The organism is Nonomuraea sp. NPDC050663, assembly GCF_044456985.1.
Taxonomy (GTDB): domain Bacteria; phylum Actinomycetota; class Actinomycetes; order Streptosporangiales; family Streptosporangiaceae; genus Nonomuraea.
In genome coordinates this window covers 1-112535 of record NZ_JBITGL010000007.1, presented here as the reverse complement: position 1 = coordinate 112535, position 112535 = coordinate 1, and the positions used below count along the sequence as shown (strand labels likewise).

General features: G+C 71.7%; 102 protein-coding genes, 1 pseudogene and 1 riboswitch (1 of these 104 running past the window's edge). Of the genes and pseudogenes, 59 read left to right on the top strand and 44 right to left on the bottom strand.

Annotation, left to right across the window (positions count from 1 at the left end; genetic code table 11):
• Nucleotides 1-284: the beginning of a BTAD domain-containing putative transcriptional regulator gene (locus tag ACIBH1_RS23150; RefSeq protein ID WP_397315940.1), read on the bottom strand. 2575 nt of this gene lie to the left of the window's left edge; 284 of the gene's 2859 nt are visible here — the first part of the coding sequence; the start codon lies at nt 282-284; the stop codon falls past the left edge of the window.
• Between the two features lie 76 nt (nt 285-360).
• Between ACIBH1_RS23150 and ACIBH1_RS23145 the strand changes: the two genes are divergently transcribed.
• Both ACIBH1_RS23145 and ACIBH1_RS23140 read left to right on the top strand, forming a co-directional pair.
• On the top strand, nt 361-585 hold the full coding sequence (locus tag ACIBH1_RS23145) for a hypothetical protein (protein WP_397315939.1): 225 nt from the start codon (nt 361-363) through the stop codon (nt 583-585).
• The gene (locus ACIBH1_RS23140; protein ID WP_397315938.1) at nt 585-731 is read left to right on the top strand and encodes a hypothetical protein; all 147 of its coding nucleotides are present in this window, start codon (nt 585-587) and stop codon (nt 729-731) included. Before ACIBH1_RS23145 ends, ACIBH1_RS23140 begins: the two co-directional genes overlap by 1 nt.
• Here the strand turns inward: ACIBH1_RS23140 and ACIBH1_RS23135 are convergent.
• The 6 genes from ACIBH1_RS23135 to ACIBH1_RS23110 form a co-directional block, all read right to left on the bottom strand.
• The gene (locus ACIBH1_RS23135) at nt 728-3532 is read right to left on the bottom strand and encodes a BTAD domain-containing putative transcriptional regulator (RefSeq protein WP_397315937.1); all 2805 of its coding nucleotides are present in this window, start codon (nt 3530-3532) and stop codon (nt 728-730) included. The two genes, ACIBH1_RS23140 and ACIBH1_RS23135, sit on opposite strands and share 4 nt — an antisense overlap.
• A 63-nt stretch (nt 3533-3595) precedes the next feature.
• Nucleotides 3596-4432 carry a dihydropteroate synthase gene (gene folP, locus ACIBH1_RS23130; protein ID WP_397315935.1) on the bottom strand — a complete coding sequence of 279 codons (837 nt, stop codon included), beginning with the start codon at nt 4430-4432 and terminating at the stop codon, nt 3596-3598.
• Between the two features lie 10 nt (nt 4433-4442).
• Nucleotides 4443-5201, bottom strand: coding sequence for a family 16 glycosylhydrolase (locus ACIBH1_RS23125; protein ID WP_397315934.1), 759 nt, complete (start codon nt 5199-5201; stop codon nt 4443-4445).
• Nucleotides 5198-7069: an acyltransferase family protein gene (locus ACIBH1_RS23120; protein WP_397315933.1), complete on the bottom strand. Its 1872-nt coding sequence runs from the start codon at nt 7067-7069 to the stop codon at nt 5198-5200. Before ACIBH1_RS23120 ends, ACIBH1_RS23125 begins: the two co-directional genes overlap by 4 nt.
• A 112-nt stretch (nt 7070-7181) precedes the next feature.
• Nucleotides 7182-8525 carry a glycosyltransferase family 2 protein gene (locus ACIBH1_RS23115; protein WP_397315932.1) on the bottom strand — a complete coding sequence of 448 codons (1344 nt, stop codon included), beginning with the start codon at nt 8523-8525 and terminating at the stop codon, nt 7182-7184.
• An 811-nt stretch (nt 8526-9336) separates the two neighbouring features.
• The gene (locus tag ACIBH1_RS23110) at nt 9337-10206 is read right to left on the bottom strand and encodes a LysR family transcriptional regulator (RefSeq protein WP_181609461.1); all 870 of its coding nucleotides are present in this window, start codon (nt 10204-10206) and stop codon (nt 9337-9339) included.
• 181 nt (nt 10207-10387) lie between these two features.
• Between ACIBH1_RS23110 and ACIBH1_RS23105 the strand changes: the two genes are divergently transcribed.
• The gene (locus tag ACIBH1_RS23105) at nt 10388-11941 is read left to right on the top strand and encodes a neutral zinc metallopeptidase (RefSeq protein ID WP_397315931.1); all 1554 of its coding nucleotides are present in this window, start codon (nt 10388-10390) and stop codon (nt 11939-11941) included.
• A 915-nt stretch (nt 11942-12856) separates the two neighbouring features.
• The gene (locus ACIBH1_RS23100; protein ID WP_397315930.1) at nt 12857-14335 is read left to right on the top strand and encodes an LCP family protein; all 1479 of its coding nucleotides are present in this window, start codon (nt 12857-12859) and stop codon (nt 14333-14335) included.
• A 374-nt stretch (nt 14336-14709) separates the two neighbouring features.
• Here ACIBH1_RS23100 and ACIBH1_RS23095 read toward each other — a convergent pair whose 3' ends face one another.
• The gene (locus ACIBH1_RS23095; protein WP_397315929.1) at nt 14710-15432 is read right to left on the bottom strand and encodes a maleylpyruvate isomerase family mycothiol-dependent enzyme; all 723 of its coding nucleotides are present in this window, start codon (nt 15430-15432) and stop codon (nt 14710-14712) included.
• Nucleotides 15433-15949: 517 nt separating this feature from the next.
• On the opposite strand from ACIBH1_RS23095, the gene ACIBH1_RS23090 reads away from it, so the two are divergent.
• On the top strand, nt 15950-17302 hold the full coding sequence (locus ACIBH1_RS23090; protein WP_397315928.1) for a S8 family peptidase: 1353 nt from the start codon (nt 15950-15952) through the stop codon (nt 17300-17302).
• Nucleotides 17303-17307: 5 nt separating this feature from the next.
• On the top strand, nt 17308-17529 hold the full coding sequence (locus tag ACIBH1_RS23085) for a hypothetical protein (protein WP_397315927.1): 222 nt from the start codon (nt 17308-17310) through the stop codon (nt 17527-17529).
• A gap of 346 nt (nt 17530-17875) precedes the next feature.
• Here ACIBH1_RS23085 and ACIBH1_RS23080 read toward each other — a convergent pair whose 3' ends face one another.
• Both ACIBH1_RS23080 and ACIBH1_RS23075 read right to left on the bottom strand, forming a co-directional pair.
• A complete protein-coding gene (locus ACIBH1_RS23080) occupies nt 17876-18601 on the bottom strand; it encodes an ABC transporter permease (protein WP_397315926.1) in 726 nt (241 codons plus the stop codon).
• Nucleotides 18598-19299 carry an ABC transporter ATP-binding protein gene (locus tag ACIBH1_RS23075; protein ID WP_397315925.1) on the bottom strand — a complete coding sequence of 234 codons (702 nt, stop codon included), beginning with the start codon at nt 19297-19299 and terminating at the stop codon, nt 18598-18600. The genes ACIBH1_RS23080 and ACIBH1_RS23075 overlap by 4 nt, the downstream gene beginning before the upstream one ends.
• A gap of 54 nt (nt 19300-19353) precedes the next feature.
• Between ACIBH1_RS23075 and ACIBH1_RS23070 the strand changes: the two genes are divergently transcribed.
• Complete coding sequence (locus tag ACIBH1_RS23070; RefSeq protein ID WP_397315924.1) at nt 19354-19983, top strand: TetR family transcriptional regulator; 630 nt, start codon at nt 19354-19356, stop codon at nt 19981-19983.
• On the opposite strand, the gene ACIBH1_RS23065 is transcribed toward ACIBH1_RS23070, so the two are convergent.
• Nucleotides 19980-20297 carry a DUF4190 domain-containing protein gene (locus ACIBH1_RS23065; protein ID WP_181609454.1) on the bottom strand — a complete coding sequence of 106 codons (318 nt, stop codon included), beginning with the start codon at nt 20295-20297 and terminating at the stop codon, nt 19980-19982. The genes ACIBH1_RS23070 and ACIBH1_RS23065 overlap by 4 nt on opposite strands.
• A gap of 111 nt (nt 20298-20408) precedes the next feature.
• On the opposite strand from ACIBH1_RS23065, the gene ACIBH1_RS23060 reads away from it, so the two are divergent.
• Both ACIBH1_RS23060 and ACIBH1_RS23055 read left to right on the top strand, forming a co-directional pair.
• Nucleotides 20409-20882, top strand: a complete 474-nt coding sequence (locus tag ACIBH1_RS23060; protein WP_397315923.1) for a nitroreductase family deazaflavin-dependent oxidoreductase — start codon at nt 20409-20411, stop codon at nt 20880-20882.
• Nucleotides 20883-20891: 9 nt separating this feature from the next.
• Nucleotides 20892-21665: an ion transporter gene (locus ACIBH1_RS23055; RefSeq protein WP_397315922.1), complete on the top strand. Its 774-nt coding sequence runs from the start codon at nt 20892-20894 to the stop codon at nt 21663-21665.
• On the opposite strand, the gene ACIBH1_RS23050 is transcribed toward ACIBH1_RS23055, so the two are convergent.
• The gene (locus ACIBH1_RS23050) at nt 21637-22842 is read right to left on the bottom strand and encodes a low temperature requirement protein A (RefSeq protein ID WP_397315921.1); all 1206 of its coding nucleotides are present in this window, start codon (nt 22840-22842) and stop codon (nt 21637-21639) included. The genes ACIBH1_RS23055 and ACIBH1_RS23050 overlap by 29 nt on opposite strands.
• Before the next feature lies 1 nt (nt 22843).
• The gene (gene rpsD / locus ACIBH1_RS23045; protein WP_397316306.1) at nt 22844-23458 is read right to left on the bottom strand and encodes a 30S ribosomal protein S4; all 615 of its coding nucleotides are present in this window, start codon (nt 23456-23458) and stop codon (nt 22844-22846) included.
• Between the two features lie 66 nt (nt 23459-23524).
• Between rpsD and ACIBH1_RS23040 the strand changes: the two genes are divergently transcribed.
• Nucleotides 23525-24226 (top strand): DUF2470 domain-containing protein, encoded by a 702-nt coding sequence (locus ACIBH1_RS23040; RefSeq protein WP_397315919.1) that lies wholly within the window; start codon nt 23525-23527, stop codon nt 24224-24226.
• Here the strand turns inward: ACIBH1_RS23040 and ACIBH1_RS23035 are convergent, their stop codons facing one another.
• Nucleotides 24227-27304 (bottom strand): M14 family zinc carboxypeptidase, encoded by a 3078-nt coding sequence (locus tag ACIBH1_RS23035; RefSeq protein WP_397315918.1) that lies wholly within the window; start codon nt 27302-27304, stop codon nt 24227-24229.
• A gap of 117 nt (nt 27305-27421) precedes the next feature.
• On the opposite strand from ACIBH1_RS23035, the gene ACIBH1_RS23030 reads away from it, so the two are divergent.
• The 4 genes from ACIBH1_RS23030 to ACIBH1_RS23015 all read left to right on the top strand — a co-directional run bounded on the left by ACIBH1_RS23030 (nt 27422) and on the right by ACIBH1_RS23015 (nt 30351).
• Nucleotides 27422-27958, top strand: a complete 537-nt coding sequence (locus ACIBH1_RS23030) for a hypothetical protein (RefSeq protein ID WP_397315917.1) — start codon at nt 27422-27424, stop codon at nt 27956-27958.
• 93 nt (nt 27959-28051) lie between these two features.
• Complete coding sequence (locus ACIBH1_RS23025) at nt 28052-28585, top strand: MFS transporter (RefSeq protein ID WP_397315916.1); 534 nt, start codon at nt 28052-28054, stop codon at nt 28583-28585.
• Between the two features lie 55 nt (nt 28586-28640).
• A complete protein-coding gene (locus ACIBH1_RS23020) occupies nt 28641-29156 on the top strand; it encodes a copper chaperone PCu(A)C (RefSeq protein WP_397315915.1) in 516 nt (171 codons plus the stop codon).
• On the top strand, nt 29146-30351 hold the full coding sequence (locus ACIBH1_RS23015) for a Dyp-type peroxidase (RefSeq protein WP_397315914.1): 1206 nt from the start codon (nt 29146-29148) through the stop codon (nt 30349-30351). The genes ACIBH1_RS23020 and ACIBH1_RS23015 overlap by 11 nt, the downstream gene beginning before the upstream one ends.
• 20 nt (nt 30352-30371) lie before the next feature.
• Here ACIBH1_RS23015 and ACIBH1_RS23010 read toward each other — a convergent pair whose 3' ends face one another.
• A complete protein-coding gene (locus ACIBH1_RS23010; RefSeq protein WP_397315913.1) occupies nt 30372-31142 on the bottom strand; it encodes a DeoR/GlpR family DNA-binding transcription regulator in 771 nt (256 codons plus the stop codon).
• Nucleotides 31143-31247: 105 nt separating this feature from the next.
• On the opposite strand from ACIBH1_RS23010, the gene ACIBH1_RS23005 reads away from it, so the two are divergent.
• Genes ACIBH1_RS23005 through ACIBH1_RS22990 form a run of 4 tightly spaced genes read left to right on the top strand, consistent with a single transcriptional unit; the run spans nt 31248 to nt 35132 of the window.
• Nucleotides 31248-32534, top strand: a complete 1287-nt coding sequence (locus ACIBH1_RS23005) for an ABC transporter substrate-binding protein (RefSeq protein ID WP_397315912.1) — start codon at nt 31248-31250, stop codon at nt 32532-32534.
• Nucleotides 32531-33382, top strand: a complete 852-nt coding sequence (locus ACIBH1_RS23000) for a carbohydrate ABC transporter permease (RefSeq protein WP_397315911.1) — start codon at nt 32531-32533, stop codon at nt 33380-33382. The genes ACIBH1_RS23005 and ACIBH1_RS23000 overlap by 4 nt, the downstream gene beginning before the upstream one ends.
• On the top strand, nt 33379-34248 hold the full coding sequence (locus ACIBH1_RS22995) for a carbohydrate ABC transporter permease (protein ID WP_397315910.1): 870 nt from the start codon (nt 33379-33381) through the stop codon (nt 34246-34248). The genes ACIBH1_RS23000 and ACIBH1_RS22995 overlap by 4 nt, the downstream gene beginning before the upstream one ends.
• A complete protein-coding gene (locus tag ACIBH1_RS22990) occupies nt 34245-35132 on the top strand; it encodes an NAD-dependent epimerase/dehydratase family protein (protein ID WP_397315909.1) in 888 nt (295 codons plus the stop codon). Before ACIBH1_RS22995 ends, ACIBH1_RS22990 begins: the two co-directional genes overlap by 4 nt.
• A 104-nt stretch (nt 35133-35236) precedes the next feature.
• Here ACIBH1_RS22990 and ACIBH1_RS22985 read toward each other — a convergent pair whose 3' ends face one another.
• From ACIBH1_RS22985 to ACIBH1_RS22970, 4 genes are all read right to left on the bottom strand, one after another.
• The gene (locus tag ACIBH1_RS22985) at nt 35237-35602 is read right to left on the bottom strand and encodes an arsenate reductase family protein (protein ID WP_397315908.1); all 366 of its coding nucleotides are present in this window, start codon (nt 35600-35602) and stop codon (nt 35237-35239) included.
• 274 nt (nt 35603-35876) lie between these two features.
• Entirely contained in the window at nt 35877-36008 is a 132-nt protein-coding gene (locus ACIBH1_RS22980) for a hypothetical protein (protein WP_397315907.1), read from the bottom strand.
• 73 nt (nt 36009-36081) lie between these two features.
• Nucleotides 36082-36633 carry a GAF domain-containing protein gene (locus ACIBH1_RS22975; protein WP_397316305.1) on the bottom strand — a complete coding sequence of 184 codons (552 nt, stop codon included), beginning with the start codon at nt 36631-36633 and terminating at the stop codon, nt 36082-36084.
• Nucleotides 36634-36699: 66 nt separating this feature from the next.
• Nucleotides 36700-37854, bottom strand: a complete 1155-nt coding sequence (locus ACIBH1_RS22970) for an ROK family transcriptional regulator (protein ID WP_397315906.1) — start codon at nt 37852-37854, stop codon at nt 36700-36702.
• A 133-nt stretch (nt 37855-37987) separates the two neighbouring features.
• Here ACIBH1_RS22970 and zwf point away from each other — a divergent pair, with 133 nt between their 5' ends.
• The 4 genes from zwf (at nt 37988) to eda (ending at nt 42944) form a co-directional block, all read left to right on the top strand.
• Nucleotides 37988-39430, top strand: a complete 1443-nt coding sequence (gene zwf / locus ACIBH1_RS22965) for a glucose-6-phosphate dehydrogenase (RefSeq protein ID WP_397315905.1) — start codon at nt 37988-37990, stop codon at nt 39428-39430.
• Nucleotides 39427-41340, top strand: coding sequence for a phosphogluconate dehydratase (gene edd / locus ACIBH1_RS22960; protein ID WP_397315904.1), 1914 nt, complete (start codon nt 39427-39429; stop codon nt 41338-41340). Before zwf ends, edd begins: the two co-directional genes overlap by 4 nt.
• Nucleotides 41341-41404: 64 nt before the next feature.
• Nucleotides 41405-42343 carry a glucokinase gene (locus ACIBH1_RS22955; protein ID WP_397315903.1) on the top strand — a complete coding sequence of 313 codons (939 nt, stop codon included), beginning with the start codon at nt 41405-41407 and terminating at the stop codon, nt 42341-42343.
• Nucleotides 42330-42944: a bifunctional 4-hydroxy-2-oxoglutarate aldolase/2-dehydro-3-deoxy-phosphogluconate aldolase gene (gene eda / locus ACIBH1_RS22950; protein WP_397315902.1), complete on the top strand. Its 615-nt coding sequence runs from the start codon at nt 42330-42332 to the stop codon at nt 42942-42944. Before ACIBH1_RS22955 ends, eda begins: the two co-directional genes overlap by 14 nt.
• A gap of 58 nt (nt 42945-43002) precedes the next feature.
• Here the strand turns inward: eda and ACIBH1_RS22945 are convergent, their stop codons facing one another.
• Complete coding sequence (locus ACIBH1_RS22945) at nt 43003-43911, bottom strand: LysR family transcriptional regulator (protein ID WP_397315901.1); 909 nt, start codon at nt 43909-43911, stop codon at nt 43003-43005.
• A gap of 86 nt (nt 43912-43997) precedes the next feature.
• Between ACIBH1_RS22945 and ACIBH1_RS22940 the strand changes: the two genes are divergently transcribed.
• The 13 genes and pseudogenes from ACIBH1_RS22940 (at nt 43998) to ACIBH1_RS22880 (ending at nt 59063) form a co-directional block, all read left to right on the top strand.
• Nucleotides 43998-44858: an FAD binding domain-containing protein gene (locus ACIBH1_RS22940; RefSeq protein WP_397315900.1), complete on the top strand. Its 861-nt coding sequence runs from the start codon at nt 43998-44000 to the stop codon at nt 44856-44858.
• Nucleotides 44859-44860: 2 nt separating this feature from the next.
• Entirely contained in the window at nt 44861-45370 is a 510-nt protein-coding gene (locus ACIBH1_RS22935) for a (2Fe-2S)-binding protein (protein ID WP_397315899.1), read from the top strand.
• 11 nt (nt 45371-45381) lie between these two features.
• Complete coding sequence (locus tag ACIBH1_RS22930; protein WP_397315898.1) at nt 45382-47739, top strand: aerobic carbon-monoxide dehydrogenase large subunit; 2358 nt, start codon at nt 45382-45384, stop codon at nt 47737-47739.
• Nucleotides 47736-48437 (top strand): XdhC family protein, encoded by a 702-nt coding sequence (locus ACIBH1_RS22925; RefSeq protein ID WP_397315897.1) that lies wholly within the window; start codon nt 47736-47738, stop codon nt 48435-48437. Before ACIBH1_RS22930 ends, ACIBH1_RS22925 begins: the two co-directional genes overlap by 4 nt.
• A gap of 65 nt (nt 48438-48502) precedes the next feature.
• The gene (locus ACIBH1_RS22920) at nt 48503-49246 is read left to right on the top strand and encodes an IclR family transcriptional regulator (protein WP_397315896.1); all 744 of its coding nucleotides are present in this window, start codon (nt 48503-48505) and stop codon (nt 49244-49246) included.
• Nucleotides 49247-49348: 102 nt separating this feature from the next.
• On the top strand, nt 49349-51028 hold the full coding sequence (locus ACIBH1_RS22915) for a peroxidase family protein (RefSeq protein ID WP_397315895.1): 1680 nt from the start codon (nt 49349-49351) through the stop codon (nt 51026-51028).
• Nucleotides 51025-52614 (top strand): benzoylformate decarboxylase, encoded by a 1590-nt coding sequence (gene mdlC, locus ACIBH1_RS22910; protein ID WP_397315894.1) that lies wholly within the window; start codon nt 51025-51027, stop codon nt 52612-52614. The genes ACIBH1_RS22915 and mdlC overlap by 4 nt, the downstream gene beginning before the upstream one ends.
• A 9-nt stretch (nt 52615-52623) precedes the next feature.
• Nucleotides 52624-53079, top strand: a pseudogene (locus tag ACIBH1_RS22905) (FAD-binding oxidoreductase); the annotation flags it as partial.
• A 421-nt stretch (nt 53080-53500) separates the two neighbouring features.
• A complete protein-coding gene (locus tag ACIBH1_RS22900) occupies nt 53501-53935 on the top strand; it encodes an FAD-linked oxidase C-terminal domain-containing protein (protein ID WP_397316304.1) in 435 nt (144 codons plus the stop codon).
• Complete coding sequence (locus ACIBH1_RS22895; protein ID WP_397316303.1) at nt 53932-55170, top strand: cytochrome P450; 1239 nt, start codon at nt 53932-53934, stop codon at nt 55168-55170. The genes ACIBH1_RS22900 and ACIBH1_RS22895 overlap by 4 nt, the downstream gene beginning before the upstream one ends.
• A complete protein-coding gene (locus tag ACIBH1_RS22890; RefSeq protein ID WP_397315893.1) occupies nt 55167-56621 on the top strand; it encodes a hypothetical protein in 1455 nt (484 codons plus the stop codon). The genes ACIBH1_RS22895 and ACIBH1_RS22890 overlap by 4 nt, the downstream gene beginning before the upstream one ends.
• Nucleotides 56618-56845 (top strand): hypothetical protein, encoded by a 228-nt coding sequence (locus ACIBH1_RS22885; RefSeq protein WP_397315892.1) that lies wholly within the window; start codon nt 56618-56620, stop codon nt 56843-56845. Before ACIBH1_RS22890 ends, ACIBH1_RS22885 begins: the two co-directional genes overlap by 4 nt.
• A 103-nt stretch (nt 56846-56948) precedes the next feature.
• Nucleotides 56949-59063, top strand: a complete 2115-nt coding sequence (locus ACIBH1_RS22880; RefSeq protein ID WP_397315891.1) for a protein kinase — start codon at nt 56949-56951, stop codon at nt 59061-59063.
• Nucleotides 59064-59130: 67 nt separating this feature from the next.
• On the opposite strand, the gene ACIBH1_RS22875 is transcribed toward ACIBH1_RS22880, so the two are convergent.
• The 3 genes from ACIBH1_RS22875 to ACIBH1_RS22865 are packed head-to-tail and all read right to left on the bottom strand — an operon-like array spanning nt 59131 to nt 62509.
• Nucleotides 59131-59994, bottom strand: a complete 864-nt coding sequence (locus tag ACIBH1_RS22875; RefSeq protein WP_397315890.1) for a carbohydrate kinase family protein — start codon at nt 59992-59994, stop codon at nt 59131-59133.
• A gap of 15 nt (nt 59995-60009) precedes the next feature.
• Nucleotides 60010-61035: a LacI family DNA-binding transcriptional regulator gene (locus tag ACIBH1_RS22870; protein ID WP_397315889.1), complete on the bottom strand. Its 1026-nt coding sequence runs from the start codon at nt 61033-61035 to the stop codon at nt 60010-60012.
• Between the two features lie 10 nt (nt 61036-61045).
• Nucleotides 61046-62509 carry a glycoside hydrolase family 13 protein gene (locus ACIBH1_RS22865; protein ID WP_397315888.1) on the bottom strand — a complete coding sequence of 488 codons (1464 nt, stop codon included), beginning with the start codon at nt 62507-62509 and terminating at the stop codon, nt 61046-61048.
• A 242-nt stretch (nt 62510-62751) separates the two neighbouring features.
• Here ACIBH1_RS22865 and ACIBH1_RS22860 point away from each other — a divergent pair, with 242 nt between their 5' ends.
• Entirely contained in the window at nt 62752-64038 is a 1287-nt protein-coding gene (locus tag ACIBH1_RS22860; RefSeq protein WP_397315887.1) for an ABC transporter ATP-binding protein, read from the top strand.
• A gap of 36 nt (nt 64039-64074) precedes the next feature.
• On the opposite strand, the gene ACIBH1_RS22855 is transcribed toward ACIBH1_RS22860, so the two are convergent.
• A complete protein-coding gene (locus ACIBH1_RS22855; protein WP_397315886.1) occupies nt 64075-64689 on the bottom strand; it encodes an amino acid-binding protein in 615 nt (204 codons plus the stop codon).
• Between the two features lie 156 nt (nt 64690-64845).
• On the opposite strand from ACIBH1_RS22855, the gene ACIBH1_RS22850 reads away from it, so the two are divergent.
• Genes ACIBH1_RS22850 through ACIBH1_RS22840 form a run of 3 tightly spaced genes read left to right on the top strand, consistent with a single transcriptional unit; the run spans nt 64846 to nt 66645 of the window.
• Nucleotides 64846-65430: a TetR/AcrR family transcriptional regulator gene (locus ACIBH1_RS22850; protein WP_397315885.1), complete on the top strand. Its 585-nt coding sequence runs from the start codon at nt 64846-64848 to the stop codon at nt 65428-65430.
• Nucleotides 65414-65902, top strand: a complete 489-nt coding sequence (locus ACIBH1_RS22845) for an FBP domain-containing protein (RefSeq protein ID WP_397315884.1) — start codon at nt 65414-65416, stop codon at nt 65900-65902. The genes ACIBH1_RS22850 and ACIBH1_RS22845 overlap by 17 nt, the downstream gene beginning before the upstream one ends.
• A complete protein-coding gene (locus tag ACIBH1_RS22840) occupies nt 65899-66645 on the top strand; it encodes an MBL fold metallo-hydrolase (RefSeq protein ID WP_397315883.1) in 747 nt (248 codons plus the stop codon). The genes ACIBH1_RS22845 and ACIBH1_RS22840 overlap by 4 nt, the downstream gene beginning before the upstream one ends.
• Here ACIBH1_RS22840 and ACIBH1_RS22835 read toward each other — a convergent pair.
• From ACIBH1_RS22835 to ACIBH1_RS22810, 6 genes are read right to left on the bottom strand one after another with little or no spacing between them, the layout of a single operon-like run.
• Complete coding sequence (locus ACIBH1_RS22835) at nt 66623-67366, bottom strand: SAM-dependent methyltransferase (RefSeq protein WP_397315882.1); 744 nt, start codon at nt 67364-67366, stop codon at nt 66623-66625. The two genes, ACIBH1_RS22840 and ACIBH1_RS22835, sit on opposite strands and share 23 nt — an antisense overlap.
• A gap of 49 nt (nt 67367-67415) precedes the next feature.
• Nucleotides 67416-68639: a hypothetical protein gene (locus ACIBH1_RS22830; protein WP_397315881.1), complete on the bottom strand. Its 1224-nt coding sequence runs from the start codon at nt 68637-68639 to the stop codon at nt 67416-67418.
• Nucleotides 68640-68665: 26 nt separating this feature from the next.
• Nucleotides 68666-70429 (bottom strand): alpha-amylase family glycosyl hydrolase, encoded by a 1764-nt coding sequence (locus tag ACIBH1_RS22825; protein WP_397315880.1) that lies wholly within the window; start codon nt 70427-70429, stop codon nt 68666-68668.
• Nucleotides 70426-71265: a sugar ABC transporter permease gene (locus ACIBH1_RS22820; protein ID WP_397315879.1), complete on the bottom strand. Its 840-nt coding sequence runs from the start codon at nt 71263-71265 to the stop codon at nt 70426-70428. Before ACIBH1_RS22820 ends, ACIBH1_RS22825 begins: the two co-directional genes overlap by 4 nt.
• Entirely contained in the window at nt 71262-72845 is a 1584-nt protein-coding gene (locus tag ACIBH1_RS22815) for an ABC transporter permease subunit (RefSeq protein ID WP_397315878.1), read from the bottom strand. The genes ACIBH1_RS22820 and ACIBH1_RS22815 overlap by 4 nt, the downstream gene beginning before the upstream one ends.
• A 22-nt stretch (nt 72846-72867) precedes the next feature.
• Nucleotides 72868-74136, bottom strand: a complete 1269-nt coding sequence (locus ACIBH1_RS22810) for an extracellular solute-binding protein (RefSeq protein WP_397315877.1) — start codon at nt 74134-74136, stop codon at nt 72868-72870.
• Between the two features lie 220 nt (nt 74137-74356).
• Between ACIBH1_RS22810 and ACIBH1_RS22805 the strand changes: the two genes are divergently transcribed.
• From ACIBH1_RS22805 to ACIBH1_RS22790, 4 genes are all read left to right on the top strand, one after another.
• Complete coding sequence (locus ACIBH1_RS22805; protein ID WP_397316302.1) at nt 74357-75889, top strand: glycoside hydrolase family 13 protein; 1533 nt, start codon at nt 74357-74359, stop codon at nt 75887-75889.
• Between the two features lie 86 nt (nt 75890-75975).
• On the top strand, nt 75976-81663 hold the full coding sequence (gene pulA, locus ACIBH1_RS22800) for a pullulanase-type alpha-1,6-glucosidase (RefSeq protein ID WP_397315876.1): 5688 nt from the start codon (nt 75976-75978) through the stop codon (nt 81661-81663).
• A gap of 46 nt (nt 81664-81709) precedes the next feature.
• Nucleotides 81710-82528 (top strand): SAM-dependent methyltransferase, encoded by an 819-nt coding sequence (locus tag ACIBH1_RS22795; RefSeq protein WP_397315875.1) that lies wholly within the window; start codon nt 81710-81712, stop codon nt 82526-82528.
• A gap of 58 nt (nt 82529-82586) precedes the next feature.
• Nucleotides 82587-83909: a sensor histidine kinase gene (locus ACIBH1_RS22790; RefSeq protein WP_397315874.1), complete on the top strand. Its 1323-nt coding sequence runs from the start codon at nt 82587-82589 to the stop codon at nt 83907-83909.
• 86 nt (nt 83910-83995) lie between these two features.
• Here ACIBH1_RS22790 and ACIBH1_RS22785 read toward each other — a convergent pair whose 3' ends face one another.
• Genes ACIBH1_RS22785 through ACIBH1_RS22775 form a run of 3 tightly spaced genes read right to left on the bottom strand, consistent with a single transcriptional unit; the run spans nt 83996 to nt 85957 of the window.
• Nucleotides 83996-84565 (bottom strand): YdeI family protein, encoded by a 570-nt coding sequence (locus tag ACIBH1_RS22785; protein WP_397315873.1) that lies wholly within the window; start codon nt 84563-84565, stop codon nt 83996-83998.
• A 2-nt stretch (nt 84566-84567) separates the two neighbouring features.
• Nucleotides 84568-85326 (bottom strand): class I SAM-dependent methyltransferase, encoded by a 759-nt coding sequence (locus ACIBH1_RS22780; protein WP_397315872.1) that lies wholly within the window; start codon nt 85324-85326, stop codon nt 84568-84570.
• Between the two features lie 34 nt (nt 85327-85360).
• A complete protein-coding gene (locus ACIBH1_RS22775) occupies nt 85361-85957 on the bottom strand; it encodes a TetR/AcrR family transcriptional regulator (RefSeq protein WP_397315871.1) in 597 nt (198 codons plus the stop codon).
• Between the two features lie 90 nt (nt 85958-86047).
• On the opposite strand from ACIBH1_RS22775, the gene ACIBH1_RS22770 reads away from it, so the two are divergent.
• Both ACIBH1_RS22770 and ACIBH1_RS22765 read left to right on the top strand, forming a co-directional pair.
• Nucleotides 86048-87070: a saccharopine dehydrogenase NADP-binding domain-containing protein gene (locus tag ACIBH1_RS22770; RefSeq protein WP_397315870.1), complete on the top strand. Its 1023-nt coding sequence runs from the start codon at nt 86048-86050 to the stop codon at nt 87068-87070.
• Nucleotides 87071-87142: 72 nt separating this feature from the next.
• Entirely contained in the window at nt 87143-87994 is an 852-nt protein-coding gene (locus ACIBH1_RS22765; RefSeq protein ID WP_397315869.1) for an NAD(P)H-binding protein, read from the top strand.
• Here ACIBH1_RS22765 and ACIBH1_RS22760 read toward each other — a convergent pair.
• Nucleotides 87924-88235, bottom strand: a complete 312-nt coding sequence (locus tag ACIBH1_RS22760) for a hypothetical protein (RefSeq protein ID WP_397315868.1) — start codon at nt 88233-88235, stop codon at nt 87924-87926. The genes ACIBH1_RS22765 and ACIBH1_RS22760 overlap by 71 nt on opposite strands.
• A gap of 82 nt (nt 88236-88317) precedes the next feature.
• Here ACIBH1_RS22760 and ACIBH1_RS22755 point away from each other — a divergent pair, with 82 nt between their 5' ends.
• On the top strand, nt 88318-88560 hold the full coding sequence (locus tag ACIBH1_RS22755) for a hypothetical protein (protein ID WP_397315867.1): 243 nt from the start codon (nt 88318-88320) through the stop codon (nt 88558-88560).
• A 1-nt stretch (nt 88561) separates the two neighbouring features.
• Here ACIBH1_RS22755 and ACIBH1_RS22750 read toward each other — a convergent pair whose 3' ends face one another.
• Complete coding sequence (locus ACIBH1_RS22750) at nt 88562-89074, bottom strand: XdhC family protein (RefSeq protein WP_397315866.1); 513 nt, start codon at nt 89072-89074, stop codon at nt 88562-88564.
• 65 nt (nt 89075-89139) lie between these two features.
• Here ACIBH1_RS22750 and ACIBH1_RS22745 point away from each other — a divergent pair, with 65 nt between their 5' ends.
• The 5 genes from ACIBH1_RS22745 (at nt 89140) to ACIBH1_RS22725 (ending at nt 94635) form a co-directional block, all read left to right on the top strand.
• On the top strand, nt 89140-89331 hold the full coding sequence (locus tag ACIBH1_RS22745) for a hypothetical protein (protein WP_397315865.1): 192 nt from the start codon (nt 89140-89142) through the stop codon (nt 89329-89331).
• Nucleotides 89332-89414: 83 nt separating this feature from the next.
• Nucleotides 89415-91445, top strand: coding sequence for an N-acetylneuraminate synthase family protein (locus ACIBH1_RS22740; RefSeq protein ID WP_397315864.1), 2031 nt, complete (start codon nt 89415-89417; stop codon nt 91443-91445).
• Between the two features lie 2 nt (nt 91446-91447).
• The gene (locus tag ACIBH1_RS22735) at nt 91448-92416 is read left to right on the top strand and encodes a glycosyltransferase family 2 protein (protein WP_397315863.1); all 969 of its coding nucleotides are present in this window, start codon (nt 91448-91450) and stop codon (nt 92414-92416) included.
• A complete protein-coding gene (locus ACIBH1_RS22730) occupies nt 92416-93681 on the top strand; it encodes a polysialyltransferase family glycosyltransferase (RefSeq protein ID WP_397315862.1) in 1266 nt (421 codons plus the stop codon). Before ACIBH1_RS22735 ends, ACIBH1_RS22730 begins: the two co-directional genes overlap by 1 nt.
• Nucleotides 93682-93723: 42 nt before the next feature.
• The gene (locus tag ACIBH1_RS22725; RefSeq protein ID WP_397315860.1) at nt 93724-94635 is read left to right on the top strand and encodes a GNAT family N-acetyltransferase; all 912 of its coding nucleotides are present in this window, start codon (nt 93724-93726) and stop codon (nt 94633-94635) included.
• A gap of 106 nt (nt 94636-94741) precedes the next feature.
• On the opposite strand, the gene ACIBH1_RS22720 is transcribed toward ACIBH1_RS22725, so the two are convergent.
• Both ACIBH1_RS22720 and ACIBH1_RS22715 read right to left on the bottom strand, forming a co-directional pair.
• Nucleotides 94742-95896: a DUF6716 putative glycosyltransferase gene (locus tag ACIBH1_RS22720; protein ID WP_397315859.1), complete on the bottom strand. Its 1155-nt coding sequence runs from the start codon at nt 95894-95896 to the stop codon at nt 94742-94744.
• Nucleotides 95893-96846: a hypothetical protein gene (locus ACIBH1_RS22715; protein WP_397315857.1), complete on the bottom strand. Its 954-nt coding sequence runs from the start codon at nt 96844-96846 to the stop codon at nt 95893-95895. The genes ACIBH1_RS22720 and ACIBH1_RS22715 overlap by 4 nt, the downstream gene beginning before the upstream one ends.
• Nucleotides 96847-96908: 62 nt before the next feature.
• Here ACIBH1_RS22715 and ACIBH1_RS22710 point away from each other — a divergent pair, with 62 nt between their 5' ends.
• Both ACIBH1_RS22710 and ACIBH1_RS22705 read left to right on the top strand, forming a co-directional pair.
• On the top strand, nt 96909-97724 hold the full coding sequence (locus ACIBH1_RS22710; protein ID WP_397315856.1) for an aldo/keto reductase: 816 nt from the start codon (nt 96909-96911) through the stop codon (nt 97722-97724).
• 119 nt (nt 97725-97843) lie between these two features.
• Nucleotides 97844-97983, top strand: a riboswitch (cyclic di-AMP (ydaO/yuaA leader).
• Nucleotides 97984-97993: 10 nt separating this feature from the next.
• Nucleotides 97994-98731, top strand: a complete 738-nt coding sequence (locus ACIBH1_RS22705; protein WP_397315855.1) for a CHAP domain-containing protein — start codon at nt 97994-97996, stop codon at nt 98729-98731.
• Between the two features lie 13 nt (nt 98732-98744).
• On the opposite strand, the gene ACIBH1_RS22700 is transcribed toward ACIBH1_RS22705, so the two are convergent.
• The gene (locus ACIBH1_RS22700; RefSeq protein WP_397315853.1) at nt 98745-99566 is read right to left on the bottom strand and encodes an SDR family NAD(P)-dependent oxidoreductase; all 822 of its coding nucleotides are present in this window, start codon (nt 99564-99566) and stop codon (nt 98745-98747) included.
• Nucleotides 99567-99634: 68 nt separating this feature from the next.
• Between ACIBH1_RS22700 and ACIBH1_RS22695 the strand changes: the two genes are divergently transcribed.
• The 6 genes from ACIBH1_RS22695 to ACIBH1_RS22670 all read left to right on the top strand — a co-directional run bounded on the left by ACIBH1_RS22695 (nt 99635) and on the right by ACIBH1_RS22670 (nt 106354).
• The gene (locus tag ACIBH1_RS22695; RefSeq protein ID WP_397315851.1) at nt 99635-100135 is read left to right on the top strand and encodes a MarR family winged helix-turn-helix transcriptional regulator; all 501 of its coding nucleotides are present in this window, start codon (nt 99635-99637) and stop codon (nt 100133-100135) included.
• Nucleotides 100136-100394: 259 nt separating this feature from the next.
• Complete coding sequence (locus ACIBH1_RS22690) at nt 100395-101744, top strand: ABC transporter substrate-binding protein (protein WP_397315850.1); 1350 nt, start codon at nt 100395-100397, stop codon at nt 101742-101744.
• A 264-nt stretch (nt 101745-102008) separates the two neighbouring features.
• Nucleotides 102009-102989, top strand: coding sequence for a carbohydrate ABC transporter permease (locus tag ACIBH1_RS22685; protein ID WP_397315848.1), 981 nt, complete (start codon nt 102009-102011; stop codon nt 102987-102989).
• The gene (locus ACIBH1_RS22680; RefSeq protein ID WP_181609389.1) at nt 102986-103840 is read left to right on the top strand and encodes a carbohydrate ABC transporter permease; all 855 of its coding nucleotides are present in this window, start codon (nt 102986-102988) and stop codon (nt 103838-103840) included. Before ACIBH1_RS22685 ends, ACIBH1_RS22680 begins: the two co-directional genes overlap by 4 nt.
• A gap of 31 nt (nt 103841-103871) precedes the next feature.
• Nucleotides 103872-105299 (top strand): GH1 family beta-glucosidase, encoded by a 1428-nt coding sequence (locus ACIBH1_RS22675; protein ID WP_397315846.1) that lies wholly within the window; start codon nt 103872-103874, stop codon nt 105297-105299.
• A 32-nt stretch (nt 105300-105331) separates the two neighbouring features.
• On the top strand, nt 105332-106354 hold the full coding sequence (locus ACIBH1_RS22670; protein WP_397315845.1) for a LacI family DNA-binding transcriptional regulator: 1023 nt from the start codon (nt 105332-105334) through the stop codon (nt 106352-106354).
• A 42-nt stretch (nt 106355-106396) separates the two neighbouring features.
• On the opposite strand, the gene ACIBH1_RS22665 is transcribed toward ACIBH1_RS22670, so the two are convergent.
• The 6 genes from ACIBH1_RS22665 to ACIBH1_RS22640 are packed head-to-tail and all read right to left on the bottom strand — an operon-like array spanning nt 106397 to nt 112357.
• Entirely contained in the window at nt 106397-107014 is a 618-nt protein-coding gene (locus ACIBH1_RS22665) for a ribulose-phosphate 3-epimerase (RefSeq protein ID WP_397315843.1), read from the bottom strand.
• Nucleotides 107011-107994: a glycosyltransferase gene (locus ACIBH1_RS22660; protein WP_397315842.1), complete on the bottom strand. Its 984-nt coding sequence runs from the start codon at nt 107992-107994 to the stop codon at nt 107011-107013. Before ACIBH1_RS22660 ends, ACIBH1_RS22665 begins: the two co-directional genes overlap by 4 nt.
• Complete coding sequence (locus ACIBH1_RS22655) at nt 107987-109177, bottom strand: class II D-tagatose-bisphosphate aldolase non-catalytic subunit (protein WP_397315841.1); 1191 nt, start codon at nt 109175-109177, stop codon at nt 107987-107989. Before ACIBH1_RS22655 ends, ACIBH1_RS22660 begins: the two co-directional genes overlap by 8 nt.
• Entirely contained in the window at nt 109174-110004 is an 831-nt protein-coding gene (locus ACIBH1_RS22650; RefSeq protein WP_397315840.1) for a hypothetical protein, read from the bottom strand. The genes ACIBH1_RS22655 and ACIBH1_RS22650 overlap by 4 nt, the downstream gene beginning before the upstream one ends.
• Nucleotides 110001-111020: a methyltransferase gene (locus ACIBH1_RS22645; RefSeq protein WP_397315839.1), complete on the bottom strand. Its 1020-nt coding sequence runs from the start codon at nt 111018-111020 to the stop codon at nt 110001-110003. Before ACIBH1_RS22645 ends, ACIBH1_RS22650 begins: the two co-directional genes overlap by 4 nt.
• A gap of 29 nt (nt 111021-111049) precedes the next feature.
• Nucleotides 111050-112357, bottom strand: coding sequence for an MFS transporter (locus ACIBH1_RS22640; protein WP_397315838.1), 1308 nt, complete (start codon nt 112355-112357; stop codon nt 111050-111052).
• Between the last annotated feature and the right edge of the window lie 178 nt (nt 112358-112535).

Here is a 112535-nt window from a genome sequence, read left to right as displayed (position 1 = left end):
TCGACGCGCAGCAGGTAGCCGGGCGGCCGGGTGATCAGCCTGCGGTACGGCGAGGCGGTGTCGCCCAGGCCGCGGCGCAGCTGGGAGATGCGGATCTGCACCTGGTTGCGCGCGGTGTCGGGGGCGTCGGCGCCCCACGCGGCCTCGATGATCCGTTCCATCGGCACGGGGCGGCCCGCCTCCAGCAGCAGCGTCGCCAGGATGATGCGGGGCAGGGCGCCCCCGAGGTGGAGCTCCTGGCCCTCCCGCTCTGCGACCAGCGGTCCGAGAACCTTGAAGCGCACGCCGTCTCCTTCGTTTCAAGCTCTTCTGACCTGCGGAAAAGCGATCGCATAACGGGCGTTCCTAGACTCGCCCGCCATGAAGAACATCGTTATCGCCACGCTCGCGGCGGCGTGCGTGGTCGGGGGAGGCCTGGCCACCGCGGGGGCGGCTCAGGCCTTTGACGACTGCAACATCGTCCAGGCGTCGTGCACCCAGGAGCCGCACCCTAACCCGAATCCGTGGCCCGACCCCGACGTCACGCCGACGCCGACGCCGACGCCGACGCCGACGCCCACCTTCCCAGACGGGAAGGAGGGTTGATGCGGAGACTGCTGTCGGTGGTGATGGTCGCCGGCGTTCTCGGGGTCGCCGTTCCAGCCGACGTGGGCGTGTGTGACAGGGGCAAGGTCGACGGCGACCTGTGCATCTACGACAAGGATCCGAACCCCTGGCCCAACCCGGACTAGGAGCCCAGGCGGGCGAGGGCCTCCTCGGCCTTCGCCCGCCAGTGCAGCGCGTCGATCTCGGTGAAGACCGCCCGCGCCAGCTCCAGCTGGGCGACGTCGTCCAGCAGCAGTCCGAGGCTCAGCCGGATGCGCCCGGCGATCAGCCGGTCGCCCACCTCGGCCGCCAGGTCCAGCGCGGCGCGCAGGGTCCGCTCGGCGGCCTTGGCGCGGCCCAGCCGCCGCCAGGCCTCGGCCAGGCCCTGCATCACGTACACCTCGCCCACCCGGTCGCCGATCGAGCGGATCAGCTGGGCGGCCGCCTGGAAGTGCTCCGCGGCCTCGGCGGGCCGGTCGCGGTGCAGCTCCAGGCGGGCCAGCCGGTCCAGCGCCTGGGCCTCGCCGCGTGCCACGCCCTCGGCGCGGAAGATCTCCAGCGCCTGTTCGAGCATGAGCCCCGCGTCGGTCAGGTCGCCGCCGGACATGCCCGCCGCGGCCATGTTGACCAGGGCGTACGCCTCGGCCGGACGGTCACCGGCATCCTTGAGCAGCGGCAGGGCCTCCTCGTAACGTTCGAGTGCCCGCTCCGGCTGCCCGCGGAAGACGTCGACCTGCGCCAGGTTGCCCAGGGCCAGGCCCCGGCCGTGCGCCTCCCCCGCCCTGCCGAACAGCGCCAGCGCCGCCTCCATGCTCTCGGCCGCCGCGCCGTACTCCTGCTCGAAGGTCAGCAGGGTGCTCAGGGAGTAGCGCATGGCGGCCTCGCCGCGCAGGTCGCCCGCGGCCACGCACGCCTCCAGGGCGAGCTCGGTGCACGAACGCCAGTCCTCGAAGTAGCCGTAGATCTCGTGCATCGTGGCCAGGGCCAGCGCCAGTTTCCAGGCGAGCTCGTGCAGACCGAGCGCGGCGGCCCGGCGTACGGCGGAGCGCAGGGCGACCCGCTCGTCGTCGAGCACCGCCAGAGGATGCGCGCCCAGCAGGGCGTCGATGCGGTCCGAGGCCACGGACTCCTCGCGCAGCAGCCCGTGCGAGCCGCCGCCGTGGAACTCGTGGGCGCGCTGGGCCAGGGCGAACAGGAAGCCGCAGACGCGGGCCACCAGCCGGGGGTCCTCGTCGCGGGCGAGCTCGGCGGCGTGGGCGCGCACCAGGTCGTGCATGCCGTACCTGTCGCCCTGGTCGCGCAGCAGCGACGCGTCGGCGAGCTCGGTGAGCGCCGCCCGCGCGGCGTCGGCGGGCCGGTCCAGCAGCAGCTCGGCCAGCCAGCCGGTGACCTGGGGGAAGTCCATGAGGCCGATGGCGCGGAAGAGCGCTTGCGCGTCGGGTGACAGCGCCTCGTAGCTCACCTGCAGCCCGGCCCGCACGGCGTGCTCCCCGTAGCTGAGCACGTCGAGCATGGTCGTGGTGTCGCTGAGCAGGTCGACCAGGGTCTGCACGCGCCAGCTCGGGCGCACGGCCAGACGGGCGCCGGCGATGCGCAGCGCGAGCGGCAGGCCGCCGCACTGCTCGGCGAGGGTGTCGAGGGCGGCGGGGTCCTGCAGGGTGCGTTCGGCGCCGATGTCCTGCGACAGCAGGTCGACGGCGGCGGCGTGGTCGAGCAGGTCCAGGCGGACGACCTGGCGGTCGGGCAGGCCGACCAGGCGGTCGCGGCTGGTGATCAGCACGCCGCCCGGGGCGCCGCCGGGCAGCAGCGGCCAGATCTGCTCGAAGCTGCCGGCGTTGTCGAGGACCAGCAGCACGTGGCGGTCGGCGACGGTGGAGCGGAACAGCGCGCTGCGCTCCTCGATGGTCGTGGGGGCGCTGACCACGCCCAGGGCGCGCAGGAACCTGCTGAGCACGTCGGCGGGCTGCAGCTCGCCGCCGCGCAGGTCGACGTAGAGCTGGCCGTGCGGGTAGGCGGCGGCCATGCGGTGGGCGGCGTGCAGGGCCAGCTCGGTCTTGCCGACCCCGGCGCGGCCGGTCAGCGCGGCGATCGGCAGGGCGTCGCCGCAGGACTCGGGGCGCAGCAGCAGTTGCAGCCGGTCGAGTTCGGCCTGCCGCCCGGCCAGCCGGGAGATCATCGGCGGCAGCTGGCGCGGCGCCACGGGTTCGGCGCGGTTGCCGAGCGCGGGCTCCTGGTTGAGGATCGCGTGCTCCAGCCGGCGCAGTTCGTCGCTGGGCTCCAGGCCGAGGTTGTCGAGCAGCATCTGGCGGAAGGCGCGGTAGACCTCCAGCGCCTCGGCGTGGCGTCCCGAGCGGTAGAGGGCGAGCATGAGCTGGCCGTGCGGCCGCTCTCGTAAGGGATGCTCCTGCACCAGGCGGCGCAGCTCGGCGACGAGCTGCTGGTGGTGTCCGAGCCCGAGTTCGAGGTCGACGCAGCGTTCGTGGGCCAGGGTGCGGCGCTCGTCGAGGTCGTGCACGACGCGGCGGATCAGCTCGCTGTCGACGTCCGACAGCGCGGGACCGCGCCACAACTCCAGCGCCGAGCGCAGGGTGGCGGCGGCCCTGGCGGGCTCCTCCTCCTGAGCGCGGGCGACCAGCGCGTCGAAGTCGGCCAGGTCGAGCCGGCCGGGCTCGACCCGGATCTGGTAGCCGGGGGCGCGGGTGAGCAGCAGCGTCTGGTCGTGGTCGCCCAGCATGCGGCGCAGCTGGGACACGCGGATCTGGATCTGGTTGCGGGCGGTGCTGGGCGGGTCTTCCCCCCAGGTGGCCTCGATGAGCCGTTCGAGCGGCACCGTCCGGTTGGCGTCGAGCAGCAGCAGGGCCAGCACGACCCGCTGCAGGCTGCCGCCCACCCGCAATTCATGCCCGTCATGGTCGACGACGAGCGGTCCGAGAACCTTGAAACGCATCAGTCTCCTTTCCGGACGCCATCCTTCCCAGGAGATCTTGCACCCGGCTTTCAAGCAGCCAGACTATACTTCGCCTGACGTACTAATCCATGCCAGCGCGGCCCTGGCCGAGGCGGCGTCATGGACGCGGAAGACCCGCGCGCCAAGGATGGCCGATACGGCCAGCGTCGCGACAGTGCCGGCGTGCCGCTCCTCGACCGGCAGGCCGCCCAGGCTCTCGCCGACGAAGTCCTTGTTGGAGACCGCCACGAGCACCGGCCACCCGGTCGCCACCAGCTCGCCCAGCCGGCGGCTGACCTCCAGCGAGTGGAAGGTGTTCTTGCCGAAGTCGTGCGCGGGGTCGATGAGGATCGACTCGCGCGGGACGCCGGCCGCCGCCGCCTTCTCGGCCAGCGCGACCGTGTAGTCGACGACGTCGGCGACCACGTCGTCGTAGGCGATGCGGTGCGGCCTGGTGCGCGGCGTGACCCGCCCGGCGTGCGCGCACACCAGGCCCGCGCCGTACTGCGCCGCGACCGACGCCAGACCGGGGTCGACGCCGCCCCACGTGTCGTTCAGCAGGTGCGCCCCCGCCCTGGCCACGACCTCGCCCACCTCGGCCCGCCACGTGTCGACGCTGATCAGCAGGCCGGGGTGGCGCTCGCGGACGGCCTCGACGAGCCCGGCGACCCGCCTGATCTCCTCGCGGGCGTCGACGTCGTCGCCGGGGCCCGCCTTGACGCCGCCGATGTCGACGATGTCGGCCCCGGCCGCCGCCGCCCGGTCGACCGCGGCCAGCGCGGCGTCGAAGCCGTAGGTGGCGCCGCGGTCGAAGAAGGAGTCGGGGGTGCGGTTGACGACGGCCATCACCGCGTACCGCCCCGGGGCGAACGTACGCTCGCCCAGGCGAAGTGTGCTCATCAGACCGAGCCTACTGGTGATCGCCCGGCTTTCCCGCTCCGGCGCTTGTGACGCTCACGTAGTCGACGAGCATCGGCCGGCCGGGCGCGGTCGTGACGGCGGGCGGTCCCGGCAGCACGCCGCCGATCGCCACGTTGAGGATGAGGAAGAAGCGCCGGTCCAGGCCCCGTTCCAGGGTGTGGTACGGCACGCCGTCGAGGAACCAGGTGACGCTGGTGCCCGTCAACTCCACCGCGTAGGTGTGGAAGCCGCCGAAACAGGTCGGGCACGGCCGCTGCCCGGTCGTCAGCCCGACCGGCTCGTTGCACGGCTGCCCGCAGTGCACGGCCCCCATGACCGACGGTTGCCCGTTGACCGCCTCAAGGATGTCGATCTCGCCGATCTCCGGCCAGCCGGTGTGGCCGCCGAGCATCCAGAAGGCCGGCCAGTAGCCCTGGCCGTCGGCGGGGGTGACGGCGGGCAGGGCGATGCGTGCCTCGACCCGGAGCGTGCCGCCGGGCGGCACCCCGAAGTCCTCCCGCTTGCTGCGGATGCGGCCCGAGGTCCACTCGCCGGCCTCCAGCCTGGGCGTGATCGCCAGCCTGCCGCCGGAGACGGCCAGGTTGGCGCGGCTCATGCGCTCGATCTCGCCGGTCCCCCAGCGGCCCTCGCCCTCCTCGGCCACCCAGTTCTCCAGAGTGTCGAAGTCGTCGCGGAAGATCTCGCGCTCCCCTCCGGCCGAGCAGGAGGACAGCCCGAGCACGATCAAGAGCGTCAGCAGGATTCTCATAGCACCGTGGGGATCAGGTCGAGGTTCTCCAGCTGCTGCTCCAGACGGGGCGCCAGCCGTACCACGACGGTGTCGGTCAGGTGGGAGTCGTCGCGGTAGAGCACCACGCCGTCGATCACGCCCGGGCAGGTGGCGCCCGGGCACAGCAGGTCGGTGACCTCCAGCCGCCACACGCCCGGCCGCTCGGCGGGCACGTGGCCGGGCAGCGCCTTCGAGCGCGGGAAGACGCACGCGGCGGCGGGCCTGCCCGACAGGCACTCGGGCACGTCGAAGCCGGGGATCGGGGTGTCGCGCAGGTAGACCATGGGGGCGCCGAGCCGTTCGAGGCGCGCCATCGTGGTGGCCCAGCCCGTCGTGGTCCGGCGCGCGTCGGCGTAGGTGGACAGGGAGCCGAACAGGATCAGGCGCGGCGGCGACGCGGCTTCGAGGCGGGCCAGGGCGTGCTCGCGCCAGACGTCGCACTCGCGGTACTCGCGTCCCAGCCGTGGCTCCACGACGGTCAGCGTGGGCAGCGGGCAGCCCGGTTTGACCAGCACCTCCAGGCTCCAGCCGCGCCGCTGGGCGATGCGCTGGGCCATGGCGAACCACTGCCCGGCGTGGGAGTCGCCGATCAGCACGACACGCTCCGAGCCGGTGCCGAAGACGCAGGGCGGGCTGGTGGTGGCGGCCGCCGCCACCTCGCAGCCGCCGGAGCGCGGGTAGTCGGTCCTGGCGGCCGCTGCGTCCACCGTGGGGGCGGGCGCCGGGGCGACGGCGACGGTCCGCGTCCCCTCGGCGGGCCCGCCGGGCGCGGTGACGAAGCCGAGGACCAGCGCGGCGATGACGGGCACGGTCATCGCGGCCGTTCCGACCGCCAGGCCGCGCCTGGGCAGCTCGGTGACCACGGCGGAGAAGCGCACCGGGTTCTCCACCAGGCGCATCGTCAGCCACGCCGGCGCCGCGCTCGCGACGGCCAGGGCGAGCTTGGCCGGCCACGGCTGGGCACCGGCGGCGGCCTCGACGAGCACCAGGACGGGCCAGTGCCACAGGTACCAGGAGAACGACAGGCGTCCCATCGCCCGCATCGGGGCTCCGGCCAGCAGCGACGAGAGCGGCGAGCGGAACAGGATCAGCACGGCCGCGCCCAGGGTGGGGGCCAGCGCCTCGGGACCGGGGTAGGAGGTCTCGGCGATGGTCAGCGACCACGCCAGGGCGACGGCGCCCGCCGTACCCAGGAGTGCGGCGAGCCGCCGTGGCACGCGCATGACGTACGGCACGGCGAGCGCGGCCAGCGCGCCCACGCCGAACTGCCAGGCCCTGGCGGGCGTGGCGAGGTAGGCGAGCGGGCCGTCCCAGGCCAGGCAGAGGGCCAGGGAGCCCGCCGTGATGAGGACCGTGACCGCCGCCAGCGCCTTCCTGCGACCGGCGAGCAGGAACGCGAGCGGGGCCCACAGCAGGTAGTACTGCTCCTCCACGGCCAGCGACCAGAAGTGCAGCAGCGGGCTCGGATCCAGCTCGGCGGCCAGGTAGTCGGTCTCTTGGGCCACGAAGCGCCAGTTGGCCACCGACAGGGCCGAGGTGAACAGGTCGGCGGCCACCTCGCGCAGGCGCAGGCCCGGCAAGATCAGCCAGGCGGCGACGGCGGTGGCGACCAGCACGGTGCCGGCGGCCGGCAGGATGCGGCGGGCCCGGCGGGCGTAGAAGTCGGCCAGCGAGAAGGGCTCGAGCGTGAGGGCGGTGATCAGGAAGCCGGAGATGACGAAGAAGACGTCGACGCCGACGAACCCGCCGCCGAAGCCGGGGACGGCGGCGTGGAAGGCCAGCACGAACGTGACGGCGACCGCCCTGAGCCCGTCGACGTCGTCTCTGCGCGCTGTCGTGCCGGTCATGGGAGCAGGTCCGGCAGGCCGGCCCAGCCGGCGGCGACGACCACGGCGAGCAGGAGCAGGACGGTCAGGGCCAGGGTCTCCGGCCAGCGCAGCCGGTGGTCGGTCGGCCGGTTCATCGGACGAGTCTCCAGAGGTCGCGGATGAGGGGGACGGCGATGTAGCTGCTGGCCACCGCGAAGGCGGTGAGCGCCCAGTAGTGGTCCCAGCCGTACTGCGGGGCGCGCCAGGCGATGCCCGCCCACACGGCGGCGGTCGAGAGCGTCAGCCAGGCCAGCGCCAGGCGCGCCACCGTGCGGACCATGCGCGAGCGTTTGGCGCCCGCCCCGCCGCTGGGCACCCAGGCGGCCACCTGGCTGCGCAGCCCGTGGGAGATGGCGAACAGGTGGCAGTAGGCGTAGAGCGTCTGCGCCCTGAGCACCTCGAAGCGGTATCGGCCCACCGACACCGCGGGCAGCAGCACGAGCGCCACCCACAGCGGCCCGACGAACGGGATCATGTGCCAGGCCCGCACGTCCTGCGGGTAGGCGTAGAGCATGATCAGCCCCGGCAGCGGCACGGCGGCGATGTTGACCGCGCTCGGGAAGTACGACAGGAAGCCGCTCCAGTAGGCGACCCGCGCCCGCCACGGCATGGGCGTGCGATGGAACTCCCTGCTGAACAGCAGGCTCATGCAGCCCAGCGCCCAGCGGTACTGCTGGGCGATGTAGGAGCCGACGTTGTCGGGCGACAGGCCCTTGGCCAGCAGCACGGGCACGTACTTGGTGCGCAGGCCGTGCCTGAGCAGGGCGACGCTGGTGTGGATGTCCTCGCTGTGGTCGATCCTCGGGAAGCCCCCGATGAGGTCGAGCGCGCTGCGCCGGTAGACGACGTTGCTGCCCACGCAGATCGCGCCGCCGTCGGCGTCGCGGCTGGGCTGCAGCCAGCGGTAGAACAGCTCCTGCGCGGCCCCGGCGGTGCGCTGCACCCAGGGCATCTCGCGGTCGGTGTCGAAGAACTGCGGCGACTGCACGATCGCCACCCGTTGGTCCTCCAGGTAGGGGACCAGGTGGTCGAGGAAGTCGGGGCGCGGCACGAAGTCGGCGTCGAAGACGACGACCAGCTCGGCACGGCCGAAGCTCAGGCCGTGGTTGAGGTTGCCGGCCTTCTTGAGGTGGCCGCGGTCGGGGCGGCTGGTGTAGCGGAAACCGTACTCGCCGGCGAGGCGCCCGACGTCGGGTCGGGCGGCGTCGTCGAGCACCCAGACGGTGAGTGGAGCGTTCCACCGCAGGTGGGCGACGTGGTGGAAGGTGTTGCGCAGGACCTCGATCGGCTCGCCCAGGGTGGGGAGGAAGACGTCCACATCGGGTACGGCACGCGGGCGCCAGGCGGAGGTCAGCAGGAGGTGGGATTCCCAGGTGGTGGTGCGCTGGCGCTGGCCGTCGACGTAGGACAGCAGCCAGCCGACGAGGTTGAGCACGAGGGCTATGAGGAATGGCGTCAGAATGGGGTGGCGTAGGGAGAAAAGGAATAATGTTCCGGCTGTGAGGGTGAGGCTGACGGGCACTGCCAGGAGGACCCAGCGGCGCTGCGGACCAAAATAGAGGGATATTTCGGCATCTGTGGGTGGGGCTGGAAGGAACTTCTGTTCTGCGCTCAGGACGGGCTCGGCCAAGGTGGCTGTCATGGGTCACACCCCCGGTCTGTCAGGTGTTGTGTTCCTTACTGTAAAGAAACTTTCCCATAGACGGGGGGCCGGGGAGGGAACAGGGGGTGAACGGGGGTGGCGGGCGGGGCGCGTTTAAAGGATTAACTCAGCCTTTTGTCCGCTTTTCGCGGCATTTCCTGTGAGGCAATTCACTGCAGCCTTTTGGGCCCCCTCCACGCAACCGCGGACAGCCCCGCGCCCACGAGAGCCAGGCGCCATCGCGAGACCCAGGCCACCTTCGCCAGAGGCCGGGCACCATCGCGAGGGCAGGGCACCGTCACGAGAGCCAGGCACCGTCACGAGAGCCGGGACCCCTTTGCCAGAGCCGGGACCCCTTCACCAGAGCCGGGACCCCTTCACCAGAGGCCGGCCGAAACGCCCTCGCCAGAGGCGGACCCGAGCATCTCCCAGAGGCGAAGCCAGCCTCGATCCGCCGGGGCCTCAGCGCGGCACAGGAAGCCACCGATCGCCCGCCGGGCTCAGCCTCGCAGCGGGGCGTCGTCCTCGCCTGTCGCGGCACCCTCGCCCCCTGGCGCGGAGGGGGCGTGGGGCGACTCTTGGAACGTTCCGGACTTATGGTGTTTTAAGCAGCCGATCCCTTCTCAGCGGTGGCCAGGAAATCCTGGGCGATCAGCGGGAGGCGGCGACGGGCGTGGATGACGGCGATCACCCGGCGCACGGCGGGCTCCAGCGAGCGCACGACCAGCCCCGCCCTGCTCGCCTGCTCGGCCAGCCCGCGGTACCACAGCAACGAGGCCTGGCCGGAGCGCACGGCCTTCAGCCAGCCGTTGCGCTCGTCGGTCTCCAGCACGACGATCGGGTGCACGCCGTACTTGCCGAACATCGCGTCCAGCTCCCGGCGCCGCACGCTCCCACGGGCGGGCAGGGCCAGGCGCAGGCCGTCGAGGCTGCGCATCGGCACGGGGTCGGGCAGTTCCAGGCCGGGCGGCGAGATGAGGACGATCTCCTGCCGCTCGACGGGGTGGGTGATGAGGTCGGGGGGCACGGGCAGGTCGGTCAGACCGAGGTCGGCCCGCTGGTCCCGGATGGCGCTGACGACGGCGTCACGGCCGTCGCAGCGGACGATGTGCACTCGGACACCGGGGTGCTCGGCGGCGTAGGCGGGCAGCAGCCGCCCTGCCAGGCCGGGCTCGAGGTTGGGCGTGGAGGCGATGCGCAGTTCGACCTCCGAGGCGCCGCTGTGGCCGGCCAGGCTCTCGATCTCACGTACGGCGTCGAGCGCCTCCCTCGCCAGCTTGACCACTCGGCGGCCCTGCGCGGTGACCACCACACCGCGCCCCGAGCGAGCGAAGAGCGTCATGCCGAGCTCTCGCTCCAGATCCCGGATCGCACGTGAAAGCGCTGGCTGCGCGATGTAGAGCGACCTGGCCGCGTCGGTCATGGTGCGGTGCTCCGCAGTCGCGACCACGTAGCGGAGCTGCTGCAGATTCATGCCTTTGAAGCTAGGGCAACGCCCGGTGTCCGGTCCGGGACATAGCGGAGATCACCTCGTCTGATTTCGGAGTGTAACCGCATACTGCTACATCCGTGACGGGTGATAAATCAGTATGCTTCTGCCCCATATTCGGCAAAGGTCGATAAAAGTCGGACATCCCGTCACAGGTGGGGGCAGCGTGACAGGCAACGGGCAGTACCCTCCGCACGATCAAGGACCTCACCAGCCGCAGCGGCCTCCGTCGCGCCCGTGGCCACCACCCGGCTACCCGCAGCGCCAGGGGCAGCAACCTCCGGCCCAGCAGCCGCCGTACCAGCAGCCCGGCCAGCCGTACCCAGGGCAAGGCGGTCAGCCGTACCCGGGACAGGGCGACCAGCCGTACCCGGGGCAGGGCGGGCAACCCCAGCACCCTGGCCAGCCGTACCCCGGCCAGGGCGGCCAACCGCCGCACCCCGGCCAGCCGCCGTACCCGGGCCAGCCGCCCTACCCAGGGCAGGGCCAGAACCCCTACCCGGGCCAGCAGCCTCCTCCTCCCCCGCCACCCCCGCCGGGGCAGCAGGCCCCCTACCCCGGCGGCATGCCGTACCAGAACCAGCCCCCGCAGGGCGGCGCCGGGCCGGGCTGGGCGCCGCCGCCACCGCCGGTGCCGCCGCGGCCGTACGGCGGGCAGTGGCCTCCCCCGCGCCCGCAGCAGCGCAAGTCCGGCAGCGCGGGCCTCACCGTGCTCGGGATCATGCTCGGCGGCCTCGCCGCGGTGGCGATCCTGCTGGTGGTCGGCGCCGCGATGCTCGGCAACGACACCAAGACCCAGACCACCACCCCGGTCGCCATCCCGTCGTACCAGCCGCAGCCCAAGCGCACGAAGACCGTCGACCCGGTGCGCCCGACCCGGCGGCCGACGCAGCAGCCCACCCGGCAGCCGACGGTGGAGCCCACGCAGCGCGGCGACGAGACGGACGAGACCGAGCAGACGGTCGAGCAGCCGACCCAGGTGCGCGTGGACACCAGCCTGAAGACCAACAGCGTCTACCGGGGTACGGCGCTGCCGCGGCTCAGCTGCTCGGGCGGGAACACCAGCATCTACAACCACGCGCAGCTGAAGAGGCTGATCCTGAAGACCGGCGAGTGCATGGACCGGGCGTGGGGGCCGGTGCTGAACAAGGCGGGCATCCAGTGGAGCCCGCCCGGCTACGCGATCGCGTCAGGTCGTGGCCGCGGCGCGTGCGGCGACTACCCGTCGGCGGGCAGCATGGTGCCGTACTACTGCCCGCGCAACAACACGATCTACGCCTCCACCGGCGCGATGGCCAACGGCAACGGCAACGCGCGCGGCTACGGCGAGATCATCTCCTGGCACGGCGGGATCATCAGCATGATGGCCCACGAGTACGGTCACCACGTGCAGAACCTGACCGGCATCCTCAACACCTACTGGGGTCGCCACCAGGAGACCTCCAACCGCAACAGCCAGCTCGCGATGAGCAGGCGGCTGGAGCTGCAGGCGACCTGTTTCGGCGGGATGTGGATGCGCTCGGTCGCGACCAGCTACCCGGTGCCCTCGGGGCGGCGGGCCGAGCTGTTCCGCTTCTACGGGATCGTGGGCGACTATCCGGGCTGGCCACGCGATCACGGCTCACCCGCCAACAACAACCGGTGGTTCCGGCAGGGCTGGGAACGGAACACGCCGGGCCAGTGCAACACGTGGTCGGCGAGCTCCTCCTCGACCTCCTGAGCGTCACTCGGGGTTCATCTCAAATTAGCCACTTGTCTCGGTTGTCCGTATATAGGGGCTAAAATCCTCTCCAGCATTTGACCTGGTAGAACGACGGGTGAAGGAGCCGGTGTGAGCAAGCGCCACGGGGGACGCACCGGGAGGCCGCGCCGCGAAGGCGGCGGACGGCCGTCTCGCGAGGTCACACCGCCCTCGCCCGGCCCCGGCGACCACCCTGGCACCCCGGGCTCAGCGGACGCACACGGCCCCGCAACCCCCCACAGCGGCCCCCCGACGCACGGCAACCCGTCGCATGGCCCCCTGTCGCAGGGCACCCCGCCCCACGGCAACCCGTCGCAGGGCACCCCGACGCACGGCACCCCGGCCAACCCGCCGGGCCCATCCGCCCCTCAGTCCGGCACCTCCGCCGCCCCGCCCGGCGTACCTGCCACCCCACACGGGGGCCCTGCCACCCCACACGGGGCCCCGGCCCATGCTCCCGGTACGGCAGGCCCGACGCCCGGCGCTACCCAGAGCCCGTCGGGCGCCCCGGGCCGCGCCCTCCCAGGCGGCCCCGTCCCCGGTGGCCCCAACTCTTCCGGTCACGGCGACGGCTCCGGCGCCCACGGCCACGGCCACGGCACAGCGGGCACCGCGCCGGGGGGAGCCACACCCACCTCCTCCGCAACCCCACCAGGCGCCGCCCACGGCTCGGCACAGCACCCCGCCTCCCCCGGCAGCGGCGGGCACGACGACGACCCCCGCAGCTCATCCAACCCCGGCTCTGGCCTAGGCTCCGGCCCCGGTTCCGCGTCGAGCCCCGGTCCAGGCTCAGGCCCAGGCCGTCGCTCCCGAGGCGCCTCATCCCGGTCATCACGCGGCGGCACGCCCCGGCCCCCCTCCTCCCCCTCCACGAAGCCCGGCTTCGCCGCCCCCGTGACCCTGGGCTCGATCCTCGGCTGGACGGCCCTCTCCGTCCTCGTTCCGGGCATGGCGCACCTGCGCGCCGGCCACCGCCGTACCGGCTTCGCCCTTCTCGGCGCCTTCCTCGTCCTCCTCCTCAGCGGTCTCGTCTACGGCCTGACCCGCGACCTCAGCGACCTCACGGGCCTGGCCAGCGGCGCCGCCCTCACCACCATCTCGGTGATCGCCGGAGCGTTCGCCCTCGGCTGGTTCGGCCTCGTCCTGACCTCCTACATGTCGCTCAACCCCAACAAGCTCGACAGCCGAGGCCAGATCGTCTCCGGCGTCCTCGTCGGCGTGCTGTGCGTGTCGGTCATGGCACCCTTCGCCTACGTCGCCAATGCCGCCGTCACCACCAAGGACCTGGTGCAGACCGTCTTCAAGAAGGCGGGCAGCGACCCGGACATCGCCCCCGTGGCCGACCCGGTGAAGGATCCCTGGAACGGCCGCGACCGCGTCAACTTCCTGCTCGTCGGCGGCGACGGCGCGGGCAACCGCGTCGGCGTGCGGACCGACAGCATGACCGTGGCGAGCATCAACATCAAGACCGGCAACACGGTGATGTTCAGTCTCCCGCGCAACCTGCAGCACGTACGCTTCCCCGCTTCCTCCCCCCTGGCCAAGCACTTCCCCAACGGCTACATGGCCGACCTGCCCAACGGCGGTCTGCTCAACGAGGTGTGGCAGTACGGCAACGACCACCCCGAGATCATGGGCGGCCCCCACAAGGGCCCGCGCGCCCTCATGGACGCCATCGGCCACACCCTCGGCCTCAAGATCGACTACTACGCCCTGATCAACATGTACGGCTTCGTCGACCTGGTCGACGCCATCGGCGGGCTGCGCATCCGCGTCGACCACGACGTGAAGTGGGGCGGCACGTTCGGCACCGCGGGCACCATCAAGGCCGGAACGCGCAAGCTGTCGGGCGAGCAGGCCCTCTGGTACGGCAGGTCGCGCGTCGGGTCCGACGACTTCTCCCGCATGGGACGCCAGCGCTGCGTCATCGGCGCCTTCGCCAAGCAGGCCACTCCCGACAAGATCCTCGCGAACTTCACCAAGATCGCCAACGCCACCAAGAAGCTCGCCGAGACCAACATCCCCGAGGAACTCGTCCCCGCGGTCGCCGAACTGGCCCTGAAGGTCAAGGGCGCCCGGATCACCAGCCTGCAGTTCGTGCCGCCGGAGTTCTGGCCGGGCTCGGCGGACTGGCCCAAGATCCGCGTCGCCGTCAGCAAGGCCCTGCAGGCGTCGGTCAGGCCGGTGCGCCAGAAGCTCGCCTCCGCCCCGAGCGCCTCCCCTTCGAGCGCCGCCTCGGGCACGGCGTCCGACTCACCGACGATCTCCGCGTCCGGCCAGGTGACGGCCGCGCCCGGAGCGACGACCTCGCCGACGCCCACGCCGAACGACAACAAGGCCGCCAAGTCGCTGGATGAGGTCTGCGGACTCTGAGGTAGGGGAGGCTGCTGGCAGGACATCACGCGCCTGCCAGCAGTACTCCCTGCATAAGCCGAAGAACCGTAGAGGCCAAGCGCACGTCCAGGCCGAAGCTCGCCTAGCGGCCGGAGCTCGCCCAGCGCTCCGAAGCGCACGTCAAGGCCGGAGCTCGCGTAGCGGCCGAGGTGCACGTCGCGCCGACGCGCACATCCAAGCCGAAGCCCCCGTAGCGGCCGAAGCGCGCGTCCCGCCGAAAGTGCACGTCCCGCCGAAGCGTGCGTCCAGACCGGCGCTCGCGTGGTGGCCGAGGCGCACGTAGAGGCAGGGACGGGTAGAGGCAGGGACCCGCAGAGCCAGGGACGCGTAAAGGCCGGTGGGCCGAGCGCTGGCTACTGCGTAGCGACCGCCAGGCACCTGCGAAGCCCATCGACCCAAGCGGCGTCGCCTGACACGGCGACGCCATCGCCGCCCCTGCCCCACGCCCAGCGCAGCACCCCTTCCGGGGACCCTGTGACCGTGGCGCGGGCCGAGGGCGAGGTGCCGGGCTGCACGAGGGCACCAGGCAAGGTGATCGTCCACGCCTGGGAGCCAGCCCGCAGGACACCCTCGCCGGGGACGACGGGGACCTCGTTCATCTCCTCGGGCCATTCGGTCGCGCTGAAGGCGAGGAAGGCGGTCAGCAGTTCGTCGATCCCATCCAGAGCCAGATCGTCGGGGACCGGCGAGACCGGTTGGCCGGCGGCGAGCTCGGCGTCGATGCGATGGATGACCGTCTCGTGTGCCATGCGGCGGATCCAGAAGGCGACGTTCTGCTCCGGTGGATACCAGCTCCACGCCTTCTCGCCCGGGGAGCGGGAGGTCAGCTCGGTCAAGAGGGCGACGTAGCTCTCCTCCAGGTCGACCGGGTCGCTCGGCGGCCAGGGGTGGGGCGGGCCGCCGGACAGGAGGGCTTCCACCTTGTGGAGGTAGACGTGGGCGACGTGGTCGCTGAGGTCGGCTGCTGTCCACTCGGGGCAGGTGGGCACGGGGGCGGTCGGTGGGGCGGCGGCGAGGGCGGTGCGCAGGGCGGCGTAGTCGGACTGCAGGCATGCGAGCAGGCGGGGGGCATCCATGGGGACATGTAAACAGGTGGCACCGACAAGTTCCCGGCCTGCGTCTGTGCGGCCGCCCCACCGCGCCAGGGCTCGCAAGGCCGATGGCACGCGACCACGACGTGGGAGCGCGACCTCGCGCCTCGTCTAGGTGTATCCGTTCGCTGACTGAGTGACAGTCGGCTAATGGGTGACGATCCTCCGATCCCGCGACCCCACGAACCTCCGACCCCACGAGCCTCCGATCCCGCGATACCCGGTCCCGCGACCCCGATCCCGCGAACCTCCGATCCCGCGATCCCCGGTCCCCGATCCCGGGCCCCCACGCCCCGCCCTCAAATCGGCCCGCCCCAAGCCCGAAATCCTCCACCCGGAGCGCCAATCCCAGCGGACCGAAAACATCCGCCGTCTCATTCGCCCTTCTTTGCCGCATATCAGCAGGTCACAAGACTGCCGAGTCGGTAGACGCGTCCCCCCGAATGAATCAATGTTGGAAAGTTCGATCCCTCCAAACATCCGGCGGTGCCCCATGCGCGTCATGATCCAACTACGCCCATCTCCCGACCTGGTCGCGGCCGTCGCGGAGCCTGGGCCGAGCCCGTCGACGGCCGATGTCGCCGGCGGCATGCCCGGGGTGGAGCTCGACGAGGGTTTCACCCCCATCGCCCTGCCCCGTCCTGTTCCTGCCGCGGCCGGGGGCGATCCTCTGAGCCTGAACCAGCCGCTCGACTTCTCGCTGGCCGCCGAGGACGCCACGGTCCTGGTGCGCGGCACGATTTCCGACGACGAACTGGCCACGCGGGTCGCGCTCCTGCCCACGATGCGCGCCGACGTGGTCGGGGTGTTCGCCGACCCGGTCATCGAGTCGAGCCTCACCTGCGGCGGCGACGCGCCGGTCGGCGACTGGCGCGACGTGGAGCGGCTGCTGAACGTGGCATCGCTGGCCGCCGAAGGCCTCGACGGCTCGGGCGTGTGCCTGGCCGTACTGGACACCGGCATCAACGCCGCGCACGTCGCCCGCCACCTGGGCCGGGCGGTGACGCTCGACGCCGAGCGCAGCTGGAACCCGAGCACCGTCGACGGCAGGCCGGGCGAGTTCGAGGTGGACCACGGCACGATGTGCGCGTTCGACACGCTCATCGCCGCGCCGAAGTCCACGCTGATCGACATCCCGGTGCTGCTGTCGAGGCGGCCCGGCGGTTCGGCACTCGACGGGCTGCTGAGCGACGCGGTCGCGGCCTTCGCGCACCTGCGGACCGTGCTGGAGAACCAGCCGCCGGAGACCAGGTCACTGGTGATCAGCAACTCGTGGGGGTCCTTCAGCCCGCGATGGGACTTCCCCGTCGGCCATCCGGGCAACTACTCCGACAACGCCGCGCACCCGTTCAACCTGATCGTCTCCAGCCTGGACAGGGCCGGCGCCGACGTGCTGTTCGCGGCGGGCAACTGCGGGCGCGAGTGCAAGGACGGCCGCTGCGCCTACCCCGACCGGCCGATCGTCGGCGCCAACTCGCACGCGCGCGCGTTGTCGATCGGCGGCGTCGACACCAGCGGCGAGCGGGTGGGCTACTCCTCCCAGGGCCCCGGACGGCTCACCGCCCGCAAGCCCGATCTGTGCGCATACACGCACTTCCTGGGGTCGAAGGCGTTCGGCGAGAACGAGGCCGATTCGGGCACATCCGCAGCGTGCCCGGTGGCCGCCGGTCTCGTCGCCGCCATCCGCACCCGCTGGCCGTCGGCCAAGCTCACACCCGCGCAGCTACGCGCCCTGCTGCGCCGTACGGCCGACGACCGCAGCGAGATCGGCTACGACTTCGACTACGGCTACGGCGTGCTCGACACCGCGGGCATCGTGGCGGCGTTGCGGCGGCGGGCCAAGCGCGTAGCGTAGGCACCATGGTCCTGGTCACGGTACGGCTGGCGCGTGCGGCCGCCACGCTGGAGCACGCGATCGAGCGTCTCGGCCTCGACCGCGACGAGGTCGACCTCGACTACGGCCTGGTGGCGATCGATCCGGAGCGGGGGCTGTACGGCTTGCGGGTGACGGAGCGGGTCTGGCAGGAGGGGGACTTCTCCGACCCCCGCATCGAGCCGTACGGCCCGCCGAAGCGGGATTAGGGGCGCCCGGGGCGGAGGCGCGGCGAGGGGCGGGGCTGCCAGGCGCCAAGCGGGGAGCGACGCCTCCATGCCGCCAAGGGGCGAGCTGCGCCCCGACCCACGGCACAGCGGGGCGGCCTGGGGCGGGACGGGGCGGGGCGCACTGGGGGCGGCAGCGGGCCGAAGGCACGGGGGTCGCAGGCGGGGCGCAGGCCGGAGGGCGCAAGCCGGAGGGCGGAGACGCGGGCCGGAGGGCGGAGACGCGGGCCGGAGGGCGGAGACGCGGGCCCTTGCACTCGGCTCGGGGCGGCCGAGGGCTCGGTCCGGCCGCCCCGCAAGCCCACCACCCCGCGACCCGTCCACTCCTCTAAGCGTTGGCGCGACCGAAGATGCGGGTCCCCACGAAGAGGCTGGCCACGGTGAACGCCGCCGTCACCCCCACGCCGACCGCCACCGTGGACGTCAGGAAGTGCCCGGCGAACAACTCCCGCATCGCATCCACCGAGTACGTGAACGGATTGGCCCGCGACAACGCGTACAACCAGTCCGGCGCCATCGACATGGGCAGGAACGCCCCCGACAACAACATCAACGGCACCACCACCGTTGAGGCCAGCGAGGGGAACAGGCTCTCCGGCACCGACAGCGCCGCCGCGTAGGACAACGCCGCCAGGCTGATGCCCAGCACGAGCACCATCACGAGCCCTAGCAGCACCCCCAGCACGGGTGCCCGCAGCCCGAGCGCGTATCCGACCGCGATCAGCGCCGCCGCCTGGACGAGCAGCACCGCCGCGTTGCTGAGGACGCGGCCCAGCAGGAGTGCCAGCCGGCTGGTGCGGGTGGCGCGCAGCCGGTCGAGCACGCCGAAGCGTTTGTCGACGACGATGCCGAATCCCGCCATGCCCGCGCTCATGAGGCCGAGCTGGATGATGAGGCCCGGCACGAGCACCTCCCATGAGCCGATGCGGGTGAACAGCGGCCCGAACAGCACGAGGAAGAACAGCGGCTGGGCGGCGGTGATGACGAGGCCGTATTTCTGCTTGAACACCTGGCGCAGGTAGTGGCGCAGCAGGACGCCGGTGTCGCGGATCATCGGGTGGCCTCCAGGTAGAACTCGTCGAGGGTGCGGCCGGCCTTGAGTTCGGCGGGTGTGCCGGTGGCGGTGACGACGCCGTTGTCGATGAGGTAGAGCCGGTCGCACAGCGCGTCGGCTTCTTCCAGGTAGTGGGTGGACAGCAGCACGGTGATGCCCAGGCCCTTGACGTGCTCCCACAGGGCGGCGCGGCTGGCCGGGTCGAGGCCGGTGGAGGGCTCGTCGAGGATCAGCAGCGAGGGCTGGTGCAGCAGCCCGAAGGCGAGGTCGACGCGGCGCTGCTGGCCGCCGGAGAGGGAGGCTCCGATGCGGTGTTCGAGGCCTTCGAGGTCGAGCAGCACCATCAGCTCGCGGACGCGCTCGCGTGCCTCCTCGTGGCCGAGGCGGGCGGCGAGCTGGGCCTGGAGCACGAGTTCCTCGCCGATGGGGGTGAAGGGGGCGACGGAGGTGCCCTGGCCGACGTAGCCGATGCCGCGCCGTACGCCGGAGGGGTCGGAGAGCAGGTCGTGGCCGGCCACGGTGGCGGTGCCGGAGGTGGGGCGGAGCAGGGTGGCGAGCATGCGCATGGTGGTGGACTTGCCGGCGCCGTTGGGGCCGAGGAATCCGACGATCTCGCCGGCGGCGACGTCGAGGGAGATGCCGCGCACCGCTTCGACCCCGCCCTTGAAGGTCATGGTCAGCTCTTGAGCGTGAATCATAAAAGTTAGAGTAACCACAAAATTAGAGTGACTGCAAAGTTGTATCCTGTCCACATGGAAGAGGGACTGCGCGAGCGCAAGAAGCGGGAGACCAGGGAGCGCATCTCGGATGTGGCGACCGGGCTGTTCATGGCGCGCGGCTTCGAGGAGGTGACGATCGCCGAGATCGCCAAGGCCGCCGACGTGTCGGTGAACACGGTCTTCAACTACTTCGGCACGAAGGAGGACCTGTTCCTGGACCGCCAGGAGGAGGTGGAGGACGTGCCGGCGAGGGTGGCGCTGTCGCGTGCGGAGGGCGAGAGCGTGGTGGCCGCGTTCCGCCGCGACTTCCTGGCGGCGATCGAGACGCGCGACTGGCGTTACGGCATGAACGACGGCGCGGCGGAGTTCGGCCGCATCATGGCGCGCAGCCCGTCGCTGCAGTCACGGCTGCGCGAGATCGAGCTGCGCAGGGCCGACCGGCTGGCGCGGGTCCTGGCCGCGCAGACCGGCGCCGGGGAGGACGACCTGCGCCCGCGCCTGGTGGCGGGCCAGATCCTGGAGACCGCCCTCCTGCTGACGCGCTTCATGTGGCTGCGGCTGATGTCGGGGCACAGCTGGGAGGAGGTCAGGCCGTGGCTGCGCGAACAGGCAAAGGCCGCCTTCGATCTGCTCGAAGGCGGCCTCGGTGACTTTGGCGTCTAGTAGCCGCTGGTGGCCATCATCGCGCCGAAGATGACAAAGAAGATCACGTAGAACACGATCATGACGCCCCAGAGAATGGTGGCGATCATGCCGCAGATCTTGCCGGCCTGGACCATGCCGCGGTTCTCGTAGATCTGACCGCTGGAGTCGATCTCACGCAGTGCCTTGTTGCCCATGTTCCACGCGAACGGCCCGAGAAGACCGCAGACCACGAGGCTCAGGATGCCGAGCACGAGAATCGTCGTGCCCTGGGGGTGCGTGAGCGGACCGCCGTACTGCGGGCCACTGCCGTACTGCGGAGGCGGGTATGACATCGGGGTTTACCTTCCTTAATGTGACGCTGGGTTTATATCACGACCCCACTTGCAGATCGCTTGCATTGACCTGATGGTGACTTTTAACCAAGCGCTTGCTACGCTCCCAGCGTGCTGAAGCGCCTCCTCCAGCGGATGACCATGACCGACTGGTTCCCCCGGGTCGGCCCCAAGATCATCCCCCGTATGGACAGGGCCGTGCACTGGCTGACCCGCGGAAAGGGCCTGACCAGTGACCTGATGATTCCCACGATGCTCCTGACGACAACCGGGCGCAAGAGCGGGCAGCCGCGCAGCACCCCGCTCGCCTGCCTGCCCGAGGCCGACGGCGCCTTCCTGGTGGTCGGCAGCAACTTCGGCCGCGAGTCGCATCCCGCCTGGAGCGGCAACCTGCTGGCCCATCCGCAGGCGCTCGTGCATTTCCGGGGCAAGGACATCCCGGTCACCGCCACCCTGCTCACCGGCGACGCCCGTGCTGAGGCCTGGCCCCGGCTCCTCCGGCTGTGGCCGGTCTTCGATCACTACACCGCCAGATCCGGCCGCGATCTACGGGTGTTTCGCCTGTCCCCACAAACTCCCCCCTAAGATCATCGGGTGCGAGATCTCCTGGAGAGCAAGGGTTTCCAACGTTTCATCATCGCGGTGATCCTGATCAACGCCGCCACGCTGGGCCTGGAGACCTTCCCCGACATCCTGAAGGAGTACGGCACCGCCTTACACGTGATCGACCACGTGGCGCTCTACATCTTCGTCGCCGAACTCCTCGCCAAGGTCCTCGTCTACCGGCGCGACTTCCTCAAGGACCCCTGGAACGTCTTCGACAGCGTGATCATCGCGATCGCCCTGCTCCCCACGACGGGCGGCCTGTCGGTGCTGCGCTCGCTGCGCATCCTGCGCGCGCTGCGGCTGCTGTCGGTGGTGCCGAGCCTGCGCCGCGTGGTGGCCGCCCTGCTGCGCGCGATGCCCGGGATGAGCTCGATCGTGCTGCTGCTGGCCCTGGTGCTCTACATCGCCGCGGTGATGGCGACCAAGCTGTACGGCACGACGGCCCCCGACTACTTCGGCTCGCTCCAGACGAGCCTGTTCACCCTGTTCCAGACCATGACGGGCGAGGCCTGGCCCGACATCGCCCGCGAGGTGATGAGCGTCCACCCGTCGGCGTGGATCTTCTTCGTCGTCTTCATCCTGCTGTGCAGCTTCGTGATCCTCAACCTCTTCATGGCGGTGGTGGTCAGCGCGCACGAGGCGGAGACCCGCTCGGAGCTGGCCGAGTTCGAGGAGAGCACCGAGGCCGCGACGGACCGCATCCTGGCCGAGTTGGCCGAGTTGCGCCAGGAGCTCAGGCAGCTGCAGGAGACGGGCCGCTAGCGCCCCCTGAGGGCCGGTAGGCCACCCGCCACAGCGCGGCGACCAGCAGGCAGGCGACGGTGGCCCAGGCGGGCAGCGGCCCGCCGAGCAGGCCCACCAGCAGCGGCAGCATGGCGGTCGGCAGCGCCCAGAGCCAGATCCAGCGCCGGTCGGCGCCGTTGAACAGGCCGACGACGGCGGAGGCGAGGAAGTAGACCGCCAGGGCGCCGCACAGGGCCCAGCGCACGCCTGTCTCCAGGGGGTTGCTGGGGTGTTCGGGGAGCAGTCCGAGCCCGGCCGCGAGGGCGGCGATCGCGCCGGTCATCACGAAGTGCGCGGGTAGGGCGACGTACGGCTCGAGCCCGCGCTCGCTGGCGTCGGGGACCGCGCTGAGGCCGTATTGCAGTGTCAGCCACCACAGGCACACCACGAGCCCGAACCCGCTCAGCGCCAGGAGCATCAGCGGCGTGGACCAGTCGACGTCGGAGGCGGCGATGACCACCTGCATCACCGCCTCGCCCAGCACGATGATGACGAACAGGCCGAGCCGCTCCCCCAGGTGGGCGGCGTCGAGGTCGGCGAGCCTGGTCGGTTCGACGTGGCGCACGTTGCGCCTGCCGCGTTGCAGGGCCTTCAGCTCCCGCCGGCGGATCTCGTCCATGCGGCGGTCGAGCGCGGCCCGCGTCTCCTGGGGGCGGCGGGCCCGCTGGACGCTGAAGTAGATGTCGAACGCCGCGCCCAGCGCCCACAGCCAGTAGCGGTCGGGCGGGTCGAACCAGAAGGAGGCGATCCAGGGCGCCATGCCCAGGCCGAGCTGGGCGGAGGGCCAGGCGGCGACGAAGGTGCCCGACCGCTGGAAGTCGCCCGCCGCCAGGTAGCGGCAGGCGATGTAGCAGCTGATGAACCAGTAGTCGCGCGCCTCGTCGTGCCCGACCTCGGGGATGGCGGCCGCCATGACGGCGATGAGGAACATGCCGATCAGCAGGCTGCGGGTCCTGGCCTTGTCGCCGAGGACGTTGGCGTACAGCGTGTAGGAGACCCACACGCTCCACACCGCGTAGAACAGGATGAGGAACATGCCCGCCTCGGCCCAGCCCGGGTGGTGCAGGCGGTGCGCCAGCTGCGCGACCGCCACCACCACGACCAGGTCGAAGAAGAGCTCCAGCCAGCTCGCGTGCCGTTCCCCCGCTTGACTCACGTCATCGAGAGTAGAACTCGACCACCATCTGCTCGTCGACGGGTACCACGATCTGCTCGCGCATCGGCTTGCTGTAGAGCGTGAAGGTCAGGTTGGCGTGGTCGACGCTGAGGTAGGCGGCGATGCGGTCGTCGGCGTAGATGCCCTCGGCGGCGGCCACGAACGGCTGCATCGTGCGCGACTTGGGGCGCACGCTGATGATCTGGCCGGGCTTGACCAGGTAGCTGGGGATGTCGACCTTCCTGCCGTCGACCTGGATGTGGCCGTGATTGACGTACTGCCGCGCGGCGTAGATCGACGGGGCCAGTCCGGCGCGCAGCACCAGGGAGGCCAGGCGGCTCTCCAGGATGCTGACCAGCTCGGCGCCCGAGGAGCCCTCGCGGCGCACGGCCAGGTCCCAGTAGCGGCGCAGTTGGCGCTCGGAGACGTCGTAGTACCAGCGCAGCTTCTGCTTCTCCATCAGCCGCATGCCGTAGTCGCCGGTGCTGCGGCGGTTGGTCTTGCGGCCGTGCTCACCCGGCGGGTAGGGGCGCTGCTCGAAGTAGCGGACAGCCTTCCGCGTCAGGGGGACGCCCGCACGGCGGGACAGTCGCACCTTGGGACCGGTGTAGCGCACGTTCACCTCAATATGGTTAGGTAGACCTTACTGAGGTAAGCCTAACCTATATTCGAAGAGGATGTCATGCCGCCCCTCGCCGAGCGCATTCGCACCCTGGCTCACACCGCCAGCGCCACCAAGGTGACCGTCGACGACGTGCCGTACCCGGTGTCCGGCGCGGTCGACGACCGCGGACGTCCCGTCTTCATCGTCCGGCCTGGCGAGACGTTGCACCGCATGCCCGAGGACTGCGTGGTGGCCCTCACCCTGTGCGCCACGAGGATGCTGGGCGAGACCGCCCACCCGCGCGGCACGCTGGAGGTGCAGGGCTGGGTGCAGGCCGTGCCCGAGAACGAGGTGCGGGACGCCGCGGTGGCCGTGGCGGCGCAGTGCGCCGACGAGGGGTTGTTCGAGGCGATCGAGCGGTACGGCGCGCCGGACGCGCCCCGGTTGCTGCGCCTGGACGTGGGCCAGGTGGTCTACCTGACCGGCGACGACTCCGGCATCCTCGACGCCGACGAGTACTTGGACGCCACTCCCGACCCGCTGGCCGAGACCGCCGAGCGCGTGATCGCGCACATCAACGGCTCGCACCGCACGCAGCTGTCGCTGGGCATGGCCCGCCTGCTGGGTCGCCCCGCCGGGCAGGTGTGGTTGTGGGAGCTGGACCGGCACGGCGCCACGGTGCGCGTGGACGCCACGCTGGTCCGCGTGGCCTGGGACAGGCCCGCGCAGAGCGGCCGATGCCTCGAGACCGCCCTGCGCGGGTTGCTCTGCGCCTGCTAGCTAGGCGGGGTCGGCCAGCAGGTGGTCGACGATGCGCTTCATGAAGTCGTTCCGTTCGGCGGGTGTCGACAGTTGCTCGATGCCGAAGCCGAGCACCACCGAGTCAGCGGCGGAGACGGCGGGGGCGCCGAGCGAGGTGGCACGGGCGAAGTCCGAGCCGACGTTGGCGCTTCCGGGCGGCGGGCCGGGGATCGTCCACGGGCCCAGGCCCGTCTCGAAGCCCTCGGCGTCGACGGTGCCCGCGCTGGTCGTCACCTTGGTGTCGTCCACGAAGGCGCCCTGGAATCCGGTGCCGGGGTCGGCCACGTAGCTGATGGAGATCTCCACCGTCTTGCCCGCGTAGGCGGACAGGTCGAAGGCGACCGGCTTCCATCCCGCGGAGTTGCCGGTGAAGACGTTCCAGCTCTTGGCCGTGCACGGCGTGCCCGGGTTGAGGTAGTTGAGCAGTTGCGGGTGGGCGGCGATGTAGTAGCCGGCCTCGCACTCCTCGGGGATCTGCGTCGTGGTGTTGCCGTTGACGTCGGGCAGCGTCACCCAGTCGGAGCCGCCTGCCGTACGGGCCTCCACCAGCAGGTGGTCGAAGTTGGCCTCCAGGTTGTAGGAGAACTGCGCCTGCAGTCGGGGGATCTGCGCGGCCGTGACCGAGGTCAGGTCGATCGTGCGCACCAGGCGGCTGTAGGTGTAGTTGACGTGCCGCGCGGCGGCGTACCACTGGCCCTCGACCGGCGCGAACGGCCCGGTCAGGCCGCGGAAGATCGCCAGCGGCTCGCTCTTGAACAGCGGGAAGTCGCGCTCGTTGAGCAGCGAGCTGGTGACGGTGAAGTTGCCGGCCTCGTTGAGCGGGTTGTCGCCGCCCGTGGCGAACGTCGCTCCGGTGCCCGTCAGCGGCGGCCCGGTGCCGTCGACGCCGGTGGGCAGGTTCGTGGCGGTGCGCCCGGAGACGCCCAGCCAGTACTGCATGAAGTCGTTCGACAGGGTCTCGCAGTCGTCGCGGGTGCTGATCGTCACCACGCACGGCCGGTCGGGGAAGCCCTTGAGGCCGTAGTAGATGCCGGTCGTCATGACGGAGCCGAAGTAGGCCGACGTCTCACCCGCGTGCAGCAGCTTGCCGCCCTCGTTGAGATAGTCGCGCACGGACAGCGTCAGGTGGAGCGCCCGGTCGGCGACCTGCGCGTTCTGGCGTGGCGCGCCGAACACGGTGATCGTCTCGTCGGCCGCGTCCTGGGTGAGCCGGTTGTCGCCCAGGTACCAGATCACGCCCTTGAAGTGGGCCAGGGCGCCCAGGTGGTGCGGCACGCCGTCGGCGTCGATGTCCCACACCCTGGCCCGGTAGCCGGCGCTCTGCAGGGCGTCGACGTAGAGCTGGGCGTACTTGGGACTGGTGACGCTGGTCGGGTAGGTCGGGTTGACGCCCTTGTAGTCCTCGTCGGCGATCACCAGGATCTGCGCCCCGGCCTTGTCGCGCACGGTGTAGGTGAAGCTGGGGCTCTTGGCGGTGGCGGCGGTGAACCAGACCTGGACCTTGTCGCCCGGCTTCTGGCCCTTGATCGTGCCGCGGTACTCCGCGAAGTAGTGGTCGAACTCGTCGCCGTAGCGCTCGCCGCCCTTCCACTCGCTCACCGGCACAGACCTGGTGCGCCCATTGTTGATCTTGTAGTGGAGCAGCTTGACCGGCAGGCTCCTGCGCATCAGCGCCGCGACCTGCTGGTCGCCGCTGTAGGCGGTGGTGAACTCGTCGGGGTCGATGTCGGGCACGGTCCGGCCGACGACCGAGACCGGCCGGTCGGGCGTGTAGGCGGACTTGGCGACCGCGACCGCGTACGGGATGTTGTTGGTCACCTCTTCGGCGATCAGCTTCTCGTCGTCGGGGAAGTTGAAGCCGCTCGCGCAGTCGTCGGCGATCCACGGGTCGTCCGGGTAGCGGTTGGAGACCGTCGCGCAGGTGGCCATCTCCGGCGTGTGCGTCAGCGCCTTGAAGACGTTGTCGAAGTGGGAGTCGGTCTCGCCGTTGGTGGTGTAGAGCTGCGCGCCGATCTCGGGCACGTAGCCGGGCACGGCGGGCTTGGCCGCGTCACCCAGGATCGCGTCGTGGATCAGGTCGTCGGGGGTCGGGGTGAAGAACTGCCAGCCGGTGCCGTGCAGCAGCAGCTCGGCTGCCGAGTGCCAGTTGATCACGAACTTGGGCTTGACGCGCTCCATGAACTTCAGCTGCGCCTGGGTCTCCGGCTCGCTCGCGGGAGCCGTACCCCGGTAGGTCTCGCTCGCCGGGACGGGCGAGGAGCCCTCGTTGTCGTAGCCCCACTTGTGCGGGAAGTTGCGGTTCAGGTCGACGCCCTCACCGGTCTCCACGACGCCGTCGCCGTCGTTGTCGCGCAGGTTCTTGCGCCACAGGCGGGTGTCCTCGGAGGTGAAGGTGTAGTCGTAGCCGTCGACGTTGACCACCGGCAGGAACCACAGGTCCACGGTGTTGACGATGGTCGTCAGCTCGCGGTTCTTGCCGTAACCGGTCAGGTAGTGGTGCATCAGGCGGCGGACCATCTCCGGGGTGATCCACTCGCGCGCGTGCTGGGTGGCCTGGTAGACCACGGCCGGCTTGACCCGGTCGGGCAGGACCCTGGCGCCGAGGGTGACGCGCAGCGCGGTGATCGGCTTGCCCTGGACGGTGGTGCCGATGTCGACCGCCTTGGCGATCAGCGGGTAGTCCTTGGCCGCCTTGAGGATCTCCTCACGGATGTTGCCGGGGCCGCTGTAGGGGCGGAAGACCGTGGCCGCGGCGGCCCTGGCCCGCGCCTGCGGAGCCGCCTTCTCCTGCAGGTCGATGCCCTGGGCGCGGAGTTTTCCTGCGATGACGGGGTTGAGGACGATCGTCAGGCGGACCTTGCCGCCCTCGGCCTGGGTGGTGGTGAAGTCCTCGCGGTCGACAGCCTCCTGCTGGAGCACGCCGAGCTGGTCGGGGGTGAGATCGGCGACGTAGACCTTGGGTCCCGTGGCGGCCGGCGGGGGCTCGGCCGTCGCGGGCACGGCCACGAGCAGGCCGCATAACAGGGATAAGGATGCGACGAGAGATAAGCGCCTCATAAAGACATTACTCGGCCCGGCTTCCACGGCAGTCAATCACGATGTCGTATCGGTCGCGGTGCCTCAGTGGTCACGAGAGTCTTATGGGCCGGTTGGAGTCACTACGATCTGTTCGACGTGAGCGAGTCCCTCCTTCCCGCCGAACCGGCGCCTTCCGCCCGCCACCGGGGCCGTCGCCGGTCCGGGCTGACCCCCGTCGTGGTGCTGCTCTCGGTGCTCGTCCTGGCCTGCGTGAGCGTACTGGTCGCCGGGGCGCTGCGGCCGTCGACGCTCGAGATCGTGGGCGGGCCGGAGGGAGACGGCAATCCCCTGGTGCCCGAGGTGTCCACCGACGCGGTTCCGGGCGGCGACGACCCGACCGTACGGCCCAGCCGTACGGTCACCGCGAGCACCGCTCCCCTCCGGAGACCGGCCTCACCCAGCGCGACCCCGCCGGCGTCGAAGCGGCCCACCCCCGGGCCGTCGCCCTCGCTCGTGCGCCCGTCGGCCGTCAAGGACACCGGCGGCCCGGCCGAGCCCACCAGCGCGCCGGACCCCGACCCCACCACCGCCGGCCCGGTCGGCCCCGAGCCGGAGGAGACGCGGACCTCAGGCTCGGGCAAGACGCCACCGGGTCACGACCCCGACCGGCCCAAGGGACGCCCCGACAAGTGATCCCGCCGGCCGAGGCGGCGGGCAGGGCGGCGGGCAGGGCGGCCGCCGGGGCGGATTCGTGAGGGCGCTCCCGGCGTGGGAGGATGCTGCGTGATGGCCGACCGCCCCTCCCTCCCGTTCCGCCTGGCGCGCGCCTTCGCGTTCGCCGCGGTGAGCACGGTGCTGGGAGTGCTGGCCCACAGCTTCGCCGGTGGCACGGTCGCCCCGGTCACCCTCCTGGCCGCCGTGGCGCTGAGCCTGGCGACGTCCGTCCCGGCCGCCGGGCGGGAGCGCGGGACCGGGTTCACCATGGCCGCGCTGGCGGCCCAGCAGGCGGTCGTCCACCTGCTGTTCTCGCTCTCCCACGACGCGGCGGCGGTGGGCGCGCACGGGCATTCCGGGCTGGTGCCCGGGCTGGGCATGCTGGTCATGCACGGCTGGGCCGTCGCGCTGACGGCGCTGTGGCTGGCCAGGGGCGAGGCCGCGTTGTGGGCCCTGCTGCGCAGGCTGGCCGTACGGCTGAGCCTGGTGTTTCCCGCGCCGATCGAGGTGCCCTTCCACGCGGCGCCCCACGCGGAGCCGCTTCCGCCGCGTTCCGCGCTGCTGCGACACGCGGTCAGCGGTCGCGCTCCTCCCTGCTTCTCCTGAAACCGGTCCACGTCATCCGGCGTTCGTTCGCCATGCCCATTTCAGGAGATTCGTCATGCAGTTTCGTCATGCTCTGATCGCGGCCGCCGCCGCGTTGTCCCTGGCCGCCTGCGGCACCACCACGACCCCTGCCGCCGCGCCTGCCGCCTCCGGTTCTCCGCGCCCGACCGGGCCGGTGCTGACCATCGCCGACCCGTGGGTCAAGACGGCCGCGAAGGGGATGAGCGCCGCGTTCGGCACGCTCACCAACACCTCGGGACAGGACATCACCGTGTTGTCCGCCTCCACGCCCGTCTCGCCCATGGTCGAGCTGCACGAGACCGTCGAGGACGGCGGCAAGAGCGTCATGCGGGCCAAGCAGGGCGGCTTCGTCGTCCCGGCCAACGGCACGCTGGAGCTGAAGCCGGGCGGGAACCACATCATGCTCATGGGGCTGAAGGAGCCCGTGCTGCCCGGCGCGGAGGTGAGGTTCAGCCTGGCGCTCGCGGGCGGCGCGACGATGGAGTTCACCGCCGTGGGCAAGGACTTCGCCGGGGCCAACGAGACCTACCAGCCCGGCCATGGCGGCTGAGCCCCGCGACCGGGACGGGGCCGTCAGCAGGCGGCGGTTGCTGGTCGGGGGCGCCGCGGCGGCGGGCGGGGCCGCGGTGGGCGGGGCGGTCGCCGCCGCCACGCTCACGGGCCGCGCCGAGACCCCGGCCACCGAGGTCGCCCTCCCCACCGAGGTCGCCCTCCCCAGCCGGGTGGTGCCCTTCCACGGCGACCACCAGGCGGGGGTCGCCACCCCGCCGCAGGCCCACGCCGCCTTCCTGGCCTTCACCCTCCTGCCCTCCACCACCCGCGAAGGCCTGGCCCGCCTGCTCAGGCTGCTGTCCGACGACGCCAGGCGCCTCACCCAGGGTCGCCCGGCGCTCGCCGACACCGAGCCAGGCCTGGCCGAGCTTCCCGGCAACCTCACAGTCACCTTCGGCCTGGGCCCGGGGGCGATGAAGGCCGCCGCCCTGCCGCCGCTCCGCCCGCTCCCCCGGTTCACGGTCGACCGGCTCCAGGAGCGCTGGAGCGGCGGGGACCTGCTGGTGCAGCTGTGCTGCGACGACCCGGTGACGCTGGCCCACGCCCAGCGCATGATCGTCAAGGACACGCGGTCGTTCGCGAAGCTCGCCTGGGTGCAGAAGGGCTTCCGCCAGGCCACCCAGCGTCCCGGCCTGACGCACCGCAACCTGATGGGCCAGCTCGACGGCACCGTCAACCCGCGGCCGGGCGATCCGGACTTCGACCGGGCGGTGTGGATCGGCGACGGGCCGCTGAAGGGCGGCACGATGCTGGTCCTGCGGCGGATCCGCATGCACCTGGACCGGTGGGACGCGGCCGACTCGGCGGCCAAGGAGTTCACCGTCGGCCGCCGCCTCGACACCGGGGCCCCGCTGACCGGCACGGACGAGCACGACGAGCCCGACTACGGCAGGCTCACCGAGCTCGGCTTCCCGGTGATCGCCGACGAGGCGCACATCCGGCGCGCCCACGTCGCCGATCCGGGGCAGCGGATGTTGCGCCGCGCCTACAACTACGACGACGGGCCCGACGACATCGGGCTGCTGTTCGCCGCCTACCAGGCGGACGTGGAGACGCAGTTCACGGCGGTGCAGCGGCGGCTTTCTGAGGTGGACCTGCTCAACGAGTGGACCACGCCGGTCGGTTCGGCCGTCTTCTACCTGCCGCCCGGCTGCGGGGAGGAGGGGTGGATCGGTGAGCGGCTGCTGACCTGAGCACGATCGGGGGCGACGGCTCAGCCGACGACGACCAGCTCCCCCACCCGGGAGCCGAGCACCTCGCAGGCGCGGGCCGTCAGCCCGGTGTCGGTGATGAGCACGTCGGCCTCCTCCAGCTCGGCGATCGTCGAGATCCCGACCGTCTGCCACTTCGTGTGGTCGGCGACCACGACCAGCCGCCGGGCGCAGCGCACCAGCGCCCGGTCGGTGTCGGCCTCCAGCAGGTTGGGCGTGGTGAACCCGGTGCGTTCTGCCATCCCGTGCACGCCGAGGAAGAGCAGGTCGACGTGGAGGGTGCCGAGGGCGGCGACGGCGACGGGCCCGACCAGGGCGTCGGAGGGCGTGCGCACGCCGCCGGTGAGGATGACGGTCTGGTCGGAGCGCCCGTCGCGGTGGAGCACCTCGGCGACGGGCAGCGAGTTGGTCACCACGGTCAGTCCCGCCACGTCGGCCAGGTGCCGGGCGAGCACGGCGGTGGTCGTCCCCGCCGACAGGGCGATGGCGGTGCCCGGCTCGACCAGGGCGGCGGCGCGCGCGGCGATCGCCTCCTTCTCGGCGCGCTCGCGAACCGACTTGGCGGCGAAGCCGGGTTCGACGGCGCCGTCGAGGCCGAGGACGGTCGCGCCGCCGTGCACCTTGGCGATGAGGCCGCGCTCGGCGAGGCTCTCCAGGTCGCGCCGGACGGTCATGTCGGAGACGCCGAACTCCCTGACGAGGTCTGCGACGCGTACGGCACGGCGGGTCCTGATCAGTTTGAGGATCGCGGCCTGCCGTTGCGGTGCCAGCACGACATCACCATAAATCAACACCATGGGTGTGAATAGGCGTTGACTTCCGACCTTTGCCGCATTTGAGTGTGATGAAACCTGGGCGAAACGCATCGAGGAAACCTCATGTCCCCACATGTGACGCGCCGCGATCTGCTGTTGGGCGCCGCCGCTTTCGGAGTCCCCGCCATCCTCGCCGGCTGTTCCAACCCCGCCACCCGCACCACCGCTCCCACCAGCACCGCAGCGGCCGGACGCGGTGTGGTGACGATCGGCTCCAACGCCTCGGACGAGATTCCCAAGAAGTCGCTCGACGAGGTGACCAAGGCGTTCACCTCGCACGACGTCAAAATCAACACGGTCGATCACAACACGTTCCAAGAGAACATCAACCGCTACCTGCGCGGCACCCCCGACGACGTGTTCACCTGGTTCGCCGGGTATCGCATGCAGTTCTTCGCCGCCCAGGGTCTGGCCACCGACATATCCGATGTCTGGACGGAGATCGGCGGCGACTACACCGACGCCTTCAAGGCCGCCTCGACGGGCGCGGACGGCAAGCAGTACTTCGTGCCGTTCACCTACTACCCGTGGGCCGTCTTCTACCGCAAGTCGCTCTGGCAGGAGAAGGGCTACACCCCGCCCGCGACGCTCGACGAGCTCGTCGCGCTGGCCAAGAAGATGAAGGCCGACGGCCTGGTCCCCATCGCCTTCGCCGACAAGGACGGCTGGCCCGCGATGGGCACCTTCGACATCCTCAACATGCGCATCAACGGCTACGACTTCCACATCAACCTCATGGCCGGCAAGGAGGCGTGGACCGACCCCAAGGTCAGGCAGGTCTTCGACACCTGGCGCGGGCTCATGGAGTACCACCAGCCGGCCGCGCTGGGCCGTACCTGGCAGGAGGCCGGGCAGTCGCTGGCGCAGAAGAAGACCGGCATGTACCTGCTGGGCATGTTCGTGGCGCAGCAGTTCCCCGAGGCCGACAGGGGCGACATCGACTTCTTCACCTTCCCCGAGGTCAACCCGCAGTTCGGCACCGACTCCATCGACGCGCCGATCGACGGCTACATGATCTCGTCCAAGGCCAAGAACGTGGAGGGCGCCAAGCAGCTGCTCAAGCACCTGGGCCAGGCCTCCTCGCAGAACATCGCCACCAAGCTCGACCCCGGCACGCTGGCGGCCAGCTCGAAGGCCGACACCAGCGGCTACAGCGACCTGCAGAAGCGCGGCGCGGAGCTGGTCTCGCAGGCCAAGCACATCGCCCAGTTCCTCGACCGCGACACCCGGCCCGACTTCGCCTCCACCGTGATGATCCCCTCGCTGCAACGTTTCGTCGGCAAGCCCAACGACATCGACGGCCTGCTGAAGGACATCGAGAAGCAGAAGGTCAACATCTTCACGTCATGACCGCCAAAGACAAGTTATTGATCTTCGTCGGTCTCGGGCTGGCGATCGCGGCCGACCTGCTCCTCATCTGGGGGCCCACCCTGGCCTCCGTGGGGCTGTCGGCCACCGACTGGGACGGCATCTCGGCGATCAACGTCGTGGGCGCGGAGAACTACCACGACCTGGCCGCCGAGTACCCGCCGTTCTGGTCGGCGGTCACCAACAACCTGCTCTGGCTGGCCTTCCTCGGCCTGATCGCCACCCCGCTCGGCCTGCTGTTCGCCGTGCTCCTGGATCGCAGGCTGCGCTTCTCGCGCGTCTACCAGAGCGCCCTCTACACGCCCGTCGTGCTGTCGCTCGCGGTGGTCGGCTTCATCGCCCAGCTCGTCTACTCCTCCGACTACGGCGTGCTCAACGCCGTCACCGGCCTGACGACGGACTGGCTCGGCGACCCCTCGCTCAACATCTGGGTCGTCATGGTCGCCGCGGCCTGGCGGCACATCGGCTACGTGATGATCATCTACCTGGCGGGGCTGAAGGCGGTCGACCCGTCGCTGAAGGAGGCCGCCGCGATCGACGGCGCCAACGAGGCGCAGGCCTTTTTCCGCGTCGTCTTCCCGACGCTGCGCCCGATCAACGTGATCGTCCTGGTCATCACCGTGATCGAGGCCCTGCGCGCCTTCGACATCGTCTACGCCATCAACAAGGGCCGCAACGGCCTGGAACTGCTGTCGGTGCTGGTGACCGAGAACATCGTCGGCGAGGCCAGCCGCATCGGCTTCGGCTCGGCCATCGCCACCGTGCTCCTGGTGATCTCCCTCGGCTTCATCGTGACCTATCTGACCCAGCTCTTCAGGGAGTCGCGGTGACTCGGCAGAAGAGGAAACACCCGCTGCGATGGCTGCTCTACACCTTCCTGTCGCTGGCCGCGCTCGGCTGGTCGGCGCCGCTGCTGCTGGCCGTCTACGCCTCGCTGCGCCCCTACGACGAGACCGCCCGCCTGGGCTACTTCTCGCTGCCCGAGTCCCTGACGCTCGACTACTACACGCAGGCGTGGACGCAGGCCGAGCTGCCGAAGTACTACCTAAACACGCTGATCATCGTCATCCCCGGCGTGATCCTCACGCTCCTGCTCGCGTCGTTCGCCGCCTTCACGATCGCCCGGCTGCGCATCCCCGGGCGCAAGACCCTGCTGATCGTCTTCACCGCAGGCAACCTGCTGCCGCCCCAGGTGCTCATCACGCCGCTCTACACCATGTACACCTGGATCGAGCTGCCCGAATGGATGTCGTCGTCGCATTCCCTCTACGACTCCTACCTCGGCCTGATCCTCATCCACGTCGGCTTCCAGTTCGGCTTCTGCACCTTCGTCATGGCCAACTTCATGGCCACCATCCCCGAGGAGATCAACGAGGCCGCCCTGGTCGACGGCGCGTCGGTGTGGCGGCGCTACTGGCAGCTGACGCTGCCGCTGTGCCGTCCGGTGATCGCGGCCCTGTCGACACTGCAGTTCACGTGGATGTACAACGACTTCCTGTGGGCCCTGGTGCTGATGTCGTCGGGCGACAAGCTGCCGGTGACCAGCGCGCTGAACAACCTGCGCGGCCAGTTCTTCACCGACTACAACCTGCTCGCCGCCGGTTCTATCCTGGTCGCACTGCCCACGCTGATCATCTTCCAGCTGCTGCACAAGCAGTTCGTGGCTGGACTGACCCTGGGAGCCACGAAGGGATGAAGGTCACCGTCACCGGGGCGCGCGGCAAGGTCGGCCGCGCCGCCGTACAAGCCCTGCAGCAGGCCGGTCACGAGGTCACCGCCACCGACCTCGGGCCCGCCGTCCACGAACGCGAGCTGCCCGAGGAGGCCCGCTACCTGCAGGCCGACCTCACCGACGCCGCATCCGCCGCCTTCGTCGTCAGGGACGCCGACGCCGTCGTGCACGCCGCCGCCATCCCCGACCCGCTCGCCAACCCCCCGCACGTGGTGTTCGGCAACAACCTCATGGCGACCTTCAACGTGCTCGAAGGGGCGGTGCGTCAGGACGTCGCCCGGTTCGTCAACATCTCCAGCGAGACGGTGCCCGGCTTCTTCTTCCCCGAGCGGCCCTGCCTGCCCGTCTACGCCCCGGTCGACGAGGACCACCCCGCCTACCCGCAGGACCCCTACGCGCTGTCGAAGCACTTCGGCGAGCAGCTGATGGACGCCGCCGTACGCCGCAGCGACATCCGCTGCATCTCGCTTCGGCCCAGCTGGGTGCAGCACGAGGGCAACTACGAGCGCAACCTCGGGCCGCAGGTGCGCGACCACTCGGTGATCGGCGCCGGCCTGTGGAGCTACATCGACGTCCACGACCTGGCCGCCGCCATCGTGCTCGCCTGCGAATCGCGCCTGCCCGGCCACGAGGTGTTCTACATCGCCTCGCCCGACAACGCGGGCGGCCACGACTTCGCGGCCGTGCTGCGCGCCCACTACGGCGAGGCCGTCGAGCTGCGCCCGCTCACCCGCACCGACAGCTCGGGCATCGACTGCTCCAAGGCGCACCGGCTCCTGGGCTGGACACCGAAACGCTCCTGGCGCGACTACCTCGACACCGACGGCAGGGTGCTCCCCGCCGGGTGAGCTCGGGTTCCAGGGCCGCAGCCGACCTACTGGACCTACGAGCGGCGGCCGACCGTACGGCCCGCGCCTCTACACCGGCGCCCTGCTGAGGGAGCGGTCGCCGATCATGTGAGCGGCGGCCCGCCGCCCAGGGCACGCTCCACCGCCTCCGGCGAACGGGCGACGACCGCGCCACCGTCGTCGAGGGTGATGATGGGACGCTGGATCAGCTCCGGATGGGCGGCCAGCGCGGCCAGCCAGCGCTCCCTGTCGTGCTCCCATGACTCCATACCGAGCTCTGCCGCCACCTGCTCGCCCAGCCGGGTGATGTCCCACGGCTCCAGCACCAGCCTTGCCAGGACGGCGCGCAGCTCGTCGACGGTCGGCGGGTCCTGCAGGTAGTGCCTGACCGTGTAGTCGGCCCCGGCGCCGTCGAGCAGATCCAGCGCGGAGCGGCACTTGGAGCAGGCGGGGTTGATCCAGATTTCCATCAGGCCATCATGACGAGCCATGCCTGTTGATGGAGTGGCGGTACCGGTTGGTCCCCGGTACCGCCGTCAGGTCACGTCCACTCGTGTTCGGGTGCGCTCCAGTCAAAGTCGCGGGCCATGGTGTCCTCCCTCCGTCATCCGGCAGGGGACCAGGCTCGACGAAGCCGCTGTGGTGGCGCTTTGCACCCGCTATCGGCGACGCCGGCTTGCGCCGGCGCCGCCTTCCTGCCAGGTACGGCACTCACTCCCGTCCTATGCCGTACCGGTCACATCATCACCAGTCCCAGCTGGGCCGCTGCCATGAGCAGTCGCGCATCTCGTCCTCCTCTCCGTGTCGGGACTCCAGCATGATCGGGACGGCTGGACAGGCGCTGAACTCCCAGGCGGCCGGCAAGAGCGCCGCCACGGTCGCGTGACCCTGGCGCCCGCGTGGTCATGCTCATCAACCGGTGCTTACACGCGGCCGATCCCTCACGCCGTCATGAAGCGTGGTGCAGCAGCCAGGCGGCTCGCTGGGCCAGGGGCCACAGGAGCTCGTGGTCGGCGACCGGGTCGGCGACGGGCTCGCGGCGGTGGACCGACAGCATGCCCTGGAGCGTTCCCCACCGGTCGAGCAGCGGCGTGGAGTAGACGCCGCGCACGCCCGCGTCGAGCAGGACGCCGAGGGAGGGGCCGCCGGCGATCAGCGGGTCGCGCAGGATGTCGCGCACCAGCATGGGTGCGCCCTTGAGGAGGGCCTGGCCGCAGACGGACGCCTCGTCGCTGGCCACGATCTCGAAGTGGCGCAGGAAGGGGGTGCCGAAGCCGAACTGGGAGCCGATGCGCAGGCCGCCCGCGGCTGGGTCGTGGAACTGGGTGTTGCCCATGTCGGCGCCGGTCAGGTCGAGCGCTGCCTCAAGGGTCGCGATGTTCACGCTCTCACGCGAGGCGCCCGGCTCCAGTGACAGGAAATGCGAAAGGGAGGTGAGTGTGGGACTCACCCCTGGCAGCCACCAGGGCCAGACGGTGGTGGTGCGGCGCGCCGAATGCATCTCGGTCACCTGCCCAGTCTGGCACTCCCGTCACATCCGGGTGCGGGGTTCAGCCAACTCACAGGATCAGAGGGAGTCGTCGACGGCCTCGGCCGAGAGCACGTGGTCGAGCACCATCACGGCGCAGCCGCTGATGCCGGCGGCGGCGCCCAGGCGGCTGGGTTCGATGCGCAGGCGGCGGGTGGCGAGTGCGGTGGAGCGGCGGTAGACGACCTCGCGGATGCTGGAGACGAGCGGGCCGAAGGCTTCGGCGACGTCGCCGCCGAGCACGACCACGGAGGGGTTGAGGATGTTGACGGCCCCGGCGAGCACCTCGCCGATGCGGCGTCCCGCCTCGCGCACCATCGCCATCGTCTGGGCGTCTCCCGCGCGGATCAGGGCGGTGACGTCGTCGATGGTCTTGACGTCCTTGCCGGCGGCGCGCAGCTCGCGCAGCAGGGCGGTGCCTGAGGCGACGGAGTCGACGCAGTCGATGTTGCCGCAGCGGCACAACACGCCGCCGCCGTCGCGTACGGGGATGTGGCCGATCTCGCCGGCCGCGCCGAGCGCGCCGCGCAGGATCGAGCCGGAGGCGACGATGCCGGCGCCGATGCGGGTGGAGATCTTGACGAAGAGCAGGTCGCCGGTCTCCTCGCGGTAGGCGCCGCGGTGCTCGCCGACGGCCAGCACGTTCACGTCGTTGTCGACCAGGACCGGCACGTCGAAGCGCTGGCGGATGAGCGGCGGGATGACGACGCCGGTCCAGGAGGCCATGACGCGGGCGCTCTCGGTGCGTCCTTCGGCGAATTCGACGGTGGCGGGCACGCCCATGCCCACGCCGCGTACGGCGGAGCGCGGCCGGTCGCCGAGCAGCTCTTCCCAGGTGTCCATGAGGATCGGCAGCACCACGTCGGGGCCCTGCTCGACGTCGATGTGAAAGCGGCGGCCGGCCACTTCGTTGCCGGCCAGGTCGCAGACGGCCACGCGGGTACGGCTGGCGCCGAGGGCGGCGACCAGGACGACGCCTCCCGCGGCGTTGAACTCCAGCCGCACGGGCGGGCGGCCTCCGGTGGAGGGCGCGTCGGTGCGTTCGACGACGAGGCTGCGTTCGAGCAGCTCTCCGACGCGGAGCGACACGGCGGGCCTGGACAAGCCGGTGACCCTGCCGATGTCCGCCCGCGTGACGGCCTCCCCCGAACGGATCAGGGCGAGGACCTCACCGGTGGTGGCGTGTCGAGACATCACCGTTTAGTGAACCATAGATACCTAAGTAATGAAAGAACATGACTTATGTATCTCAAGATGCAAAAGATAGGTTGCAGAGAGACCCAAGTCTGGCTAATGTCCGGTAAGTCCGTTCACTTGGAGGCTTCTCGTGTCCCCCCTTGCCCATGAAGCTGATCTGGTCGTCTTCGGCGGTACCGGCGACCTGTCGATGCGCAAGCTGCTGCCCGCGTTGTTCCACTCCGACCTGGAGAGCCGCCTGGCTCCCCAGACCCGGATCATCGCCATGTCCCGTGGCGGTCTGGACGACGCCGACTTCCGCGGCAAGGTGGACTCCGAGGTACGGCAGAGCGTGCCGGACGACTCCGGGGCGTGGCAGCGTTTTCTCGGCCGGTTGCACCACGTGTCGGTCGACGTCGGGGGTGACGACACCAGCGGCTGGGCGGCGCTGACCCGCCTGCTGGCCGGTCACGAGCAGCGTGACCGCGTCTTCTACCTGGCCAGCCCGCCCATGACGTTCGGGCCCTTCTGCCGCGACCTGCACGGCGCCGGGCTGATCACCCCGCAGTCGCGCGTGGTGCTGGAGAAGCCGCTCGGGCGCGACCTGGCCAGCTCCCAGCTGATCAACGCCGAGGTGGGCCGCTACTTCGCGGAGGAGCAGATCTTCCGCATCGACCACTACCTGGGCAAGGAGACGGTGCAGAACCTCCTGGTCCTGCGCTTCGCCAACGCCTTCCTGGAGCCGATCTGGAACTCCCTCTGGATCGACCACGTGCAGATCACCGCCGCAGAAAGCGTCGGCACGCCAGGCCGCCGCGGCTACTACGACCACGCGGGCGCGCTGCGCGACATGGTCCAGAACCACCTGCTCCAGCTGCTCACCCTGACCGCCATGGAGCCGCCCGCGCGCAACGACCGCGAGGCCATCCGCGACGAGAAGGTCAAGGTGCTGCAGGCGCTGCGGCCCATCGTGGGCGACGAGGTGAGCCGCTTCACCGTGCGCGGGCAGTACGACGGCTACCTGGACGAGCCGTCCTCGACGCCGCCCACCGAGCTGTCGAAGCGGGTCGAGACCTTCACCGCCATCCGGGCCGAGGTCAAGAACTGGCGCTGGTCCGGCGTGCCGTTCTACCTGCGCACCGGCAAGCGCATGCCGTACCGGCGCAGCGAGATCGTCATCCAGTTCAAGGACGTGCCGCACGCCATCTTCCCCGGCGGCTCCCCCAACAGGCTCGTCATCCGCCTCCAGCCGGAGGAGGGCATCGAGCTGCACATCATGGCCAAGGAGCCGGGCGCGGGCGAGGTCACGCTCAAGCCCGTGCCGCTGAAGCTGAGCTTCGGCCAGACCTTCACCGCCCGCGTCCCCGAGGCCTACGAGCGCCTGCTGTCCGACGTGCTGGCCGGCAACCCCACCCTGTTCATGCGCCGCGACGAGGTCGAGGCGGCCTGGCGCTGGATCGACCCGATCCTCGAAGCCTGGGAGTCGTCCTCCGAGCTTCCCGAGCCCTACCCCGGCGCCACCACCGGTCCCGCCGGAGCCCACGAACTGCTCGGCCGCAGCGGTCGCGCCTGGCACGAGGAGGAGACCCCGTGACCACCCCTGTGAACCAGCAGATCCAGGACATCACCGACCGCATCATCGAGCGCAGCGCCGCCAGCCGGAGCGTCTACCTGAGGCGCATCGAGGCCGAGGCCGAGCGTGCCCGCGCCAAGGGCCCGGCCCGCGCCCACCTGGGCTGCGCCAACCTCGCGCACGGCTTCGCCGCCATGCCCACCGAGGACAAGCTGGCCCTGAGCGCCACCGCCAAGCCCGGCGTGGCCATCGTCACCAGCTACAACGACATGCTCAGCGCCCACCAGCCGTACGAGACCTACCCGCCGGAGCTCAAGGCCGCCGTGCGCAAGGCCGGCGGCGTCGCCCAGGTCGCCGGCGGCGTGCCCGCCATGTGCGACGGCATCACCCAGGGCCGTCCCGGCATGGAGCTGTCGCTCTACAGCCGCGACGTCATCGCCATGGCCACCGCCATCGCCCTGTCGCACGACATGTTCGACTCCTCGCTCCTGCTCGGCGTCTGCGACAAGATCGTGCCCGGCCTGCTCATCGGCGCGCTGCACTTCGGCCACCTGCCGGCGATCTTCGTCCCCGCCGGTCCGATGACCTCCGGCCTGCCCAACAAGGTCAAGGCCCGCACCCGCCAGCTGTTCGCCGAGGGCAAGGTCGGCCGCGAGGAGCTGCTCGACGCCGAGTCGAAGTCGTACCACTCGCCCGGCACCTGCACCTTCTACGGCACCGCCAACTCCAACCAGGTGATGGTCGAGGTCATGGGCCTGCACCTGCCCGGCTCGACCTTCGTCAACCCGCACACCGAGCTGCGCCACGCCCTGACCAGGGCCGCGGGCGAGCGGGCCGTGCGGATCACCGCCCACGGCGAGGAGTACGCGCCCGTCGGCCGGGTCGTCGACGAGAAGGCCATCGTCAACGCCTGCGTGGCGCTGCTGGCCACCGGCGGCTCCACCAACCACACCCTGCACCTGGTGGCCATCGCCGCCGCCGCGGGCATCGTGCTGACCTGGGACGACCTGGCCCAGCTGTCGAAGGTCGTGCCGTCACTCACCAAGATCTACCCCAACGGCCAGGCGGACGTGAACCACTTCCGCGACGCGGGCGGCATGCAGGTCCTCATCGGCGACCTGCTCGACAGCGGCCTGCTGCACGGCGACGTGCTCACCGTGGCCGGGCACGGGCTCGACCACTACCGCTCGGCCCCCGTGCTGAAGGAGCAGGAGCTGGTGTGGGAAGAGGTACCCACCCAGAGCGCCGACCTGGACGTGCTGCGGCCGGTCCGCGAGCCGTTCAGCGCCGACGGCGGCATCCACATGGTCGACGGCAACCTCGGCTGCGCGGTCAGCAAGGTCTCGGCGGTCAAGCCCGAGCACCTGGTGATCGAGGCGCCCGCCAAGGTCTTCGACGACCAGCTCGACCTGCTGGCCGCCTTCGAGCGCGGCGAGCTCGACGGGCAGGACTTCGTGGCGGTCATCCGCTACCAGGGCCCCTCGGCCAACGGCATGCCCGAGCTGCACAAGCTCACCCCGCCCATGGCGGTCCTGCTGGACCGCGGCCAGCGGGTCGCCATCGTCACCGACGGCCGCATGTCGGGCGCCTCGGGCAAGGTGCCGGCCGCCATCCACCTGTCGCCCGAGGCGGCCGACGGCGGACCCATCGCCCTGGTGCGCGACGGCGACGTCATCCGGCTCGACTCGGCCGCGGGCACGCTGGAGGTCCTCGCCGACCTGTCGGGCCGCGAACCCGACGGCCGCGCCCTCAGCGACGCCCGGTGGACGGGCACGGGCCGCGAGCTGTTCGCCGCCTTCCGCCGCATGGCGGGACCGGCCGAGCGCGGCGGCTCGGTGTTCACGGTGAGCGGGCAGGAGAACGACGACCACGGCCCCGGCCTCGGCTTCGCCGCCCCGGCGGGCGCCTCCCACGCGGAGACCGCCCGATGAGCGCCGTCCGTCCGGCGGCGGGTGTGTGCCGTACGGCGGCGGCCTGGCCGAAGGGCGGCGCCCGATGACGTGGCTCGTGGCCGACATCGGCGGCACCAACGCGCGTTTCGCCCTCGTCGACGGCCCCGGCGCCCGGCTGGAGCAGATCGAGGTCCTGGCCGTGGCCGACCACGCGACGCTCGACGACGCCATGGCCGCCTACCTGGACGGCAAGGGCGTCACCGTGCGGGCCGCCGCCGTGGCGGTCGCCGGTCCCGTGACCGGCCCCGACTACGCCCTGACCAACGCCCACTGGCGCGGCTCCATCCGCAACCTGGCCGTGCCGTACGCGGGCCTGCTCAACGACTTCGAGGCCCTGGCCCTGTCCCTGCCGTACCTGGAGGCCGGCGACCTGGCGACTCTGGGCGGCCCCGCGCCGGGCCACGGCGTCAAGGCGGTGCTCGGTCCCGGCACCGGCCTGGGCGTGGCGGGCCTGGTGCCCGCCGACGGCGCCTGGGTGCCGGTGCCGTGCGAGGGCGGTCACGTGACCGTCCCGGTGACCGACAGCCGCGAGGCCGAGATCATCCGGGTGCTGTTCGCCCAGGGCATGGAGCGCGTGGAGGCCGAGGACCTGCTGTCGGGCAGCGGCCTGCCGCGCCTGCATCGCGCCCTGGCCGTCGTCAACGGCGTCACCGCCCCCGAGCTGGGCGCCGCCGACATCGTCGCCCGCCTGGACGACTCGCTGTGCTCCGAGACCGTCGAGGTCTTCTGCGGCATGCTGGGCAGCTTCGCCGGGAACGTGGCGCTCACTCTGGGCGCCCGTGGCGGCGTCTACCTGGGCGGCGGCGTGCTGCCGCGTATCGTGGAGCGGGTGCGGGCCAGCGCGTTCCGCGCCCGGTTCGAGGCCGGTCCCACCGCGTACCTGGCGCCCATCGCCACCAACCTGATCACGGCCGCGCAGCCCGCGCTCCTGGGCGCGGCGGCCTATCTCACGCAAGAAAGGTTGTCCCATGAGCCTGCTTGACCTCGCCCCGGTGATCCCGGTCGTGGTGATCGAGGACGTCGAGACGGCGGTGCCGCTGGCGCGGGCGCTGGTCGCGGGCGGCCTGCCGGTGATCGAGGTGACGTTGCGCACGCCTGTCGCGCTGGAGGCCATCCGGGCGATCGCCGCCGAGGTGGAGGGCGCGGTGGTCGGCGCGGGGACGGTCAGGACGCGCGACGACGTCGAGGCCGCGGGGCGCGCGGGCGCGACGTTCGTGGTCTCTCCCGGCACCACACCGGCGCTGGTCGACTTCCTGGTGGAGGGCGACATGCCGTTCCTGCCCGGCGCGGCGACCGCTTCCGAGGTGATGGCGCTGGCCGAGCGCGGCATCACGGAGCTGAAGTTCTTCCCCGCCGAGGCGGCGGGCGGCCTGCCGTACCTGAAGTCGCTGGCCGGGCCGCTGCCCGACGTGCGCTTCTGCCCCACGGGCGGGATCAAGCCGGGCACCGCGCCGGCCTACCTGGCGCTGCCGAACGTCGGCTGCGTCGGCGGCACCTGGCTGACCCCGGCCGACGCGCTGGCCACCGGCGACTGGGCCACGATCGAGAAGCTCGCCGCCGAGGCGGCGGCGCTGCGCGCCTGAGCCCGGGCGCGCAGCAGCCGGGAAGGGCCGAGAGCAGCAGGCCGACAGTTCCGGAATCTCAGCTCCAGATCGACACGTGCACCGCGGGGCGGAACCGTTCCTTCGGGATCCCGTCCTGCGGCGCGCGCATCACCTGGGTGGCGGACGGGGTGGTGAGGAAGTCCACGAACGACCCCGCCGCCGGCGAGCGCTCCGAGGGCGGCAACGTGGTGGCGTACCAGCGGATCTCCAGCGGCGTCACGCTCGTCTCGACCACGGTCAGCGTGCCGCGCCGCAGGTGCGGCAGCACCAGGTGGGCCACGGCCGGGGCCAGGCCCTCGCCCTCTGCGGCGGCCTGCCAGGCGGCCGCCTGCGTGGCGTAGACGCGCACCCGAGACTCCGGCACGCGCAGCAGGCGCAGCAGCCGGCCCGCGTCGCTGCCGGGGTCGGTGCCCGACGGGTCGACGAGCCAGGTGTCGCGCCGCCCGTGGAGCGCTCCCACCGCGACCACGCGGCACCGTAACACCGGACGGCTGAGCAGCCCCTCCCCCTCGGGCTGCGGACCCAGCGCCACCTCGGCCAGCCGCCCGGCCAGCAGCAGCGGCACCTCGGCGCACTGCACCACGCCCGAGGTGGCGACGGGGATGCGCCGCTGGGAGTACAGGGAGATCAGCGGCCCGGCGACGAGCTCGTACATGGAGCTGTCCATGACGACGTGCAGCCGCTCCGGCCCTCCCGACCGCACCACGCGCTGCGCCTGGGCGCCGAGCGCGACCATCTGCGACGCGATGCCGTACAGCCGCGCGCCGCCCTCGGTCAGCACCATGCGGTCGCTCTCGCGCACCAGCAGCGGGTCGCCGAGGTGACGGCGGAGCTGGGCCAGCGACTGGGAGACCGCGGGCTCGCTGACGCCGAGCGCGCGCGCCGCGGCCTTCACCGATCCCAGGCGGGCGACGAAGACGAACGCGCCGAGCTGGCCCAGAGTCACCCACTCTTTCTAGATCGGGATCCGTCATTAAGGAATCCCTTATTTCGTGATTGCCGGGAAACTCGAAGGAGTTTCATTTTTGGCGCATGCAGGTTCCCGCACAGTTCGAGTACGCGCGCGCCCAGAGCGTCTCGCATGCCCTGTCCCTCCTGGACAGGTACGGGCCAGAGGCCCGCGTCGTGGCCGGAGGCCACAGCCTGATCCCCATGATGAAACTCCGCCTGGCCCAGCCGGAAGCCCTCATCGACATCAACGACCTGAGCGAGCTGTCCCGGATCGAGGTCGAGGGCGGCGAGCTGGTGATCGGAGCGCTGGTACGGCACGCGGAGCTGCTGGCCAGCGCGCAGGCCACCGGGCTATTCCCGATCTTCCAGGACGCCGAGCGCGTGATCGCCGACCCGATCGTCCGCAACCGCGGCACCGTGGGCGGCTCGTTGTGCCAGGGCGACCCCTCCGAGGACCTGTCGGCGGTGTTCGCGGCCCTTCGCGCCACCGCCGTCATCGAGGGCCGGGACGGCAGGCGCAGCGTGCCGATCAGGGACTTCCACGAGGGTCCCTACGAGACGGCCGTGCAGGCGGGCGAGCTGCTGATCGAGCTGCGCGTCCCCGCGACGCCCGGCGCCGGCAGCGCCTACGTCAAGGTGGAGCGGCGCGTCGGCGACTGGGCGGTGGCCGCCGCGGGAGCGGTCCTGTCGGTCACCGGCGGCGTCATCGAGCGCGCCGGGATCGGGCTGACCGCGGTGGGCGCCGAGCACTTCTGCGCCCCCGAGGCCGAGGAGTACCTGACCGGGCGCGAGCCGGGCGAGGAGGCCTTCGCCGAGGCCGGGCGCATCGCCGCCGAGCACTGCTCACCCCAGCCGGACCAGCGCGGACCGGCCGACTACAAGCGGCACCTGGCGGCCGAGCTGACCGCCAGGGCGCTGCGCACTGCCATGGAGAGGATCTGACCATGCAGGTGACGATCACCGTCAACGGCCTGCCGTACACCCGCGAGGTCGAACCGCGCCTGCTGCTGGTGCACTTCCTGCGCGACGAGCTGAACCTGACCGGCACCCACTGGGGCTGCGACACCTCCAACTGCGGGGTGTGCACGGTGCAGCTCGACGGCGTGCCGGTCAAGTCGTGCACGGTGCTGGCGGCCATGGCCGACGGCCACGAGGTGACCACGGTCGAGGGCCTGGAGCGCGACGGCGAGCTCGACGCCGTGCAGAAGGGCTTCATGGAGTGCCACGGGCTGCAGTGCGGCTTCTGCACGCCGGGCATGCTGCTGACGGCCCGGTGGTTGCTGGACCGCGAGCCGCATCCGGACGAGGGCACGATCCGTGAGGCGATCTCCGGTCAGCTGTGCCGGTGCACCGGCTACGAGAACATCGTCAAGTCGATCAAATGGGCTGCGAGCGAAGCTCGTCCGCTGGATGGGCGGCTGGGTGGGGGCTGCGGGAAGGCGGCTGCGCTATGAGTTTCGGGCGGATGCATCGCAAGGAGGACGCCCGCTTCATCAGGGGGCGCGGCAACTACGTCGACGACGTGCGGCTGCCGGGCATGCTGCACGGGGCGATCCTGCGCAGCCCGCACGCGCACGCGCGCATCCTGTCGATCGACACCTCGGCGGCCGAGGCGCACCCCAAGGTCAAGGCGGTCATCACCGGCCAGACCCTGGCCGGGCTGAACCTGGCCTGGATGCCGACGCTCTCCAACGACGTGCAGGCGGTGCTGGCCACCGACAAGGTGCGCTTCCAGGGTCAGGAGGTCGCCTTCGTGGTGGCCGAGGACGCCTACTCGGCGCGCGACGCGCTGGAGCTGATCGAGGTCGACTACGAGCCGCTCGGCGCGGTCGTGGACGCGCGCAAGGCCCTGGACGGGGACTCGCCGGTCATCCGCGACGACCTCGAGGGCAGGACCTCCAACCGCATCTTCGACTGGGAGGCGGGCGACAAGGAGCGCACCGACGCGATCTTCGCCAACGCCGAGGTCACGATAAGTCAGGACATGATTTATCCGCGGGTGCACCCGGCTCCCCTGGAGACGTGCGGGGCCGTCGCCGACTTCGACAAGGTCACCGGCAAGCTCACCGTCTGGTGCCCCACCCAGGCGCCCCACGCCCACCGCACCCTCTACGCCCTGGTGGCGGGCCTGCCCGAGCACAAGATCCGCGTCATCTCCCCCGACATCGGCGGCGGCTTCGGCGGCAAGGTCGGCATCTACCCCGGCTACGTGTGCGCGATCGTCGGCTCCATCGTCACGGGCAAGCCGGTCAAGTGGATGGAGGACCGCTCGGAGAACCTGATGGCCACCGCCTTCGCCCGCGACTACCACATGAGCGGCGAGGTGGCCGCGACCCGCGACGGCGTCGTCCAGGCGATCCGCGTCAAGGTCCTGGCCGACCACGGCGCGTTCAACGGCACCGCCCAGCCGACGAAGTTCCCCGCGGGCTTCTTCCACGTCTTCACCGGCTCCTACGACCTGCAGGCGGCGCACTGCGAGGTCACCGGCGTCTACACCAACAAGGCCCCCGGCGGCGTCGCCTACGCCTGCTCCTTCCGCGTGACCGAGGCGGTCTACCTGGTCGAGCGGCTGATCGACGTGCTCGCCGCCGAGCTCGGGCTGGACCCGGCCGAGCTGCGCCTGCGCAACCTGCTCAAGCCGGACCAGTTCCCCTACACCTCACCCACCGGCTGGGAGTACGACTCAGGCGACTACGTCAAGACGATGCGCATGGCGATGGACATCGCCGGCTACGACAAGCTGCGCGCCGAGCAGGCCGACAAGCGGGCGCGCGGCGAGCTGATGGGCATCGGGATCAGCTTCTTCACCGAGGCCGTCGGCGCCGGGCCGCGCAAGCACATGGACATCCTGGGCCTGGGCATGGCCGACGGCGCCGAGTTGCGCGTGCACCCGACCGGCAAGGCGGTCCTGCGGGTGTCGTGCCAGTCGCAGGGCCAGGGCCACGAGACCACCTTCGCCCAGATCGTCGGCCACGAGCTGGGCATCCCCGCCGACGACGTCGAGGTGGTGCACGGCGACACCGACCAGACCCCGTTCGGCCTGGGCACCTACGGCTCGCGCTCCACCCCGGTGTCGGGCGCGGCCACCGCCATCGTCGCCCGCAAGGTGCGCGAGCGCGCCAAGCTGGTGGCCGCGGCGATGCTCGAGTGCTCGCCCGACGACCTCGACTGGCAGATCGACGAGAGCGCCGAGGGCAGGGCCGGCTCCTGGGCGGTGCGCGGCGACCCCGCCAGCCGCAAGAGCATGCAGGAGATCGCCCTGGCCGCCCACTCGGCGCTGGAGCTGCCCGACGGCGTCGAGGGGCATCTCGACGCGGTCACCGTCTACAACCCGCCCAACCTGACCTACCCGTTCGGCGCCTACATCTGCGTCGTCGACGTCGACCCCGGCACCGGCCAGGTCAAGGTGCGGCGCTTCGTGGCGGTCGACGACTGCGGCGTGCGGATCAACCCGATGATCGTCGAGGGACAGATCCACGGCGGCCTAGCCGACGGCGTCGGCATGGCGCTCATGCAGGTGATGGCCTTCGACGAGGAGGGCAACCACCTGGGCGCCTCGTTCATGGACTACCTGCTGCCCACCTCGATGGAGTGTCCCCCGTGGGAGCTGGGCGAGACCGTCACGCCCTCGCCGCACCACCCGCTGGGCGCCAAGGGCGTGGGTGAGTCGGCCACCGTCGGCTCGCCTCCCGCCGTCGTCAACGCCGTCGTGGACGCGCTGGCCCCGTACGGCATCCGCCACGCCGACATGCCGCTCACCCCGGCCAACGTCTGGCGTGTCATCCAGGGCGACCCCTTCAGGACGGATCTGGCGATCCCATGAGCGAGTTCCTCGGCATGCCCGGTGCCCGTCCCTCGAAGCGCCAGCCGTACGTCGTCGCCACGGTCGTCCGGGCGCAGCGGCCGACGAGCGCGAAGGCCGGGGACCGGGCGCTGGTGCGCGCCGACGGGAGCATCGAGGGCTTCGTCGGCGGGCACTGCGCCACCGACACCGTGCGCACGCAGAGCCTGCGCCTGCTGGAGTCGGGGCGGGCGACCCTGCTGAAGATCACCCCGAGCGCGGTGGAGCCGCACGAGGAGGAAGGGCTGGTCGAGGTGGGCCAGCCCTGCCTGTCGGGCGGCACGCTGGAGATCTTCCTGCAGCCGGTGCTGCCGCCGCCCCTGATGCGGGTCTACGGCGACAGCCCGATCGCGCGGGCCTTCGCCGACGTGGGCACGGCCCTCGGCTACGAGATGACGACTTTCGGTCAGCCCGATTCCGGCACACGGGCAGTATTGGTCGCCTCGCACGGTGTCAACGAGGTGTCCATGCTGCGGGCCGCCATCGCGGCCCGCGTGCCGTACATCGGGCTGATCGCCAGCCGGAAACGGGCACGTGCCGTCCTCGCCGAGGTCGAAGGGGGTGAAATCGTGCACTCCCCGGCCGGTCTGGACCTCGGCGCCCGCACGCCGGGCGCCGTCGCGCTGTCCGTGCACGCCCAGATCGTCAGTCTGGGTGTCGCAGATCGTCTTTTCGGGTAGTCAAGAATCGGTAATCAGAACCACGGGGAAGTCCCTCCCTTCTCCTCGGCGAAAAGAGCGGACCCATGCCGAGGATCGCAGCCGGCAGCAGCCTGGATCGGGCCATCGACCTCCTGGTCGGCCTGAGTGGCTACTGCCGCCCCCTCACCCTGACGCAACTGTGCCGTGACACCGGGCTGCCCAAGTCGACGGCCCACCGCCTGCTCGGCGTGCTGTGCGCGCGCGGGCTGGCCAAACGCGCCAGCACCGGCTACCTGCTGGGCGACCTGCTGACGGCGATGACCAGCGAGCGCATCCCCGGCTCGCGCGCGCTGGTCCTGCCGTTCCTGCTGGACCTGTACGAGACGACCCGGCAGACGGTCAACGTCGCCGTCTCCTCCGGCCTGGAGGTGGTCTACGTCGAGCGCCTCTACGGGCACAACCGCGTCTCCTCACCCTCCGACGACCACGACCGGGCGCCGCTGCACTGCACGGCGGCGGGAAAGGTGCTGCTGGCCTACGACGACGACCTGCGCAAGGCGCTGTTCGAGCACGGCAGCCTGCCCAGGATGACCAGGCGCACGCTGTCGGGGCACGGCGCGCTGGACCGCGAGTTGTCGCTGGTGCGGCGGCACGGCCTCGCCTACGGCCAGGAGGAGTACGCCCCCGGGCTGACGTGCGTCGCGGCGCCGGTCTTCGGGCCGGGCGGCGGCATCACGATGGCCGTCGCCGTGGCGGGACCCACCAGTTCCATGCTGCTGGGCAGGATCGGCATCTCGGTGCGCGGCGCGGCCCAGGCCATCTCGACCGCCATGGCCGCGGCGGCCTGAAGTCTCACTGAGTGGAACGGAAACCTCACTTGACGGAGGGTTCGTTCCACCTGGAGAGACCGTCGATTGACCCCGTGGATCATGACTCGCTGTCATCGAAAGGTGACTCAAGAATGGCACCACGGGGGCCTGGCCGGACAGCTGCGCAGGCTGGCCCGGCTGCGGGACACCTTGCGCGAGCACAACCTGCACGACACCCACGGCGCCGGGGGCGAACGTCCCCGGCGCCCCGGGCCGCCGCCGGCCCACCGCAGCTACGACGGCTCCGGGTATGACACCCGCGACGCCGACATGGGGGCGGCGCACACCCGATTCGACCGCAACGTCCCCCTCGACCTGACCTTCCGCGGCCCCGGCCTGATGGATCCGAGCCCGCGCGAGGTGAGCAACCGCCTGCTGGCCCGCACCTGTTTCCGGCCGGCCACCACGCTCAACGTGCTGGCCGCGGCGTGGATCCACTTCCAGGTCCACGACTGGTTCAGCCACGGGCGCAACCCGCACGACGAGCCGCTGGAGGTGCCGCTCGCCCGGGACGACCCGTGGCCGTCGCGGCCCATGCGGGTGCGCCGCACCAGGCCCGACCCGGTCGCCCGCACCCGGCCCGCCGCCCCGGGCCAGGTGCGGGCCACCTTCGAGAACACCGTCACCCACTGGTGGGACGGCTCGCAGATCTACGGCAGCGACGAGGCCACCTGCCGCTCGCTGCGCACCGGCGAGGACGGCCTGATGACCGTGCTCGACGGCCGCCTGCCGGTCGACGGGCTCGGCCTGGACCGGACCGGCTTCTCCGACAACTACTGGGTGGGCCTCTCGCTGCTGCACACCCTGTTCGTCAAGGAGCACAACGCCGTCTGCCGCATGCTGCGGCGCGCCTACCCCTCCTGGGGCGACGAGCGGCTCTTCCAGACCGCCCGCCTGGTCAACGCCGCGCTGATGGCGAAGATCCACACCGTCGAGTGGACCCCCGCCCTGCTCGACAACCGGGCCGTACGGCTGGGCATGCGCATCAACTGGCGCGGCCTGGTCGGCAGGCCCTTCAGGTCGGAGGTGCTCGGCGGCATCCCCGGCTCACCCACCGACCACCACGGCGTGCCGTACGCCATCACCGAGGAGTTCGTCACCTGCTACCGCATGCACCCGCTCATCCCCGACGACTGGAAGATCCGCTCGCACGTCAGCGGCGAGGTCGTCGCCGAGACCGACTTCACGCCCCTGCAGGGGTACGGCACGCGCGCAGTGGTCGACGAGCACGGCTGGTCCGACCTGTTCCACACCTTCGGCGTCACCCACCCGGGCGCGATCACCCTGCACAACCACCCCGACGCGCTGCGGAACCTGCGCGGCATGTTCGGCGAGCACCTGGACCTGGGCACCGTCGACGTGCTGCGCGACCGCGAACGGGGCGTGCCCCGCTACACGGCCTTCCGCCAGGCGCTGCACAAACCCCCCATCCACGACTTCACCGACCTGTCGGACGACCCCGAGCTGAAGGAGGTCTACGAGGGCGACATCCACAAGATCGACGCGATGGTCGGCATGTACGCCGAGCAGCCGCCCCCCGGCTTCGCCTTCTCCGACACCGCCTTCCGGCTGTTCGTGCTCATGGCCTCGCGCCGGCTCAAGAGCGACCCGTTCTTCAGCTCCCTCTACACCCCCGAGGTCTACACCCCGGAAGGGCTGCGCTGGATCGCCCGCTCCGGCATGGCCGACGTGCTGCGCCGCCACCACCCGGAGCTCGACCCCGGGGTGCGCAACCTCTTCACCCCCTGGAGGCCGCTGTGACCACCGTGCGCGACGCGCTCCACGACTGGATGCGGAGCAGGGGGCTCACCACCCTGTTCGGCAACCCCGGCTCGACCGAGCTGCCGATGCTCGACCGGTTCCCCTTCCGCTACGTCCTGGGGCTGCAGGAGGCGGTCGTGGTCGGCATGGCCGACGGGTTCGCCGCGGCCTCGGGCACGCCCGCGCTGGTCAACCTGCACACCGGGCCCGGCGTGGGCAACGCGATGGGCGCGATCCTGACCGCCGCGGCCAACCGCACCCCGATGATCGTCACCGCCGGGCAGCAGACGCGCGAGATGCTCGCCATCGAGCCGCTGCTGACCAACGTGGACGCCACGCTGCTGCCCAGGCCCGCGGTCAAGTGGGCGCACGAGCCGGCCAGGGCGGCCGACGTGCCCGCCGCCTTCGAGCGCGCCTACCACCTGGCCTGCGCTCCCCCGTGCGGGCCCGTCTTCCTGTCGCTGCCGATGGACGACTTCGACCAGCCGGCCGCGCCGGTCACCCTCCGGTCGGTCGCGCACGCGGCCACCGCCGACGTCGGCGAGCTCGCCGCCCGCCTCGACCGGGCGCGCAGGCCCGTGCTGGTGGTCGGGGCCGAAGCCGGGTGGCAGGCCGCGGTCGCGCTGGCCGAGCGGTGCTCCCTGCCGGTGTGGGAGGCGCCGCTGGAGGGACGGCTGGCCTTCCCGCACGACCACCCGTGCTTCCAGGGGCAGCTCGCGCCCGCCATCGCGCCGCTGGCGGACCAGCTGTCGGGGCACGACCTGGTGATCGTGGCGGGGGCGCCGGTCTTCCGCTACTACCCCCACCTGCCGGGGCCCTACCTGCCGGAGGGGGCCGAGCTGGCGCACCTGACGTGCGACGCCGCCGAGGCCGCCCGCGCGCCGGTCGGGTCGGCGCTCGTCGGCGACGTACCGTCGGCGCTCCGGGCGCTGGCGGCGCTCTGCAAGCCCCGCGAGGGCCTCCCGCCGCGGCGCCCTGAACCGGCTCCCGCCGCGACCCCGGTCTCCGGTTCCCCGGTCTCCGGCTCCCCGGTCTCCCGTGCGCCGGGCCCGGCCGCCGGCTCGCCGCCCGGAGCCGACCGACTGGACCCCGCCGCCGTCATGGCGACGCTCGCCCGTGCCGCCCCCTCCGACACGATCTGGGTCAACGAGTCGCCCTCCAACCGCCCCGCCTTCCACGACCAGATCCGCCCCGGCCTGCCCGGCTCGTTCTACTTCTCCGCCGGAGGAGGTCTCGGCTACGGCATGGCCGCCGCCGTCGGCGTGCAGCTGGCCCGGCCGTCGCGCCGTGTCATCGCGGTCGTCGGCGACGGCTCGGCGCAGTACGCGATCCCGGCGTTGTGGAGCGCCGCCGCCTACGGCGTGCCGGTGACGTTCGTGGTGCTCACCAACTCCTCCTACGCGGTGCTCAAGTGGTTCGCCGGGCCGCTGGCCGTACCCGGGCTGGACATCCCGGGCATCGACATCACCGCCATCGCCCGCGGCTACGGCATCCCCGCCACCACCGCGCGCAGCGCCGCGGAGCTCGACGCCGAGATCCGCCGCACCGGCCGCTCACCCGCCCTCATCGAGGTCCCCATCCGTTAGGAGGTTGCCGTGGATCTGGTCGAAACGCTCGAAACAGGCTGCCGAGTGTCCCTCGACGTCGACGCCTACGCGCGCGACAGCGCCCCGTTCTGCCCCGCGGGCGTCGCCGCCGTCGTGGCGCTCCCCCGGACCGTGGAGGAGGTCCGGCACGTGCTGCGGACCGCCTTCGAGCTCGGGGTCCCCGTCGTGCCGCAGGGCGCGCGAACCGGCCTCGCCGGAGCGGCCAACGCCGTCGACGGCTGCGTCGTGCTCTCGCTGAGAGGGCTCGACCGGGTGCTGGAGGTCGACCCGGCCAACCGCCTGGTGCGATGCGAGCCGGGCGTCACGACGCGGGCGCTGCAGGAGGCGGTCGCGGCCCACGGGATGTTCTACCCGCCCGACCCCGTCTCCGCCCAGGTCTGCACGATCGGCGGCAACATCGCCACCGGCGCGGGCGGCCTGTGCTGCGTCAAGTACGGCGTGACCGGCGACTACGTGCTCGGGCTCGCCGTCGTGCTGGCCGACGGGCGGCTCGTGCGCACCGGCCGCCGGACCGCCAAGGGCGTGGCGGGCCTCGACCTCACCAGCCTCTTCGTCGGCTCGGAGGGCACGCTCGGCGTGATCGTCGAGGCCACCCTCGCCCTGCGGCCCGCCCGCGGCCCGCGACAGGCCCTCCTGGCCCAGTACGGCACGGCGCGGGAGGCGGGCCAGGCCGTCGCGGCGATCATCGCGGCCGGGCACCTCCCCTCGGCCCTGGAACTGATGGACCCGCACGACCTGCGGCGCGATCCGCGACCTCGGCCACGACCTGGCCGCCGCGCCCACCGTCATCGTCGAGTGCGACGACGGCAGCCTTCCCGCCATCGCCGCGCTGGTCGGCGGCACCGTCACCGACCGGGCACTGGAGTTGCGCCGCCTCATCGCCCCCGCGATCAGCCGCGTCGCGGCCGGCGTCGGCGGCGTGCCCACCGCCTTCATCGAGGACGTGGCGGTGCCCCGCAGCGAACTCGCCGCCCTCATCGACCGCGTCGAGGAGATCGCCGCCGCCCACGGGCTGTTCATCGGCACCACCGGCCACGCGGGCGACGGCAACCTCCACCCCATCGTGGTGTTCGACTCGGCCGACCCGGTGATGGCCGAGCACGCCGCCACGGCCTACGACGAGATCATGGCCGCCGGCCTGGAACTGGGCGGCACGATCACCGGCGAGCACGGCGTGGGCCTGCTCAAGCGCGACTGGCTGGCCAGGGAGCTCGACCCGGCCGCCCTGCTGCTCCAGCGCGGCGTCAAGACCCTCTTCGACCCGACCGGCATCCTCAACCCCGGGAAGGTGTTCCCATGACCGACGTGCTGGCACCCGCCTCGCTGCCGTGCGCCACCGTCGCGGAGAACGCGGCGCTCACCGCCACCTTCTTCGCCCCCAGCCTCCTGCGCGGCACGATCACCTCGGTCGGCCTCGGTCACACCCTGACCACCCGCCTCGACACCCTGGGCCGCGCCCAGCGCCTGATGGCCGGCCTCAGATCCAGGTACGGCGGGGCGGTCCTGGTCCGCGGCCCCGGCGGGCCCACCCTGCTCGTGCTCGGCCGCGAACAGGTCCAGCGGGTGCTCACCGCGCCCGACGACCTGTTCTCCCTGGCCAGCCCCGAGAAGGTCAACGGTCTGGGACCCTTCCTGGAGGGCACGCTGCTGCTGTCGTCCGGGCCGCCGCGCGAAGACCGGCGCGGCTTCGTCACCCGGGTGCTGGAGGAGCCCTCGCTCCGGGCGCGCTTCGCCGCGGTCGCCCGCGAGGAGGCCGCCACGCTGGTGCCCGGCGTGCTCACCTACCCGGCGCTGAACGAGTGCTGGAACCGGGTCGCCCGCCGCTGCATCTACGGCGACGGCGCCCGCGACCTGACCGAGCTCAGCACCCTGCTGGCCCGCCTGCGGCGCGCGGGCAACTGGCTGGGGCTGCGCCAGGGCCGCCAGCGGGAGCTGTCGGCCCGCTACGACGCGCTCATCCTGCGCGAGCTGGCCAGGGCCGAGCCCGGCAGCCTCGCGGCGGCGGTCGCCTCCCAGCCGCACCCCGCCTCCGCGTGCCCGGTCCGGCAGGCCGCCTTCTGGCTCATGGGCTTCACCGTGCCGCCGCCCGGCCTCATGCAGGCGCTGGCGCTGCTGGCCGCCCGCGGGCCCGCCGATCCGCGCGCCGCCCTGCTGGAAGGGCTGCGGCTGTGGGCGCCGGTGCCCGCGCTCATGCGGACCGTCACCGCCGACACCACCTGGGAGGGCGCGCGCCTGCCCAAGGGCACCAGCGTGCTGATTCCGCTCATCCTGCACCAGCGCGACCCCGCCCTGCCGTACGCCGACCGGTTCTCGCCCGAGATCTGGCTCGACGGCACCGCCGAGCGGGAATGGCTGCTGGCGCCCTTCAGCCGGGGGCCTGGGCAGTGCAAGGGCATGAACCTGGCGCTGCACGTGGGCGCCGCCTTCCTCGGGGAGGTGGCCAGGCTCGCCCGGATCCGCGGGCCGTACCTGCCCGAGCGGTTGCCGCTGATGCTCGACACCCTCCGGCTGCGACTCGTCCTGGAGGCCCGATGATCCCCGCCGAGAACTCCGTGCCGCCCGCATCGCCCCCCGCATCGCGGCCCGCATCGCCGTACGCGGCGGGACCCCAGGGCGGAGAGCACGCGGGCGGGTGCGAGCACCATCACCACGACGGCGACCCCGCGCGGCGGGAGGCGACCGAACGGACGCTGCGGCGCGCGGCGGCGGAACTGGCGGCGATCGCCGACCGCGTCCGCGTGATCAGCGAACGCACCTCCGCCACCCTCACCGACCCGCGCCTGGCGAAGCACGCCACGGCGCGGCCGTGGAGCGCCGCCGAGGCCTACACCGCGCTCCTGCGGGCCGTCACCCACCCGCACGGGCTCGGCTTCGCCTTCGGCGGGCTGCCCGCCCGCCTGGGCGGCATGGTCGGCCTGGAGAGCCTGGGACGCCACGTGGCCGTCACCTCGCTGCGGCTGCGCATCGCCGCCGTCGCGGTCGGCCACCCCGAACTGCTTACCGACCCCGGCACCAGCCGCCTCATCGACGCCGTGACCGGCGACCGCGACATCGCCACCGGAAAGATCATGCGAGCCATGATCTCCGAACGGGGCGCGTCCGAGGCCATGTCCGCGGTGGCACCGATCGCGATGGAGGTACTGGCCGCGCGTGCCCTGCTCGACGAGAACCCGTTCAACGACGGCGCCGGATGGGCGATCGCCACCGGACGCCAGCCCGACGCCGAACCGCTGTTCGGCCTGGCCACCCGGGCCATCACCCGCTGGGACCGCGGCGAGGGCGCCGCCACCGCCGTCGCCCCGCCACCCGGCCTGGCCGGGCACGGCGGCGTGCTCTCCTTCCTCGGCAACATCGCCGCGCTCGGCACCGACGGCCGCGTCCTGCTCCAGGAACTCGACAACGGCCGCTACGTGGTGCACGCGCCCGGCATGGGCTTCGGACGGCCCATCAACGACTCACCGCAGGACTTCGTCGGAGCGGGCCGCAACGCCATGCTCGGCGACTCCCCCTACGTGCGCGCCCTGGCCAAGGCGATCGCCGCCTTCGGCGTGCCGCAAGGCGCGCACGTGGCGCTCGTCGGGCACAGCGAGGGCGGCGCCGCGGTGATGAACCTCGCCCAGAACCCCGCCTTCTGCGCCCGCTACCACGTCACCCACGTCGTGGCCGTCGGCTCCCCCATCGACTTCAAGGTGTGCGCCGACCCCGCCACCTGGGTCGCCTCCATCACCAACCAGCACGACATCGTGCCCGCCCTCGACGGCGTCGGCACCGGCGGCTGCTTCGACCTGCACCCCGACTGGTACGTCGTCGACTACACCCACCCCAGCCACCGCTTCCCGCACTGCCACAGCATCGCCGTGTACCTGGCCGACCTGCGCGACCTGCTCACCGCCGAACGGCAGGCGATCGACGCCGAACTGGCCGCCTACCAGGGCGGCGTGGCGCGCGGCCAGGTCTACCGGCTCCACGACAAGGAGGCCCGATGAACACCCTGGTGTCGCGGCTGCGCGCCGACGCGGCCGAACTCGCCGAACTGGCCCAGCGGCTGAAGGTGGTGGCCGCCTCGGTGCCCGACCCGCCGCCGTGGCTCATCGCGGCGCTCGCCGGGCACGCCGCCCGGTGCACGCTGGCCTCCACCCACCTCGCCCAGGCCGCCAGAGCCGCCAACCGGCTGGACAGGGAGGCGCCACGGTCGGCCGTCCTCCGTTAGAGTCTTGGGAGTATCAGGCGATTGGGCGAATCGGGCGTCTGACTCGGCTGACTCGGCCAGAGGAGAACGGTTGGGTCGCGACAATGGTGAAGGGACGGCAGCGGTGGGACAGCAGGGTCCGCTGACCCCCCAGGACCCTCCGGCGGTCGGTTCCTACCGGCTCACCGGCCGTCTCGGCTCGGGCGGCATGGGCACCGTCTACCTGGCCACCTCCCCCGACGGCGCCAAGGTGGCGCTCAAGGCGATCCGCCGCGACTACGCGGCGGACCCCGTCTACCGCGAACGCTTCCACGAAGAGGTCTCCAACGCCCAGCGGGTCGCCTCCTTCTGCACGGCACGCGTGCTCGACCACGGCGAAGACAACGGCGTGCTCTACCTCGTCACCGAGTACATCGAAGGCGTCTCGCTCGAAGACCACCTGCTGGCCCACGGGGCACTGCCGCACTCCATGCTGCACTCCGTCGGCGTCGGCGTGGCCGCCGCCCTCACCGCCATCCACGCGGCCGGACTGGTGCACCGCGACCTCAAACCGGCCAACGTCATGCTCACGCTGGCCGGGCCGCGCGTCATCGACTTCGGACTCGCCCGCTCGACCCACGTCGGCGGCTCGCGCCACACCAACGTCGGCATGGTCATGGGCACCCCCGGCTGGATCGCGCCCGAGCAGGTCTTCGAAGGACGCACCAGCCCGGCGGCCGACGTGTTCGCCTGGGGATCGCTCATCGCGTACGCGGGGCTCGGCGGGCACCCGTTCGGCTCGGGCGACGCCTACGTGATGGCGGCACGAGCCCGTACGGCGCCGCCCGACCTGCGCGGCCTGCCCGCGCCGCTCGACCGGCTGGTCGCCACGGCCATCCACCCCGACCCCGCCCGGCGGCCGTCGGCCACGCAGTTGCTGCTGGAGCTCGTGGGCGCCGCCGAGAGCGGCGGGGCGCAGCAGGCGGCCAACCGGTTCCTCACCAACTCGTGGGACCCGGCCGCCTTCCCGCCGCCGGTGTTCGGCACGGGGCAGTTCCCCGAGCAGCACGGCGGGCGTGGCGGGCTCGGCACGGGACAGTTCCCGGAGCAACGCCCCCACCCGGCCTCCGCTCCCCCACCCCCCTCGGCCCCACCCCAGGGCCCGGCACCGCAGGGGGTGCCCCAGGGGCCGCCTCAGGGGCCGCCGCCTGCGGGCCCGTCGCAGGGTGTGCCGCAGGGTGTGCCGCCCGCGGGACCCTCGCAGGGTGCACCGCCGCAGGGCCCTCCACCGCAGGGACCCCCGCCTCAAGGCCCGCCGTCGCAGGGTGCGCCGCAGGGGCCGTCCTCCGTGCCGCCCGCCGCCCCTGCAGGCGCGCCGCCGGTGCCTCCGGCGCACGTTGCCTCGCCGTCCGGCGTCCCGGCCCCGCAGGGCCCAGGGCACGGCGGGCCCGCCCCGCTGCCGTCGTCCGGGGTGCCGTCCTCCGGTGTGCCGCCACGGCCGGCGTCGGCCGATCCGACGCGCACGGGTCCGGTGCCGTACGGCCACGCCGGTGCGCCCCCGAGCCACGCCGGTACTCCGCCGAGCCATGCCAGCGGGCCGCCGGGCCACGCCGGTAGCCCGCCGAGCCACGCCAGCGGGCCGCCGAGCCACGTTGGTGCGCCTGTCCCTCCGGGCCATGCCGGTGCGCCTCTGCCGCCTGGGCGGGGGCCCGGGCCGTCGGGGACGGTTCGTATGCCGCACCCCCATGCCCGTCCCCCGCGCCACCCCCACCAGCCCGGCAAGGTCAGGCGGGGTCTCGGCGGCGGTTGCCTGGCGCTGGTGATCGTGGCGGTGATCCTCCTGGTCCTCCTGATCGGCATGGTCTGGATGATCGTGCGCTCCCCCGCCGGCTTCGGCTCCACGGGCGAGGCCGCTCATGACGGCAAGCTGGCCTTCACGGTCACCAAGTCCGCCTGTCCCAAGCCCCGGAGCAGTGCCTCGACCCGCACGTGCACGATCACCCTCAAGGTGCGCAACACCGGCCAGGAGGGCAGGGTCCTCTATCCCGGTCACCAGAAGCTGGTCGACGCCGCGGACGCCGCCTACGCCGCCGCGCGGCTCGTCGACAAGGCGGGCAGGCAGCTGGCGCCGACCCGGGTGGAGCCGGGCGGCTCGTTCACGGGTGCGCTGGTGTTCGAGCTGCCCACGAAAAGCCGTCCGCGAAGCGTCGAGCTGCACGATTCTGGCCTGAGCCGCGGCGTGCGCGTGCCCCTCGCCTGAACCGCGGCCTCACGTGCCCTGGCTGGGCCGGGGTGCGCGGGCCCCTCGCCTGAGCCGCGCCGTACCTCTAGCTGGTGCGGGCGTGCAGGGTCTTCAGGGTGATGGGGGCCTCGTGGGTGCCCGCGCTGGTGCAGGCGTGGGCTCCCGCCACGGTGCCGAGGCGGACGCACTCCTCGGCCCGCAGGCCGTTCAGCGTGCCGTACAGGAAGCCCGAGACGAACGCGTCGCCCGCCCCGTTGCTGTCGACGACCGGTCCCGGCAGTGCGGCGGCGGGGAAGGCGCGCAGTTCGCCGTCGCGTTCGAGCAGCAGGCAGCCGTCGGCGCCGAGCGTGCACACGACGGTGTGCGCGCGGCCGAGGGCGAGGATGGAGCGCATCGCCTCCGCGGGGTCGGCGAGCTTGGTTCCCGACAGGAACACCAGGTCGGAGCGGTAGGCGAAGTCCTTGTGGTAGTCGTTGACGCCGTCCCAGTCGTGCAGGTCGGTGGAGAACGGCATGCCGGACAGCTCGTCGTAGACGGGCCGGGCGAAGTCGGCGATGGAGACGTGCACGTGCCGGGCGGGCACGTCGTAGAGCTCGCGCGGCAGCCGCTCGCCGGGCGTGGCGCGCACGTCGTACAGCGAGGTGCGGCGGCCGTCCGGGCCGACCAGGAGCACGCTGCGGCGGGTTCCGGCGGCGGCGGGCGCCCAGGCGAAGTCGACGCCGGTCAGGCGGGCGCGGATGAGCTCGCCCTGGGGGTCGTCGCCGATGAGGTCGGCCAGCCGTACGGAAAGGCCCAGGGCGGTGCAGCCGAGGGCGACGCCGGAGCCGGTGTTGCCGATGCGGTCGACGACGGGCGGCACGAGGTAGGTGTCGGCGTACGGCAGGGGCAGCGAGGGCACGTAGACGGTGCTGTCCACGCCGGTCCCGCCGATGACGAGGACGTCGTACAAGGGGGGTGGAACCTTTCAGCGGTTGACGAGGGGCCCTGAACCGGTGGATCCGCGCACGACGAGCTCGGGCTGGAAGATGAGCTCGATGTGCTTGGCGGGTGCGCCGTTGACCTCTTCGAGGAGGGTCTGCACGGCGGCGGAGGCCATGGCGCCGATGGGCTTGCGCACGGTGGTCAGGGGCGGGTCGGTGAAGGCGATGAGGGGCGAGTCGTCGAAGCCGACGACGGAGACCTCGCCGGGCACCGACAGGCCGCGCTCGCGGCAGGCGCGGATGGCGCCCAGGGCCATGAGGTCGCTGGCGCAGACGATGCCGGTGCAGCCGCGCGCCAGCAGCTGCGCGGTGGCGGCCTGGCCGCCTTCGACGGAGAAGAGCGAGTGGGAGATCAGGTCGTCGGTGTCGGTGGCGCCGAGCAACTGCGACATGGCCTGCTTGTAGCCGTCGATCTTGCGGATGACCGGGACGAACCGGCGCGGGCCGAGGGCCAGGCCGATGCGCTCGTGGCCGAGGTCGACCAGGTGCTGGACGGCCAGGCGGGAGGCGAGCCGGTCGTCGGGCGAGATGAAGGGGGCGTCGATGTGCTCGTTGTAGCCGTCGACCAGCACGATGGGCAGCCCGCGGTCGATGAGGCGGGTGTAGCGGTCCATGCGGGCGGTGGTGTCGGCGTGCAGTCCCGAGACGAACACGATGCCGCTGACGCCGCGGTCGACGAGCAGTTCGGTGAACTCGTCCTCCGGCGCGCCGCCGGGCAGCTGCGTGCACAGCACGGGCGTGTAGCCGTGCTGGGTCAGCGCCTTCTCGATGGCCTGCGCGAAGGCGGGGAAGATGGGGTTGTCGAGCTCGGGCGTGACGAGGCCGACCAGGCCGTTGCTGCGCTGGCGCAGGCGCTGGGGCCGCTCGTAGCCCATGAGGTCGAGCGCGGTCATCACGGCCTGCCGGGTGGAGTGGGAGACCCCCGGCTTGCCGTTGAGCACCCGGCTGACGGTGGCCTCGCTCACCCCGGCCTGGGCGGCGATGTCGGCTAGACGGGCGTGACCGTTCATGAGGGACACTTTACGCAACCTTTCCCTTCCACCACTGGGTGGAATCGGCTGAACCCGGCGTGTCGCTGGCCAGGAGCAGCTCGCCGTCGACCAGGCCGTCGGTCGAGCCGCCGAGTGAGACCGCGCACACGAAGTCGCCGCGCGAGAACAGCAGCGTGCCCTCGGGCGAGTCGTGCCAGGTCAGCGGGCCGTCGAGCTGCTTGCGCAGGCGCAGCGCGGCCCGGTAGAGCTCCAGGGTGGAGCTTTCGACGCCCTGCTGGGCCTCGACGCTCAGCGACGACCATTCCGCGGGGATCGGCAGCCAGGGCCGGTTCCAGCCGAGCGCGCGGGTCCACGGGATCGGCACGCGGCAGCCGTCGCGGCCGCTGTCGGGGTCGCGCAGCCGCTGCGGGTCCTGGCACACCTCGTCCGGCAGGTCGAGCACCTCGGGCAGGCCGAGCTCCTCGCCCTGGTAGACGTAGGCGGAGCCGGGCAGGGCCAGCGTGAGCAGGGCCGCGGCGCGCGCCCTGGCCAGCGAGCCGTAGCGGGTGACGTGCCGCTTGACGTCGTGGTTGGACAGCACCCACGTGGTGGGCGCGCCGACGGAGCCGGCGGTGGCCAGCGACTCGTCGATGACCGCGCGCAGCGCCCCGGCCTGCCAGGGGGCGAACAGGAAGTGGAAGTTGAAGGCCTGGTGCAGCTCGTCGGGGCGCACGTAGTTGGCCAGGCGTTCCGGCGTGGGGGCCCACGCCTCCGCGACGCCGATGCGCTCGCCCGGGTAGGAGTCGAGGATCTTGCGCCAGCGGCGGTGGATGTCGTGCACGCCGTCGTTGTCGAAGTACGGCACGGGCTCGGTGCCGATGAGCCTGACCTGGTCGGGGTGGCCGATGTCGGGCAGGTCGTGCGGCTTGACCATGCCGTGCGCGACGTCGATGCGGAAGCCGTCGACGCCCAGGTCGAGCCAGAAGCGCAGGATCGAGTCGAACTCGCCGTGCACCTCCGGGTTCTCCCAGTTGAGGTCGGGCTGGGCCGGGTCGAACAGGTGCAGGTACCAGGAGCCGTCGGGCAGCTGGGTCCAGGCCGGACCGCCGAAGATCGACTCCCAGTCGTTGGGCTCGGAGCGGAAGATGTAGCGGTCGCGGTGCTCGCCGCGCAGCGCCTCCTGGAACCAGGGGTGTGCCGAGGAGGTGTGGTTGGGCACCACGTCCACGATCACCCGCAGGCCCAGGGCGTGGGCCTCCTCGATCAGCCCCTTGGCGTCGCCCAGCGTGCCGAACAGCGGGTCGACGTCGCGGTAGTCGGCCACGTCGTAGCCGAAGTCGGCCATGGGCGAGGTGTAGAACGGGGTCAGCCAGACCGCGTCCACGCCGAGGTCCTTCAGGTACGGCAGGCGGTCACGCGCGCCGATCAGGTCGCCCACCCCGTCGCCGTTGCCGTCGGCGAAGCTGCGCACGTAGACCTGGTAGATCACCGCGTCGCGCCACCACTCGCTCATGAGTCCCCTCAGTGTCGTTTGCTCGCATCCATGGAAGTGCTTGCCGCAAGTTTACGCAAGTCTTTTCATGTCCTGGGTTGTCATGAAATATCCAGGCGTTCCACCACGAAGCGAAGGCGCAGTCTGTCCGAAATATGGGACCAAAATATGAGCCGAGATGATTTTTTACGTTAACTCTGGACACTGAGCGTTAACGCGCGATGTACTACCTCATCAATCACTCGTGCAAGGTGTGGCCCCTCATGAGCACAGTCGTTCTCGACAAGGTCACCAAGGTCTACCCTGGTGGCTTCCTGGCCGTTGACCGCGTGAGCCTCAAGGCCGAGAACGGTGAGTTCCTCGTGCTGCTCGGCCCCTCGGGCTGCGGCAAGTCGACATTGCTCCGCATGATCGCCGGCCTCGAAGAGGTCACCGACGGCGACGTGTGGTTCGACGGCAAGATCGCCAACTTGCTGTCGCCGCGTGAGCGTGACGTCGCGATGGTTTTCCAGAACGGCGCGTTGTACCCGCACCGCACGGTCCGGGGCAATCTCTCCTTCCCCTTGGAGATCGCCAAGGAGGACCCCGGCGCCACCCGCGACCGGGTCGCCAACCTCTCCAAGGCGCTGCACATCGAGGAGACCCTGGACCGGCGCCCCGGCACGCTGTCGGGCGGCCAGCGCCAGCGGGTGGCCATGGGCCGTGCCATAGTGCGTCAGCCGAAGTTGTTCCTCATGGACGAGCCGCTGTCGAACCTCGACGCCGGCATGCGCACCGAGCTGCGGATGGAGATCTCCCAGCTGGTCCGCTCGCTCGGCGTCACGACGATCTACGTCACCCACGACCAGGTCGAGGCGCTGACGCTGGCCGACCGCATCGCCATCCTCAACCGGGGCGTGCTGCAGGACGTCGGCACCCCGGCGCAGATCTACAACGACCCGGCGACCGCGTTCACCGCCGCCTTCCTCAACTCCCAGCAGCTCAACCTGGTGAGCGCGGTGGTGCACACGCCCCAGAACAACTACGTGCTGCTCGACATGGGCCCGCACCATCTGATCCTGCCTTGGAGCGATCCGCGCGCCTACGCGACCTCTCAGTACGTCGGCAAGTCCATCCTGCTCGGCATGCGCCCCGACGGCCTGGCCCCGGTGCCCGAGTCCTACGACGGCCCCTCCGTGCTGGGCCGGGTGCGGGCGCTGGAGTACCACGGGCACGAGTGGCTGGCCTACGTCGAGTGCGGCATCCCCGCGGTGCCGGTGCCCGAGCCCCCGGACCCGCGCGCCAAGGCCAACGGCCACGCGAGCACCACGGGCGGTCTTCGCGGCATGGTGCAGCGCATGTTCCGCTCCCCCGTCGACGAGCAGGTGGTCGACCAGGAGCAGGTGGGCCAGAACGTCGGCAGCGGCATCCACCGCAGGTCGGACCTGATCGTCCGGCTCGGCGCGCGGCCGGTGTGGCGGGTGGGCGACCCGTGCAAGGTCGGCGTGGACCTGAGCCGGGTGATGCTGTTCACCGGGGACGGCGCCAGGATCGACCCTCCTCGGCGTTAGCTGACTGGAAACGATTACTCTCGCTGACTCCGGCTGTCAGCCGGTGGCCAGCCTGGCCACGACGCGCACGAGCTGGACGGTCCGCTCCAGCTCTGCCCGGTGGTAGGGCGGGCCGTCGGCGCGGGCCACCACCAGCACGTACGGCCCCGCGGGGATGACCATGAGCTTGGCCTCCCCCTCGACCAGCGTCTGCGGGCGCAGCGGGCCCCCGCCCTGCAGCTTGACCTGCTCGGGGGCGCTCACGCTGCGCAGCCGTACCTCCTCATCGGCCAGCGCGGCGGCCCACTCGGCCCCGCACAGGCCGGGCAGCGCGTCGACGAGCGTGGCGAAGCCGCGTCCCGGCTCAGCCGCCACGTGCAGCAGCAGGTCGTAGTCGGGCGCGGCGCCCGGCACCTCCCTGGTCGGCCAGGCGCCCTCCACGCGGATGCCGGGCACCGACGACAGCCGCTCGGTCACCTTCTCCGAGGTGACCCCGCCCCCGGTCAGGGCGGAGGCGGGCCAGTCGACCAGGAAGTCGTCGACCGCGCGGCCGGCTTCCCGTTCCAGCACCGTCACCTGCAGGATGTCGGCCCCCAGCACGCCCAGCGCCCTGGCCACCTGGCCGAGCCCGCCCGGCCGGTCGGGCAGCGAGATCCTCAGTCGCAGCAGCATGGGGCACCGTCCTTCTGGTCGTCATCGGGCACAACGGTGCCGTAACGAGATTTCGGGCACGTTCCACGGATGTTTCACGAGCGTGCGGCCCCTTTCAAGGCCCTTGCGGCAAAAAACCGTTTGCCAACGAAACCTAGGGGTTCTAGGTTTTTGGCTATGAGTCCAAGGATGGGGTTGACCTGCGAGCGGGTCACGATGGCGGCGGCCGAGCTGGCCGATGAGACCGGCTTCGCCAACGTCACCGTCTCGGCGCTGGCCAGGCGGCTCGGCGTCAAGGACGCCAGCCTCTACTCCCACGTGCGCAACCTGCGTGATCTGCGGGTGCGCGTGGGAGTGCTGGCCACCGAGGAGATCTCCGACCGGATCGCGCCCGCCGTGGCGGGCCTGTCCGGGCACCGGGCTCTGGCCGCCTTCGCGACCGCGATCCGCGGCTACGCCCGCGACCATCCCGGCCGCTATGCCGCCACCCAGCTGCGGGTGGCGCCCGCGGAATGGGGCGACGCGACCGGTCCCCGGCGGGCCGGTGAGCTCACGCTGGCCCTGCTGCGCGGGTACGACCTGGAGGAGCCCGACGCCACCGACGCGGTGCGCCTGCTGCGCAGCACGGTCTACGGCTTCATCGACATCGAGCTGACCGAGGGCTTCGCCCACCCGCGCGAGCTCGACGCCTCGTGGGAGCGCATCCTGCTGGCCCTGCACCACACCTTCACCGATTGGAAGAATCATGAGAGCACTGACTGAAAACGAGATCCGCTCCAGCTTCGTCAACTGTTCCAAGGGCGACGCCAAGCGCATGCGCCTGCCGCGCGAGAGGCCATGGGAGGATCTCGACTTCCTGGGCTGGCGTGATCCCGGCGCCCCCGACCGGGGCTACCTGGTGGCCGAGCACGGCGAGCAGGTCGTCGGGATCGCCTTGCGCGCCTCCACGGAGGTGCGGCGCGGCTTCTCCAAGTCGACCGTCTGCTCGGTCTGCGTGACCCCGCATTCGGGCAGCGGCGTGGCCTTGTTCGTCGCCGCCCGCGCCGGAGCGGCAGGACGCCAGGGCAACAGCGTCGGCACCTACCTCTGCTCCGACCTGGCCTGCTCGCTCTACGTGCGCGGCCTGCGCCTGAGCGACTTCCGCCAGCGCATCGAGACGCTGTCGGAGCAGGAGCGCATCGACCGGCTGAACACCAACATCGGGGGCTTCCTCGATGAGATCCTGGCCGGATGAAGATCACGGTGCTCGGGGGTTGCGGCGCCTGGCCCGCGGCCGGTCAGGCGTGCAACGGCTACCTCGTCGAGCAGGAGGGCTTCCACCTGCTGATCGACCCCGGCTACGCGGTGCTGCCGCGGCTGCTGGAGGTGCTCGACGCGGCCGAGGTCGACGCGGTGCTGGTCAGCCACGGCCATCCGGACCACTGCGCCGACCTGCATCCCCTGCTGCGGGCCAGGGCGCTGTCGGACGCGCCCCCGGCGGCGCTGCCCGTGTACACGCTCCCCGGGGCCGTCGACGCCGTGCTGGCGCTCGACGGCTCCGGTTCGCTGCGCGGCGCCTACGAGGTGCGCGCGTTCGAGGCGGGCGACGGCTTCGATCTGGGGCCCTTCCACGTCGGTTCCTGGCTGCTGCCGCACTGGGTGCCGAACGCGGGGCTGCGGCTGAGCGCGGGCGGCTCCGTGCTGGCCTACACGGGCGACAGCGGGCCCTCGGAGTCGCTGGTGGAGCTGGCGCGCGGGGCCGATGTGTTCCTGGCCGAGGCGACCTATCCGACGCGGGTGCCCGGCGACGCCGCGCCGTACCTGTCGTCGGCCCTCGACACGGGGGTGACCGCCGCCAGGGCGGGCGTCGGGCGGCTGCTGCTCACCCACTGGTGGCCCGGCACCGACCTGGCGCTGCCCGAGGCCGCCGCGCGCCGTGCCTTCGACGGCCCCGTCGAGGTGGCCCGCCCCGGGCTCAGCGTGGAACTCCCAGGATGAGGTAGGCGAAGCCCATCACGTCGCGGTGCCCCCGCAGCCAGAGCGCGCGCAGTTCGTCGGCCTTGGCACGCACCTCGTCCGCCTGGGGGTGGCCGGGGTTGTCGAGCAGCCACTCCTCCAGCTCGGCCGTGAAGCACGACTCGAACGCCTCCCACTCGCCCCGGGTGGCCCGCTCGACCCGCAGCGGGCGGAATCCCGCCGCCACCGCCTGGTCGACGAGCTCGGGCAGCTCCACGCAGTCGGCGGCCGTGGTGCCCGGCCACATGCGCGCCAGGCGCTCCTGGTCGGGCACCTGCTCCCAGAACTCGGCCGCGAACAGCAGCCGCCCGCCCGGGGCGACCAGCTTCCTGAGGACGGCCAGCGCCTCGGAGATGGTGCCGAACGCCTGGTAGGCGCCGATGCTCAGCACCAGATCGGAGGGCGTGTCGTGGCCGGCCGCGTCACCGGCGGTGAAGGTGACCCTGCCCTCCAGCCCCCTGGCCCCGGCGTTGCGGCGCGCCCTGTCGAGGTCGGGCTCGTGGCGTTCGATGCCCAGGCCGGTGGCGCCGGGGACGGCTTCGAGCAGGCGCAGCAGGAGCTCGCCCCACCCGCATCCGAAGTCGGCGATCGTGGCGGGCGCCCGCTTGGCCAGCTCGGCGACCAGGTGCCTGGCGCGCTCCTGCGAGAGCGGGGAGTTGAAGTCGAGCAGGGAGCCGGTGCCCGGTGCGGGTGGTGTCGTCATCAGGCGGACGTTAGCGGCGGTGTCCGGCGAGCGGCAAAACCTTTTCGTGTCAGCCCTGGAAGGCGCCCGCGTCCGGGGTGGAGTCGAGCGCCTTGCCCGCGAAGTCCGTCGCCTGGCCGCCGAACCAGGTGGAGCCGAGCCGTACGGCACGCCCGAGCGCCGGCGAGCCCGCCCGCAGCCGCAGGTCGGTCTTGGAGACGAAGCGCGGATCGGCCACCACCGAGCGGCGGCTCACCGTGAACTGGGCCCTGCGGCCGTGGAAGACGTTGCCCATCTCGTCGGCGCCCTTGCCGTCGGCGAAGCCGATCTGCCCGCCGACCGAGATGACGTTGTTACGCAGGCGCAGGATGCCCGGCGAGCAGCCGTCGTGGCAGGACCAGCCGATGGTGTCGCGGCCGGGCAGCCTGACCGAGTTGTGCACGGCGATCGTGCCCTTGACCGGCCCGACGACGTGCCCGGCGCCGCGGGTGACCAGGAAGCCCGCGCGGGCGCGCGAGGAGGTCACCACGTTGAAGGCGAAGACGTTGCCGGTGGCGGTCTTGCCCTTCTCCGCGCCGAGCTCGGTGAAGGTCTCGTTGTCGCGGGCGAGGTTGCGGGTGACGACGTTGCGGTCGCCGTTGAAGACCTCCACGGCGGCGCCGTCGGTCTTGTAGTCGTGGGAGGCGGCGTAGCTGCCGGTGATCACGTTGCCGGTGACGAGGTTGTCGTCGCCGTTGAGGAGCACGCCGAAGGCGCCCGAGTCGTCGTCGCCGCCCTCGGTGTTGACGCTCATCCGGTCGTTGCCGGTGAGCCTGCTGTCGCGCACCACGTTGCGCGAGCCGATGACGTGCACCCCGGCGATGTTGCCGTCGGCCAGGACGCCGACGAGGTGGTTGCGCCTGCCGGAGATCTCGAAGCCCGCCCAGTCGCACTTGGTGGCGCGCAGGCCGCTGATGCGCCAGTGGTCGCCGCTGACGCTCACGCAGGCGCCGGTGATCTTCGGCGCCTTGCCGGTGCCGTACGCCTGCACGACGATGGGGCGCGCGGCGGTGCCCTTGGCCGCCAGCGTCAGGGCGCCGTTCCAGCTGCCGCCGCGCCGGAAGCTGATCGCGTCGCCTGGCTTGAGGTCGGCGGCGTTGACCTTGTCCAGCGAGCGCCACGGCTTGGTGGCGCTGGTGCCCGCCGAGCCGTCGTCGCCGTCGCGGGAGTCGACGTAGTACGTCGTGCCCGCCGTCGACTCCACCAGGGGTACGGCGGGCATGACCAGGGCGACAGCCAGGCACAGCGGGTTCATAGGCGTGCAGGCTAGCGCCCGGGCGATCAGGGGGCGAGGCGCCAGATGCGCAAAGCCGGACCTTCACAGCCAATCTTCAGCTCCGGCATGTCCTGGGCGTTGTAGACGCCCCGTCCGGAGAAGGGCAGCTCCAGCTCAGGACCCGGCGCCCGCCGTACGCTGACCAGGAGCGACTCGGCCTCGGTCTCGCGCAGGAACGCCAGGTGGTCGGCGTCGGCGTGCACCCAGCGCAGCCCGCCCCCGCGCAGCGCCGGCTCGCTCCTGCGCAGGCCCAGCAGCGTCTTGTAGGCCTCGTGCATCGCCTCGTCGCGCTCGCGCTCCCAGGGCATCGGGGTGCGGGAGTGCTCGCCGTTGGTGCCGGTGAGCCCGAACTCGCTGCCGGCGAAGACCATCGGCGTGCCGGGCAGGGTGGCCTGCAGGCCCAGGGCGAGCAGGTGGCGTTCGAAGCCGCCGGTGACGGTGCGCACGCGGGGCGAGTCGTGGGAGTCGAGCAGGTTCCACGAGTGGGTCAGCGAGCGCCACGACATGCGCGCGCCGAAGGCGCGGAAGGTGGCCATCGCCTGGTTGCCGTCGCGGTGCGGCACGTCGCCCGGCACGCCCAGGAAGGTGTCGAGGCCGACCTCGGGCCCGCGCAGCCAGCTCCACACCGGCCGGGTGAAGCCGGCGTAGTTCATGGTGCCCTGCCAGCCGTCGAGGTCGAGGTCGACGGAGGCGTCGTGGTTGTGCTCGGCGATGAAGGCGACGTCGCCGAGGGTGCGGCGCAGCGAGCGCGCCACCTCGTGGGCCATGTCGTCGGCGCCGAGCCTGCCGGTCATGTTGGCCACGTCGACCCGCCAGCCGTCGAGCACCGACAGCCACCTCACCAGCACGCCGGTCATGCGCTCACGGACCAGCGGGCTGTTCCAGTTGAGCTTGGGCAGCGACTTCACGCCCCACCACGACTCGTAGTCGCCGGTCTCCGGGTCGAAGTAGAACATCTCCCGTTCGGTGGCGTTGACGTCGGAGACGGCGGTGGTGAACCACTCGTGCGCCTCGCCGCAGTGGTTGGTGGTGATGTCGCCCAGCAGCTTCATGCCGCGTTCGTGCACCGCCTCCGACAGCCGCAGCAGCGCCTCGTCGCCGCCGAGCAGCGGGTCGACCTGGTCGAAGCTGGAGGCGTCGTAGCGGTGGTTGGAGCGGGCGGGGAAGAACGGCGTCAGGTAGACGACGTCGGCGCCGAGCTCCTGGACGTGGTCGAGGCGCTCGACGATGCCGTCGAGGTCGCCGCCGTAGAACTGCTCGGCGACGCCCGGGCCGCGCGGGATGACCGGGTCGCGGTCCCACTCGCGCGGCAGGACCCAGTCGGGCAGCTCGCGCTCGGCTCCGGAGCGGGCGTAGCGGTCGGGGAAGATCTGGTAGACCACCGCGCCGGCCAGCCAGCCGGGTGGCGGGGCGTGGGTGACGAGCTTGAAGTCGGTGGCATCGGGCACGTCGTGGTCGACCAGGCCGCCCGCGGTCAGCCACTGACCGTCGACGAGGAACCGGTAGGGGGTGACCGGGTTCGCGGCGATGATCTCGGCCGACCACCACTCGTCGGCGGCGCCGTACCCCGCGACGGGCCTGCCGGTGCGCGCGGTGTCGATGACGGCGGTGGCGTAGCGCGGCTCGCCGTCGTGGACGGTCCGCACGAGCACGCTGCTCGCGGCGTACGGCACGCGCACCCAGACCGTCACCTGCTCGCCGAGGGCGGGGGTGAGGGTGGAGACGTAGAGGGAGGAACCGTCGTGGTGAGGCTGGTTGAGCACCGTCATCCCTTCACCGCCCCGGACGTCAGGCCCGAGACGATGTAGCGCTGGAGCCACAGGAACACGCCCACCGTGGGGATCGCGGTGATGAGGGTGCCCGCGGCGAACATGCCGAAGTTGGTGTTGCGGGCGTCGCCCACGAGCATGCCGTACATGCCGACGGCGAGGGTCTTGCTCGAGGGGTCGCGCAGGAACACGCTGGCCATGATGAACTCGCTCATGTAGCCGATGAAGGCCAGCAGCCCGGTGACCGCCAGGATCGGGGTGACCAGGGGGAGGATGATCCTCCAGAAGATCTGCGTGTGCGTGGCGCCGTCGACGGTGGCCGACTCGTCGAGCTCCTTGGGCACGGTGTCCAGGAAGCCCTTCATGAGCCACGTGTTGGCGCCCAGCGCGCCGCCCATATAGAGCAGCATCAGGCCGGAGACGGTGTCGAAGCCGAAGGCCGGGTAGAGGTCGGAGATCTCGGTGAAGATCATGAAGATCGCCACGACCGCCAGGAACTGCGGGAACATCTGCACCAGCAGCAGCGTCAGCATGCCGACCCTGCGGCCCTTGAAGCGCATGCGGCTGAAGGCGTAGGCGGCCAGCAGGCTCAGCAGCAGGCTGGTGAAGGAGGCCATCAGCGCCAGCACGATCGAGTTCACGAACCAGGTCTTGAACGGGTAGACGTCCGAGGTGAGCAGGTCGGCGAAGTTGTCGAGGCTGGCGCCCGTCGGCACCAGGGTCGAGGAGCCCAGGGTGCCGAGCGGGTTGATGGCCGCCGAGATCACGAAGACGATCGGGAACAGCGAGAAGGCGACGATCAGGACGAGGAAGGCGTGCCGCCAGGCGAGCTTCATCGGTAGACGTCCTCCTGCTTGCGGGTGCGCCGGAAGCCGACCGCCGACAGGACGGCCACGATGGCGAAGATGAACACCGAGATGGCGGCGGCGAAGCCGAACTGCGCCGAGCCGCTGCCGAACGCCAGCCGGAAGGTGTAGGTGATCAGCAGGTCGGTGGCGCCGACCCTGATGCTGTCGACGTCGAACGGCCCGCCCGCGGTGGTCAGCTGGATGGCGTTGAAGTTGTTGAAGTTGAACGCGAACGAGGCGACCAGCAGCGGCGAGAGCGCCACCAGCAGCAGCGGCAGCGTCACGCGGCGGAAGGCGTTCCACGCGTTGGCGCCGTCGAGCCCCGCGGCCTCGGTCAGCTCGCGCGGGATGGCCTGCAGCGCTCCGGTGGTGACCAGGAACATGTACGGGAAGCCCAGCCAGAGGTTGACCAGCAGCACCGCCAGGCGGGCGGTGGTCGGCTGGCCGAGCCAGTCGGTGGTCAGGCCGGTGAGCTGGTTGACCAGGCCGAAGTCCTTGTTGAACATGTCGCGCCAGATCAGCAGCATCGCGAACGCCGGCATGGCGTAGGGCAGGATCAGCAGGATGCGGTAGATCTTGACGCCGCGCATCTTCGGGTGGTGCAGCGCCAGCGCCACGGACATGCCGAGCGCGAACGTCGTCAGCACCGAGCCGAGCGCGAAGGTCAGGTTCCAGGCGAAGACGCCCAGGAAGTTGGTGTTGATCGTGGGGTCGGTCAGCACGCGCACGAAGTTGTCGAGCCCGACGTTGACCTGCCAGCCCTGGGAGAGCACGTCGCCCGCGGGGTTGACGAAGTAGCCGGTCGCCTCGCTGGCCTTCCACGGGCCGTTCTCGCCCTGGATGCAGTCGCAGGAGGCGTCGTAGACCATGCTGGCCTTCGCCTCGACCGCGCGGCTGAGGCCGTTGGCCTTGATGGCTCCGCCCTGGGTGGGCACGGTGATCGCGGCGATCTCCTTGCCGCGCGCGGCCGCCTGGGCGGTGGTCAGCACGGTGTAGCCGGGAGCGGCGGTGACCTTGCCGGTCATGCCCAGCGTGGCGCCCTCGACCGGGGCCAGGCCGTCTGCGGAACCCTCCTGGACCTTCTTGGTGACCGGGTCGGTGAGCAGGAAGACCAGCTCGCCGTCCTTGGTCGCCGCCGACAGCTGGTAGGAGGGCGATCCCGGCACCTGCTTGAGCGAGGAGGCCTCGATCGCGGTGACGGCCTCGGCCTTGGTGCCGCGGTGGCCGTCGCCGAAGTTCGTCACCGAGGTGCTGAAGGTGAACAGCACAGGGAAGACCTGGAAGGCCAGCAGGAAGATCGTGCCGGGCACCAGGTACTTGGCCGGGACGAACCTGCGGCTCAGGTAGAGGTAGCCGAGGATCGCGGAGACGGCGATCACCACCGCCAGCGCCACCCACGACTCGGCCGCCACCAGGGGCGGCACCGCGTAGAGGAGCAGGGCCGCCGCCACGGCCAGGACCGCCACGCGGGTGACCACGAATGCCGTGGTCACCTGCCTGCGGGCGGGCCGCGCGGCGGAGTGCCGCGCGGCCTTCTTCGGCGGATCGATCACGCTGGGCGCGCTCATCGTCTTCTCGCCTCGCCGGTGCTTACTTGGCGAGCGACTTCTCGACGGCCTTCTGCGCGGCGTCGGCGGCCTTGGCGGCGTCGCCACCCTTGATCACCGAGGCCTCGGCGATGCCGAACGGCTCCCAGATGGCCGACATCTCGGGGATGGCGGGCATGGGCAGGCCGTCCTTGCCCGCGTCGAGGAACTTGGCCAGGTCGGGGTCGTTGCCCTTGACCAGGTCCATGGCGGCGGTCAGCGCCGGGGGACGCGGGTCGGCGTCGTAGAGCGCCTTGGCGACGTCGGTGTTGGTCACGTAGTTGGTGACGAACTCCTGGGCGAGGGTCTTGTTCTGGCCCTTGGCGGCCACGAAGAAGGCCTGCACGCCGACGAACGGGGTGGCCGGCTTGCCGCCCTCGAAGGCGGGAATCGCGGAGATGTCGTACTTCAGGCCCGACTTCCTGACGTCGTTCATGGCCCACGGGCCGGAGACGAGGAAGGCGCAGTCGCCCTTGGCGAAGGTGGGGATGCTGTTCTCCGGGGTGATGGAGGTCTTCAGCACACCCTTCTTGCCCAGCTCGCCGAGCTTGCCCCAGGCCTTGACCGAGTCGCCGGTGCCGATCTGGACCTGCTTGGGGTCGGGGTCGCCGGCGGCGGTGGCGCCGAACAGCGAGCCGCCCGCGGAGGAGAACAGGGGGTAGGCGTGGTAGGCGTCGCCGACCTGCGCGACCTGGAGGCAGAGGGCCTCCTTGACCTTGCCGTCCTTCTTGAGCTCCAGGCCCTTGGCGGCCACCTCGTCGAACGTCGCGGGGGCGTCGGCGACCAGTTCGGTGTTGCGGATGAGGGCGAGGTTCTCGACGGCGTACGGAGCGCCGTAGACCTGGCCGTTGAAGGTCACGGCCTTGACGGCGACCGGGTTGAAGCCGGCCTTCTGCTCGTCGGTCAGGTTGACCGGCTCGACGGCGCCGTTCTGCACCATGTTGCCGATCCAGTCGTGCGCGCCGACCATCACGTCGGGGCCGCTGCCCTGCTGGGAGGCGGTGACGAAGGTCTGCTGCGGGTTCTCGGTGATCTCCTTGATCTCGACCGTCACGCCGTTCTCGGCGCCGAACTGCTCGGCGAACGGCTTGAGGGCGGCGGTGCGCTTGGCGCCCTCCGACCAGATCACCAGCTTGCCGCCCGCGGCGGGCGCGGCGCTGGAGGGGGCGGGAGCCGCCGAGGTCGGTGCGGCCGCGGGTGCCTCGGCGCTGTTGCCGCAGGCCGCGGCGGCGAGAGCAAGGCCCGCGAGGGTGGCCAGGGCGCGGATGCGCATCGGGGTCCTCCTGTTAGGGGTCACTAGAAGATGTGTCGGGGACGTTAGCGGCTTGTTGCAAGGATTGGAAGAACTTGCAAGGACTTTTTACAGGATTGAGTCCGCATTAGAGGGGACATATCCGGTCTTGGCGAGATTGTGGCCGTCGCAAGTTGCAGCAAGTTACGCTCTACCCTGTCGTTACGCTCCGATGACTTCGAAGGATAGGCCGCCCGTGAAGATGCTCGACAATGCCGACTGGTGGCGCGACGCCGTCGTCTACCAGGTCTACCCCCGCAGCTTCGCCGACTCCGACGGCGACGGCACCGGAGACCTGGGCGGCGTGCGGCAGCGGCTCCCCTACCTGGCCGGACTCGGCGTCGACGCGCTCTGGCTGAGCCCCTTCTACACCTCACCGCTCGCCGACGGCGGCTACGACGTGGCCGACTACCGCGACGTCGACCCCCGCTTCGGCAGCCTGGCCGACTTCGACGCGCTGGTGGCCGAGGCGCACACGCTGGGCTTGCGGGTGATCGTCGACCTGGTCCCGAACCACACCTCCTCGGAGCACCCGTGGTTCCAGGAGGCGCTGCAAGGCGTCAACAGGGAGCGTTACATCTTCCGCGACGCGCCCAACGACTGGGAGTCGATCTTCGGCGGCTCCGCCTGGACCCGGCTGCCCGACGGCTCCTGGTACCTGCACCTGTTCGCGCCAGAGCAGCCCGACCTCAACTGGGAGAACCCCGAGGTCCGCGAGGAGTTCCACGCGGTCCTGCGCTTCTGGCTCGACCGGGGCGTCGACGGCTTCCGCGTCGACGTCGCGCACGGCATGATCAAGGCGCCCGGCCTGCCGGACGTCGGCCCCAAGGAGGGCCGCCAGGCCGAGATGCTGGGCGACGAGACCGTGCCCTACTTCGACCAGGACCGGGTGCACGAGATCTACCGCGAGTGGCGGCCGATCCTCGACTCCTACCCCGGCGGCCGCATGGCGGTGGCCGAGGCCTGGGTGGCCACGCCCGAGCGCCTGGCCCGCTACGTCGGCCCCGACGAACTGCACCAGGCCTTCAACTTCGAGTTCATGATGGCCGACTTCGAGGCCAAGTCCTTCCGCGAGGTCATCGACAAGTCGCTGGCCGAGGCGGCCGTCGTGGGCGCGCCGACGACGTGGGTGCTGTCCAACCACGACAAGCCGCGCCACGTCACCAGGTACGGCTCGCTCGCCAGGGCCCGCGCGGCCTCGCTGCTCATGCTGGCCCTGCCCGGCTCCGCCTACCTCTACCAGGGCGAGGAGCTCGGCCTGGACGAGGTCGACGTGCCCGACCACCTCAAGGAGGACCCGGCCTGGCTGCGCAGCGGCGAGAGCCGCGACGGGTGCCGCGTGCCGCTGCCCTGGTCGGGCACGGCCGCCGACGGCTTCGGCTTCGGCCCCTCGGGCTCGGCGGCGCCCTGGCTGCCGCAGCCCGGCCACTGGGCCGCGCTCACCGCCGAGGCGCAGCAGGACGACCCGTCGTCGACGCTCAACCTCTACCGGGAGGCGCTGCGGATCAGGCGTGCGCACCCGGCGCTCGGGCTGGGCACGCTGTCGTGGCTGGCGGCGCCCAAGGACGTGCTGGCGCTGGTGCGCGAGCCGGGGCTCGCGGTGGTGCTCAACGCGGGCGACGTGCCCGTCCGCCTGCGTGATCTCGGGCTGGAGGGGGAGGTTCTGCTGGCCAGCGGTCCGGTGACGGAGGACGGGGAGGTGCCTCCGGACACGACGGTGTGGGTGCAGGGCTGAAACTTTCTGCAAGCACTTGCACGATCAGCGGAGTGTGAGTACGTTCCGGGCATTCCCCGAAATTTCACACTCCGCTGGAGTTTGCCGTGGCGCACCCCCCTCGCCCTCCCTGCCTCCCAGGCCCTCATGAAGGAGGGCCGTTCCGCCTCCTGCCGGGCCGCCGGTGGCCCGCCTTCCTGGCCGCCGCCGGGCTCCTCCTGCTCACGGCCCTCCCCCCCGGCGCCGCATCGGCGGGCAGAGGTACGGCGGAGCCCGGCGCCCTGTCGCTGACCTCGGCCACGAGCTCGACCTTGGCCACGACCATGAGCTCGAACACCGTCGCCGAGCCCTCCGACGCCGAGCTCGCGCGCGACGCCCTGCGGGCCGACCTCTCGCGCGAACGTTTCTACTTCGCCATGACCGACCGCTTCGCCAACGGCGACACCTCCAACGACCGAGGCGGCCTGACCGGCGACCGCGGCAAGACCGGCTTCGACCCCACCGACAAGGGCTACTACCAGGGCGGCGACCTCAAGGGCCTGCTCGCCAGGCTCGACTACATCCAGGGCCTGGGCACCACCGCCCTCTGGATCACCCCGGCCTTCAAGAACAAGCCCGTCCAGGGCGACTCCGCCGGCTACCACGGCTACTGGATCACCGACTTCACCCGCATCGACCCCCACCTGGGGACGAACGCCGAGATGAAGACGCTGGTCAAGCAGGCGCACAAGCGCGGCATGAAGGTCTTCTTCGACATCATCACCAACCACACCGCCGACGTCGTCGACTACAAGGAGAAGGAGTACGGCTACCGCTCCAAGGGCGCCTACCCCTACGTCTCCTCCACCGGCCAGGTGTTCGACGACCGCGCGGTCACCGGCTTCCCGAAGGTCGACGCCGAGTCCTTCCCCTACACCCCGGTCGCGACCGACGCGAGCAAGAAGCCCGCGTGGCTCAACGACGTCACGATGTACCACAACCGCGGCGACTCGACCTTCAGCGGCGAGAGCAGCGAGTACGGCGACTTCTTCGGCCTGGACGACCTGTGGACCGAGCGTCCCGAGGTCCTCGACGGCATGATCGACATCTACAGGTCGTGGGTGCGCGAGGCCGGCGTCGACGGGTTCCGCATCGACACCGCCAAGCACGTCGACATGGGGTTCTGGGAGAAGTTCTCCCCCGCGTTGCGCGGTTACGCGGCGCAGCTGGGCAACAAGCGGTTCTTCATGTTCGGCGAGGTCTTCTCCAGCGACGCCGCCTTCACCAGCCGCTACTCCACGCGCGGCGGCATGAACTCCACGCTCGACTTCCCCTTCCAGGACGCGGCAGTCGCCTACGCGGCCAGGCGGTCGGACGCCGGGAAGCTGGCGTCGCTGTTCGCCTCCGACGACTATCACCTGGACGCCGACTCCAACGCCTCGTCGCTGCCCACCTTCCTCGGCAACCACGACATCGGCCGCGTCGGGAACTTCCTGCGGGGCACCGACGACCCGCTCGGCCGCGACCGGCTGGCGCACGAGCTCATGTACCTGGTGCGCGGCCAGCCGGTGGTCTACTACGGCGACGAGCAGGGCTTCACCGGCGCCGGGGGCGACAAGGACGCCCGCGCCCCGATGTTCGCCTCCAGGAGCGCCGACTACCTCGACGACGACCTGCTCGGCACCGACGCGACCCACGCGCAGGACAACTACGTCACCACGCACCCGCTCTACCAGGCGATCGCCAGGCTGGCCGCCCTGCGTGACGAGCATCCGGCGCTGGCCGACGGCGCGCAGATCGAGCGCCTGGCATCGGGCGGCGTCTACGCCTTCTCGCGCGTGCTCGCCTCCGAGCGGGTGGAGTACGTGGTGGCGGTGAACAACGGCACCACGCAGGCGCAGATCCAGATCCCGACCGACTCGCCGTCGACCGGCTTCATCCCCGTGTACACGACCACCGCCGGTGCGGGCAGGGGCGCTCAGGCCACGGCCGGCGCGGGCTCGGGCGCCGGCGTTCAGGCCGCGGCCGACGGCAGGCTCGCGGTGACCGTCCCCGCCCTCAGCGCGGTCGTCTACAAAGCCGCGGCCAAGCTCCCCGACCCGGCCGCCGCACCGCAGCTCACCCTCTCCCTGCCCGGCGCGCAGATCCGCGGCACCGCGGAGGACGGCCGCGTCGCCGTCACCGCCACCGCTCCCGGCGCCGGATTCGCGCAGGTCACCTTCGCCGCCCAGGTGGGCGACGGGGAGTGGAAGGTGCTGGGCACCGATGACGCGCCCAACGCCGGCCGTACGTTCCGGATATTTCATGACCTGCGGGGTATCCCGGCAGGAACCGTGATCACCTACAAGGCCGTCGTCGAGGACTCCGCCGGGCGCACCGCCTCCGCCAAGGCCCGGGCCGAGGTCGGGCCCGACCCGCTGCCGGAGGATCCGGGCGCGGTCAAGCGCGACCACCTCGTCGTCCACTACCAGCGCGACGACTACGACGGCTGGGGCCTGCACGTGTGGGGCGACGTCGAGCAGCCCACCGAGTGGGGCGCCCCCCTGGCGCTCACCGGTGAGGACTCGTTCGGCCGCTTCGCGTGGATCAAGCTCAAGCCCGGCGCCACCACCGTCGGGATCATCGCCCACAAGGGCGACGAGAAGGACGGCGGCGACCGCCTGGTCAACGTCGCCCAGCGCGGCGAGGTCTGGCTCGCGCAGGGCAAGCCCGACACGTACGGCTCGCGCCAGGCGGCCGAGGGCTTCGCCACGATCCACTACAAGCGTGCCGACGCCGCCTACGACGGCTGGGGCCTGCACCTGTGGGGCGACGCGGTCCAGAACCCGACCGACTGGAGCGCGCCGATGCCGGCCACCGGCACCGACTCCTTCGGCGCGTTCTGGAAGGTCCCGCTGAAGAGCCCGGAGGCGCCGGTGAACTTCATCATCCACAAGGGCGACGAGAAGGACCCCGGTCCCGACCAGAGCTTCACCGGCGCGCAGGCCTACGTCGTATCCGGCGCGAGCGCCGTGCACGCGACCAGGGCGGCGGCCGAGAACACCGCGATCCTGCACTATCACCGGCCGGACGGCGCCTACTCCGGCTGGGGCCTGCACGTGTGGTCGGGCGCGGCGACCCCGACCGAATGGAGCGCGCCGCTGGAGCCCGCGGGCAGCGACGCCTTCGGCGTGTACTGGAAGGTGCCGCTGGCCGAGGGCGCCAAGAGCCTGAGCTTCATCATCCACAAGGGCGACGAGAAGGACCAGGCCGCCGACCAGTCGCTCGACCTGGTCGCCACCGGCCACGAGGCGTGGAAGCTGTCGGGCGCCGACGGGTTCGTGCTCCCGCAGGCCGCCGCGGCAGGCGCCGACGCCGACCTGAGCAAGGCCAGGGCGCACTGGATCGACAGGGAGACCGTCGCCTGGCAGGTCAAGCCGTCGAGCGCGCTGCACTACGCCCTGGCGTTCGGCGACACCGCGATCGACCTGGCCAAGCCGTACAGGACCATCAGGCTCGTGCCCGGCGCGCTCACCGACGCGCAGAAGGCGAAGTGGCCGCATCTGAAGGACTACGCCGCGCTCAAGGTGGACCCGCGCGACGCCGACCTGGCCGGGCCCGCGCTGCTCGGCGCGATCGCGGCGGTGGAGCGTGACGCGGCGGGACGGCTGCTGACCGCGACCGGCGTGCAGATCCCCGGCGTGCTCGACGACCTGTACGCCACCGACCAGCCGCTCGGCCCGACCGGCACGATCCTGCCCAGGCTCGCGCTCTGGGCGCCGACCGCGCGCAAGGTCGAGCTCAAGCTCGGCGGCAAGCAGTACGGCATGCGCCGCGACGCCGACGGCGTCTGGTCGGTGCGCGGCCTGCCCACCTGGTACGGCAAGGACTACACCTTCCTCGTCACCGTCTACTCCCCCGCCGAGGGCAAGGTCGTCACCAACGAGGTCACCGACCCCTACAGCCTGGCGCTGGCGCCCGACTCGGTGCGCAGCCGCCTGGTGAACCTCGACGCCGAGCGGCCGGGCGGCTGGACCTCGCTGCGCAAGCCCGCCGCGGACGGACCGTCCACGATCTACGAGCTGCACGTGCGCGACTTCTCCGCCTCTGACCCGACGGTGCCGCAGGTGCTGCGCGGCACCTACAAGGCCTTCACGCAGGACTCGGCGGGCATGCGGGAGCTGCGCAAGCTCGCCGAGGACGGGCTGACCTACGTGCACCTGCTGCCGGTCTTCGACATCGGCACCGTGCCGGAGGTGAAGGCGAACCGCACCGAGCCCGCCTGCGACCTGGCCTCGATGCCGCCGGACTCCGAGCTGCAGCAGGAGTGCGTCGCCAAGACCGCGGCCAAGGACTCCTTCAACTGGGGCTACGACCCGCTGCACTACACCGTGCCCGACGGGTCCTACGCCACCGACCCCGACCGGCGGGTGCGCGAGTTCCGCGAGATGGTCGCGGCGCTCAACAAGGCGGGCCTGCGCGTGGTGATGGACGTGGTCTACAACCACACGCACTCGGTCGACGTCTTCGACAAGATCGTGCCCGGCTACTACCACCGCCGGCTCGACGACGGCACCGTGGCCACCTCGACCTGCTGCCCGGGCACCGCGCCCGAGCACGCCATGATGGGCAGGCTGGTCGTCGACTCGGTCGTCACCTGGGCGCGCGAGTACAAGATCGACGGCTTCCGCTTCGACCTCATGGGCCACCACCCCAAGGCCAACCTGCTGGCCGTGCGCCAGGCACTCGACGCGCTGACGGTCGCCAAGGACGGGGTCGACGGCAAGAAGATCGTCCTGTACGGCGAGGGCTGGGACTTCGGAGAGGTCGCCCAGGGCGCCAGGTTCGAGCAGGCCACCCAGGCCAACCTCGCCGGCACCGGGATCGGCACGTTCAGCGACCGGCTGCGCGACGCCGTACGCGGCGGCGGGCCGTTCGACGCCGACCCGCGCGTGCAGGGCTTCGGCTCAGGACGGGCGGCCACGCCCGACACGACGCTGCGGGCCTACCAGAATCTGGTGATGCTGGGCCTGACGGGCAACCTGAAGGACTACGTCCTGCCCGACGGGCGCAAGGGTTCGCAGGTCGACTACAACGGCTCGCCCGCCGGGTACGCGGGCACCCCGCGCGACGTGGTGACCTACGTCGACGCGCACGACAACGAGACGTTGTACGACGCGCTGGCCTACAAGTTCCCCGGCTCGATGGCCGAGCGGGTGCGCATGCAGACGTTGTCGCTGGCCACCGCGCTGCTCGGCCAGGGCACGGCGTTCCTGCACGCGGGCAGCGAGCGGCTGCGCTCCAAGTCGCTGGACCGCAACTCCTACGACTCGGGCGACTGGTTCAACCGGCTGCTGTGGGACTGCTCCCAGGGCAACGGGTTCGGCGGCGGGCTGCCGCCCCGGGCGGACAACGAGTCCAAGTGGGCCTACGCCAAGCCGTTGCTGGCCGATCCGGCGCTGAAGCCCGACTGCGCGGCGATCAACGGCGCCCGGGCCCGTTTCGGCGAGTTCCTGCGCATCCGCTCGTCGTCGCCGGCCTTCGCGCTCGGCTCGCTGGCGGAGGTGCAGCGGCGGGTGAGCTTCCCGGCCTCGGCCCCCGGCGTTGTCACCATGCGGATCGACGCCGAGGGGGTGGACCCGTCGTACTCGTCGATCACGGTGGTGTTCAACGCGACGCCTGCCGTACAGCAGCAGATCGTGCCCGGTCTGGGGGCCGCGCGCCTGCACCCGGTGCAGGCCGCGGGTGACGACGCGGTGGTCTGGCAGGCGAAGGCCGAGGGCGAGACGCTGACGGTGCCGGGCATGACGGTCGCGGTGTTCGTGACAGGGAAATAGCCGGGTTCACTCCCGCGTGAGCTGATATTTCGCGATCATGTGTGGCATGACCGATGAAGTGGCCCCCGCGGGAGTCGATCCCACGGTCCCCAACGCCGCCCGGGTCTACGACTACCTCCTGGGCGGCAAGGACAACTTCAGAGCCGACCGGGAACTGGCCGAGCTCGTGCTGACGGTGCTGCCCGAGACGCGCGACTCGACCCGGATGTATCGCAGGATGGTCGGCCGCTTCGTGGAGTACCTGGTCGGCCAGGGCGTGCGCCAGTTCCTCGACCTGGGCTCGGGCCTGCCGGCCCACCAGAACGTGCACGAGATCGCCCACCGCTCCGCTCCGGACGCGCGCGTGGTCTACGTCGACAACGATCCCGTGGTGTGCGCCCACGGGCGCGCGCTGCTGGAGGACGAGCCGTCGCTGGTGCGCATGGTCCAGGGCGACGTGCGCGACCCCGAGGCGGTCCTCTCCGATCCCACCGTGCGCGAACTGCTCGACTTCTCCCAGCCCGTCGCCGTGCTGATGCTCTTCATCCTGCACTTCGTGCCCGACGCCGAACGGCCCCACGACATCGCCGAGGGCTACCGGCGGGCGCTGGCTCCCGGCAGTTACCTGGCGGTGGCGCACGTGGCGAGCGACACGGTGCCCGAGCGCATCGACCAGGTGGTCGAGCTGTACAAGCACGCCAGCAGCCCGATGTGCCCGCGCGGCGAGGCCGAGGTGCGCGCCTTCTTCGGCGATTTCGAGCTCATCGAGCCCGGCCTGGCCAACGGCGTGGTCGAAGTGTGGCCGTTCGGCGACAGCGAGGACATCGCCTTCTGGGACCCCGAGCTGTCGCGCATGATCTACTCCGGCATCGGCCGGAAGAAATGACTCAGTCTTTCCTTTTGCCCGATCTGACAGCTATGTACCCGCCGGTAGCCTCGGAAACGTGGCGCGCATATGGGCACGAACCCTCCGCGGTCGGGTCACGCTCATAGCGGCGGCCGTCGCGGCATTCGTGCTGCTCCCCGTCGGGATCGGCGGAGTGTTCGCCGCGCGCGCCTTCGTGGAGACCCTGACCTGGACCGACACCCGCGACACCGCCGCCCGCATCACCGCCGAGCACCGCGAAGGCCGCGTCGTCTTCCCCACCGACGCCTTCCTCGCCCAGATCGTCGCCCCCACCGGGGAGATCGTCGCCGCCAGCCCCGCCGCGGCGGGCCTGCCCCCGCTCACCACCGTCTGGCCCAGCCCGGACAACCGCATCCTCAACACCAACGCCTGCCTGGCCACCGGCTGCGTGCACATCACCGCCATCCGCGAGTCCACACACCCCGACTCGCCCGTCGTCTACGCCGCGCAGCGCTCACCCGCGGTCCTGTCGACCAGGATCCTCGAGGCGATCATCACGGTGCAGATGCTGCTCCTGGTCGCCCTCATCGCGTGGATCACCTGGCTCATGGCCGGACGCGCGCTGCGCCCCGTCGCCGAGATCCGCGCCCAGCTCGACGAGGTCAACGCCACCGACCTCAGCCGCCGGGTCACCGAACCCGTCACCCAGGACGAGGTCGCCCAGCTCGCCCGCTCTATCAACGGCACGCTCGGCCGCCTCGAGCGCTCGGCCGAGCAGCAGCGGCAGTTCGCCCACGACGCCTCCCACGAGCTGCGCACCCCCATCGCCGGGCTGCGCACCCAGCTGGAGAGCGCCCAGCTCTACCCCGAGGACACCGACATCGAGGAGCTGGTCGAGAGCGCCCTGCGCGACACCGACCGCATCGAGGCCATCGTCACCGACCTGCTGCTGCTGGCCAGGATCGGCTCACGCGTCGACGTCATCAAGGAGCCCGTCGACCTGGGCATCCTGGTGCGCAAGGCGCTCTCCGACCGCTCCGGCGGGGTACCGGTCACGGCGGAGCTCGGCGACGGCATCGTGGTCGAGGGGGTGCGCCTGCAGCTGGAACGGCTGCTGGCCAACCTGCTCGACAACGCCGAGCGGCACGCGCTGAGCCGGATCGACATCACGCTGTCGGTGTCCGGCGGCGAGGCCGTGCTGACCGTCGAGAACGACGGGCCGCCGATCCCCGAGGGCGACCGTGAGCGCATCTTCGAGCGTTTCGCGCGCCTCGACGCCGCGCGCAGCCGCGACGAGGGCGGGGTCGGCCTCGGCCTGGCCATCGCCCGCGAGGTGGCCCTCGCCCACCGCGGCGCCCTCACCGTCGACCGGGACGCCCGCTTCACCCTGCGCCTGCCCCTCGCCGAGCCGGAGGAGTAACACCGGGCGCCGCCCTGGACCGCGCCGGGGCGGGCGAAGCGGAGGTCGAGGCGAGCGGACGGTCCGCGCCAGGTGGGCCTGCCTGGTCAGGCTCCTTGTTCGAGGCGGGTGATCGCCTTCTCCAGGCGTGCCGTACGGCCGGCCGGTGAGCGGGCCTGCAGCAGCGGCAGGATCACCTGGTAGCGCCCCGTCCTGTCGAGCGCCTCGAAGGCGGCCCGCGCCGCCGGGCGCCGCTCCAGCTCGGCGGCCAGGTCGGGCGGCACGGTGACGTTCTTCTGCGACGCGTAGGCCGCCTCCCACCGCCCGTCGGCCTGCGCGGCGCGCACCTCGGCCAGGCCGGGCTCGCGCATGCGCCCCGCGGCCGTCAGCTGCTCGACCTTGTCGACGTTCACCCGCGACCACAGGCTGCGCGGCCGCCGTGGCACGTACTTCTGCAGGTAGTGGGTGTCGGAGTGGGAGCGCCGCTGCCCCGAGATCCACCCCCAGCACAGCCCGACGTCGACCTGCTCGTCGGTCGAGAGGGTCGGCAGTCCGGTGCCCTTCTTGGCGACCTTCAGCCACACCCCCGCCGAACTCGCGTGGTGGGCCTCCAGCCAGGACTCGAACTCCTGCCCACTGGCGAAGGCGATGACCTCGACGCCGTCGATCTCCTCCATGCTCACGCCCGCCGCGCCAGGGCCAGGTCGGTCAGGATGGTCAGGTCGAGCCCGTCGCCGATGACGGCGGCCATGTCGCCCAGCAGCGCCTCCCGCTGCTCGGCGGGCAGGATGCGGTAGGCCGAGATGGAGCGGATGAGGTCGAGGTAGCGCTCGGCGGGATACCACTCGGAGCGGCGGTAGCGGCGCTCCTCCAGGTCGGTGAAGCGCCGGTCCTGGGCCAGCCCGTGGTCACGGGCGAAGAAGTCGTCGTCGAGCTCGGAGGCGGAGTAGCGGTGCAGGCTGGAGCTGTCGACGCCGTTGCGGGCGTCGATCTCGGCCAGCGCCCGGTGCACGGCGGGGTCGGTCACGCTGTAGATGTTCCAGAACAACGCCAGCCCGCCGCCGGGCGCCAGGGCGGCGTGGGCCAGGTCCCAGCGGCGTTCCGGGTCGACCCAGTGCCAGGCCTGGGCGCAGTAGAGCAGCTGGAAGGCGCGGTCGGGCTGGAAGTCCTCGAAGACGCCCACGACGATCCGCGCGCCGGGGCAGTGTCCACGGAGCACCCCGGCCATGCGGGGGTCGGGCTCGACGCAGGTCAGGTCGACGCCGCGGGCGGCGAAGCCCACGCTGGCCTTGCCCGAGCCGGCGCCCACCTCCAGGACCGGTCCCGGTCCCGGTCCCGCGTAGGCCAGCACGTCGGAGACCAGTTCGTCCGGGTATCCGGCACGCGCCGACTCGTACTGCTCGACCGCCTCCCCGAAGATCACATTCCGCTCGGTCACCGGAAACCCCCTCGTATCGGTACGGACCGACGATTCAATCACGATCTCCGGGCGCGGCCTTGAGCGCCTCCACCAGCCGGTCGGTCTCGGCGGTCAGGCGCGGCAGGTCGGCGGCGGGGTCGGCCGAGCGCGCCAGCATCATGCCCGCCTCGCAGAGCGCGCCGAAGACCAGCCTGGCCCTGGTCGCGGCCACCTGCTCGTCGCCGGTGGCCAGCACGAACCCGGCCTCGATGACGCTCAGCAGGTGGCGGTGCTCGGCCGCGCGCACGACCTCCCAGCCCAGGACGGCGGGCGCGTCGACCATCACGATCCGCGCGAAGCCGGGGTCGAGGCAGTGCTGCAGGAAGGTGCGGGCGCCCAGCCGCAGCGCGCTGCCCTGGTCGGCGCCCGAGGCGGCGATGCCGAGCAGCTGGGCCGAGACCTCGCCCAGCTCGGCCTCGAAGGCGGCACGCAGCAGCGGCGCCTTGCCGCCGAAGTGGTGGTAGGCGGCGCCCTTGGTGACGCCGGCCGCGGCGGCGACGGCGTCGATGGAGGTGGCGGCGTATCCGGCGGCGCCGAACAGGGCGCGGGCGGCCCGGACCAGCGCGGTCGTGGTCTCGTCGGTGCGTTCAGCCTGGGTTCGCCGAATCATTGTTCGAAAACTCCATTGACTTACGTACTCAGGGTACGTAACTTCGATAGGACAGATACGTACCGACAGTATGAATCATGGAGGTGCGAGATGTCCCACCCCCTCATCGCCGTCTACGGCGCCACGGGGCACACCGGGCGGCTGGTGGCGGCGGAGCTGAGGGCCCGCGGCCGCGACATCGTCCTGGGCGGACGTGACGGCGGGGCGCTGAAGGCCCTGTCCGACGAGCTCGGCGGGCCACCGGTGCACGAGGCCACCGTGGACGACCCCGGCGCGTTACGCGCCCTGGCCGAGCGGGCCGGCGCGCTGATCCACTGCGCGGGCCCCTTCGCCCACACCGGGCGTCCGCTCGCCACGGCCGCCGTGGAGGGCGGCTGCCACTACGTCGACCACGCGCTCGAACAACACCACACGGCCTGGCTGTTCGACGAGATGCACGATCCCGCCCGCCGAGCGGGCGTCACGATGATCACCGCCATGAGCTTCTACGGCGGCATGGGCGACCTGCTCGCCGGCGCGACCGCCGCGGGGGCCGAGGGCATCGAGCGGGTCGTGCTCGGCTACGCCGTCAGCGACTGGCTGCTGACCGCCGGCGCCAAGCGCACCGCCGAGCTGCTGTTCGCCGACACGCGCAGGATCACCTACGACGCGGGAGCCCGGCACGTCGGCTACGTCGAGCCGCGCAACGCGGTCTTCCCCTTCCCGCCGCCGCTCGGACCGCGCACGATGATCGCCCCGGTGCCCTTCTCCGAGGTGGTCACCGTACCCAGGCACGTGCGGACCCCGCGGGTCGAGGCCCAGCTCACCGCCGCCACGTTCGAGCAGGAGGGGGTCTTCACCAGCGAGCGCGTCGACGCCGGGACCCGCGCGGGCTCGCGGTTCACCGTCGCCGCCCAGGTGGTCACCGCCGGCGGCGGCTTCGCCGGCCGGGTCAGCGGGCGCGATCTGTGGCGGCTGAGCGCCGTCGCCTCGGTCGAGGCCGCCGTACGGCTGGCCGACGCGCCGCACGAGCCGGGCGTGTACGGCCCGGCCGAGGCGTTCCCCGCCGAGGCGTTCCTGCGCGACCTCGAACGGCTCGGCCTGCTCTCCTACTCGGGAAGGGCACGCACATGACCCCGATGACCGGCCGTTCGGGAAGGACCCGCACATGACCCCCATGACCGGCCGTCCGGGAAGGACACGCACATGATCCTCGTGACCGGAGCGGCCGGAGGGCCGCAGGGCGGGACCGGGCGGCAGGTCGTCGAGCTGCTGCTCCAGCGCGGCGAGCGGGTGCGCGCCTTCGTGCGTGCCGACGACCACCGGGCCGAGGAGCTGCGCAAGCTCGGCGCCGAGGTCGTCGTCGGCGACCTGCGCGAGATCAGCACGGTACGGCCCGCGATGCGCGGCGTCACCCGCGCCTACTTCACCTACCCGGTGACCGCCGGGCTGCTCGACGCCACGGCGGTGTTCGCCGCCGCCGCCCGCGAGGCGGGGGTGGAGCGGGTCGTCGAGGTCTCCCAGCTCGACGCCTCGCCCGAGGCGGGCACGCCGCGCATGCGCCGCCACTGGCTGTCGGAGCAGGTCTTCGACTGGGCCGGCGTGGGAGCGGTGCACCTGCGGGCGGCGGTGTTCTTCGAGAACCTCGCGGTGATCGCCGCCGCCTCCGGCGGCACCGAGCTGGCGATGCCCCTGGGCGCGCGCGACACGCTGGTGCCGCTCGTGGCGGCCGAGGACGTGGCCAGGGTCGGCGCGGGCGTGCTGCTCGAACCCGGTCCCGTCGATCCCGTCTGCCTGGTGACCGGGCAGATGGCGAGCGTGGGCGAGGCGGCCGACGCGCTCGGCGTGCCGTACGTCGACGTGCCGCCGCAGGAGTGGGAGCGGCGGGCGATGGAGATCTACCGCGACGCCTACGCCGTCGAACACCTGACGCACCTGTGGGCGCTGTTCCGCTTCATCGGCACCGAGCGGCATCCGCTGTACTTCGTCACCGACACCATCGAGCGGTACGGCGAGCGTGCCCCGGTGACGCTCGCCGCGTTCGCCCGGGGGCGCTGAACGGCAGGGGCGCGGGAGGGATCAGGCGTGCTGGAGCGCCTTCTCCCCCCTGGGCGGGCTCGCCGTCGTCGTGCTCGTCGAGCAGCGTCGCCTCGTCGAACGGGTCGCCGCCGCCGAGCACCAACGCGGCCCGCCCCTTGTCGAACCCGCCCGTCCAGTGGCCGACGAGCACGGTGGCGACCGCGTTGCCGGCGAAGTTCGTCAGCGCGCGGGCCTCGGACATGAAGCGGTCGATGCCCATGAGGAGGCCGACGCCCTCGATGCGACGAAGAGCGTCGCCATGGTCAGGTAGCCGGCGGCAGCGCAGGCCGTTGAGGATCGGCGTGCCGCGCGAGCCCATCGCCTGCGGGGCGGGGTTCGGGCACGCGACGGCGGACCGCTCTCGTCCAGGTCCGCGACGACGGTCCCGGGCTGACGCGCCCGACGCCTTCTCCGAGGGCTGGACCACCAAGGGCGACGGACGCGGCCTCGGCCTGGCCCTCGTGGGCCCCGCCGTACGCAGGCTGAACGGCACGGTGGAGGTGACGGGCTCGACGTTCACCGTCCGCGTGCCGTACCCCGGGTGAGTCAGAACGTGAAGCCGCCCGGCCTGCCGTTGCGGTCGGCGATCAGCCCGGCCAGCGTCGACACGGCGATCTCCGCGGGCGTCTGCGAGCCGATGTTGAGCCCGATCGGCCGGTGCACCCGCGCGATCTCCTCGGCGGGCACGCCCAGCTCGGCCAGCGCGGCGACGTGGGGCGCGCTGTGGCGCGGGCTGCCCATGATGCCGATCCACCTGGCCGGGGTCTTGAGCAGCTCCTGCAGCACGGGGCCGATCTCGTCGCGGTGGTGGTCGGTCAGCACCACGTCGGCGCCGCCGTCGAGGAAGCCCAGGTCACGGACCGAGGCCGCCCCCGGCAGGCCGCGCCCTGGATCGGGGTCGTACAGGTACGTCGCGAACCCCAGCTCCGCGCCGAAGCGCAGCAGGCACTCGGCCACCGGGGTGGCGAAGACGGCCACCAGGGTGCGTCTGCCGTCATGCGGCGCGGCCTCGCCGTGGGCGACCGCGCAGGACGGGTCTACGTCATGGGAATGCGCCATGCCCGCAGTCTGGCACCCCTCGGCGTCCGGGCACGACGGCCACGCGGGTCACATACGCCCATCGGGTGCCGGTCGCCACCCTGCGCGAGAGGCTCACCAGCTACGCCGCCTTCCGCGCCACGGAAGGCGAGGTCAGCGGCCAGGGCGAGGTCGACAGGGCCCTCGCGGCGCTGCGCCGTGCCCCAGGAAGGAGGGTGCCGCAGTACGGCGGGGTGGGGCGCCCCGAGCTGCTCTACCGGATAACCGTGCAGAGTTAACGGCGAGTTCAGCCCGCACACCCGGTGAGGTCGGATTGCGTGACTAGGTTCCTTGGCACTTCAAGGAACTGTAGGGAGTCACGTTGCGAGTCCTGGCCGTCATCCCCGCCCGTGGAGGTTCGGCGGGCATCCCCCTCAAGAACCTCGCCCCAGTAGGCGGGGTGCCGCTCGTGGTGCGGGCGGCCCGCGCCAGCCTGCGCGCGGAGCTGATCGACGCCGTCGTGGTCAGCACCGACCACGAGGAGATCGCCCGGGCCGCTCGAGAGGCGGGGGCCGAGGTCGTCCTGCGGCCCGAGGAGCTGAGCGGCCCGCGGTCCTCCAGCGAGTCGGCGGTGCTGCACACGCTGGAATCGCACGAGGCCGACGTCGTCGTCCTGGTCCAGTGCACCAGCGCCTTCATCGACCACCACGACCTCGACGCGGCGGTCCGCAAGGTGCTCGACGGCGAGGCCGACGTGGTCTTCTCCGGTACGGCTTCGCACGCCTTCCTGTGGACCACCGCCGGCTCCGGCGTCAACCACGACCCCGCGCGCCGGCCCATGCGCCAGGAGCGCGACCCCGAATACCGCGAGACCGGCGCCTTCTACGTCATGCGCGCCGCCGGGCTGCGCGAGCACGGCCACCGCTTCTTCGGCACGATCGCGGTGCAGGAGGTGCCCGCCAAGCACGCGATCGAGGTCGACGAGCCGCAGGACCTGGAGATGGTCCGGGCGCTCGCGCCCTTCGTCGACGAGCCCGAGCCGATCGACGTCGACGCGGTGATCACCGACTTCGACGGCGTGCACACCGACGACCGCGCCTACGTCGACTCGGAAGGCCGCGAGATGGTGCTCGTCAGCCGCGCCGACGGCATGGGCGTCTCGCTGCTCAGGCGCGCCGGCGTCAAGGTGCTGGTCATGTCGACCGAGCAGAACCCGGTGGTGAGCGCGAGGGCGCGCAAGCTGGGCGTGCCGGTGCTGCAGGGGCTGACCGACAAGCGCACCGTGCTGCGCGACTGGCTGGCGATCGAGAAGCTCGACCCCGCCCGCGTCGCCTACGTCGGCAACGACGTCAACGACCTGGGGCCGATGTCGCTGGTGGGCTGGCCCGTCACGGTGCCCGACGCGCACCCGCGGGTGCGGGCCGCCGCCCGGGTGGTGCTCGACACCCCCGGTGGCGCGGGAGCCGTACGAGAGCTGTGCGAGCGCGTGCTGGCCGCCAAGCCCGAGATCTCCTCGCACCAGCCCGCGAGCCGGCCGCTGCTGGGGCCCGTCGCGATCGGCGACGTCCTGGTGGGTGACGGTCAGCCGGTGTACGTGATCGCCGAGATCGGCATCAACCACAACGGCGACGTCGAGATCGCCAAGCGCCTCATCGACGTGGCCGCCGAGGCCGGATGCCAGGCCGTCAAGTTCCAGAAGCGCACCCCGGAGATCTGCGTCCCCGACGAGCAGAAGGGGCAGATCCGGCAGACGCCCTGGGGCGAGATGACCTACCTGGAGTACAAGCTCCGCACCGAGTTCGGACAGGAGCAATACCGGGAGATCGCCACCCACGCCTACAAGCGCGGGCTGCAGTGGTTCGCCTCGCCGTGGGACGTGCCGAGCGTCGACTTCCTGGAGGAGCTCGAGGTGCCGGTGCACAAGGTCGCCTCGGCCAGCGTCGCCGACCACGAGCTGCTGCGCGCGCTGGCCGCCACCGGCAAGCCGGTCATCCTGTCGACCGGCATGTCGACGCTGGCCGAGATCGACAAGGCGGTCGAGATCCTCGGCACCGACCGGCTGATCCTGATGCACGCGACCAGCACCTACCCGCTGCCGCCCGAGGAGGCCAACCTCCGCGCGATCACCACGCTCAAGGAGAGGTACGGCGTGCCCGTCGGCTACTCCGGCCACGAGCGCGGCCTGCAGATCTCGCTGGCCGCGGTGACGCTCGGCGCGGTCACCGTCGAGCGGCACATCACCCTCGACCGCACGATGTGGGGCAGCGACCACGCCGCCTCGCTCGAGCCGAACGGCCTGGAGCACCTGGTGCGCGACATCCGCATCATCGAGCAGGCCATGGGCGACGGCATCAAGCGGGTCTTCCCCGGCGAGGAGGCCCCCAAGGCCCGGCTGCGGCGGGTCACCGTCTGACGATGATCACCCTTTCCGTCATCGTGCCCATCCGCGACGGCGAGCGCTTCCTGCCCGACGCGCTCGCCTCGCTGGGCCGCAACATCCGCCGCGACTTCGAGTTCATCGTCGTCGACGACGGTTCCGTGGACGCCACCCGGCAGATCCTCGACGAGAGCGACCTGCCGGGCCTGTCGGTGATCAGCCACGACCGCCCGGTGGGCCTGGCCGACGCCCGCAACGCCGGGCTGAAGCTGGCCGCCGGACGCTACGTGACCTACCTCGACGGCGACGACTGGCTGGCGCCCGGCTACCTGGCCCGCCTCGTGTCCGCCATCGAGGAGCTCGACTGCGACTTCGTGCGCGTCGACCACGTGCAGGTCGAAGGGCGCAAACGGGTCGTGCACCGGGCCCCGGTCTCCCGGCGCGGGGAGAGGCTCATCCCGCGCGAGCACATCCTGCCCGCCGACGTGAAGACCATGGTCGACTACCCGTACGCGTGGGCCGGGATCTACCGCCGCTCGCTGGGCGAGCTGCTGCGCTTCCCCGGCTCGCTGCACACCGCCGAGGACCGGCCGTGGATCTGGCGGCTGCACAGGGAGGCGGGCTCCTTCGCCGCGGTCTCCCTGGCCGGGCTCTTCTACCGCAGGCAGGTCGCCGGCTCGCTCACCCAGGTGGGCGACGAGCGGCAGCTCCACTTCTTCGACGCCTTCGAGCTGGTCTTCAAGGAGGTCGAGGAGGAGTTCATGGCCAAGGCGGTGCGCAACTTCTGCGCCCTGCTCGGCCACCATCTGGAGATCTCCGACCGGCTCACGCCCGAGCTGCGCGCGCGCTTCACCGAGCGAGGCGCCGAGCTCGTCCGCCGCCTGCCGTCCGACCTGGTCGCCTCGGCCGTCGGAGGCATGTCCGTGGAACGCGAGACGGTGCTGCGCCGCCTGGTGCCGGAGCTCGCACCCAGCCCCCGCGTCCGGCGGGATCGGGAGGAACCCTGATGACCACGGTGTACTACGCCTCGACGTTGTTCGGGGCGATGACGCTGGCCGCCGCGATGGACGACGGCCGCTTCACCGGGAGCGGCGAGCGGCTCCTGATCGTGGCGAACAACTCGGCCATCCCCGAGGTCGCCACCCCACTGGACCAGACGCCCGGCTTCGCCGTCCTGCGCGAGCGCTTCGACCGGATCGTCTCCTGGAACGAGCTCATCGCCCCGCTGCACCCGGCCGACTGGAAGGCCAGGATCATCGAGGTGCCCATGCTGGAGCGGCTGCTCGCCTCCCACCTGCGGCTCGAGAACGTCGAGGAGCTGGTGCTGGAGTCCATCGCGGTGACGCCCGCCCGCACGATCGCCGGGCTGATCCGCGACTGCCCGATCACCGTCTACGCCGACGGCCTGATGAGCTACGGGCCCACCCGCGACCCGCTGCCCGCCGAGATCTTCCGCCGCATCACCCGCCTGCTCCACCTCGACCTGGTCCCGGGACTCGAGCCGCTGCTGCTGAGTGAGTACGGCGTGGCGGCCGCGACCGTCCCCGCCGAGCCGTTCCTGCGCGTCGTCGACCTGGTGGCGCAGAGCGCCCCCGACATGCTCGCCGCCGACGCGATGATCCTCGGGCAGTACCTGTCCGCGCTCGACCTGCTCACCGCCCAGGAGGAGGCCGAGCTCCACACCGACCTGCTGCGCGGACTCGTCGCCCTCGGCCACTCCACGGTCGCCTTCAAGCCGCACCCGGCGGCCGGGCGACGGCACACCCAGCTGCTGCGCCAGGCCGCCGAGGACGTCGGCGTGCGCCTGGTCGTCGCGGCGGGCGACGTGCCCGCCGAGGTCTGCTTCGCCGCCCTGCGGCCGAAACTCGTGGCGGGCTGCTTCTCCACCGGCCTGGCCACCGCGCGCGGCTTCTTCGGCATCCCGGTCGCGACCCACGGCACCGACCTGGTGCTGGAGCGGCTCAAGCCGTACGAGAACAGCAACCGCGTGCCCGCGACCATCGCCGACGCGCTGCTGCCCAGGCTCAGCCCGTCAGGCGTGCTCGCCGAACCGCCCGCCGTCGACCTGGGCGAGCTGGTGCGCGCCGTCGGTTACTGCATGCAGCCGGAGACCCTGCCGGGCCTGCGCCCCTCGGCCGCCGCGTTCGTCGAGCGGCACGGGTCGGCGCGCTACTTCAAGAAGCAGCGCCTGGAGGCCGTCGGCCTCCTGCCCGCCGCCGAGCGCCCGGGGACGCTGGCCAAGATCCGCCGCCGGCTGGCGCGCGCGTTGTAAACCCGTTGATCTCCGGCGCGTGCCGCGTCCAGGATCGGCCGTGTGAGCGAGAACGCGTGGCGGCTGCGGGCCTACCGCGGGCCGCAGGACCTGCCGGGGATCGGCGCGGTCCGCGAAGCGATGCGGGCCGTCGAGGAGCAGGCATGGTTCCCGGGACCCGACGGCCCCCAGGTCACCGAGCGGCACCTGGCGGCGTGCCTCGTCGCCGAGGCGGGCGGCGAGATCGTCGGTTACTCCTGGACCGACTGGTGGACCGAGGACGACGGCACCCGGCTCTTCCTCCTGCTGGGCTGGGTCACGCCGGAGTGGCGGCGGCGCGGGATCGGCACCGCGATCCTGCGCAGGCAGGAGGCCGACGCCGTACGGCTCGCGGAGGGCGAGGGGGTGCTCGGGGGCAACGCCGACGACACCCAGCCCGGCACGGCCGCGCTGCTGCTCGCCCACGGCTACGCGGTGGTGTTCACCCAGCTGGAGATGGCGTGCGAGCCTCGCTCCCGCCCGCTCCGGCTCCCCGACGGGCTGGAGCTGCGGCCCGTGCTCCACGGGCACCATCCGGCCATCCACGCCGCGATCGCCGAGTGTTTCCGGCGCGGCGGGCTGGGCTACATCGACCATACCTGGGACGACTACCTCGCCGAGCTGGCCGGGCCGCTGCGTGACCTCGGCCTGTGGTGCGTGGCCTGGGACGGCGACCAGGTCGCCGGGCTGGCGCTGACCGAGGTGCGCGGCGACGGCTGCGCCGACACCCTGTGGGTGGCCGTGCGCGAGCCGTGGCGGCGGCGCGGCCTGGCCACGGCGCTCATGGGCGAGACGCTGAGCCGGTTGGCGGCGCGCGGGGCGGGCAGGGCGCTGTTGTCGACCGGGCTCGACAACCCGCACGACAGCGTGGCGTTGTACGAGGGGGTCGGCTATCGGGTGGTCAGGCGCATGCCGCGCTACCGCAAGCCGATGTGAGGCCTGCTCGGGCCGCTTCGGCGCCCACCCTCGAAGACGTCCTCGAGGTCGTCCACGCCGCGAGCCGCCCCATCCGAGGGCGATTCGCCCGCCGAAGGGCGCCGGGTCAGCTCAGGGCGCGGCGCAGGCGGCGTTTGGCGCGGTAGCCGACGCGCAGCAGGCGTGGCGGCACCTCGACGCGCAGCCTGGCGCGTCTGCGGGCCGCCTCGTGGGCCGGGCCATGCAGGAGCGAGCGCGGCTGCGTGCGCGGCCCGGCGACCAGCGCCGTCATCAGCCCCACCCAGGTGCTCTCCTGCTGGAAGTAGTTCTTGTCGCACCACCCGGGCAGCGGCGTGCGGAAGTCGCCGCGCGCCAGGTCGCCGAGGTTGCCGAGCAGGCCGCTGCCCTCGAACACCAGGTTGATCATCTCGGCGCTGACGCCGAAGTCGTCGAGGACCAGCGACGGCACCCGCCAGGCGATCGCCTCCAGCGCGGCGGTGGAGCTGACGGTGACGAAGCCCGCCGCCCCGGCCAGGTGCTCGCTCATCGGGCCGGCGGCGAAGCCGAGCCTGCCCGGCTCGCCCAGCTCGCGCCAGAGCCGCTGGTAGGGGTGGCGTTCGTTGTGCGTCTGCCGCTCCCCCTCCAGAGCCCGCAGCTTGACCACCACCTCGAGCTCCGGCCGGGCGGCGGCGAGCTCGGCCAGCGCGAGCAGGATCCGCTCGCGCTCCTCGCGGGCCACGGGCACCTTGGCCTGCGTCGCGAAGACCACCTTGGAGGCGCTCCCTCCCTGCCCGCCGGCGGGTACGGCGGTGCGCAGGAACGGGAGCCTGGCCAGGCCCACCGATCCTCCCCCGCCCAGCCGCCGCCCGATCTCCTCGAACTCGGCCACCTCACGCCCGCTGTGCGCGACGAACAGGTCGCAGCCGCTGCGGAACAGCCAGGCCTTCTCGGTGGCGGGCACCGCGATGCCGGGCAGGCCGGTGACGAAGACCGCGCCCAGGCCCTTCAGCACCTCCGACACCAGGACGTCCACCACGGGCCCCGTGCACGCGACGAGCACCGCGTCGGGCCGCATGCGCTCGGCCGTACGCCGGAGCGAGCGCGCGGACAGCACCGGCGGTGCGGGACGCCCGCCGACGGCGGCGGCGATCTGCTCGGCGGAGGGCACGATGGGCGTACGGATCACGGCCAGCTCGGTGCGGCACCCGGACGGGAGGTCGTCGAGCAGGCTGGCCGCCCACTTGAGGTAGGAGTCCGAGTCGGCCACGGCCAGGATCTTCAACGAGCTGCTCCAGTGAGATGGGATCGGAGTGCGGGCGCGGCCCTGCTGGTCCACCAGTCGTCGGGCACGTCGACGCCCTCGACGGCGACGCCGCGCGGGCTGAGCAGCACGCGCAGGGAGCTGATGGCGGTCGAGGGCAGGCTCACGACCCGCTGGTCGGCGGCCAGACCGCGCAGGCTCAGCTCGGCGGGCACGCCGGGTTCGTGCATGGTGACGCCGGGGCGCTCGCGGATCACGGCCAGGTCGACGGGGTCCTCGCGACGGTGCGGGAAGTAGGCCAGCGGCTCCTGCTCGGCCAGGCCGGTGATCCAGCGCAGGTAGCGGTCGCGGTGCACGAGACCGTTGCGGACCAGGGAGGTGCCCAGGACGACGGTGCGCTCGGGCGGGCCCGGCTCGCGCAGCGGCTGCGCCCGCAACCAGGCGAAGTCATGCGGGACCAGGGCGAATCCGGCCTTGTGGACGGCTTGCGCGAGATCCTCGCCCGCGTCGAGCGCCGTGAAGACGGTGACGTTGCGGCGGTTGCGGCGGATCCGGTGGGCGACCAGGAGCCCGAGCGCGGCGCGCAGCCGTCCTGGTGTCGCCCTGGCCCGCAGCAGCGGCCTGACCTTCGGGTCGGCCAGCAGTTCGAGCAGGCGGATCGTGGCCAGGCCGTCGTCCACGACGACGGCTCGCGGGTCGCGCGACAGCAGCCAGCGCAGCTGCACCCTGCCGGAGAAGGCGTCGCCGACGACGCCGATGCCGCCCGGCATGCGCTCGCGCGGTTCGCCCAGCTCCAGCCCGTCGGGGAGGCCCAGCCTGAGCAGCTCCCTGCGGGTCGCCTTCAGCGCCCGCTGGCCGGCCCTGGGCACGATCAGCGTGGAGCCGCCGAGCAGCCCCGCGTGATGGGCCTCGACGGCGCAGATCATCTGGAGCGGCGACTCCACCCACGCCGTCTCCCGCTTGCTGTTCACCGCTGCCCGACAGTAGACCGCCCGGCTGAAGCCGCCGGTAACGCACGGTGAACAATGGACTCATGAACTCACTGCTGCTCAACACCGACGGTGTCCAGATACCCCAGCTCGGCTACGGCGTGTGGCAGGTGCCCGCCGGGGAGGCGGAGGAGGCGGTGAGCCTGGCCCTGCAGGCCGGCTACCGCAGCATCGACACCGCGAAGATCTACGGTAACGAGGAGGGCGTGGGCCGGGCCGTACGCTCGTCCGGGATCGCACGCGAGAAGCTCTTCATCACCACCAAGCTCTGGAACGACGAGCACCACCGGGCCGAGGAGGCGTTCGAGGAGAGCCTGACGCGGCTCGGCCTCGACCACCTCGACCTCTTCCTGATCCACTGGCCTGCGCCCTCCCAGGATCGCTATGTCGAGGCGTGGAAGGGTTTGGAGCGGCTTTACCGTTCCGGGAGGGTGCGCGCGATCGGCGTCTCCAACTTCACGATCCCCGCGCTGGAGCGGCTGATGAACGAGACGGAGATCGTGCCGTCGATCAACCAGATCGAGCTGCACCCGAACTTCCCGCAGCCGGAGCTGCGCGCCTTCCACGAGGCCAACGGCATCCTCACCGAGGCCTGGAGCCCCCTCGGCCAGGGGCGCGGCCTGCTCGACGATCCCGCGCTGGCCAAGCTCGGCGCCAAGCACGGGCGCACCCCCGCGCAGATCGTGCTCCGCTGGCACATCCAGCTCGGCAACGTCGTCATCCCCAAGTCGGTCACCCCGGCGCGGATCAAGGAGAACTTCGACGTCTTCGGCTTCATCCTCGACCCGGAGGACATGGCCGCCATCGGGGCGCTCAACACCGCGACGCGACTTGGTCCCGACCCGGCGCAATTCGGCTAAATTACGGGCATCCCGTGACCTGCGCGTTTACGGATTTGTAATCTCCTTGCCTGATGTATTACCTTTTGGGCACGTCCGGGCTACCCGGACGTTGCCTGACCACCTATTCGCAGGTCACAAGCCTGCGACCGCTGAATCCGCATCCTGCGGAACCGGGGACCCACTCAGTCCCACCGGGGCGAATGATCGGCCCTCCGATCTAGGACAGCTTCACGTCCGAGCCCGTCAGCTAACCCGGTAAGCGGTATGAAGCGAGGAGTCCCCCTTCCATGGCTAAGCACCGCCGAGTTCGTCCGACCAAGGTTCACTACATTTCCGCCGCCCTCACGGCCAGCGTCTTCGCCGCCGGCTTCGGCGTGGCCCCCGCCCACGCGGACAACGGAATCGACACCACCGACGTCGCCGCCCTCAAGGCGCTCTCGCCCAAGCTCGACCTCGGCACCGCCGCGGTGGCCTCCGGCGTCCGGGCCGCAGCCCCCGTCGAGGGCTCCCCGGGCAAGGCCGCCCCCTCCATGCCGTCCGTCACCAAGGTCCTGTCGCTGGCCAAGCAGCAGATCGGCGTCAGGGAGAACTCCAGCGGCGGCGGCACCAAGTTCCAGGACTGGTACTCCAAGTCCAAGCGCGCCGCCGAGACCGTCGCCCGCGACGGCGGCAACCGCACCGCCTACCTGAACGCCGCCTGGTGCGCGATGTTCGTCTCCTGGGTCGGCGAGCAGACCGGCGGCCGCACCACCATCGGCTGGGACGCCTACACCCCGACCTACGCCAACTGGTTCAAGGCCAACAAGCGCTGGGGCACCACCGCCAAGCCCGGCTCCGTCGTCTTCTTCTCCTGGAGCGGCAGCAAGAGCCTCGGCTCCATCCAGCACGTCGGCTTCGTCGAGAAGGACAACGGCGACGGCACCATCACCACCGTCGAGGGCAACACCGGCAACGGCAAGGTCGAGCAGCGGGTGCGCCCCAAGTCGCAGGTCGTCGGGTACGGTTACCCGTCCTACGGCAAGTAAGAGCCCCCTCCCCCTAGCGCGTGGTGTGAGCGCCTCCGTTGACATGCAGGGTCTGGCCGGTGATGTGGCGGGCCCCCGCGGAGGCGAGGAAGAACACCGTCCGCGCGAGATCGTCGGGAGTGCCCGGCCGCTTGTCGTGCGTCTCCTCGATCAGGAGCGCGCGCCGCTCATCGGTGAGGCCGTCGCGGAAGAACTCCGTCGCCTCGATGTAGCCGGGTGCGACCACGTTGCAGGTGATGCCACGCGGGCCCAGGGCCGCTGACTGGAAGGCGTTCCACGCCGCCAGGGCGGCCTTCGCGGCGCCGTAGGAGCCGCCGCGACGCTCGGCGGCGATCGAGCCGATGCTGATGACCGAGGCGCCGGGCCTCAGCCGGTGCTCGAAGGCGGCGGTGGTGAGGACGGCGGTCAGCACGTTCTGCGCCATGGCCGACTCCCACTGGTACCGCACCCCGGCCAGCCGCTCCCCCTCGGCGCCCCCGGTCCCGTCGCGGTCCGTGCCCGTCACCGCGGGCCGCGGCTCGGGCAGGCCACCGGCCGCGTTCACCAGCACGTCCAGCGCCCCGACGCGAGCCGCCAGCGCGGCCACCTGCGCGGGATCCGCGGCGTCACACACGACGCTCATCACCCGGCCGCCCGCTTGGCCACCCGCCGCGTCCCTCACCTCGTCGGCGCCCTCGCCCGTCGCGCCAAGGGCGGCCAGTTCTCCCACAGCCGCCTCCAAGCGGTCCGCCCGCCGGCCCGTGATGACCACGCGGGCCCCCTCCGCCACGAACCGGGCCGCCACCGCCCTCCCGATCCCCGTGCCGCCTCCGGTGACAAGCACCACACGCGTCATGACCCCTCCTGTATGTTTAGCCCTAAACGTAAGACGGCAACGTAACACACACCCGGAGGCCCACCCCCATGACCATCTCGCCGCGCCAGATCGCGCAGGCATGGGAGCGCGAGCGTCCCGGCACCCCCACCGGCTCGATCGAGATCGTCACCCCCATCCTGCGCCTGGCCAAGCTGTTCGCCGACGACCGCGCCCGGGTGCTGAGGCAGGCGGGCGTCGACTCGGCCACGCTCGACCTGCTGTCGACGCTGCGCCGTTCCGGCCCGCCGTACCGGCTGGGCACGCGCGAGCTGGCGGCCCGCACGCTCGTGACGGCGGGCGCGATCTCCCAGCGGGTGGCCCGCGCAGAGGAGCAGGGCCTGGTGGTCCGCACGCCCGGTGACGGGCGGCGCAGCGTCGAGGTCGCGCTGACGGCGCAGGGCCACGCGCTGGTGGAGAGCTCGGTTGACCAGGTGCTCGGCCGCGAGGCCGCGCTGGTGGCGGACCTGCCGCCCGCCGAGCGCGAGGCCCTGGTGACCTTGCTCGACGCGCTCACGCAGGGTGTACGGCGGCGCGTTGCGAGCTCATGAAACGCCCCGCGACGGTCGCTGGGGAGGTGGATTTTTCCGCCGCAGATGGGAGCGCTCCCAGCAACACCGCAGGTCAGGCTTCACCCCGCTAATCAGGGCGTGGTGACCCGCATGTAACAGTTACGTTGCGACACATTGACGCACATCCCCGACTTCCCCCACCCTTTGTGGGAGCGCTCCCAAGGACACCGCGAGGCTCGGGGATCGGTTCGCGGTGGCGCCATCCCATGAACCTGAAGTCCTATGAGAGGGGCTTGGAATGTCGAAGTCCACGCACCGCGGCACGCTTCTCGCTGCCGCGAGCCTGGCCACCTTCCTGACCGTCACCGCCTGCGGCAGCTCCGAAGCTCCGTCGACGAACGCCCAGTCCGGCGCCAGCCAGGGCGCCAGCGCCCCGGCCGAGCCGGTCACCATCACGCTGCAGACCTTCGGCGGTGGCAAGAACTTCGGGTACAGCGAGGCGGTCAAGGAGTGGAACGCCAAGAACCCGAACATCCAGATCAAGTACGACAACGTCGCCGAGAACTTCGAGAACGACTACCTGCCGCAGGTGCTGCAGTGGCTCGAGGCCGGCAGCGGCGCCGGTGACATCATCGGCATCGACGAGATGGCCATGGGCCTCATGGCCGCCCGCCCGCAGTACTTCGCCGACCTGGCCCAGTACGGCCTCGACGCCCGCAAGGCCGAGTTCCCCGAGTGGAAGTGGAACACCGGCGTCAACGCCGACGGCAAGCTCTTCGCGCTCGGCACCGACGTCGGCGGCCTGGCCATGTGCTACCGCAAGGACCTGTTCGAGAAGGCCGGCCTGCCCACCGACCGCGAAGAGGTCAGCAAGCTCTGGCCGGACTGGGCGAGCTTCATCAAGACCGGCCAGGACTTCAAGGCCAAGCTGCCGAAGGTCGGCTTCATCGACGGCCCCGTCACCGTCTTCAACGCCATCCTGACCCAGGAGGCGGGCAAGAACGGCGGGCTCTCCTACTTCGACAAGGAGAACAAGCTGGTCGTCGACACCAACCCGGCCGTCAAGTCGGCGTTCGACACCGTCCAGCAGATCAGCGAGGGCGGCCTGTCGGCCAAGCTCGAGGCCTGGAGCGACCCGTGGAACGCCGCCCAGAAGACCGGCGGCTTCGCCGCCATGGCGTGCCCGAGCTGGATGCGCGGTGTGATCTCCGGCAACTCCGGTGAGGAGAACTCCGGCAAGTGGGACGTCGCCACCATCCCCGGCGGCTCCGGCAACTGGGGCGGCTCCTGGCTCGCGGTGCCCTCGCAGAGCAAGCACCCGAAGGAGGCCGCCGAGGTCCTCAGCTTCCTGACCAGCAAGGAAGGCCAGCTGTTCGCCTACAAGGAGGCCGGCGGCACCCCGTCGACCCTCGCCGGGCAGCAGGACCCCGCCGTCGCCGACTCGGTCGACAAGTACTTCAGCGACGCCCCCGCCGGCAAGATCTTCGCCGCTTCCACCCAGTCGATCGCCCCGATCTTCTTCGGTGAGAAGCACAGCCAGGTCCGCGCCGCCGTCGAGAAGGTGATCAACGGCGCCGACCAGGGCGCGATCAAGTGGGGCGAGGCGTGGGAGAAGTTCGTGGCGGAGGGTCAGATGGCCGGCAACTGAGCCGGCCCTCGCCCCGGTGCCGCGGCCGCGGGCCGTACACCGGGGGCGAGGTGAGCGCGGCCCGCCCCTCGCGGCGGGCGGCGCTCACGACTCCTCGCGATCCGAGGGGCGGCCGGACCACGGCCGCCCTTCCCCCATGAGAGGCAGAACCTTCCTTGACCACCTTCCACACCACGACCGCCCCCATGACCTCCCGCCCGACGACCCCCGACCCGCTCCGGCCGCCGGCGGTGTCCCGATGACCACCACACCTGGCAGGCCACGATGAGCATCGACATCGACACCCGCCGCCCCGCCGGACACGCGGGCGGGCGCCGCAGACGGCGCCCCGGACCGCCGGTCCGTCGCTCCTTCCTGTCGCGGCTGGACATCCACGCCGCCCCCTACCTCTTCGTCTCCCCCTACTTCGTGCTGTTCGCCCTGTTCGGCCTCTTCCCCCTGGTCTTCACCGCCTGGGTGTCGCTGCACGACTGGCAGCTGGCCGGCGACAAGGACTGGGTGGGCCTGGCCAACTACGGCGAGCTGCTGGGCGACGAGAAGTTCTGGAACGCCACCTACAACACGGTCGGCATATTCTTCCTGGCCACCGTGCCCCAGCTGCTGCTGGCCCTCCTGCTGGCCAACGCTCTCAACAAGCGCCTGCGCTTCCGCCTGGCCCTGCGCCTGAGCGTCCTGGCCCCGATCGTCACCTCGGTCGTCGCGGTCGGCGTCATCTTCAGCCAGCTCTACGCGCGCGACTACGGCCTGATCAACTGGGTTCTCAGCCTGTTCGGCATGGACGACCCGATCCACTGGCAGAACGCCAAGTGGTCGTCGTGGATCGCCATCGCGACCATGGTCGACTGGCGCTGGACCGGCTACAACGCGATCATCTACCTGGCCGCGATGCAGACCATCTCGCGCGACATCTACGAGGCCGCGGCGCTCGACGGCGCCTCCTCGCGCAGGCAGTTCTGGCAGATCACCGTCCCGCTGCTCAAGCCGACGATCATCTTCACCGTCATCGTCTCCACCATCGGCGGCTTCACCCTGTACGCCGAGCCGGTGATCTTCGGTGGCGGCAGCGTCAGCGGCGGCACGACCGGCCAGTTCCAGACGGTGGCGATGTTCATCGTCAAGGAGGCCTTCCGCGACTTCGAGTACGGCTACGCCGCCGCCGCGGCGTGGGTGCTGTTCCTGCTCATCCTCATCGCCGCGCTCATCAACTACGCCATCACCCGCGGCCTGGGGAGATCCTCGCGATGACCGCCATCCAGCACAACACTCCGGGAGTCTTCAAGGCGGGCGTGCTCACCAAGGTGATGCTCGCCTTCACCGTGATCCTGTCGATCTTCCCGATCTACTGGATGATCATCATCGCCAGCAGGTCGAACGACGACGTGCACGACGTCCCGCCGCCGTTCCTGCCCGGGGGCAACCTCGGCGAGAACATCAAGGCGGTCTTCGAGGCCGAGAACGCCCACTTCCTCACCGGCATCGTCAACTCGGTGATCATCACCAGCGCGGTGACGCTCGCCGTGGTCGCCATCTCCACGCTGGCCGGGTTCGCCTTCGCCTCGCTGCACTTCCGCGGGCGCAACCTGCTGCTGCTGTCGATCGTGCTCACCATGATGGTGCCGCTGCAGCAGATGGGCATCGTCCCGCTGTACCAGATGATGGTGACGCTGGGCTGGACCAACACCCTCCAGGCCGTGATCCTGCCCTTCCTGGTCAACGGCTTCGGGGTCTTCCTGATGACCCAGTACACCCGCCAGGCCGTGCCCCGCGAGCTCGTGGAGGCGGCCAGGGTGGACGGGGCGCACACCGGTCGCATCTGGTGGAGCGTGGTCCTGCCCGCCGTACGGCCGGGCATGGCGGTGCTGTCGATCCAGACCTTCATGCTGATCTGGAACGAGTTCCTGTGGCCGAGCATCATCCTGCGCGCGGACAACCCGACCGTGCAGGTCGCCATCCGGATGCTCAACGAGAAGTACTCCACCAACTACGTGCTCGTCTTCGCGGGAACCGCGCTGTCGATCATCCCGCTCGTGCTCGTCTTCGTCTTCTTCGGCCGGCAGATCGTCAGCGGCCTGATGGACGGGGCTGTCAAGTCGTGAGCCGGAAAATCATGAGACCGAAGGAGGCTGCGTGACCACGCAGGAAACCCAAAGCCCCGCCACCCTGGCGTTCCCCACCGGGTTCGTCTGGGGCGCGGCCACGTCCGCCTACCAGATCGAGGGCGCGGTGGCCGAGGGCGGGCGCGGACGGTCCATCTGGGACACCTTCGCCGCCATCCCCGGCCGGGTGGTCAACGGCGAGCACGGCCGGGTCGCGGTGGACCACTACAACCGCTATCCGGAAGACGTCAAGCTCATGGCGGAGATGGGCCTGACCGCCTACCGCTTCTCGGTGAGCTGGCCCCGCATCCAGCCCGACGGCAGCGGCGCGGTCAACCAGCAGGGGCTCGACTTCTACAGCCGGCTCGTCGACGAGCTGCTCGGCGCCGGGATCGACCCGTGGGTGACGCTCTACCACTGGGACCTGCCGCAGGCGCTCGAGGACGCGGGCGGCTGGCCGTCCAGGGACACCGCCTACCGCTTCGCCGACTACGCGGTCGAGGTGCACGCCGCGCTGGCCGACCGGGTCAAGCACTTCAGCACCATCAACGAGCCCTGGTGCGCGGCCTTCCTCGGCTACGCCTCCGGCGAGCACGCGCCAGGCCGGCGCGAGCCCGCGCAGGCGATCAGGGCCGCCCACCACCTCAACCTGGCCCACGGCCTGTCGGTCCGCGCGATGCGGGAGCAGAACCTGGGCACCGAGATCGGCGGGTGCGTCAACCTCTACACCGTGGCCCCGGCCACCGGCAGCGAGGCCGACCTCGACGCCGCCCGCCGCATCGACGGGCTGCAGAACCGCTTCTTCCTCGACGCCCTGCTCACCGGCAGCTACCCGGCCGACGTGCTGCAGGACCTGAGCGCGGTGACCGATCTGGACTTCATCCAGGACGGCGACCTGGAGATCATCGGCGCGCCGCTCGACGTGGTGATGGTCAACTACTACAGCCCCTTCACCGTCTCCGGCACGCCCGGCGGCGCCGCCTCGGCGGCGGCGGCTCCCACCGACACCGGTTCTCCGTGGGTGGGCAGCGAGCACGTCTCCTTCGTCACCAGCGGCCTGCCGGTGACGGCCATGGGCTGGGAGATCGACGCCTCCTGCCTGACGGAGCTGCTCATGCGGGTGACGCGGACCTACCCGGCCGTCGACCTGGTGGTGTCGGAGAACGGCGCGGCCTTCGACGACGTGCTCACCGACGACGGCTCCGTCCACGACAGCGGCCGCGTGGGCTACATCGACGCGCACCTGCGCGCCTGCCACACCGCGATCGAGGCGGGCGCCCCGCTCAAGGGGTACTTCGCCTGGTCGCTCATGGACAACTTCGAGTGGGCGTGGGGGTACGGCAAACGATTCGGTCTGGTCTACGTCGACCGTGAGAGCCTGCGCAGGATTCCCAAAGACAGCGCTCTCTGGTATGCCGAGACCATCAGGTCAGGAGGGCTGCCAGGTCAGGCAGAATAAGCCCTGACACACGAAATTCTGGAATGGGGAACATGGACGGGGACCGCCGACGCTCAGCCGCGCGCCCGACGCTGGAGGCGGTCGCCGCCCTCGCCGGAGTGGGCCGTGGCACGGTCTCCCGCGTGATCAACGGCTCGCCCAAGGTCAGCGACCGGGCGCGCGACGCGGTGCTCGAGGCGATCGAGCAACTGGGCTACGTGCCCAACCGGGCGGCCAGGACCCTGGTCACCCAGCGCACCGACACCGTGGCGCTGGTGGTCTCCGAGGCGCACCAGCGGGTGTTCGACGAGCCGTTCTTCGCTCCCGCGATCCGCGGCATCGGTTCGGTGCTGTCGGAGACGGGTCTGCAGCTGATCATGGCGATGGCCCAGACGCAGAGCGAGCACGAGCGTCTCGAACACTTCCTGACCGGCCAGCGGGTCGACGGCGCGTTGTTCGTCTCGCTGCACGGCGCCGACCCGCTGCCCGAGCGGCTGGAGCAGCACGGCATCCCGACCGTGCTGGGCGGCCGCCCGGTGGGGCTCGACCCCGAGTGCTACGTCGACGTCGACAACCGCGCCGGGGCCCGTCAGGCGGTCAACTACCTCGTCAGCCAGGGCAGGCGCCACATCGCCACGATCGCCGGCTCGCTCGACATGGGGGTGGGCGTCGACCGTCTCGCGGGTTACCGCGACGCGCTGCTGGCCACCGGCCAGACGGAGATCGTCACGCACGGCGACTTCAGTGAGGAGAGCGGCATCGCCGGCATGCGCCGGCTGCTGGCCGAGCATCCGGAGGTCGACGCGGTCTTCGCCGCGTCCGACCCGATGGCGCTCGGCGTCATCAAGATCCTCAAGGAGGCGGGTCGCCGGGTCCCCGACGACGTGGCGGTGATCGGCTTCGACGACTCCCGCGCGGGCGCGCACTCCTCCCCCGCGCTGACCAGCGTGCACCAGCCGGCCGAGGCGATGGGCAGGCAGATGGCCCGGCTGCTGGTGTCGCGGATCGAGGAGACGCCGATCGACCATCCGTCGGTGATCCTCGACACCCGCCTGGTGATCAGGGAATCGGCTTGATGTGAAGCGGGGGACCGGCACGCCGGTCCCCCGCTTCATCTGTCAGGACAGGCCGCGCAGCCAGGTCAGGCGGGCGCACGGGTCGGGCGCGCCGTAGACGAGGCTGCCGGGGATGACCCCGTCGGCGCCCGCCCGTGCCATGAGCGGCACGGTGTGCTCGCGGATGCCGCCGTCGACGAAGACCTCCGCGCCGCCCTGCCCGACCGCCTCGGTGATCTTCCCGTAGACGCGTTCGTCCAGGTCCACGCCCTTGATCCCGATGAGGGTGCCCATCAGCAGCAGGCGCTTGGCGCCCGCAGTGCCGGTGACGGGCTCGTCCAGCTCTACGGCCACGCCGGGGAGGGCGCCCGCCCGGCCGATGCGGTCGAGGGTGGCGGCCAGGTCGCCGGTGCCGCGCCGGTGGACGGTGACGACGTCGGCGCCGGCCTCGATGAAGGGCTCCACCCACGCGTCGGCGTCGGCCACCATCAGGTGCGCCTCGATGGGCAGCGTGGTGCGGGTGCGCACGGCGGCGACGAAGTCGGGGCCGAACAGCAGCTGCGGGGTGAGGTGGCCGTCGGTCACGTCGATGTGGAACCCGTCGGCGTGCCCGGCGACGCGGTCGATGTCGCGCCCCACGTCCAGCGGGTCGGCCGACCACAGCGAGACGTAGCTCTTCATCGGTCCACCTCGGCGATCGGGTAGTCGTGGCGGTGTTTCTCGTAGTCCGTCCACGACAGCTTCCTGGCCTGCTCGACCAGTTCCCCTGCCACGCCGGTGCTCCCCTCCAGCAGGAGCATGCCGGCGACGTTGAGCAGGTAGCGGGTCTGGACGGCCAGGCCCTCCGCCTCGTCGACCACCCCGCGGGCGGCGGCGAGCCGTACCGCCTCTTGCAGGCCGGGCAGCGTCACCCGCACGCGCAGCCGGTTGAAGGCCTCGATGCCGCCGGCGCGCTGCCGGGACTCGCTGCCCGCCGCGGCCGAAGGGATGCGGTAGAGCGACGGGGTCTGCGGCGCGAAGCGGATGTCGGCCCCGTGGCCGGAGTAGCGCAGCCAGGTGTGGGTGTCCTCGAAGAAGCGGCAGTCCTCGGGGAAGGGTACGGCCAGCGCCAGCGAGGTGCGCACGCCCAGGGCGGAGGGGATGGTGAGGTTGTCGCGCTCGACGGCGATGGAGATCCACGAGTCGCGGCCTTCGAGCGGGCGGCGGGCGATGTCGTCCATGATGATCCGCACCCCGCTGATGACCTGGTCGTCCGGCACCGGGCGGCCCTCCTCGTCGATGACGGTGAAGCCGGAGTAGACCAGGTCGGCTCCGGGGTCGTCGTCGAGGATGCGCCGGGTGACGGCGGCCCGGTGCGGGTGGGCCAGGTCGTCGGCGTCGAGGAAGCAGACGATCTCGCAGCCGTCATGGGCGGCGGCCCTGACGCCGAGGTTGCGGCTGCGGCCGGGCCCCCGGTTGTCGGGGGCCTCGACCACGCGGATCCGTTCGCTTGCCCAGCTCCTGACCTCCCGGCGGCAGGCGGAGTCATCGTCCACGACGTAGGCGACCACGTCCTCATCGCTCTGGGCGAGCACGCTGGCGAGCGTCTCGCGCAGCTGGCTCAGGTGGCGCGGGCTGCCGTCGGACCAGAAGGGGATCACGAACGCGACGGGGCTAGGCATCGCACAGCTCCTCGTTGCGTCCGGCGAGCCGGAAGGCGAACAGGTAGCGGCGCAGCCCGGCCTTGACGGCCTCGCGCACGAAGGCCTCGGGGTCGGCGCAGATGCCGAGCCGGGCGCAGGCGGCCATGAGGGCGCCGCGGGCGGCCGTGACCTGCGCGGTGCCGTAGAAGTAGTGGCCGCTGGAGGCGACGATCTCGGCGCGGGAGTCGCCGGAGCCCGCCCACTTGCGCCACCGGTCGGAGGCCAGCACCTGCCGTTCGAGGACGGCTGCGAACTCCGCGCTGGCCAGCCCCCGCCTGCGGCAGGCGTCCTGTTCGAGCGCCGACAGCAGGATGAGCGCCTCGGTCTCCAGCCGGCCGAACTCCGGCGCGACGTTGGCCATCCCGATCCCGGCGCCCGGATGCCTGGCCAGGTCGTCCGGCGTCAGGTAGTCGGCGTTGTGCTCCTTCAGCACGACGCCGTGCCTGGCCGTCACCTCGGCCAGCTCCCGTACGGCCGGGAAGTCGACCGTGCCGGCCTGGCCGGTCGTGGTGAGGGTGCCGGTGTTGCCGACCATGAACAGCGGCGTCGGCAGCCCGCGCTGGTCGATGCGCTTGATCAGCGCGTCCATGAAGAAGCCGAAGTCGGCGGCGGTGGAGCAGCCGCCGTCGGCCTGCTCCAGGCTGACCTCGTAGGCGACCGGCGGCGCCGCGGTGGCGACCCGGTGCGCCTCGACGGCCGCCAGCACGGTGACGGCCCGCTCCAGGGCCAGCTCCAGCGGGACGCCGCCGGGATGGGCCGGGTCCTTGGCGGTGTCGATGTGCAGGTAGTCGAAGCCCGCGGCCAGGTCGGCGGCGTAGGAGTCCATCGCCGACGCCAGGGCCGCCTCCCAGCCGAGCCCGGCCTGGTAGTCGGCGTCGCGCTGCCAGGGGCCGCCGTGGTCGCGGCCGATGTAGACGGGCCCCGCGTGGCGTCGCTCGCCCATCTGGTGGCTCACGTAGGCGCGCAGCGCGGCGGGCGTCCATCCGGCCACGTAGCCGCCGCCCGCCTCCACCTGGTTCCTGCTGGGGATGAAGACCATGGGCGCGGCGTGCTCGGCGGCGCACTCCAGGGCCGCCTCCACCACCATCGGGCTCATCGGGCCCACGCCCAGGAGAGTGAACGGATCGCGGTCCCACGTGTCGAACAACCGGGTCAGGCTCATCGTGTCCTGCCTTTCAGGTGGTCGAGAACACCCCGGTGGAGGAAGGCCGGTCCCGGCCAGGCCCGCATGCCGGGAACGGGGGGAAGGTCCGGCGCCGGACCGTCCCGGAAGCTGATCACGCGCGTGCCGCCGGGTACGGCCAGCGCCATCGGCACGTCGGCGCCCCGGCCCGACACGGAGAACTGGTCGCCCCACACCTCGGCGCGCCCGGTGCCCGCCAGGTGGCAGCCGAGCACCGCCTGGACGGCGCGGCCCTTGTCGACGTGCGGCAGGACGATGTCGACCGCCAGGTCGCCGCCCGGTCTGGCCTCCACCGCCAGACCGCCGCCGTCCAGCAGCTCGCGGATCCTGTCCAGGAGGGCGTCACGCTCCCGCCTGCTGCCGAGGTCGAGGCTGAGCTGGACGCCGCGGTCGTCCACGACGACGCAGCCGGGCGGCGCCGGTGGCCGCTCGCACTCCTCCAGCTCCAGTTCCTTGACCGCCAGTTCCGCCACGTGCAGGGCGGCGCGCAGCTGGGCTCGCTGGGAGGCGGTGACGACAGAGTGGAGCGGATCGGGCAGGCGGCCGCCCGCCGGGCCGTAGCCGTACACCTCGGCGCCGTTGCAGTGCGCGACCAGCACCTCGCGGCGCAGGTGGGACGGCAGGCGGGAGACGACGCGCGCGTCGATCGCGCCGATCCCGGCTCCGCTGGCCAGCAGGAGCTTGGTCCCCGCGGCGAGCAGGGCGGCCAGCTCGTCGCGCATCTCCGCCTCGATCGGCAGGTACGGCTCGGCCAGCGTGTCGTCGACGTCGGCGATGACCAGCCGCACCTCGGGGTCCCATCTCATCGCGCCTGCTTGACGGCGGCGAAGAGGGTGTGGGTGGCCGAGCGGGTCAGCTCGTGCCGCTCGCGCAGCGTGCAGCCCGCTCCGGCGATCCACTCCTCGACCCGCTGCTCGGGGTAGACGCGCCCGTTCTGGGTGTGCCAGAGGTTGACCGAGAATCCGGCGGTGAACGCGCGTTCCGCCACCCCGGCCCGGTCGCTCGCGGTGGTCTCCAGCACCAGCAGCAGGCCGTCCTGGCGCAGCGCGCGGGCGGCCCTGGCGACGAGGCGGGCGGCGTCGTCGGCGGGGAAGCCGTGCAGGACGTTGAAGAGCAGGACCGCGTCGTGGCCGTCGTCGAGGGCGCCGGTCAGCAGGTCGGCGGCGCGGCCGGTGACACGCTCGTGGCCGCTCACCAGCCGGACGTTGTCGACGACGGTGGCGCGCAAGGCCGGGTAGGCCGTGCAGTACGCCTCGCTGTACAGCCCGTGCCCGCCGCCGAGGTCCAGCAGGGACGTGGCGTCATCGGGCAGGCCGACCAAGCCGACGACCTCCTCGGCGAGCCATCCGGCCAGGCCGCGCTGCAGGTCCTGGAAGGTGGCCCGCAGCTCGGGCCGGGCGGCGAGCCAGGTGTAGAAGCCGCCTCGCGGCCGTCCGTCGCGCACCGCCTCCGGCAGCCCGGTCCACAGTTCCTCGATCATGGTGTGCCACAACGACAGGACGTGGCCGTAGCAGGTCGGCGAGTCCCTCCTGAGCCAGGCGGCGGCGGCCGGGCTGTTGGCGTGGCGGCCGTCGTCCCAGCGCAGATAGCCGGTGGCGTGCAGCAGGTTCGCCAGTTGCTCGATCCCGGTGGGGTCGCTGCGGGTGGCCGCGGCGAGCTCCCAGGTGGTCAGCGCTCCCTTGCCCAGCGCGTCGAACAGCCCGAGCTCCCAGCCGGCGCGGACGGCGTGGGCGGCCATGAGGCCGACCAGGTCGAGCATGGGCGCCGGCGCGGGGCCGGAACGGAACGCCTCGGCCTCGTCGGCGGGCAGGTCGATGGGCATGTGCTTCCTTTCCTGGGTGCCAGGGGGGTTCAGCTCGCGGCGGCGGCGGGGACCGGGCCGGGGACGGGCGCCTCGATGCGGCGCAGCCGGGGCAGGGCGACGGTCAGGGCGGCCAGCACGCCGAGCAGCAGACCGTCCGCGGCCAGGACGAGCGCGATGCCGCGGCCCTCGCCGACGCCGATGAGCGCGCCGACGCTGCCGGCCAGCGCGCCGCCGGGGGCCATCAGCGGCGCCGCGACGAACTCGGCCAGCGGCGCGGCGACGACGTACGCGAGCGCCGCGGCGGCGGCGCCGAACGTCTGGACGGTGCCCAGCGTGCGGCCGAGCAGGGGCGGGTCGATGCGGCTCTGCAGGAGCGCGTACGCGCTCCCGTTGACGATCGGCAGGGTGAACAGGAAGGCCGCCGCGGCGACCGCGACCAGCAGGGGCCAGGGCCGTACGGCATGCGCGAGCAGGAGCAACGCGCCGAGCGCCATGAACAGCGCCACGCCGCGCAGCCTGGCCTTCGGCCCGCCCCACGCGCCCATGACCAGGCTGCCGGCGAACATCCCCGCTCCCCCGGCGAACATCAGCAGGCCGAGCACGCCGGGATCGGAGAAGCTGAGGATGAGCGGCTGCACCAGCACGCCCGCCACGGCGAACAGGAAGCCGAAGCCGGTCGTCACCGCGGCCAGCGCGCCCAGCCCCGGCCTGCTCCGCAGGTGGCGCAGGCCGGTGGCGAGGTCGGCCAGGACCGTGGGCCGTTCCGCGGTCGGCTCCGGGCGCAGGATTTTCTCGGGCAGGCCGACCAGCATCAGCGTGAGGACCGCGACGGCGAAGGTCGCCAGGTCGAGGACGAGCACGCCGGGCAGCCCGATGGCCGCCAGGAGCGTGCCGCCGAGGACCGGGGCGGCGATCTGCGTCGCCGTGGACACGTGCATCAGCCCGTTGGCCCGCGCCAGGTGCTCCTCCGGGATGAGCAGCGGGGTCATCGCCTGGTAGGCGGTGATGTGGAAGGTGCCGCAGGCGGCGCTGACGGCCGAGGCCGCGCAGACGTGCCAGACGGTGAGCGCGTCCGAGGCGGCCAGGACCGCGACGGCGGCGGTGGAGGCGGCGGCCAGGCTGTCGGTCAGCAGCATGACCCGGCGGCGGTCGAAGCGGTCGATCACCACCCCGGCGAACGGGCCGATCAGGATGCCGGGGATCATCCCGCTGAGCATGGCCGCGGCGAACTGGGTGGGCGATCCGGTGGTGGTGTAGATCCACACGCCCAGCACGAAGCCGGTGAGGCTGGATCCGACCGCCGACAGCAGCGAGGCCGTCCAGACCAGGGCGAACCTGATCGTGTGGTTGCTCATGCCGTGCTCTCTCCGGTCAGGTCGGCCGCGTAGCGGCGCAGCAGGTCGGGGCCGGGGGGGGGGGGGGCCCAGGCCCCCCCCCCCCCCCCCGGCGGGGGGGGGGGGGGGGGGGCGCCCCCCCCCCCGCACCCCCCCGGGCCCCCGCCCCCCCCCCCCCCGCCGCGGGGCCCCCCCCCCG

Coding starts and splice junctions, on each gene's coding strand:
- ACIBH1_RS23145 (WP_397315939.1), top strand. CDS start 361: ATGAAGAACATCGTTATCGCCACGCTCGCGGCGGCGTGCGTGGTCGGG.
- ACIBH1_RS23140 (WP_397315938.1), top strand. CDS start 585: ATGCGGAGACTGCTGTCGGTGGTGATGGTCGCCGGCGTTCTCGGGGTC.
- ACIBH1_RS23135 (WP_397315937.1), bottom strand. CDS start 3,532: ATGCGTTTCAAGGTTCTCGGACCGCTCGTCGTCGACCATGACGGGCAT.
- folP (WP_397315935.1), bottom strand. CDS start 4,432: ATGAGCACACTTCGCCTGGGCGAGCGTACGTTCGCCCCGGGGCGGTAC.
- ACIBH1_RS23125 (WP_397315934.1), bottom strand. CDS start 5,201: ATGAGAATCCTGCTGACGCTCTTGATCGTGCTCGGGCTGTCCTCCTGC.
- ACIBH1_RS23120 (WP_397315933.1), bottom strand. CDS start 7,069: ATGACCGGCACGACAGCGCGCAGAGACGACGTCGACGGGCTCAGGGCG.
- ACIBH1_RS23110 (WP_181609461.1), bottom strand. CDS start 10,206: ATGAATCTGCAGCAGCTCCGCTACGTGGTCGCGACTGCGGAGCACCGC.
- ACIBH1_RS23095 (WP_397315929.1), bottom strand. CDS start 15,432: ATGGATGCCCCCCGCCTGCTCGCATGCCTGCAGTCCGACTACGCCGCC.
- ACIBH1_RS23090 (WP_397315928.1), top strand. CDS start 15,950: ATGATCCAACTACGCCCATCTCCCGACCTGGTCGCGGCCGTCGCGGAG.
- ACIBH1_RS23085 (WP_397315927.1), top strand. CDS start 17,308: ATGGTCCTGGTCACGGTACGGCTGGCGCGTGCGGCCGCCACGCTGGAG.
- ACIBH1_RS23080 (WP_397315926.1), bottom strand. CDS start 18,601: ATGATCCGCGACACCGGCGTCCTGCTGCGCCACTACCTGCGCCAGGTG.
- ACIBH1_RS23075 (WP_397315925.1), bottom strand. CDS start 19,299: ATGATTCACGCTCAAGAGCTGACCATGACCTTCAAGGGCGGGGTCGAA.
- ACIBH1_RS23070 (WP_397315924.1), top strand. CDS start 19,354: ATGGAAGAGGGACTGCGCGAGCGCAAGAAGCGGGAGACCAGGGAGCGC.
- ACIBH1_RS23065 (WP_181609454.1), bottom strand. CDS start 20,297: ATGTCATACCCGCCTCCGCAGTACGGCAGTGGCCCGCAGTACGGCGGT.
- ACIBH1_RS23040 (WP_397315919.1), top strand. CDS start 23,525: ATGCCGCCCCTCGCCGAGCGCATTCGCACCCTGGCTCACACCGCCAGC.
- ACIBH1_RS23035 (WP_397315918.1), bottom strand. CDS start 27,304: ATGAGGCGCTTATCTCTCGTCGCATCCTTATCCCTGTTATGCGGCCTG.
- ACIBH1_RS23025 (WP_397315916.1), top strand. CDS start 28,052: ATGGCCGACCGCCCCTCCCTCCCGTTCCGCCTGGCGCGCGCCTTCGCG.
- ACIBH1_RS23020 (WP_397315915.1), top strand. CDS start 28,641: ATGCAGTTTCGTCATGCTCTGATCGCGGCCGCCGCCGCGTTGTCCCTG.
- ACIBH1_RS23015 (WP_397315914.1), top strand. CDS start 29,146: ATGGCGGCTGAGCCCCGCGACCGGGACGGGGCCGTCAGCAGGCGGCGG.
- ACIBH1_RS23005 (WP_397315912.1), top strand. CDS start 31,248: ATGTCCCCACATGTGACGCGCCGCGATCTGCTGTTGGGCGCCGCCGCT.
- ACIBH1_RS23000 (WP_397315911.1), top strand. CDS start 32,531: ATGACCGCCAAAGACAAGTTATTGATCTTCGTCGGTCTCGGGCTGGCG.
- ACIBH1_RS22990 (WP_397315909.1), top strand. CDS start 34,245: ATGAAGGTCACCGTCACCGGGGCGCGCGGCAAGGTCGGCCGCGCCGCC.
- ACIBH1_RS22985 (WP_397315908.1), bottom strand. CDS start 35,602: ATGGAAATCTGGATCAACCCCGCCTGCTCCAAGTGCCGCTCCGCGCTG.
- ACIBH1_RS22975 (WP_397316305.1), bottom strand. CDS start 36,633: ATGCATTCGGCGCGCCGCACCACCACCGTCTGGCCCTGGTGGCTGCCA.
- ACIBH1_RS22970 (WP_397315906.1), bottom strand. CDS start 37,854: ATGTCTCGACACGCCACCACCGGTGAGGTCCTCGCCCTGATCCGTTCG.
- ACIBH1_RS22955 (WP_397315903.1), top strand. CDS start 41,405: ATGACGTGGCTCGTGGCCGACATCGGCGGCACCAACGCGCGTTTCGCC.
- eda (WP_397315902.1), top strand. CDS start 42,330: ATGAGCCTGCTTGACCTCGCCCCGGTGATCCCGGTCGTGGTGATCGAG.
- ACIBH1_RS22940 (WP_397315900.1), top strand. CDS start 43,998: ATGCAGGTTCCCGCACAGTTCGAGTACGCGCGCGCCCAGAGCGTCTCG.
- ACIBH1_RS22935 (WP_397315899.1), top strand. CDS start 44,861: ATGCAGGTGACGATCACCGTCAACGGCCTGCCGTACACCCGCGAGGTC.
- ACIBH1_RS22930 (WP_397315898.1), top strand. CDS start 45,382: ATGCATCGCAAGGAGGACGCCCGCTTCATCAGGGGGCGCGGCAACTAC.
- ACIBH1_RS22925 (WP_397315897.1), top strand. CDS start 47,736: ATGAGCGAGTTCCTCGGCATGCCCGGTGCCCGTCCCTCGAAGCGCCAG.
- ACIBH1_RS22920 (WP_397315896.1), top strand. CDS start 48,503: ATGCCGAGGATCGCAGCCGGCAGCAGCCTGGATCGGGCCATCGACCTC.
- ACIBH1_RS22895 (WP_397316303.1), top strand. CDS start 53,932: ATGACCGACGTGCTGGCACCCGCCTCGCTGCCGTGCGCCACCGTCGCG.
- ACIBH1_RS22890 (WP_397315893.1), top strand. CDS start 55,167: ATGATCCCCGCCGAGAACTCCGTGCCGCCCGCATCGCCCCCCGCATCG.
- ACIBH1_RS22885 (WP_397315892.1), top strand. CDS start 56,618: ATGAACACCCTGGTGTCGCGGCTGCGCGCCGACGCGGCCGAACTCGCC.
- ACIBH1_RS22870 (WP_397315889.1), bottom strand. CDS start 61,035: ATGAACGGTCACGCCCGTCTAGCCGACATCGCCGCCCAGGCCGGGGTG.
- ACIBH1_RS22865 (WP_397315888.1), bottom strand. CDS start 62,509: ATGAGCGAGTGGTGGCGCGACGCGGTGATCTACCAGGTCTACGTGCGC.
- ACIBH1_RS22860 (WP_397315887.1), top strand. CDS start 62,752: ATGAGCACAGTCGTTCTCGACAAGGTCACCAAGGTCTACCCTGGTGGC.
- ACIBH1_RS22855 (WP_397315886.1), bottom strand. CDS start 64,689: ATGCTGCTGCGACTGAGGATCTCGCTGCCCGACCGGCCGGGCGGGCTC.
- ACIBH1_RS22850 (WP_397315885.1), top strand. CDS start 64,846: ATGAGTCCAAGGATGGGGTTGACCTGCGAGCGGGTCACGATGGCGGCG.
- ACIBH1_RS22845 (WP_397315884.1), top strand. CDS start 65,414: ATGAGAGCACTGACTGAAAACGAGATCCGCTCCAGCTTCGTCAACTGT.
- ACIBH1_RS22840 (WP_397315883.1), top strand. CDS start 65,899: ATGAAGATCACGGTGCTCGGGGGTTGCGGCGCCTGGCCCGCGGCCGGT.
- ACIBH1_RS22835 (WP_397315882.1), bottom strand. CDS start 67,366: ATGACGACACCACCCGCACCGGGCACCGGCTCCCTGCTCGACTTCAAC.
- ACIBH1_RS22830 (WP_397315881.1), bottom strand. CDS start 68,639: ATGAACCCGCTGTGCCTGGCTGTCGCCCTGGTCATGCCCGCCGTACCC.
- ACIBH1_RS22825 (WP_397315880.1), bottom strand. CDS start 70,429: ATGACGGTGCTCAACCAGCCTCACCACGACGGTTCCTCCCTCTACGTC.
- ACIBH1_RS22820 (WP_397315879.1), bottom strand. CDS start 71,265: ATGAAGCTCGCCTGGCGGCACGCCTTCCTCGTCCTGATCGTCGCCTTC.
- ACIBH1_RS22815 (WP_397315878.1), bottom strand. CDS start 72,845: ATGAGCGCGCCCAGCGTGATCGATCCGCCGAAGAAGGCCGCGCGGCAC.
- ACIBH1_RS22810 (WP_397315877.1), bottom strand. CDS start 74,136: ATGCGCATCCGCGCCCTGGCCACCCTCGCGGGCCTTGCTCTCGCCGCC.
- ACIBH1_RS22805 (WP_397316302.1), top strand. CDS start 74,357: ATGCTCGACAATGCCGACTGGTGGCGCGACGCCGTCGTCTACCAGGTC.
- ACIBH1_RS22795 (WP_397315875.1), top strand. CDS start 81,710: ATGACCGATGAAGTGGCCCCCGCGGGAGTCGATCCCACGGTCCCCAAC.
- ACIBH1_RS22785 (WP_397315873.1), bottom strand. CDS start 84,565: ATGGAGGAGATCGACGGCGTCGAGGTCATCGCCTTCGCCAGTGGGCAG.
- ACIBH1_RS22775 (WP_397315871.1), bottom strand. CDS start 85,957: ATGATTCGGCGAACCCAGGCTGAACGCACCGACGAGACCACGACCGCG.
- ACIBH1_RS22770 (WP_397315870.1), top strand. CDS start 86,048: ATGTCCCACCCCCTCATCGCCGTCTACGGCGCCACGGGGCACACCGGG.
- ACIBH1_RS22765 (WP_397315869.1), top strand. CDS start 87,143: ATGATCCTCGTGACCGGAGCGGCCGGAGGGCCGCAGGGCGGGACCGGG.
- ACIBH1_RS22760 (WP_397315868.1), bottom strand. CDS start 88,235: ATGGGCATCGACCGCTTCATGTCCGAGGCCCGCGCGCTGACGAACTTC.
- ACIBH1_RS22750 (WP_397315866.1), bottom strand. CDS start 89,074: ATGGCGCATTCCCATGACGTAGACCCGTCCTGCGCGGTCGCCCACGGC.
- ACIBH1_RS22735 (WP_397315863.1), top strand. CDS start 91,448: ATGATCACCCTTTCCGTCATCGTGCCCATCCGCGACGGCGAGCGCTTC.
- ACIBH1_RS22730 (WP_397315862.1), top strand. CDS start 92,416: ATGACCACGGTGTACTACGCCTCGACGTTGTTCGGGGCGATGACGCTG.
- ACIBH1_RS22710 (WP_397315856.1), top strand. CDS start 96,909: ATGAACTCACTGCTGCTCAACACCGACGGTGTCCAGATACCCCAGCTC.
- ACIBH1_RS22705 (WP_397315855.1), top strand. CDS start 97,994: ATGGCTAAGCACCGCCGAGTTCGTCCGACCAAGGTTCACTACATTTCC.
- ACIBH1_RS22700 (WP_397315853.1), bottom strand. CDS start 99,566: ATGACGCGTGTGGTGCTTGTCACCGGAGGCGGCACGGGGATCGGGAGG.
- ACIBH1_RS22695 (WP_397315851.1), top strand. CDS start 99,635: ATGACCATCTCGCCGCGCCAGATCGCGCAGGCATGGGAGCGCGAGCGT.
- ACIBH1_RS22690 (WP_397315850.1), top strand. CDS start 100,395: ATGTCGAAGTCCACGCACCGCGGCACGCTTCTCGCTGCCGCGAGCCTG.
- ACIBH1_RS22685 (WP_397315848.1), top strand. CDS start 102,009: ATGAGCATCGACATCGACACCCGCCGCCCCGCCGGACACGCGGGCGGG.
- ACIBH1_RS22680 (WP_181609389.1), top strand. CDS start 102,986: ATGACCGCCATCCAGCACAACACTCCGGGAGTCTTCAAGGCGGGCGTG.
- ACIBH1_RS22670 (WP_397315845.1), top strand. CDS start 105,332: ATGGACGGGGACCGCCGACGCTCAGCCGCGCGCCCGACGCTGGAGGCG.
- ACIBH1_RS22665 (WP_397315843.1), bottom strand. CDS start 107,014: ATGAAGAGCTACGTCTCGCTGTGGTCGGCCGACCCGCTGGACGTGGGG.
- ACIBH1_RS22660 (WP_397315842.1), bottom strand. CDS start 107,994: ATGCCTAGCCCCGTCGCGTTCGTGATCCCCTTCTGGTCCGACGGCAGC.
- ACIBH1_RS22655 (WP_397315841.1), bottom strand. CDS start 109,177: ATGAGCCTGACCCGGTTGTTCGACACGTGGGACCGCGATCCGTTCACT.
- ACIBH1_RS22650 (WP_397315840.1), bottom strand. CDS start 110,004: ATGAGATGGGACCCCGAGGTGCGGCTGGTCATCGCCGACGTCGACGAC.
- ACIBH1_RS22645 (WP_397315839.1), bottom strand. CDS start 111,020: ATGCCCATCGACCTGCCCGCCGACGAGGCCGAGGCGTTCCGTTCCGGC.
- ACIBH1_RS22640 (WP_397315838.1), bottom strand. CDS start 112,357: ATGAGCAACCACACGATCAGGTTCGCCCTGGTCTGGACGGCCTCGCTG.